111 protein-coding genes, 1 tRNA gene and 4 pseudogenes (1 of these 116 cut by a window edge) are annotated in these 112795 nt (G+C 63.3%); 56 read left to right on the top strand and 60 right to left on the bottom strand.

Features of this window, described 5'->3' with window-relative positions; all coding sequences use genetic code 11:
* From DDF78_RS04055 to feoB, 3 genes are all read right to left on the bottom strand, one after another.
* Positions 1-352: IS1/IS1595 family N-terminal zinc-binding domain-containing protein (locus DDF78_RS04055; protein WP_419465473.1), on the bottom strand; the 352-nt coding region annotated here is incomplete at its 3' end.
* 549 nt (positions 353-901) lie between these two features.
* The gene (locus DDF78_RS04060; RefSeq protein ID WP_152580513.1) at positions 902-1327 is read right to left on the bottom strand and encodes a hypothetical protein; all 426 of its coding nucleotides are present in this window, start codon (positions 1325-1327) and stop codon (positions 902-904) included.
* Positions 1324-3444: a ferrous iron transport protein B gene (feoB, locus tag DDF78_RS04065; protein ID WP_415481935.1), complete on the bottom strand. Its 2121-nt coding sequence runs from the start codon at positions 3442-3444 to the stop codon at positions 1324-1326. The genes DDF78_RS04060 and feoB overlap by 4 nt, the downstream gene beginning before the upstream one ends.
* On the opposite strand from feoB, the gene DDF78_RS04070 reads away from it, so the two are divergent.
* Positions 3358-3630 carry a hypothetical protein gene (locus DDF78_RS04070; RefSeq protein WP_152580515.1) on the top strand — a complete coding sequence of 91 codons (273 nt, stop codon included), beginning with the start codon at positions 3358-3360 and terminating at the stop codon, positions 3628-3630. The genes feoB and DDF78_RS04070 overlap by 87 nt on opposite strands.
* Positions 3631-3829: 199 nt before the next feature.
* On the opposite strand, the gene DDF78_RS04075 is transcribed toward DDF78_RS04070, so the two are convergent.
* Positions 3830-4057 (bottom strand): FeoA family protein, encoded by a 228-nt coding sequence (locus tag DDF78_RS04075; protein ID WP_152580516.1) that lies wholly within the window; start codon positions 4055-4057, stop codon positions 3830-3832.
* Positions 4058-4745: 688 nt separating this feature from the next.
* Between DDF78_RS04075 and DDF78_RS04080 the strand changes: the two genes are divergently transcribed.
* Positions 4746-5336, top strand: a complete 591-nt coding sequence (locus DDF78_RS04080; protein WP_237564541.1) for a tyrosine-type recombinase/integrase — start codon at positions 4746-4748, stop codon at positions 5334-5336.
* Between the two features lie 65 nt (positions 5337-5401).
* Here the strand turns inward: DDF78_RS04080 and DDF78_RS11690 are convergent, their stop codons facing one another.
* Together DDF78_RS11690 and DDF78_RS04085 are read right to left on the bottom strand one after the other, a co-directional pair.
* Positions 5402-5560 (bottom strand): hypothetical protein, encoded by a 159-nt coding sequence (locus DDF78_RS11690; protein ID WP_154677506.1) that lies wholly within the window; start codon positions 5558-5560, stop codon positions 5402-5404.
* Between the two features lie 317 nt (positions 5561-5877).
* Positions 5878-6789, bottom strand: a complete 912-nt coding sequence (locus DDF78_RS04085; RefSeq protein ID WP_237564542.1) for a hypothetical protein — start codon at positions 6787-6789, stop codon at positions 5878-5880.
* A gap of 307 nt (positions 6790-7096) precedes the next feature.
* Here DDF78_RS04085 and DDF78_RS04090 point away from each other — a divergent pair, with 307 nt between their 5' ends.
* The 7 genes from DDF78_RS04090 to DDF78_RS04120 all read left to right on the top strand — a co-directional run bounded on the left by DDF78_RS04090 (position 7097) and on the right by DDF78_RS04120 (position 10354).
* Complete coding sequence (locus DDF78_RS04090; RefSeq protein WP_024463919.1) at positions 7097-7693, top strand: AAA family ATPase; 597 nt, start codon at positions 7097-7099, stop codon at positions 7691-7693.
* Complete coding sequence (locus DDF78_RS04095; protein WP_024463920.1) at positions 7690-7926, top strand: hypothetical protein; 237 nt, start codon at positions 7690-7692, stop codon at positions 7924-7926. Before DDF78_RS04090 ends, DDF78_RS04095 begins: the two co-directional genes overlap by 4 nt.
* 170 nt (positions 7927-8096) lie before the next feature.
* Positions 8097-8489, top strand: coding sequence for a hypothetical protein (locus DDF78_RS04100; RefSeq protein ID WP_152580517.1), 393 nt, complete (start codon positions 8097-8099; stop codon positions 8487-8489).
* 64 nt (positions 8490-8553) lie between these two features.
* Positions 8554-8835 carry a hypothetical protein gene (locus tag DDF78_RS04105; RefSeq protein ID WP_152580518.1) on the top strand — a complete coding sequence of 94 codons (282 nt, stop codon included), beginning with the start codon at positions 8554-8556 and terminating at the stop codon, positions 8833-8835.
* Positions 8836-8837: 2 nt separating this feature from the next.
* Complete coding sequence (locus tag DDF78_RS04110; RefSeq protein ID WP_152580519.1) at positions 8838-9824, top strand: zeta toxin family protein; 987 nt, start codon at positions 8838-8840, stop codon at positions 9822-9824.
* A gap of 100 nt (positions 9825-9924) precedes the next feature.
* Positions 9925-10152 (top strand): hypothetical protein, encoded by a 228-nt coding sequence (locus DDF78_RS04115; protein WP_024463924.1) that lies wholly within the window; start codon positions 9925-9927, stop codon positions 10150-10152.
* Between the two features lie 13 nt (positions 10153-10165).
* Positions 10166-10354, top strand: a complete 189-nt coding sequence (locus DDF78_RS04120; protein WP_024463925.1) for a hypothetical protein — start codon at positions 10166-10168, stop codon at positions 10352-10354.
* A 36-nt stretch (positions 10355-10390) separates the two neighbouring features.
* Here the strand turns inward: DDF78_RS04120 and DDF78_RS04125 are convergent, their stop codons facing one another.
* Entirely contained in the window at positions 10391-10732 is a 342-nt protein-coding gene (locus DDF78_RS04125) for a hypothetical protein (protein ID WP_024463926.1), read from the bottom strand.
* A 26-nt stretch (positions 10733-10758) separates the two neighbouring features.
* Positions 10759-11061: a hypothetical protein gene (locus DDF78_RS04130; protein WP_024463927.1), complete on the bottom strand. Its 303-nt coding sequence runs from the start codon at positions 11059-11061 to the stop codon at positions 10759-10761.
* Between the two features lie 423 nt (positions 11062-11484).
* Between DDF78_RS04130 and DDF78_RS04135 the strand changes: the two genes are divergently transcribed.
* Together DDF78_RS04135 and DDF78_RS11695 are read left to right on the top strand one after the other, a co-directional pair.
* Entirely contained in the window at positions 11485-11751 is a 267-nt protein-coding gene (locus tag DDF78_RS04135) for a hypothetical protein (protein WP_024463928.1), read from the top strand.
* A 41-nt stretch (positions 11752-11792) separates the two neighbouring features.
* Complete coding sequence (locus DDF78_RS11695; protein ID WP_154677507.1) at positions 11793-11966, top strand: hypothetical protein; 174 nt, start codon at positions 11793-11795, stop codon at positions 11964-11966.
* A gap of 153 nt (positions 11967-12119) precedes the next feature.
* Here the strand turns inward: DDF78_RS11695 and DDF78_RS04140 are convergent, their stop codons facing one another.
* Together DDF78_RS04140 and DDF78_RS04145 are read right to left on the bottom strand one after the other, a co-directional pair.
* Positions 12120-12656, bottom strand: a complete 537-nt coding sequence (locus DDF78_RS04140; protein WP_024463929.1) for a hypothetical protein — start codon at positions 12654-12656, stop codon at positions 12120-12122.
* Between the two features lie 123 nt (positions 12657-12779).
* On the bottom strand, positions 12780-12959 hold the full coding sequence (locus DDF78_RS04145) for a hypothetical protein (protein ID WP_024463930.1): 180 nt from the start codon (positions 12957-12959) through the stop codon (positions 12780-12782).
* 446 nt (positions 12960-13405) lie between these two features.
* Here DDF78_RS04145 and DDF78_RS04150 point away from each other — a divergent pair, with 446 nt between their 5' ends.
* The 11 genes from DDF78_RS04150 (at position 13406) to mobF (ending at position 25217) form a co-directional block, all read left to right on the top strand.
* Positions 13406-13624 carry a glutaredoxin domain-containing protein gene (locus tag DDF78_RS04150; protein ID WP_033503544.1) on the top strand — a complete coding sequence of 73 codons (219 nt, stop codon included), beginning with the start codon at positions 13406-13408 and terminating at the stop codon, positions 13622-13624.
* 487 nt (positions 13625-14111) lie between these two features.
* Entirely contained in the window at positions 14112-14729 is a 618-nt protein-coding gene (locus DDF78_RS11835; protein WP_161787762.1) for a hypothetical protein, read from the top strand.
* Positions 14730-14749: 20 nt separating this feature from the next.
* Positions 14750-16309 carry a ParB/RepB/Spo0J family partition protein gene (locus DDF78_RS04155; RefSeq protein ID WP_024463932.1) on the top strand — a complete coding sequence of 520 codons (1560 nt, stop codon included), beginning with the start codon at positions 14750-14752 and terminating at the stop codon, positions 16307-16309.
* A gap of 404 nt (positions 16310-16713) precedes the next feature.
* Entirely contained in the window at positions 16714-17022 is a 309-nt protein-coding gene (locus DDF78_RS04160) for a hypothetical protein (RefSeq protein WP_024463933.1), read from the top strand.
* 30 nt (positions 17023-17052) lie between these two features.
* Entirely contained in the window at positions 17053-17664 is a 612-nt protein-coding gene (locus DDF78_RS04165) for a hypothetical protein (RefSeq protein WP_024463934.1), read from the top strand.
* Between the two features lie 403 nt (positions 17665-18067).
* Entirely contained in the window at positions 18068-18946 is an 879-nt protein-coding gene (locus DDF78_RS04170) for a hypothetical protein (RefSeq protein ID WP_024463935.1), read from the top strand.
* Positions 18943-19212: a hypothetical protein gene (locus tag DDF78_RS04175; RefSeq protein WP_024463936.1), complete on the top strand. Its 270-nt coding sequence runs from the start codon at positions 18943-18945 to the stop codon at positions 19210-19212. The genes DDF78_RS04170 and DDF78_RS04175 overlap by 4 nt, the downstream gene beginning before the upstream one ends.
* 93 nt (positions 19213-19305) lie before the next feature.
* Entirely contained in the window at positions 19306-19563 is a 258-nt protein-coding gene (locus tag DDF78_RS04180; RefSeq protein ID WP_152580520.1) for a hypothetical protein, read from the top strand.
* A 171-nt stretch (positions 19564-19734) separates the two neighbouring features.
* Positions 19735-20448: an eL24 family ribosomal protein gene (locus DDF78_RS04185; protein ID WP_152580521.1), complete on the top strand. Its 714-nt coding sequence runs from the start codon at positions 19735-19737 to the stop codon at positions 20446-20448.
* 24 nt (positions 20449-20472) lie between these two features.
* Positions 20473-20961: a hypothetical protein gene (locus tag DDF78_RS04190; protein WP_152580522.1), complete on the top strand. Its 489-nt coding sequence runs from the start codon at positions 20473-20475 to the stop codon at positions 20959-20961.
* Entirely contained in the window at positions 20958-25217 is a 4260-nt protein-coding gene (gene mobF, locus DDF78_RS04195) for a MobF family relaxase (protein WP_024463939.1), read from the top strand. Before DDF78_RS04190 ends, mobF begins: the two co-directional genes overlap by 4 nt.
* Here the strand turns inward: mobF and DDF78_RS04200 are convergent.
* The 11 genes from DDF78_RS04200 to DDF78_RS04250 form a co-directional block, all read right to left on the bottom strand.
* Positions 25103-25765, bottom strand: coding sequence for a hypothetical protein (locus DDF78_RS04200; RefSeq protein WP_051922015.1), 663 nt, complete (start codon positions 25763-25765; stop codon positions 25103-25105). The two genes, mobF and DDF78_RS04200, sit on opposite strands and share 115 nt — an antisense overlap.
* Entirely contained in the window at positions 25762-26595 is an 834-nt protein-coding gene (locus tag DDF78_RS11700; RefSeq protein WP_024463941.1) for a hypothetical protein, read from the bottom strand. The genes DDF78_RS04200 and DDF78_RS11700 overlap by 4 nt, the downstream gene beginning before the upstream one ends.
* Positions 26596-26600: 5 nt before the next feature.
* Entirely contained in the window at positions 26601-28511 is a 1911-nt protein-coding gene (locus DDF78_RS04210) for a type IV secretory system conjugative DNA transfer family protein (RefSeq protein WP_024463942.1), read from the bottom strand.
* Positions 28512-28522: 11 nt separating this feature from the next.
* Positions 28523-30103, bottom strand: coding sequence for a putative type IV secretion/conjugal transfer ATPase (locus tag DDF78_RS04215; protein WP_024463943.1), 1581 nt, complete (start codon positions 30101-30103; stop codon positions 28523-28525).
* Positions 30100-31563 (bottom strand): SCO6880 family protein, encoded by a 1464-nt coding sequence (locus DDF78_RS04220; RefSeq protein ID WP_152580524.1) that lies wholly within the window; start codon positions 31561-31563, stop codon positions 30100-30102. Before DDF78_RS04220 ends, DDF78_RS04215 begins: the two co-directional genes overlap by 4 nt.
* A 46-nt stretch (positions 31564-31609) precedes the next feature.
* The gene (locus DDF78_RS04225) at positions 31610-33118 is read right to left on the bottom strand and encodes a hypothetical protein (protein ID WP_152580525.1); all 1509 of its coding nucleotides are present in this window, start codon (positions 33116-33118) and stop codon (positions 31610-31612) included.
* A gap of 17 nt (positions 33119-33135) precedes the next feature.
* On the bottom strand, positions 33136-33453 hold the full coding sequence (locus tag DDF78_RS04230) for a hypothetical protein (protein ID WP_024463946.1): 318 nt from the start codon (positions 33451-33453) through the stop codon (positions 33136-33138).
* 110 nt (positions 33454-33563) lie between these two features.
* On the bottom strand, positions 33564-34202 hold the full coding sequence (locus DDF78_RS04235) for a hypothetical protein (protein WP_024463947.1): 639 nt from the start codon (positions 34200-34202) through the stop codon (positions 33564-33566).
* Between the two features lie 17 nt (positions 34203-34219).
* The gene (locus DDF78_RS04240; protein ID WP_024463948.1) at positions 34220-35335 is read right to left on the bottom strand and encodes an aggregation-promoting factor C-terminal-like domain-containing protein; all 1116 of its coding nucleotides are present in this window, start codon (positions 35333-35335) and stop codon (positions 34220-34222) included.
* Positions 35332-35652, bottom strand: a complete 321-nt coding sequence (locus DDF78_RS04245; RefSeq protein WP_024463949.1) for a hypothetical protein — start codon at positions 35650-35652, stop codon at positions 35332-35334. The genes DDF78_RS04240 and DDF78_RS04245 overlap by 4 nt, the downstream gene beginning before the upstream one ends.
* Positions 35653-35657: 5 nt before the next feature.
* Positions 35658-36095: a hypothetical protein gene (locus tag DDF78_RS04250; RefSeq protein ID WP_024463950.1), complete on the bottom strand. Its 438-nt coding sequence runs from the start codon at positions 36093-36095 to the stop codon at positions 35658-35660.
* Between the two features lie 170 nt (positions 36096-36265).
* On the opposite strand from DDF78_RS04250, the gene DDF78_RS04255 reads away from it, so the two are divergent.
* Entirely contained in the window at positions 36266-37468 is a 1203-nt protein-coding gene (locus DDF78_RS04255) for a hypothetical protein (RefSeq protein WP_152580526.1), read from the top strand.
* A 331-nt stretch (positions 37469-37799) separates the two neighbouring features.
* Here DDF78_RS04255 and DDF78_RS04260 read toward each other — a convergent pair whose 3' ends face one another.
* From DDF78_RS04260 to DDF78_RS04290, 7 genes are all read right to left on the bottom strand, one after another.
* A complete protein-coding gene (locus DDF78_RS04260; protein WP_152580527.1) occupies positions 37800-42002 on the bottom strand; it encodes an LPXTG cell wall anchor domain-containing protein in 4203 nt (1400 codons plus the stop codon).
* 165 nt (positions 42003-42167) lie between these two features.
* Positions 42168-43265, bottom strand: coding sequence for a hypothetical protein (locus tag DDF78_RS04265; RefSeq protein WP_024464670.1), 1098 nt, complete (start codon positions 43263-43265; stop codon positions 42168-42170).
* 176 nt (positions 43266-43441) lie between these two features.
* The gene (locus tag DDF78_RS04270) at positions 43442-43936 is read right to left on the bottom strand and encodes a hypothetical protein (protein WP_152580528.1); all 495 of its coding nucleotides are present in this window, start codon (positions 43934-43936) and stop codon (positions 43442-43444) included.
* Between the two features lie 38 nt (positions 43937-43974).
* Entirely contained in the window at positions 43975-44508 is a 534-nt protein-coding gene (locus tag DDF78_RS04275) for a hypothetical protein (RefSeq protein WP_152580529.1), read from the bottom strand.
* A 7-nt stretch (positions 44509-44515) separates the two neighbouring features.
* Positions 44516-44962: a hypothetical protein gene (locus tag DDF78_RS04280; RefSeq protein ID WP_152580530.1), complete on the bottom strand. Its 447-nt coding sequence runs from the start codon at positions 44960-44962 to the stop codon at positions 44516-44518.
* A gap of 50 nt (positions 44963-45012) precedes the next feature.
* On the bottom strand, positions 45013-45480 hold the full coding sequence (locus DDF78_RS04285; RefSeq protein WP_024464177.1) for a WhiB family transcriptional regulator: 468 nt from the start codon (positions 45478-45480) through the stop codon (positions 45013-45015).
* Entirely contained in the window at positions 45477-46739 is a 1263-nt protein-coding gene (locus DDF78_RS04290) for a helix-turn-helix domain-containing protein (RefSeq protein ID WP_024464176.1), read from the bottom strand. The genes DDF78_RS04285 and DDF78_RS04290 overlap by 4 nt, the downstream gene beginning before the upstream one ends.
* 56 nt (positions 46740-46795) lie before the next feature.
* Here DDF78_RS04290 and DDF78_RS04295 point away from each other — a divergent pair, with 56 nt between their 5' ends.
* A complete protein-coding gene (locus DDF78_RS04295; protein WP_152580531.1) occupies positions 46796-47482 on the top strand; it encodes a DUF6037 family protein in 687 nt (228 codons plus the stop codon).
* On the opposite strand, the gene DDF78_RS04300 is transcribed toward DDF78_RS04295, so the two are convergent.
* The 8 genes from DDF78_RS04300 to DDF78_RS04330 all read right to left on the bottom strand — a co-directional run bounded on the left by DDF78_RS04300 (position 47461) and on the right by DDF78_RS04330 (position 50209).
* The gene (locus tag DDF78_RS04300) at positions 47461-48147 is read right to left on the bottom strand and encodes a hypothetical protein (protein WP_024464174.1); all 687 of its coding nucleotides are present in this window, start codon (positions 48145-48147) and stop codon (positions 47461-47463) included. The two genes, DDF78_RS04295 and DDF78_RS04300, sit on opposite strands and share 22 nt — an antisense overlap.
* Entirely contained in the window at positions 48144-48482 is a 339-nt protein-coding gene (locus DDF78_RS04305) for a helix-turn-helix domain-containing protein (protein WP_034533003.1), read from the bottom strand. The genes DDF78_RS04300 and DDF78_RS04305 overlap by 4 nt, the downstream gene beginning before the upstream one ends.
* 14 nt (positions 48483-48496) lie before the next feature.
* Complete coding sequence (locus DDF78_RS04310; RefSeq protein WP_024464172.1) at positions 48497-48688, bottom strand: hypothetical protein; 192 nt, start codon at positions 48686-48688, stop codon at positions 48497-48499.
* On the bottom strand, positions 48685-48906 hold the full coding sequence (locus DDF78_RS04315) for a hypothetical protein (protein WP_152580532.1): 222 nt from the start codon (positions 48904-48906) through the stop codon (positions 48685-48687). The genes DDF78_RS04310 and DDF78_RS04315 overlap by 4 nt, the downstream gene beginning before the upstream one ends.
* The gene (locus DDF78_RS11705) at positions 48903-49079 is read right to left on the bottom strand and encodes a hypothetical protein (RefSeq protein WP_154677509.1); all 177 of its coding nucleotides are present in this window, start codon (positions 49077-49079) and stop codon (positions 48903-48905) included. The genes DDF78_RS04315 and DDF78_RS11705 overlap by 4 nt, the downstream gene beginning before the upstream one ends.
* Positions 49079-49339 (bottom strand): hypothetical protein, encoded by a 261-nt coding sequence (locus DDF78_RS04320; RefSeq protein ID WP_024464169.1) that lies wholly within the window; start codon positions 49337-49339, stop codon positions 49079-49081. The genes DDF78_RS11705 and DDF78_RS04320 overlap by 1 nt, the downstream gene beginning before the upstream one ends.
* On the bottom strand, positions 49336-49824 hold the full coding sequence (locus DDF78_RS04325; protein WP_152580533.1) for a hypothetical protein: 489 nt from the start codon (positions 49822-49824) through the stop codon (positions 49336-49338). The genes DDF78_RS04320 and DDF78_RS04325 overlap by 4 nt, the downstream gene beginning before the upstream one ends.
* A gap of 139 nt (positions 49825-49963) precedes the next feature.
* Positions 49964-50209, bottom strand: a complete 246-nt coding sequence (locus tag DDF78_RS04330; RefSeq protein WP_152580534.1) for a helix-turn-helix domain-containing protein — start codon at positions 50207-50209, stop codon at positions 49964-49966.
* Positions 50210-50301: 92 nt separating this feature from the next.
* Between DDF78_RS04330 and DDF78_RS12275 the strand changes: the two are divergent.
* A pseudogene (locus DDF78_RS12275) lies at positions 50302-50556 on the top strand (helix-turn-helix transcriptional regulator); the annotation flags it as partial.
* A gap of 62 nt (positions 50557-50618) precedes the next feature.
* Here DDF78_RS12275 and DDF78_RS04340 read toward each other — a convergent pair.
* Positions 50619-50692: transfer RNA gene (locus DDF78_RS04340), tRNA-Lys, on the bottom strand.
* 399 nt (positions 50693-51091) lie between these two features.
* Here DDF78_RS04340 and DDF78_RS04345 point away from each other — a divergent pair.
* On the top strand, positions 51092-52303 hold the full coding sequence (locus tag DDF78_RS04345) for a glutamyl-Q tRNA(Asp) synthetase (protein ID WP_152580535.1): 1212 nt from the start codon (positions 51092-51094) through the stop codon (positions 52301-52303).
* 718 nt (positions 52304-53021) lie between these two features.
* Here DDF78_RS04345 and DDF78_RS04350 read toward each other — a convergent pair.
* On the bottom strand, positions 53022-53324 hold the full coding sequence (locus tag DDF78_RS04350; protein WP_152580536.1) for an acylphosphatase: 303 nt from the start codon (positions 53322-53324) through the stop codon (positions 53022-53024).
* A gap of 223 nt (positions 53325-53547) precedes the next feature.
* Between DDF78_RS04350 and DDF78_RS04355 the strand changes: the two genes are divergently transcribed.
* The 19 genes from DDF78_RS04355 (at position 53548) to DDF78_RS04445 (ending at position 77035) form a co-directional block, all read left to right on the top strand.
* On the top strand, positions 53548-54399 hold the full coding sequence (locus tag DDF78_RS04355; protein ID WP_152580537.1) for a YggS family pyridoxal phosphate-dependent enzyme: 852 nt from the start codon (positions 53548-53550) through the stop codon (positions 54397-54399).
* A 656-nt stretch (positions 54400-55055) separates the two neighbouring features.
* Complete coding sequence (locus DDF78_RS04360; protein WP_152580538.1) at positions 55056-55871, top strand: fumarylacetoacetate hydrolase family protein; 816 nt, start codon at positions 55056-55058, stop codon at positions 55869-55871.
* A gap of 494 nt (positions 55872-56365) precedes the next feature.
* Positions 56366-58318, top strand: coding sequence for an FTR1 family iron permease (locus tag DDF78_RS04365; RefSeq protein WP_237564543.1), 1953 nt, complete (start codon positions 56366-56368; stop codon positions 58316-58318).
* 121 nt (positions 58319-58439) lie between these two features.
* Entirely contained in the window at positions 58440-59078 is a 639-nt protein-coding gene (locus tag DDF78_RS04370) for an iron transporter (protein ID WP_202613214.1), read from the top strand.
* Between the two features lie 202 nt (positions 59079-59280).
* Positions 59281-60555, top strand: coding sequence for a DUF2318 domain-containing protein (locus tag DDF78_RS04375; RefSeq protein WP_152580540.1), 1275 nt, complete (start codon positions 59281-59283; stop codon positions 60553-60555).
* Positions 60556-60574: 19 nt separating this feature from the next.
* Positions 60575-61963 carry an ABC transporter permease gene (locus DDF78_RS04380; RefSeq protein WP_152580541.1) on the top strand — a complete coding sequence of 463 codons (1389 nt, stop codon included), beginning with the start codon at positions 60575-60577 and terminating at the stop codon, positions 61961-61963.
* A gap of 106 nt (positions 61964-62069) precedes the next feature.
* On the top strand, positions 62070-63605 hold the full coding sequence (locus tag DDF78_RS04385) for an ABC transporter permease (protein ID WP_152580647.1): 1536 nt from the start codon (positions 62070-62072) through the stop codon (positions 63603-63605).
* Between the two features lie 125 nt (positions 63606-63730).
* Positions 63731-64531 carry an ABC transporter ATP-binding protein gene (locus DDF78_RS04390; protein ID WP_152580648.1) on the top strand — a complete coding sequence of 267 codons (801 nt, stop codon included), beginning with the start codon at positions 63731-63733 and terminating at the stop codon, positions 64529-64531.
* Between the two features lie 326 nt (positions 64532-64857).
* Entirely contained in the window at positions 64858-65427 is a 570-nt protein-coding gene (locus tag DDF78_RS04395) for an FMN-binding protein (protein ID WP_152580542.1), read from the top strand.
* A 387-nt stretch (positions 65428-65814) separates the two neighbouring features.
* Positions 65815-66708: a transporter substrate-binding domain-containing protein gene (locus tag DDF78_RS04400; protein WP_162000693.1), complete on the top strand. Its 894-nt coding sequence runs from the start codon at positions 65815-65817 to the stop codon at positions 66706-66708.
* 180 nt (positions 66709-66888) lie between these two features.
* Positions 66889-67569, top strand: coding sequence for an amino acid ABC transporter permease (locus DDF78_RS04405; RefSeq protein WP_202613201.1), 681 nt, complete (start codon positions 66889-66891; stop codon positions 67567-67569).
* A gap of 115 nt (positions 67570-67684) precedes the next feature.
* On the top strand, positions 67685-68470 hold the full coding sequence (locus tag DDF78_RS04410) for an amino acid ABC transporter ATP-binding protein (protein WP_272869817.1): 786 nt from the start codon (positions 67685-67687) through the stop codon (positions 68468-68470).
* Between the two features lie 123 nt (positions 68471-68593).
* Entirely contained in the window at positions 68594-69841 is a 1248-nt protein-coding gene (locus DDF78_RS04415) for a pyridoxal phosphate-dependent aminotransferase (RefSeq protein ID WP_152580544.1), read from the top strand.
* A gap of 720 nt (positions 69842-70561) precedes the next feature.
* Positions 70562-71788: an aspartate aminotransferase family protein gene (locus DDF78_RS04420; protein WP_152580545.1), complete on the top strand. Its 1227-nt coding sequence runs from the start codon at positions 70562-70564 to the stop codon at positions 71786-71788.
* Between the two features lie 629 nt (positions 71789-72417).
* A complete protein-coding gene (locus tag DDF78_RS04425; RefSeq protein ID WP_152580546.1) occupies positions 72418-73059 on the top strand; it encodes an amino acid ABC transporter permease in 642 nt (213 codons plus the stop codon).
* Entirely contained in the window at positions 73059-73718 is a 660-nt protein-coding gene (locus DDF78_RS04430; RefSeq protein ID WP_152580547.1) for an amino acid ABC transporter permease, read from the top strand. The genes DDF78_RS04425 and DDF78_RS04430 overlap by 1 nt, the downstream gene beginning before the upstream one ends.
* Positions 73719-73881: 163 nt before the next feature.
* Positions 73882-74745 (top strand): substrate-binding periplasmic protein, encoded by an 864-nt coding sequence (locus DDF78_RS04435; protein WP_152580548.1) that lies wholly within the window; start codon positions 73882-73884, stop codon positions 74743-74745.
* Between the two features lie 129 nt (positions 74746-74874).
* Positions 74875-75645: an amino acid ABC transporter ATP-binding protein gene (locus DDF78_RS04440; protein WP_368731814.1), complete on the top strand. Its 771-nt coding sequence runs from the start codon at positions 74875-74877 to the stop codon at positions 75643-75645.
* 391 nt (positions 75646-76036) lie between these two features.
* Positions 76037-77035 (top strand): aldo/keto reductase, encoded by a 999-nt coding sequence (locus tag DDF78_RS04445; RefSeq protein WP_202613202.1) that lies wholly within the window; start codon positions 76037-76039, stop codon positions 77033-77035.
* On the opposite strand, the gene DDF78_RS04450 is transcribed toward DDF78_RS04445, so the two are convergent.
* Positions 77028-77678, bottom strand: coding sequence for a TetR/AcrR family transcriptional regulator (locus DDF78_RS04450; protein WP_162000694.1), 651 nt, complete (start codon positions 77676-77678; stop codon positions 77028-77030). The genes DDF78_RS04445 and DDF78_RS04450 overlap by 8 nt on opposite strands.
* Before the next feature lie 109 nt (positions 77679-77787).
* Between DDF78_RS04450 and DDF78_RS12280 the strand changes: the two are divergent.
* Both DDF78_RS12280 and DDF78_RS12095 read left to right on the top strand, forming a co-directional pair.
* Positions 77788-78714, top strand: a pseudogene (locus DDF78_RS12280) (MFS transporter); the annotation flags it as partial.
* 70 nt (positions 78715-78784) lie between these two features.
* Complete coding sequence (locus tag DDF78_RS12095; RefSeq protein WP_237564545.1) at positions 78785-79258, top strand: MFS transporter; 474 nt, start codon at positions 78785-78787, stop codon at positions 79256-79258.
* A 96-nt stretch (positions 79259-79354) separates the two neighbouring features.
* Here the strand turns inward: DDF78_RS12095 and DDF78_RS04460 are convergent, their stop codons facing one another.
* Positions 79355-79792: a MarR family winged helix-turn-helix transcriptional regulator gene (locus tag DDF78_RS04460; RefSeq protein WP_152580552.1), complete on the bottom strand. Its 438-nt coding sequence runs from the start codon at positions 79790-79792 to the stop codon at positions 79355-79357.
* A 48-nt stretch (positions 79793-79840) separates the two neighbouring features.
* Positions 79841-79951, bottom strand: a pseudogene (locus DDF78_RS12285) (pentapeptide repeat-containing protein); the annotation flags it as partial.
* Between the two features lie 113 nt (positions 79952-80064).
* On the opposite strand from DDF78_RS12285, the gene DDF78_RS04465 reads away from it, so the two are divergent.
* Positions 80065-80475: a DUF6069 family protein gene (locus DDF78_RS04465; protein ID WP_152580553.1), complete on the top strand. Its 411-nt coding sequence runs from the start codon at positions 80065-80067 to the stop codon at positions 80473-80475.
* Between the two features lie 258 nt (positions 80476-80733).
* Here the strand turns inward: DDF78_RS04465 and DDF78_RS04470 are convergent, their stop codons facing one another.
* The gene (locus DDF78_RS04470; protein ID WP_152580554.1) at positions 80734-81129 is read right to left on the bottom strand and encodes a hypothetical protein; all 396 of its coding nucleotides are present in this window, start codon (positions 81127-81129) and stop codon (positions 80734-80736) included.
* 627 nt (positions 81130-81756) lie between these two features.
* Here DDF78_RS04470 and DDF78_RS11950 point away from each other — a divergent pair.
* The 3 genes from DDF78_RS11950 to DDF78_RS04485 all read left to right on the top strand — a co-directional run bounded on the left by DDF78_RS11950 (position 81757) and on the right by DDF78_RS04485 (position 84718).
* A complete protein-coding gene (locus DDF78_RS11950; RefSeq protein ID WP_152580555.1) occupies positions 81757-82080 on the top strand; it encodes a hypothetical protein in 324 nt (107 codons plus the stop codon).
* A 108-nt stretch (positions 82081-82188) separates the two neighbouring features.
* Positions 82189-82740: a trypsin-like serine peptidase gene (locus DDF78_RS04480; protein WP_152580556.1), complete on the top strand. Its 552-nt coding sequence runs from the start codon at positions 82189-82191 to the stop codon at positions 82738-82740.
* 478 nt (positions 82741-83218) lie between these two features.
* Positions 83219-84718 (top strand): sugar porter family MFS transporter, encoded by a 1500-nt coding sequence (locus DDF78_RS04485; RefSeq protein WP_152580557.1) that lies wholly within the window; start codon positions 83219-83221, stop codon positions 84716-84718.
* A gap of 215 nt (positions 84719-84933) precedes the next feature.
* Here the strand turns inward: DDF78_RS04485 and nrdF are convergent, their stop codons facing one another.
* The 5 genes from nrdF to DDF78_RS04510 form a co-directional block, all read right to left on the bottom strand.
* On the bottom strand, positions 84934-85920 hold the full coding sequence (gene nrdF / locus DDF78_RS04490) for a class 1b ribonucleoside-diphosphate reductase subunit beta (RefSeq protein ID WP_152580652.1): 987 nt from the start codon (positions 85918-85920) through the stop codon (positions 84934-84936).
* 95 nt (positions 85921-86015) lie between these two features.
* Positions 86016-88208 (bottom strand): class 1b ribonucleoside-diphosphate reductase subunit alpha, encoded by a 2193-nt coding sequence (nrdE, locus tag DDF78_RS04495; RefSeq protein ID WP_162000695.1) that lies wholly within the window; start codon positions 88206-88208, stop codon positions 86016-86018.
* Between the two features lie 307 nt (positions 88209-88515).
* On the bottom strand, positions 88516-89016 hold the full coding sequence (nrdI, locus tag DDF78_RS04500) for a class Ib ribonucleoside-diphosphate reductase assembly flavoprotein NrdI (protein ID WP_152580558.1): 501 nt from the start codon (positions 89014-89016) through the stop codon (positions 88516-88518).
* The gene (nrdH, locus tag DDF78_RS04505; RefSeq protein WP_152580559.1) at positions 89013-89267 is read right to left on the bottom strand and encodes a glutaredoxin-like protein NrdH; all 255 of its coding nucleotides are present in this window, start codon (positions 89265-89267) and stop codon (positions 89013-89015) included. Before nrdH ends, nrdI begins: the two co-directional genes overlap by 4 nt.
* Before the next feature lie 200 nt (positions 89268-89467).
* A complete protein-coding gene (locus DDF78_RS04510; protein WP_152580560.1) occupies positions 89468-90145 on the bottom strand; it encodes a TetR/AcrR family transcriptional regulator in 678 nt (225 codons plus the stop codon).
* 295 nt (positions 90146-90440) lie between these two features.
* On the opposite strand from DDF78_RS04510, the gene DDF78_RS11955 reads away from it, so the two are divergent.
* Complete coding sequence (locus DDF78_RS11955) at positions 90441-93581, top strand: cation-translocating P-type ATPase (RefSeq protein ID WP_202613203.1); 3141 nt, start codon at positions 90441-90443, stop codon at positions 93579-93581.
* A 175-nt stretch (positions 93582-93756) separates the two neighbouring features.
* Positions 93757-95208, top strand: coding sequence for an NADP-dependent phosphogluconate dehydrogenase (gnd, locus tag DDF78_RS04525; RefSeq protein ID WP_152580561.1), 1452 nt, complete (start codon positions 93757-93759; stop codon positions 95206-95208).
* A 236-nt stretch (positions 95209-95444) separates the two neighbouring features.
* Here the strand turns inward: gnd and DDF78_RS04530 are convergent, their stop codons facing one another.
* The 13 genes from DDF78_RS04530 to DDF78_RS04590 form a co-directional block, all read right to left on the bottom strand.
* Positions 95445-96281, bottom strand: a complete 837-nt coding sequence (locus DDF78_RS04530; RefSeq protein WP_152580562.1) for a zeta toxin family protein — start codon at positions 96279-96281, stop codon at positions 95445-95447.
* Entirely contained in the window at positions 96281-96556 is a 276-nt protein-coding gene (locus tag DDF78_RS04535) for a hypothetical protein (RefSeq protein ID WP_152580563.1), read from the bottom strand. The genes DDF78_RS04530 and DDF78_RS04535 overlap by 1 nt, the downstream gene beginning before the upstream one ends.
* Before the next feature lie 478 nt (positions 96557-97034).
* Positions 97035-97304: a BrnA antitoxin family protein gene (locus tag DDF78_RS04540; protein ID WP_162000696.1), complete on the bottom strand. Its 270-nt coding sequence runs from the start codon at positions 97302-97304 to the stop codon at positions 97035-97037.
* Entirely contained in the window at positions 97279-97560 is a 282-nt protein-coding gene (locus tag DDF78_RS04545) for a BrnT family toxin (RefSeq protein WP_162000697.1), read from the bottom strand. Before DDF78_RS04545 ends, DDF78_RS04540 begins: the two co-directional genes overlap by 26 nt.
* 197 nt (positions 97561-97757) lie before the next feature.
* A complete protein-coding gene (locus DDF78_RS04550) occupies positions 97758-99104 on the bottom strand; it encodes a CobW family GTP-binding protein (RefSeq protein WP_152580566.1) in 1347 nt (448 codons plus the stop codon).
* Positions 99105-99226: 122 nt separating this feature from the next.
* Complete coding sequence (gene pgl, locus DDF78_RS04555; protein WP_152580567.1) at positions 99227-100042, bottom strand: 6-phosphogluconolactonase; 816 nt, start codon at positions 100040-100042, stop codon at positions 99227-99229.
* 238 nt (positions 100043-100280) lie between these two features.
* Entirely contained in the window at positions 100281-101216 is a 936-nt protein-coding gene (locus tag DDF78_RS04560; protein ID WP_152580568.1) for a glucose-6-phosphate dehydrogenase assembly protein OpcA, read from the bottom strand.
* Entirely contained in the window at positions 101213-102760 is a 1548-nt protein-coding gene (gene zwf, locus DDF78_RS04565) for a glucose-6-phosphate dehydrogenase (protein ID WP_415481940.1), read from the bottom strand. The genes DDF78_RS04560 and zwf overlap by 4 nt, the downstream gene beginning before the upstream one ends.
* A gap of 247 nt (positions 102761-103007) precedes the next feature.
* Complete coding sequence (locus DDF78_RS04570) at positions 103008-103820, bottom strand: amino acid ABC transporter ATP-binding protein (RefSeq protein WP_152580570.1); 813 nt, start codon at positions 103818-103820, stop codon at positions 103008-103010.
* Complete coding sequence (locus DDF78_RS12100) at positions 103820-106099, bottom strand: ABC transporter substrate-binding protein/permease (protein ID WP_237564546.1); 2280 nt, start codon at positions 106097-106099, stop codon at positions 103820-103822. Before DDF78_RS12100 ends, DDF78_RS04570 begins: the two co-directional genes overlap by 1 nt.
* Positions 106100-106291: 192 nt before the next feature.
* Positions 106292-107695, bottom strand: coding sequence for an amidohydrolase family protein (locus tag DDF78_RS04580; protein WP_202613204.1), 1404 nt, complete (start codon positions 107693-107695; stop codon positions 106292-106294).
* Positions 107696-107865: 170 nt separating this feature from the next.
* Positions 107866-108966, bottom strand: coding sequence for a sensor histidine kinase (locus DDF78_RS04585; protein WP_152580571.1), 1101 nt, complete (start codon positions 108964-108966; stop codon positions 107866-107868).
* The gene (locus DDF78_RS04590; RefSeq protein WP_202613205.1) at positions 108963-109715 is read right to left on the bottom strand and encodes a response regulator transcription factor; all 753 of its coding nucleotides are present in this window, start codon (positions 109713-109715) and stop codon (positions 108963-108965) included. Before DDF78_RS04590 ends, DDF78_RS04585 begins: the two co-directional genes overlap by 4 nt.
* Positions 109716-110048: 333 nt before the next feature.
* On the opposite strand from DDF78_RS04590, the gene DDF78_RS04595 reads away from it, so the two are divergent.
* The 3 genes and pseudogenes from DDF78_RS04595 to DDF78_RS04605 form a co-directional block, all read left to right on the top strand.
* Positions 110049-110774: a phosphatase PAP2 family protein gene (locus DDF78_RS04595; protein ID WP_162000698.1), complete on the top strand. Its 726-nt coding sequence runs from the start codon at positions 110049-110051 to the stop codon at positions 110772-110774.
* A gap of 790 nt (positions 110775-111564) precedes the next feature.
* Positions 111565-112302: pseudogene (locus DDF78_RS04600) on the top strand (ABC transporter ATP-binding protein); the annotation flags it as partial.
* 104 nt (positions 112303-112406) lie between these two features.
* Positions 112407-112795 carry the beginning of an ABC transporter permease gene (locus DDF78_RS04605; protein ID WP_152580574.1) on the top strand. Its footprint extends 490 nt past the window's final position, so 389 of the gene's 879 nt are visible here — the first part of the coding sequence; its start codon is at positions 112407-112409; its stop codon lies beyond the right edge, outside the window.

A 112795-nucleotide genomic window follows, 5' to 3' on the forward strand; every position in this document is an offset into this window, starting at 1 on the left:
GCAGGCGGCGGTCGTCTCGCGCGCGCCACCGGCACTTCGCCACCTCGCCCGTATCGCCGTCCATCAGGACGAGCAGGCAGTGATTATGCGCGATGTAGGTGCCGTCCGTCATGAGCACGCGCCGCTTTGATGGCGGCTGGTCGATCAGCGGCTCCACCTGCCAGCACCATGCCGTATGCCGGCGGAACGAGCGGCCCTGCTCCTCGAGGCTGTGCCCGCCGCGCAGCCAGGCGACGAAGCCCTCCAGCTGCCCCAGCCGCCTGGCGTTCACGCTGGGCGCGACCATGCCCGCGTCGCATTCGGGGCATTTCCAGCGCTGCGCGCCCGCAGCCGTCCTGCCGTTCTTCCTCATCCGCCCGCCGCACAGCGGGCAGCGCTTCGCCTTCTTCGACCGGGTCCTCACCCGGTCCGGCACTACCCGGCAGGCCCCCTAATTTTCCCCGCGGAAAAATACCGCCCCGACACGCCTACACCCACAAGGCCAAACCCCAAACATAAGCACCACATTTTGGCCTATAACTCGTTTTCTTCGTTGTGGCGTGTATCTCGCTTATGTGAGGCGTTATTGGATGCTTGCGGAGGTCTATCTGCGTTGTGTGAGGCGTTAATTCCTTGGCACCCCGAGTATCGCTGGCTGAAAACGGCGGTTCTGGGCCAGCGATACTCGGCTCTCCGAAAAATAGCGCCTCACACAACGCAGATAGACCTCCGCAGCACTCTGTTAACGCCTCACATAACGCATATACAGTGGTTGCGCGAGGAATACAGCGGTTGTCCGGCCGAAGTTGCCGTTGGCCGACGCTGAATTGCCGTCGGAGCATTCATATGGCAAGCTCAGTTCCTTGTTGTACTGCGCGCTGCACCGCTGCCGTCGCGCCAAGCGCTGCGTAATGACCTGACCTTATACTTTGGCCGGTTGACCTTTGCGAAGCCGGTGCGATGAGATGACTCGCCGCAGCTTGCCCAGCGGCGACTGCTGCTTGCGGATGCTGGGCGGCAGAATCGGGCAGCTGGCGCATACCATCGATTCGGGGTCGGGCTGGCATGCGCTGCCCGCCGTGCAGTTCTCCGTGCGCAGCTCGAAGAAATCGATGTCGCCGCTGATGCGGGCCTGCTCGATGACGAGGTTCACAAAGTCCAGCGGCAGCCCCAAATCCTGGGCCGCCATGCGCGGCGTTTTGCCGGAGACCAGAGCTTGCACGACTTGCGCGGTGATTGGTATTTCCGATATTGTCGGGGCGTCTTTGCGGTTTACAGGGGTTCTCTCTGTTTTGGTGAGTTCTGTTTTCGTGGTTTCGGTATGCCTGAACCCATTCGAAGTATTCATAGCAATCGCCCAATCTGGAATACCGCAATCGCCAGAATATAGGCCACGACGAGGCCCATGCCCACGGATTGCAAGGCGATTTTGCCGCTGTACTGCCGCCGTATCTCGGCGATGGTCGCCAGACACGGCGTGTAGGCGAGCACGAAGATCATGAACGCGGCGGCGGCCGCCGAGGCATGCCCGCCGCTGGAACGCTCGAAGCTGGCGCGCACCGCCTGGCCCAAGGTGCCAGTGCCTTGCTGCTGCTCGGATTCGTTGCCCGAATCATGGATTGCGTAGCTTTGCGCCATCGACCCGACCACGACCTCCTTGGCCACGAATCCGGTGATAAGCGCCGCCGAAGCATGCCAGTCGTTGAATCCGGCGGGTTCGAACACCGGCGCAACGCCCGAGGCCACCGCGCCGTAGAGCGAATTCTCGACCTCGTCGACATGGCCGAAGGTGTTGTTGCCGGCGGCTCCCGCGCTGATGGGCATGGCAGAGAGCAGCCAGACGATGACGATCATCGTGATGATAATCGAGCTGGCGCCGGTGATAAAGGCCCACAGCCGCAGCGCGACCGACTTGCCGAGCTGCAGCACTTTGGGCATCTGGTAGGGTGGCAGGCCCATCGCGAAGGGCTGGGTGTGCAGGTCGCGGAACTGCGTTTTGCGCAGCGCGAGGCCGACCGCGAGAATAATCACAATGGACGCGACGTACATGAGGAATATCGCGAGCCCGGCGTAGCGGCCGAAGAATGCGTAAGCCAGCACGATATAGACGCTCAGGCGCGCCGAGCATGACGTGAACGGGATGAGCAGGCCGGTGAGCAGCCGCTGGCGCGAGTCGGGCAGCGTGCGGGTCGAGGCCAGCGCGGGCAGATTGCAGCCGAAGCCGACCACGAGCGGCAGGAAGGCGCGGCCGTCGAGGCCGATGGCGCGCATGGCCTTGTCCATCACGAAGGCGGCGCGCGCGAGGTAGCCGGAGTCTTCCAGCAGCGAGAGGATGATGAACATGATGCCCATCGGCGGGATGAAGGTCAGCACGGTGACGAAGCCATCGAGCAGCCCGTCGACTATCAGCCCGTGGAACCAGCCCGCGAGTGCTTCTTTGCCGGCGACCAGCGTGAACACCCAGTCGATGCCGTCGGTCAGCCATTGCCGGAAGGTCACGTCGAACCAGTCGATGAGCGGCCCGGCAAGCGTCGTGGTCGCCTCGAACACTGCATACATCGCCGCGAGGAAGATCACGATGCCGGCGATGGGATGGAGCAGAAGCCGGTCGAGCTTGTCGGAGAAGGTCGGTTTGTCGACCGCAGGCTGCTTGCGGTTCAGCTCCGTGACCTTGCCCGCGATCCAGGCGAAGCGCTCATCGGAGGTCTGCTGCGCCCACGCTGAGACCTCGTCTTGGGTCGCTTCGCGGCCGGGGATTGCGGCGGTGGTGACGGGTGGTATGGGTTGGAGTTGTGCGGGTTGTGGTGGGACGGGCTGTGCCAACGTTTGTGTTGTCTGTATTGCCTGCGCCGCACTAAGCTGCCGATCAATGGCATCCAGCAATTCCGTCTTGCCTTTGCCGGTTCGGCCATCGACCTGGATGAAAGGGACTCCGGGGACGAGCGCGGCGAAATCGTCGATTTCCAGCGTCGAACCTTGACGTTTCGCCAGATCGAGCATACTCACTGCGACCACGAGCGGCCGGCCGAGGTCGATGAGCTGACTGAGCAGATACAGCGATTTCGAGGGCGAGGTGGCGTCCATCACGGCGACGATGACATTGGGCTGCGGGTAGCCGTTCCGCGCCATCGCGGCCTCGGAGGAGACCTGTTCGTCCGGGCTGATCGCGTCGAGCGAAGCCGTGCCCGGGGTATCGATGAAATCCCAAGTCGCCTCGCCGTGCCTGAGCGCGCCGGATTCCACGAGCACCGTCGTGCCGGGGGCGTTCATCACCGTGGCGTTCGCGCCCAGCACGGCGTTGAACAGCGTGGATTTGCCTACATTCGGATTGCCCATGAACACGATGCGCGGGTTGCCGCTTGGTGCTTCGTGGCCCATATGATGATGCTGCGACGGCAGCAGCACGGCCAGCCCGCGGCGATGATGGTGGCCGCCGGAGTGTTCGGAGTGCTCGGCGTGTTCCATGCCCATGTGACTCATGTGGTCGGTGTGGTCGGCGTGAGCCGCATGGTCGTCACAATCAGCATGCGAGTCAGGTTTCGCGCAGCACGCGCAGCCGCTATTGTCATCGCCGAGAGCGGCCTTGTTGTCGTTATGTATCGTATCGACGGAAACTTCGGAAGCATCATTTGTATCGTTGGCACCAGCTAAATCAGACTGTGGCGATAGCATCGAAGCATCCCCGGACTCAAGGGTTTCCAACGGTTCACGAATCATGCGACTATTCCCATTCTGCGTGACGGACGCGATGCCTATGTGCTAGTGCCATTGTCGACTTGCGCGCAGCCGTTCGCGTATTCCGCATATTGTGCGTATACATATGCAGTGCCAATGCGCATTCCAAAACGGCTCAGCGCACCTCTACCAGAATCCGCTTGGCAGTAGCGCCGTCCAGCGCGATGCGTTCCGAGCCGTGCGCGACGACTCGCCCGCCGAAGCCGGCCTTCTGAATGACGCGCATGCGCTCATGCGCGCGGAAGCCAAGTTCGTTGAGGCGAAAGCGATTGCGCAGCGTCAGATCGACCTTGCATATCTCGATCTCGACCCCCAAAGGGCATGTGCGCAACGAATCCGTCATACGAGCGAGAATAAACCAGCCAGCCCCTGTCTGTAAAGGTTTTTCCCCTTGTTTTTAACTACTACAATTTGCAAATTCACGACAAGAAGATGGGAAGGCTTGAATCCGGAAATCCAGTGAATCTGGATAGCATAACAAAAATGGCTGAAAACGTTGAAATCTCAACGTTTTCAGCCATATGCTGTGCCCCCGCGGGGATTCGAACCCCGGACACGCTGATTAAGGGTTCGGGATTGGGATATCGCGCGGTGTCGCTCGGCCTGTTCTCGATTGTAGTGCATGTGCGTTCGAGGCATGGTCTGGGCGGCTGACGGCGGTGGCCTCCCGAAGAACGCTGTCCCCGTTTCCTTCTTATGGTTGTTTCATGCCGGCATATGGCTGTGGCCGGCATTTTTCATAATGAAAGAAGGGAATCATGACGTTCTACGCTCGTCATCGTCAGCCGCCGCAGTCGTGGGCCGGATACGTGGACGGATGGGTCATGGACATGCAGGCCCGGGGGCTGTCCGAGCACACCATCGAGGCCAACTGGTACCGGCTCACCTGCTTCGCCAGGACGCAGACCCGCGGCCCGGACGAGGTCGAGCCGTCCGACGTGCAGGCCTGGCTGACCGGGGAGCGGATCGAGGCGAGCACCAAGGCCGGGCGGCGCGCCTCGGTCAACGAGTTCTACAAATGGGGCCTGCGGATGAAACGACTGAAAGCGAATCCGGTCGACGCGCTGCCCCCGGTCAAGCGGCCCCGCAAGCCGGCCCGCCAGCCCGCGCCCGAGCAGGCCGTGGCCAAGGGCCTGGAATCAGACGACGCGGACGCCCGGCTCATGGTCCAGCTCGACGCCGAGGCCGGGCTGCGCCGCGAGGAGATATGCCGGGTCAAGGGATCCGACATCGTCGCGTACCCGCAGTCCGGGGACGAGGAGATCAGCGGCCTGGTCGTACACGGCAAGGGCGGCAAGACGCGGCTCGTGCCGATCTGCGCGCAGCTGGCCGACGACATACGCGACGCGGCGGGCGACGGCTGGCTGTTCCCCGGCCGATACTCGGGCCACTGCTGCGTCGACCACGTGTACCGCGTCGTCAGGCGCGCCACCGGATACCCCACCCACTCGCTGCGCCGGCGCTACGGCAGGATCGCCTACGAGGCGTCCGGCTACGACCTGCGCGCCGTGCAGGAGCTACTCGGCCACGAGAGCCCCGCGACCACGCAGAGCTACATCTTCGTCCCGCAGTCCAGCCTCGGGACGATAGCGCTCAAGGTCAAGGACAGGCGGCCCGTCTGAGGCAGAGGCATCATAAATGGGGGGTGACCGCCCCGGCCTTGCGGCCGGGGCGGCTGAGAGCGCCGCTAGCTGCGGCCTCCGATATAGGTCATCGCCCAGCCGGCTATCGCCAGCGTGACGGCGTTGGCCGTGACTGTGTCAGCCTTGGCCGCGACGACGACGGCAAGCGCCGCCAGTATCCATAGCGTCGGGCCGCTGCGCGGCCCCTCATCCAACTTGCGCATGACTGCGCCTTTCCCTGAAGGCCGCGCCGCGAAGCGCGGCCGCGTCGCCCGGCTGATGCCGGACGGCCGATCGCTCCTCGCGAAAGGAGTTCTCGACATGTGCCACACTAGCGGCTATAGTGGAAGTCGCTGGATGAAAGGCACCGCGACCGACCCCGTATCGAGGCGGCGAGCTAAGACTTTTGGGATCGGGCCTGATTCCGGCGGGGTGGCTCCAACTCCATCCCCATTGAAGTGCGCGAGACCTCCGAGCCCAACGGTTCGGAGGTCTTCCCATGTCCGAGTTGTAGGTCTCGGCAATGAGAGGGGCGCAAGGCCTACCAGTATCCGATAACCTGCTGCTCAACCTCATCGATCACAGCCTGCGGAATATCAGCCACGGGAATCCGATACGCCGTATTCAGCCTCGGGTTAAAAATGCCAAGATACTTGATCGGCTGAAACTCAGGATGCACGGAATGCAAGCCCATTCGCCAATACACCAGCAATTGCAGCGTATGCTGGCTCGTCGGCCTGCGCTTCGACACCTTGAAATCCCAAAGCGTGTCCTCGGTGAGAAAATCACCGTCGCCAGCCACTATCACATCCGTGTAGCCGCCTTCGAAGGTGAATCCGTCCACTGTCTTCGGGCCGTACTGCTCCAGGAAGGCGAGAGCGCGGCCCACCATCGTCCGGACATTGCCGATTGTCGCGTCATCCGGCCAGATATCCTCGACAGGCTTATAGCCTCTGGGGCCTGCCCTGAAGCACACGTCATAGCCTGCCAGCCTGATTGCGTTCCTCACCGAGACGTCATCAAGGCCCCTCACTTCGGACAGAAGCGAAGACGCATAGCCTGCTTCGCCTACTATCCATGCGCCACGCAGAGATATGTCGAAGGACTCCTCGGCGCTGGAACCGGAGAGGAGCCGTGTCAGGTAGTCCACGGCGATGCCAATCAAGATCGCCGATACGTCCCCATCGGGGCTCAGCGTTTCATCCCCGTCGCCCAGCACGGTCGCAGCGAGTGTGCGAGAAGGGATATACCCGCCGTATGGCTGCTTGATGCTTTTGACCCTGCGCATCACCGGGCATCCGACAACTTTGGGCGACAGAAGGCTTATGTGTCTGTTGGCCCTCTCAAGCTGGGCCCTTTCCCTTCGCTCCCTTTCCTCGCGGTATCGCTTGGCCTGCACGCGCTCGACCCGCTTCTGACGGCGATGCTCCCGGCGCCGGATCTTTACTGCCATGCTGGTCATCTCTTACCTCCTAGTCGCATAGTGCCGGAAGCCCTCACAGGCATCTGGCTCCCCTCGCATCCGTCCAAGTTCAAAAACGGGGTACAGAGTCTCCTTGCGGGGCTATCTTACCTCTGTCCGGGGCTTCCGTGTTGAAGCGGGAGGAACGATCGGCCGCGGCGGAGCAGACGAAGGGCATGCCGCCCTTGCACAGGCAGACAAGAAAATGATTAATTACCTACGCAAGTACTTGTGAAAATAATTTCCTAACTATATAATTAAACATGAAATCGCAAAGACAATCGAAAGGAAGGCGACGATGCTCGTAGCGATAGCCAACTCGAAGGGCGGGGTCACGAAGACGACCACCGCCATCTATCTCGCCAAGGCCGCGGTCACGCGGGGCGACCGGGCGCTGGTGCTCGACGCCGATGTGCAGGACAGCGCCAGCGTGTGGGCCGACTCGGCCGAGGAGGAGGGCGACCCGCTGCCCTTCGAGGTCGTGGCCGCGAAGCTGTCCACCCTCGCCAAGGCCGTGAAGCAGGACCGCGAGGACCCGGACACGTGGCGGTTCATCGACTGCCCGCCCAACGGGATCATGCTCGACAAGGCCATCGAGGCCGCCGGCTACGTCATCATCCCCACCAGCGAATCCCCGCTCGACATGCGCCAGACCTGGCAGACCTACTACGCGGCCAGCGACCAGAAGCCCGCCGCCGTGCTCGTCACCCGGGCCGAGACCAACACCACCATGCACCGGGACACGCTCGACGCCCTCGACTCGCAGCAGGCCCGCCGCTTCGAGACCGTGATCCGCAAGCGCGCCGACATCGTCAAGACCAACGGCCACAACCCCAGGAAGCTCTACGAGTACGCCGAGGCATATGCTGAGCTGCGGAAGGAGACCGCCCGATGAAAGGAAAGACGAGCAGCATGATGCAGCCCCCCAGCCGCAAGCCATCCAGCGTCAACGAAATATTCCGAGACGACAGCAAGGAGAAAAAGGAAGAGGAGAAGCGCGTTACCGTCGGCTTCGGCGTCACGCTGAGCACCAGGAAGAAGCTCAAGCAGTACGCCCTCGACCACGACACGAAGATGAAGGACATCGCCGAGGATGCGCTCCTTGAATACATGGAGAACCACCAGTAGCAGCGGCGGCGACGGACGGGAAGGGCGGCGTCAATAGAACTCCCGCCCGGCCGGCTTCCGGAGACGAGGATGTGACATAAATTCGAGCCAGAAAACAAGAAAACAATTACACAAGAAGTTGAGAAAACAATAAAATGCGTATATAATAAAGTATGTAAGCAAGAACGCAGTTGATTGATTTTCCAATCGGAATGGGGCGGGGCATGGCATTCAAATCCGGAGACTTCGAATACGTGGCCGGCAACCTTGCGGCGGCGCCCCGCCTGGGCAGGTTCCCAGCCGGGGACGGCACCTACAGCGAGGTGGTGTGGATGACACTGGCGGTCAACCACGGCGACGGGACGACCGAGTACGTCGAGCTCGAGGCGCGCGGCAAGACCAAGGAATACGTCAAGAACATGGCCCGCTCCGACTCCAGGCCGCTGGCCAAGGGCAGCTTCGTCATGGCCGGCGGCACCCCCGGGAAGACGAAGAACGGCAGGCGCAAGCTGCGCGTCTCCGTCCTCGCCGACCGGACCAGCCTCGACTACGACGTGCTCGACTGGGACTACCTCAAGCAGTGACGCAGCCGGACGCCGGACACGGAGGGCTGCGGATAGGATGAGTGGCAACAGGAAGGAAGGACCCATGGCCCAGAACGATAAAAGATTCGACTACGATCCGATGATCTACGACGTCATGCGCGAAAGCGCGACCAGGCTGGGGGGCGAGTTCATCGACCTCGCTAACCACGCTGGCACCGAGGCGGAGCGCGAGGCGTTCATCGTCGCCGACCGCGGGCTGATGAACGAGGCCCGCCAGGTCGACGCGCACGACGTCGAGGCCGTGAAAGCCATGACCGACGAGTTCGGCGAACGCCTCAGGATGATCGAGGACGCCGAGAAGCAGGACGAGCGGAAGGCGGCCTGAGCATGGGCCCGTTCGACCTCGACGACGCGACGCTCAGGAGGATATACGACAGCCAGATAAGCCAGGTCATGCCCCTGCATGAACCGGAACGGGAACCCTGCATCGTCCTGGTGGCCGCGCAGCCAGGCGCAGGGAAGACGCGCGCGGTCAGCGACGCGAGCGACGCGCACGCAGGCGCATACGCCTTGCAGGGCGACGAGTTCAGACACTTCCATCCCGCCTACAAGCAGGTCATGCGCGCAGACCCGCTGCGCATGCCGGCAGTGACGGCCCAGGCCTCAAGCCGCTGGGTCGAGATGGGCATGGACTCCCTGCAGGAACGGCGCAATAGCCTCGTTCTCGAGACCACGATGCGCCACCCCGACGCCGTGCAGCGCACCCTCGCCAGATTCAAAACGGCAGGCTACCGCGCCGAAGCGGTCATCGTGGCCACGCCGCCGGAGCAGAGCCTCATGGGCACCATGATCCGCTACATCGAACAGACCGAACGAAACGGCCGGGGCCGCTGGGTCGACTCCAGCGTGCACGACGAGGCCGTGCGCCAGATGCCGAAGACCCTCACGGAGCAGATCGCCAAGGGCGGCATCGACCATGTGACCATCACGAACCGCGCAGGGGATATCCTCTACGCCGCTGACGTAACCCTGGAAAACCGCGGAAATGCCAGCGCCGGCGTTCTGAGCGCGATCCGGGAGGGGCAGCGCTTCGATAGGATCCCGCCCAGCCAGCGCGCCCAATGGGATCATGACGTCAGGCACGTCAGAGCATTCGTCGGCGCGCACCCGGAGGACGCGCAGGTCGCTCGGCTCGCCGCCCGCATCACCGCATCGGCCCAGGCCCGCGACCCGGGAAGACCCCAGGAGCCGCGCGGCGGACTGCAGCCGCCCATGCTCGAAGACATCCGCGAATACAACGCCCAGAGACGAGTCCGGCGTGACGAGCGCCCCAGCCACCCGCCGGAGCACGACATCGACTTCGGCGGACGCTGAAGCGCGGAGCCCTGCAGACGGCCTGAGCGAGGGTCTTGCGCGAACGCGGCAAGTAAAGAAAACAAGCCGGGACAAGGCACTAGCCCCTATCTGTCTCGCTGTGGAACGCGGGGCTGCCGCCCCACGCCCCGCCGAGCTGAATCAGCTCGACCATATGCCTCCGGCGCTGCCGCGCGCATCGAGGGACAGCGCCTCGATACGCTTGCCTCAAGGCCGATCGGACTGCTACGGGAGCGATAACGGAAAGCGCGGAGGAAGCGCGCCGGGCGGGTTCGTGACCGCGTTCCACGTCAACGCGGAGCAGAGCAACTTCTGGGACAAGGGCTGAAAGGAGCGGAACGATGGCAGGCAACGACGAGGTGTGGCGCTGGGACGACTCCCAGGCGGTGGAGTACACGGGAGCGGACGCGCAGGAGCACGCCGACAGGAATCTGATGGCGTGGACCGGCGCCGCCAGCCCCGAGGAGGCGGCCGCCATGCTGCTGGGCCGCCCGGGCATGACGGAGCAGCGCGAGGAATCCCAGAGGTGAGCGGCACCATGGAGTCCGCTGTCTGGCGGCCGCTGCTTATGCGGCCGCGAGGTCGTGGCGGTGCGCCACGGCGTCGCGCTCGATCAAGCGTCGGACGTACTCGCTGAAGTTGTCCAGCCCATCGCGCTTGGCTGCCTTGGAGGCATAGTCGTCCAGGGATTCGGGCATGCGCAGCGCACGCTGCACGCTCCTCTCCCGCCCTCTGCGCTGTTCGCCCAGCGTGGGGCGGCCGAGCACCGTCCGGTAGAAGGTGTCCGCGTCGCCGTCCATGAGCTCGACCACGCGCGCCGCGTCGTCGCCCGAGAAAGAGGCCAGCGGCGGTCTGGCCGCGCCGCGCTCCGCCCGCGCCATTAGTTCCTCGTAATCAATGTCGCCCATTTCATCGTCCTTTCCCATAGTTCCGGTCAACGGCGGGCCATCCAGTAGCCCCGCCACAAATCGCTCAAATGCATCACGTGGAACACGACCATGTCGGGTCCGACCTTGTGCACCAGCACCTCGATGAGATCATCATCCAGCGCCCCGGAATGCCGTCGGCACACTAGCAGCACGACTGGCGGCCGACGGCGCACCTCAGGAGTGCCCGGATCGGATGTGTCCAGAAGCGCAGCCCACACCGGCCTGGCCATCGCGGCCCGCACCATGGCTTCGTCCAGACGGTCCTCCGCGAAGTGCCGTCTGGACGAATCCTCGAATCGAATGCTCATACCATTATTGTAAACCACTAATGTCATACGGTCAAATCCCAATTTCCTTACGTGTTTCACATGCTATTGACACGCCATGTATAAGGCGGTTTCAGATTCCTAGGACAGCAGGATTTGCAGCTCCCGTAATCTCACAACGAATAAAATGCTGATTCCCAGGGGCTGCCGGCACGGAGACGCGCCGGCAGCCCCTGCCTTCTCTGAAATAGTTTTATACGGGACTTTTCTTTAAATCATCAGCTCTATGCGGGGCTGCCGCCCCACGCCCCGCCGAGCTGGATCAGCTCGACCATATGCCTCCGGCGCTGCCGCGCGCATCGAGGGACAGCGCCTCGATGCGCTTGCCTCGAATGCAACGGTGCAAGCCTGATGCCCATAGCTCAGGAAGCGGGACAACGAAGAGGCTGCGCCTATTCTGGAGGCATGTATGGTTTCGATCCCGATGACGTCCGGCTCAGGCTCAGCATGCAGACCGAGAAGTACGACGCTGACGAGCTGGTGACCCGTGTGCGCGTCAAGCTCGAGAAGGTCAAGGACGCGGCCTTGGACGCGAAGGATGACCCGGCCCTGAGCCCGCATGAGCGCCGGATGGCGGAGCGCCGCTATCGGGAGGTCAAGGCCGACATCGATTCGATCCGCTACCAGTGGCGCGATGAGCGCCTGCGCGAGCTCGACAGCAAATGGCAGTAAGACGGCTAAAGGGCTTGCGCGCACATTGCTATGATCGACTCATGCCTGGCGATGACGATATCCACAAGCTGCTGCGCGACGCCTTCGACGCTACAGGCGGCAGATCGGACTCGAATTGGGGGCTGGAGCGGTTCGCTCTCGATCTGTGGATGCGGGGCGCACTAGACGACGAGCAGCTTGCACGGCTGCAGGTATTGATGCACGGAGACGATTAGACCTTACAAAAACTGAGGGGGTTTCCTGCCCACATGGGCAGGAAACCCCCTCAGTAGTATTGCAAGACATATTGTATTTAATGTTTAGCGTCCATTGAGAAGATCATAAGAGGAGAGCACGTGAAACCACCGCCATTGTCGGGCAGAATCATATCAGTACCTTTGCGCAGACACGGTATACACCAGCGCAGGCTTGTTGAAAACGGCAACGGACCAAGGACCTAGCGTAGGGGTCGTACGCATCACTCCATCACCAGTGGTCCACCCTGCATAGGCCTTATCGATCGCATATGTCTCAAATCTGATTTGATTGTGCCACTGGCCTATTTTGACTCCGTTCCCAGAGAATCCGGTTTCCACTTTATTCGATCCGATGAGGCGGACCATGAGAGCATTGCAGAAGTTATTCTGAGTCAGAGCAAAAGATTGGACGTCGGGCGCTGTCTTCTCTACGGACAAGACGTTGCCGGTATCAGTGTCGATGAGAATTTCCTTTGGAGTGTCGGACAAAAGGAAATTATCCAAATCCCTCTGATTGTTGATACCAAGCTGACTCTGGACTTTGGCCGTTCCGATATATTTGTACGATGAATTGACAGGCAGCGCCGACGCCGGCGATGCCACCCCCAGCATAATGAGCAGTGCTGCCGCCATTAAGGCGAAAACGCCTAGAATCCTGTTTTTACGCATAACTATGGTTCCTTATGTTAAGTACTGTATACGTAATGTCTTAGTAATTGGAATCGAAGAAATCCACAGCTCTGAGAGAGATCTTCAATTGAGTATTGAGTTGGTTCCCTAGCCATCCGCTGCTTATGCGGACAATTCCATTTTAAAGTCAAACGGCCACACGCCCCCATCGAGCCGCGTGACTATCGCGATGTTTCTGGCGTGGCGCAGGCAGCGGCCGGCCAGGGCCGCGGCGCCGTTCAGGGACGCCACGAACCGGTAGCCGCGCGCCGATTCGCGCGCCTGCCCGATGGATTCGTCCAATCATTTCCCCCTTGTCCCCGTCGGCGCGCGGGCCGCCATGCCGCAGCATCCTCGCCATCAGCCCCCGCCAGTCGTGTCACGGCCGATCTCTAGTTGGCCGGCTTTCGATGCTATGGCAAGCGTAGCAGCCGTTCCTGTGCGCTCTCACAGATTCCAGGAGCGTCGGGCGTTCGCCTCTCGTGGGGTTCCCTATCCGCGCGGCGGCTTGAAGTCCGGCGGCTCTCGTCCTGGCGTGGGCCGTGCCGGGATGCTGTCTGCGGGTCGAGTGGGCACGTGGCTTTTCCTTCCGTTTTGTTTTTTTTTGAGCCGCTGCACTATATCTCCGTTCCGCGTCCGGTCCAGGCCCGCTCGTCGGAGAAACTGCGCTCCGCCGCGCGCGGTCTGGACCGGACGCTCCGCTTCGATGCGTTGCGCTTGTTCAAAAAAGCAAAACGGAAGGAAGAGCCATGGACGTCACCATCTACACCAAGAACGGATGCCAGCAGTGCAAGGCCACCAAGAGGCGGCTGGACAGGCGGGGCATCGCCTACCAGGAGATCGACCTGGACACTGATCCGTGGGCCAGGATCCAGGTCAGGCAGCTGGGATACCAGTCGGCGCCGGTGGTCGACACGCCTCATGGCGCGTGGGCGGGATACCGTCCTACCCTCATCGACCGGATATGACCGGCCCGGGGCCGCCCCCGACAGGCGGCCCCTCCCCATTTCCCTTGCGGTGGCGCAGTGGCGCGCCTCGCGCCCCCGGCGATGCCGGCGGGATCGGCGCGCCCGAACCGGCACGGTTCGACCCAGCGAAAAGAACGAGCCAGGCAGGCGATGAGGCTGGCCTCGTTCGTCTCCCGGTCTGCGGGGATATGGGCCGCCGCTCCTTCGTCGCAGCGGGCCGGCCTCAGGCCGCCCGCCGGCAAAGCCGCCGGATCGGGAGTCTGCCAGTGGGGTGTTGCTGCCGTCTCCCATTCTGGCACGGCCCGCTGCGCGTCAAGTCGGAGCGTTCGCGCGCCACGCCTCGCTCCCGGCCCGGGGATTGCAAAAAAGCATAATCCCCGCGCCTTCGCTCCCCGTGTCGCGCGCCCGCACTCGACTTGACGCTCCGCTTTCCGGCCGTGCCGCCATGCGAGCCGTCAGCAACACAGACGAGCAGGAAGGCCCCATCATGACACAGCCAACAACCGCAACCACCACCATCCAAGCAGCCGCACGCCAGCTCACCAGCATGCGCCGCGAGCAGGGAGTCAAGAAGGCCGACCGCGCCTACTGCGCGACCCCATGCGCCCAATGGCTCGACAGCCTGAACGAGGGACGCGACCAGACCAGCCTTGAAACCCGGCAGCGGCTCACCGCGGGCATGAGCATAAGCCTTGCCATCCGCGACGCGCTCATCCTCAGCACCGTGGACGCCGGATGCCACTTCGGCGCGATGCTCGCATCAGCCGCCGACGGGCACGCGCCCAGCACGGCGCGACGCATGTACCGCACGCTGCGCACCGCGTTCGACGACCCCCTGTGGGCGCCCGACCAACGGCGCGTGGACACCGCGCTGGACATCCTCGACGCCATGCGCCGCGACCTCGCCAGCGAGGAGAACGAGTACGCCGCGCAGCCCTTGGCCGTGAGCGCCTATCTACGGTGGTGGACCGAGAAGCCCGGCGCCTTGGAGAAGGCGATGCGCGCCCTCGCCGTCCAGCCGGACACCACGCTGGCCGCCATCGTGCTCACCGCGCTCAGCCACGACATCAAACCCGCCTACCTCGCCAACCGCAACAACCAATAAACCACAGGAAAGGAATCATCATGAACACCCAGACGCTACAGGACATCGATATCGAGAGCATCGACCCGAACCCCGCCAACCCGAGGCAGGACATAGGCGACGTGAGCGAACTCGCCGCCAGCATAGCCGAGCAGGGAGTCCAGCAGAACCTCGTCGTCGTGCCGGGCGGCGACGGCCGCTACACCGTGGTCATCGGCCACCGGCGGCTCGCCGCCGCCAGACAAGCCGGACTAGCCAGCGTGCCCTGCGCGATACGCGAATGGGACGAGACCACGCAGCGCGAAATCATGCTCGTGGAGAACACCCAGCGAAGCGACCTGACCCTTCTTGAGGAAGGCGACGGGTACCAAGGACTGCTCGACCTCGGCGTGAGCGTCGAGCAGGCCGCCCAGCGCACCGGGCGCAGCGAGAAGACCGTGCGCCGCCGCCTGAGCATCGCGGCCATACCCCAAGCCACGCGAGACAAGACCACGGCCCAGCCCACCATCGAGCAATGGCAGGCCATCGCGGAACTCGCCGACCAGAGCGACCTGCAGGAGGCATTGGCAGCGACAGCCGGAACCCGGGACTGGGACTACACGCTGAGCACCGCCACGGAGCACGCGGCCCGCCGCCGCTGGTACGCGGCAGCCAAGACGCTGCTCGACCAGCAGTCGCGCGAATACACGTTCGAAGAGCCAAGCGGCGGCTACTACCAGACGCCCGAAGGCTGCACGCAGCTCGCGCTGCTCGCCCCCGGCAAGCCCTTCGAGCAGCAGGAGGCCGAATGGCTCGAAACGAGAGACGAGGACGCGCCGCCCGTCACGCGAATCGGGATGCGCGCGTGGGACGGCAAGCGCCCCACATGGAGCGAAGGCATCGCCCTGTACGCGCAATACGACATCACGCAAGTCAAGCAGGAGCGGGCCGAGCGCGAAGCCGCACGGCAGCGCCAGCGCGAACAGGCCGAGGCCGAGCAGGCCCCAGCCAAAGCGCACGCCGTCACCAGCCTCGCCCTGCGCCGCGCACACATCGCGCACCTGCTCGAACTCAAAAACCTGCCGCGCAACACGAGCAAAGGAATCGCCCTGCTCGCAGCCACGGCCATCCAAGGACTCATCACCGGCCGCATCGACGCGTGGGGCCGCGACTCGGGCGAAATCCTCCAGACCCTCGAAGACATCGGACTCCAAGACCCGCGCAACGACGACGAAAACAACACAGACGAGGAGGAGTACGAGGGCACCGGCGCAATCATCGCCCGCACCATAGCCCGCCTCGACCCGCAACGCCAAACGCTGGCCCTCGCCTACGCCAGCATCGAGACCAGCATCAGCTGGCTCGACTGGCTGCAAGACGACGGCCTCACACAATCCATCACGCCCCTGTACGCCGCGCTCGAAACACTCGGCTACCAGATCAGCCAGCCCGAGCAAGACGGACTCGACGGCGCATACCTCCCCACACCCGAACCCGACGAAGAGGACGAGGAAGAACAGCCGGACGAAGAAGAGACAGAGACGGCAACGCAAGAGGAGAACGAGGAAGACGAGACGGAGACCGGGAAGGAGCCGGAGGAGAGCGAGGCCAGCGAGCAATAAGAGCAAGTCCAAGGGCCGGGAGTCCGCAGCGGGACCCCCGGCCTGCCCTCGCGCCCAGGCCGACCCGTCGACCATCCCGCGAGGGGACGGATCTCCGCGCCGGCACTTCGCCGGACGACGGGCGAAGGCGGAGCGCCTTGCGGCGCGCGCCCCGGCCGAATAGGGCCGGTGCCGACGGCGGCCGCGGCCGCCGTCGAGAGGAGCGGGCTTCGCCCGCCGTCCCAGATTTTCTTTTTGGCCGGTCGGCTTCGCCTTGGATCATACCGGCGTCGCGGAACCCGTCAACGCCCACGCGCCGGAACAACGCCGCGCGTGTTCTTATGACGGAACCCGCTTTGGCCGGTAACGCTTCGCTTGACCAACCGGCCAAAAAGAAAAAACAGGGAGCACAAGGAGCGCACATCATGAACGCAGCCACCTCGCCAAATTGCATGGGAACCGCAAACAACGCATACCTTTGGCCGGCCGTGCCGCCCAAGCTGACGGACAGCCAACTGGAGCAACAAGAGCGCTACTGGGCGAAGAAGTCGCGTCATTATGCACGCTGCCGGCGCTGGCATGAACTGCGTATGCGCTATCTGACGCTGCACCTCTTCATCGCGAAGGCAAACGCCGCGCTCGGCGGCTGGCCCACGCTCATCGCCGGCATCGCCACGGCATCCGCCGTCGCCGCAGCGCTGCTCAGCATCGCGACCAGCAAGCACAGCAAGTAACCCCACTCGCAAACCGAAGGAGCACACGACATGAACGCACCCACCTCGCCTGACATCGCGCAGCCGACCGTAACCAACAGCCACAAGGACGGCATACGATACACCGGCGGCAAGTACGACCCGAGCAAGACGGCCAAGCAGCGTGTCGCCGCCATGCGCAAGGACATCAAGACGCTGCAAAGAAACGGGAGCATCCCCAAGGACTACGCCATCAGCTGCCGCACCCGCGACTACGGAACCGGCGGCAGCGCGTGGAGCGCCGACATCACCATCGCCATACCCACGTCCAGGCTGTACGCCGTGCCGAGCCTCGGCCAGCTCACGCACATCGCCACCACCCCGGCCGAACGCGAAGCCGCCCGCGTGTTCTCCAAGCTCTGCGCGCGCCACGGCGGCCAAGCCAGCGACCAGCAGCTTCAAGCCGACCTCGACGCCGCGCAGAGCAAGCTGGACGCCAAGGGGTTCGACGAGCTCGACGACGACGACATGGACATGCTCGTGCTGGCCCCGGCCGCACGCCGAGCGCTCGAACTGTGCAAGCAGGTGGGCGAGCAGTACATAGCCTACGAACTCGCGCCCGCACGCGACTACAGCACGCGCGACGGCATCATATGCGCGAGCCTCGAAAGAGCCCTCGACTAGCCAGCCCCCGCCAGCGGCATCCGGCCCCGCCAGCCGGACTCCGCCCGGCCGCGCCGATGCCGTTTCTCGCCCGCCCGGGAAACGGGCGGGACTCGAAGCCGGCACTTCGCCGGACGGCAGGCGAAGGCGGAGCGCCATCCTGGCGCGCGCCCCGGCCGAATAGGGCCGGAGCCGACAGCGGCCGCGGCCGCCGTCGAGAGGAGCGGGCTTCGCCCGCCGTCCCGGATTTTCTTTTTGGCCGGTCGGCTTCGCCTTGGATCATATCGAAGTCGCGGAACCCGTCAAGCAACACGCGCCGGAACAACACCGCGAGCGTTGCTTGACGGAACCCGCTTTGTTCGATAACGCTTCGCTTGACCAACCGGCCAAAAAGAAAAAACAGGGAGCACAAGGAGCACACGACATGAACACAGCACAGGCAATCAGCGAGAGCGCGGCCCGACAGGCGAAGCAGGCACGCAGCCTCGCAGGCTACCGGGAAGGCAGCGCCACCAGCGAACACGAGCAGGCCGTGCAGGAGATACGCCAGCTCGCCGAGCAGCGCAAGCAGGAAGTGGACGAGAGCTACCACGAGCGAATCGACCGGCTGGCCGACCGGTACGCCGCGATCCTCGCCACGCAGACCAACGAGTTTAACGAGCGCAGCGCGCGAATCCCCAGCGTGATGCTCACCGGATCCGCGAACTACCCGGCCGAGAAAATGGCCAGGCGAACCGACAGCATGATGCGCCGCTATGCGCAGCAGGACGAACAGCTCGAGAGGACGCGCGCCGCGATCCTCGCGTGCGGCAGCAGCATCAGCAGCACGCAGGACAACGCCGAGCAGCTGCTCGCAGAAAAGCTCGCCCGGCTCGAGGCCAGGCAGACGGAAATGAAGCAGGCCAACAAGAAAGCCCGCGCCAGCAACGAGCCAGCGCCCTACGAGTCCTTCACGCTGAGCAACAACAACGCGAACATGCGCCGCATACGCCAGCGCATCGAAAGTATCCGACGCCACAAGGCCGCCGGACGCGAGGAGCAGGCCGGCACCATGCCGGCGGGCGAACCCTTCACGCTCGTGCAGGACGGCGAGGAAGGATACACGTACTTCCAGTTCGACGCCAAGCCCGGCGAAGCAACGCGCGGCACGCTGAAGCGCCACGGCTTCCACTACTCGCCCCGACTGACCCGCTGGCAGCGCAAGACGACCGGCGGCAGCGCCTGCGCCATCCGCGCCATCCTCGCCCAATGCCAGCAGACGACAAACCAAAACCAGCCAGAGACACCGAAGGAGCAATCATGAACGAAGGACAGGCAAGCAGCGGGAGCGTCGGGCGGCCGGCCACCATCACGAAGGAGGACAGCGCACGCGTCGAAGAACTGATCAGCCGGGCGGACTGGGCCGACAACTATGCGGCGGAAGCCGCCGAGGACGCCGACCTCGGAGACGGCGGCTTCCACAGCGAAGCCGACCGGCTGCGCCGCGAGGCCGATGCCATCGCGCGCAAATACGGGTTCGAGGATCTGGACGCGCTGTGCGACCACCTCGACCAGCAAGACAGCCAGTAGCATATAGAAAAACCAACGCCACCCCGACACGGGCCGTTTGCACACGCAGACGGCCCGAATTTTTTTCCGCGCCACCGCTCTTGCAGCACGAGCATGACGGTCACCACAGCACAACGCCACAAGCAAACAATCACAGCAGCAGACGAACCATCACCACAGGAATCAAGTGAGAACGAGAACACAATCATGAGCACAGTCAGAGCAGAATTATACGAGAAGCAAGCAGAAACGAAATCAGATTTTTCAGATGATCTAGCAGAGCTTTCATCGAAAACCATGAAAATCGATCAATGCACTTCTTGCTCCCAAGGAGCAAAAACGGCCGGAAACGGCGGAATAAAGCCGAAATAAGCCATCTTAAACGGCTTAAGGCCGAAAACGACGCAGTGCGAAACGGCGGAAGGCTCCAGCCGTCGCAGTCGGGAAACAGTGACGCATGCGCTCCGCGGATCCGCGGAAGGCGATTTAGGTTGAATGGGAACAGCCTCGAAAGAGGAAAACGAATGTGAAGGAAGTGTGAACATGGGCGGGCAGGCAATGAGCGTATGCCCCGTGTGCGGGAAGGAGTTCCCCGTCGAGTTCAACCGGAACGGGGAGCTCAAACGCTTCGACTCCGAGGCGTGCCAGAAGAAGTACTACTACGAGCACGAGGGCAGCGCCGCGCGACAGGAGATGAAGGAGGCGCGGGCGCGGATCGAGGAGATGGAGCGCCGGCTCGAAGCCAGCGAGGCGGCGAACGGGTCATGGCGCGAGCAGTACGACGAGCAGTACCGGCAGCTGCGCATCCTCCAGCTCGACGTCGCCAAAGCGTGCGAGGACATGCGCCTCATGTTCGACCGGGGCGTGCTCGGCGTGAACACCAGAAGCCCGAACTACCCGATGCTCGCCGGGCACAGCGGCTTCCTCAAGCTCATCGACAAGTACGAGGACCACCGGCCCGCGCAGGTCATCGCAGAGGAGAAGGCCCTGGACGAACAGGACCAGAAGCAGCGCCGCGAATGGCGCCAGGCGCAGCTGCGGGGCATCGCTCACGACGAGCAGACAGCCATGAGACACCGGCAGCTCAAGGAGCGCAGCACAATGCTCAAACGCTGCCGGCACTGGAAGGCATGGCGGGGCCTCGAGGACGCGCAGCTGTACGAGCGGGAGCAGTACGGCGTCGAGCTGGGCGACGACGACCCCATGATCAGACCCTATCTCGACATCCTCAGAGACGGCCGGCCGGCCTTCCAATAAGCGTTTCAATAGAAAGGAACCACAATGAAACAGAACAACGAATCCATGGAAGCCGAGATCGAAAAGCTCCAAAACAAGCTCGCCGAGGCGAAGAGGATGCAACGCATAGCCAGGACGCTCGCCAGCACATTGGAGCACAGGCGGGCGGGCATCGCCAGAGCCATCAAGGCCTATGACGACGTGCGGTGCGCAGGCATCGACGAGCTTTCGTGGACGGATTCGCACGCCCGCGACAACGGCCTGGCCACCACCGCGCAGGCCATCGCCAGCGCCAGAGATGAGGTGATGGGGCCAGCTGCCAAGAGCGGGAAGAAGGAGGACTCAGCGCCGGGCGAGCCAGCGCCGGGCGAATCCGGAAGCGTCCCGAACGCCGAGGAGCAGGGCGCGCCGGCGCAGGAAGGCGGCGACGGGAACGGCATCAGCCAGCAGGATCACGCTGCGCTCGACGCAGTTCAGGCGCAGCCCGCCGATACCAGCGACGGACCACGGGAGGGCGCGCCCTCGTGGCAATGAGCATCACCAAGCTGATGGCCGGCACCGCCTCCAAGTACTACGAGAACACGGTCGACAGCGTGCTCTCGGACCACGGCGGCGGCATGGCCAACTACTACAACGCGCCGGGAACCCCGCCCGGCGTGTGGCTCGGCAGCGGGCTGAGACGCTACGGCCTCAAGGCCGGAACGCAGGCGTCGAACAAGCAGGTGCACCGCCTCTACGACGGGCTGCGCCAGCCCAACACCGGCAAGAAGCTCGTGCGCATGAACGACGAGAGCATCAAGGCGGGCAAGGTCGTGGGCGGCTACGACCTGACCTTCCACATGCCCAAAAGCGTCAACATCCTGTGGGCCAGCGGCGACAAGGACGTGCGCGCCGCCATCACGAAGGCCCACAAGGAGGCCATGGGCGAATCCGTCGCATGGTTCGAGACCCACGTCGCCAGCTCCCGCTCCGGCAGAGGGAGCGTCGTCCGGCAGCGCGCCAAGGGCGTCGTGGCCGTCGCCTACACGCACTGGGACTCGCGCGACCACGACCCCCACCTGCACGACCACGTCCTCATCTCCAACCTCGTGGAGCGCGCCGACGGCAAGGCCGGCGCCCTGGACGGCGGCAGCGCGTTCCGCGCCGCCGTCGCGATCAGCGAACGGCACACGAACCTGCTCATGGACAAGCTCACCCAGAGCCTGGGCGTGCAATGGCACCGGCGCGAAAGCCTCGACAGCAAGGCCAGCGTGTACGAGATCGACGGTGTCAGCGACGAGCTCATCGAGGCGTTCTCCAGCCGGCACAACGGCATCGCCGACAAGAAGAAGCAGCTCATCGAGCTCGCGAGGAGCAAGGGCGACACCGTGGAGAAGGCGCGGCTCGAAGCGCTCGACCGGCAGGCATGGCGCGAGACGAGGAAGGCCAAGCCGAAGCAGCCGCTGAGCCTGAGCCAGCTCATGGACTCCTGGCAGAGCGCCATGCGCGAGCACGGCATCGACCCCGCGCAGCTCGCCGGCTCATGCGTCGGCGCGAGCTTCAGCGCGATCGACGTGCGCGCCGCGCTGCGCGACAGGGACGCGATGCGCCAGCTCTCCGCGCTCCTGGACCAGAGCATTCGAGAGCAGGGCGGACAGCTCCAGAGGAGCGTGACCGGCGCGCTGCACGAGAACGTGAAGGCGAACCGCACGCGCATCACCCTGGACAACGTGCGCGCCGAAGCGGCCCGCCTCGTGCGCGGCGTGCGCGTCATCGACGGGCAGGCGGACGAGCTCATCGACGCGCTGTGCAGCGTCGAGACCGCGCGCCTGGTGCCCCTGACCGCGCAGCGCTACGAGATCAGCGAATCCATGAAGGCGGACGAGCGGATCACCGGATGGAACGGGCGCGCGGTCACCGACGACCAGGAGGGATTCGTGTTCGCCACGCGCGAGCTGCTGGACGCCGAGCAGGCGTTCATCCAGCGCGCCGACGCCACGTACGAGCCCGCCCGCCAGCTCGACCGGCAGGCGGTCGCCGACGCGGTCGAGGCCGCATCGGCAGCAGCCGCGCACCCGCTGGCCAAGGACCAGAGCGCCGCCGCGACGAGGCTGCTGCTCGACGGGCGCATGATCGTGGCGCTCAACGGGGCGGCGGGAACCGGCAAAACCACCACCCTGCGCGCCGTCGTGCGCAGCGCCGGCCGGCTGCAGGGCGAAGGCCTCGTGCTCGGCCTGGCCCCCACCGCCGCCGGCGCGGGCGAACTGAAGAAGAGCCTGGGCATCCAGACCGAGACCGTCGCCAAGATCCTCTACGAGGCGCGCACCGGCAGCCTGCAGACGCGCCTGGCCCGGGCGAACGAGCGGCTGGGCGCAGCGCGGACCCCCGCCGCCCGGCGCGCCGCCCGCGAGCAGGTCGCCGCTCTCAGCGCCCAGTCGGCCGCGCTGCGCATACCCCGGAACGGGATCGTGATCGTGGACGAGGCCGGCATGGCCGACACCATGAGCGTCGAGCTCCTGTCCCGCCTGTGCGCCGAGAACGGCGCGAAGATCATCATGGTGGGCGACAGCATGCAATTGTCCTCGCCCGGCGAGGGCAGCGGCGCGTTCAGCTGGCTCGTCGACCACGGCAGAGCCCAGGAGCTCACCACCGTGTTCCGCTTCCGCGACCCCGGGGAGGCCGTGCGCGCCGAGCACCTGCGCCGAGGAATCAAGGACAAGAAGAAGGAGACGTACACCGCCCTGGACGAGTACGAGCAGGCCGGAGCCATCCACGCCGTGCGCGAGGCCGACGCCGAGCGCGCCGTCGTGGAGCGCATGGTCGCGGACCTGAGCCGCGGCGTCGACTCGATCCTCGTCACCGCCACCAACCAGGACATGGCAGACCTCAACGACGCGATCAGCGGCAGGCTGCAGGATCTCGGGCTGGTCGATTCGAAGCGTCGCGTCACGCTGTCCGACAAGAGCAGCGCCGGGCGCGGCGACGCGGTGTGCACGCGAACCAACAACCGCGGCCTGCGCACGCCGGACGGGACCATCGTGCGCAACAGCGACATCTGGACCGTCGAACGAGTCAACGACGACGGCTCCCTGGACGTGCACCGGCGAGGCGACCGCTCCGCCACGCTGACGCTGCCGGCAGCCTACGTGCAGTCCAGCACGGAGGGCGGGTACGCGATGACCGCGCAGCGCTCACAGGGCAGGACCGTGGAGCGCTCATACACGTACCTGAGCGCGGAGGCCGACTCGTTCAGCCGCTCCATGCTCTACGTGGGCATGACCAGAGGACGCCAGAGCAACGAATGCTACGTCGCGGTCAAAGACCCCGAAGACATGAGGACCGAGGGCATGGACTCCTACGAGATAGCGTTCTGGCAGCAGCGCAAGCGCCCCGGACTCGAACAGGACGGGCGCAGGGAATGGAAGGGCCAGGGCCCCGCCCCCGACAAGGAGCGCTGGTACACGGCCGGCGACCTGCTGCCCGAGGACATCGAGCAGGCCAGGCTGCGACTGGGCCAGGTCATGGACGTGGGCGGCGGCTCCGAGCTCGCCACCTCATGGCGGCAGCGCTACGAGAAGTCGATGCGCCAGCCCAAACGGCTGGCCGTCGAATGGGACTACTACACGAGGCTCCTGGCCGAACGCCGGCTCGAAGAGCAGGTCATCGGACCCGAGCGCATGCGCCAGCTCGCCGGCGACCCGCAGTCCCTCACAGGCATGGTCGCCGCTTACAGTGAGGCCTCGCTCATCGACCGCCGGCAGGCCGACCGCATCGTCAGGACCAGCATCCAGGGCGGGGCGAACAGCGTGCGCCGCGCATTGAACGAGCAGATCAACGACCGGGACGCGGGGCGCAACACATGGGTCGCGGGCCGCTACGCGCACGCTCAGGCCGGACCGGACGAGAGCCAGAGGGTCAAAGACGCGGCCAGCATGGCCAACCAGAGCCTGGCGATGCTCGCCCCCGGCCTGGCCGAACGCACGGCGCGCGACGGCGAGAAGGGGCTCGCGCCCGCATGGACCAAGGCCATCGGACCCGCCCCCGAGTCCGGAGGCTCGGGCCGGCGGCAGTGGGAGCGGCTCATCGAACAGATCGAGGCGTACCGCGCCGAGAATGACGTCGACGACCTCGAGCACCCATTGGGAAAGCCCGGAGCCGGAGCGCAGGACGCATGGCGAGACCACGCGTGGCGCGAACGCCTGGAGCAAAGAATAGAAGTCTACCGGGCGACGCCGCCCGACCCGGATGCGCTGCCCGGGCTCGCCGCCCAGGACGCGCGCGGCTTCGACGGCGGCACCGTCAGAAGGCTCCTGTCCGGCCGGCCCCTGCTCATCGACATGACCGCAGGCCAGCCCCATGACCAGATCGGGCGGGACAGGGAGTACGCGACGGTGCGCAGCGCGAACCCGGCCGGAGCGATCGAACGCGCCCGCGCCATCAGCCCCGCCGCCGTGGAGAGGATCGCCATACGCGCCGACGGGGCGGACGAGCACGCGTTGCTGCGCGCGTGGGACGCGCTCAGCCGCTCGCAGCGGTACGCGGCCGTGCGCGTGGACGCTCCCGGCGGGCCCCGTCCCCTGTACGAGTCGGTGGCGCGGCGGGTCGGCGCCGAGCGGACGCTCGGGGCGATGGACGCGGCCGACGCCAGGAGCGCGGAGCGCGCGCTGCGGCGGCGGGCCCCGGAGCTGATGGCCGGCTACATGGCCCCCGAGAGCGGGTCGACGAATCCGCCGTCCGCATCCCGGCCGAGATCGCCGGAATCGTCCTCCATGTCCTCGCCGGGCAAGGGCATGGAGATGGGCGGCATGTGATCGGCTTCGATGGGGCGGCCGTCGCTGGACGCCTCCAGGCTCGCCCCCCAAGGGTACATGCCGGCCGGCTCGATGCCGTGCTCGGCCGAGAATGCGCGGCGCCGCCTCGTCGCGGCGCTCAGCGTTCCCGGCTCGTCGTGCCCGATGCCGCATTCGTGCTCGCCGTCGCCCACGCCCTGCGACTTGCAGTATTCGCGGATCATGGACAGCGCGCGGTCCTCGTCCTGCCAGAAGCGCGTCTGCTCGGCCGAGGGGAGGGGATGGTGCGGGCCGTTCCTGGTCATGAACGGCAGGTAGCAGGCCGCGTACTGGCAGCGCAGCGCGTCGAGCAGGGCGAACAGGTAGGGGTGCAGGATCCAGCATTCCGGCAGCGCGCGGTCCATGCGGTGGTCGATCTGGCACAGCATCTCCGCGAAGTCGGCGTCCGCGCCGGCCGTGGCCGGCTGCCTGGCGCGCGCGTGGAAGGCGTAGGGAGCCATGCCCAGCTGCTCGCCGATATCATGGTCGGCGGCCGGCAGATCCCAGAACGCTCCCGCGTATCCGCTCATGGCTTGACGCTGATGTCGGGCAGGGGGCCGTCGTTCGAGACCTGGTCCTGGGGCATCTGGCCGGACTGGTCGGGCGTCATGTCGCCGATGCACTGGTTCAGCTCGCTGTCGGCGGTCTTGATGCGGTTGGCCATGTAGAAGAAGTCCTGGCGGGCCATGGGCTTGCCCAATGACCCTTCGGTCTCGTGCGAGGCCCATACCCGGCAGGAGTAGGGCCACTGCGGGTGGTTCCTGATGAACTCGCGGGCGGCGCGCTCCGACACGTTCTTGGCGATGACCTGCTCGTTGAGCAGCTTGTTGGCCCAGTTCCACGCCTCGGCCTGCCACGTCTGCCAGGCGGCGTCGAGCTGGTCGCACTCCCGGCTCACGCCCTGCTGGTCGGACGCGGGCCGGGCGATGATCCGCTTGGCGAGGTCGGTCAGATCGTTCTCGGCGTCCGCGTAGTCGCCGTGCGGGTCGATCCGCTCGACCGGGGCCAGGTAGTCGCGCAGCAGCGGCTTGCCGTCGATCGGCAGGGTTGTGTCCAGCTCGTCGCTCATCTTCTGCATAAGGTCCCTGGCCTTGATGGCCGACGCGTTGCGCCAGTCGCCCCCGTCCAGCGCCGGGTTGTGGCTCGCCGGCGCCTGCGCCGTCGCGCCGGAGGACGCTCTCGCCGGCGAGGGCGAGGGCGCCGGCTGGCCGCCGTACAGGCCGGGGATGATGCCGGAGGCGAGCAGCAGGCCGAGCAGCAGCAGCGCCGCCAGCGTGTACAGCAGTCCCGCGAGGGCCGGATGGCGGTCCTGCAGCGCGCGCAGCCGGCCCCTGATTCCTGAGTTCTTCCCGTTGTTCATGGCTCTCACCTTACCGTCATCTGCGGGGCGTCGCTCCATGCCTGCGCCGTCCCGTCCGCCTCGTCCGCCTCGCCCTGCCAGCCGCGCTGCCACCAGGGGATCAGCTTCACGGCCGCGGCGGGCGTGGCCGCACTCATCAGGAGCGCGCACCACTGCGGTATCTCGCGCAGCGCCTGCTCGTCCAGCGTCGCCACGCGCTGCGTCTGCTCGTTCGTGCCCAGCCCGTCGCGCAGCCGGCCGCCGAGCCAGAAGCCGCCCCGGTAGGAATGGTTGACGCTCTTGACCTCGCGCTTGCCGACCAGGGCGCTGATGTCGCGCAGCGTCTGGCTGTCGGACAGGCCGCCGAGCACGACCTTCTGCCCCGACTCCCACATCTGCGCCTCCGCCTTCCTGTAGACGTCCTGGGCCTGCGGGCGGGACTGGAACACGGCGCACGCGAAGATCCCGTCGCCCGAGCCGGCCGTGAACACCTGCGGCAGGGCGGGCCAGGGGCTGATGTTGGCGCACTCGTCCAGGATCAGGCTCACGGACGGCTCGAGCTTGCCGTGCTCGGCCTCGGCGGCCATTTCGCGCGCGGTGTCGCGCACGTCATCCAAAAACATGCAGTTGAACACGGCCGTGCTCGCGTCGGCCTGCCCGTTCACGCTGCGCAGCTCGGCGAGCAGGTACACCGTCTGTCTGCTCCTCAGGAAGGCGCGCATGTCGAAGCGGCGGGCCAGCGGGTCCGGCCTGAACCAGGCGCGCACCTGCGGCAGGCTTAGGGCGCTGAACGCGCTGGACATCGTCAGCAGCTTGTTCGACGCGGTGCGCCGGTCGTCCTCGGACAGGCGGGCCAATGGCAATGCCCAGGCGCGCGCCTCGGGGCATTCCTGCTCGTGGCGCTCCAGGATCGCGCGCGCACGGCTGATGCCCTGCGTGTCCTGGGACCACAGGAACACGTCGTCCAGCCCCTTGCCGTCCAGCGCGGCGGCCAGCAGGAGCGCCTGGGTGATGTCCACGCCGATGCGCGCCCAGGTCGCGTCCTCGCCGCTGAAGTTCGCGCTGCTCACCAGCGCGCTGGCCAGAGTGCGCGCCTTCCTGGTGTCCCGGCAGGCAGGCACCGGGTCCCAGCGGATGCGCGCGTCCGAATACCTGCGGACGGAGCCCACGATGCCCATGGGGTCGAACACGTAGGCCCGCTCGCCGTCCGAATGCGGGCTCGAGCCGTCGAAGTCGCGCCGGGATGGCGTCGCGTAGCCGCCCGTGCGCAGGTCGAACGTCGCGTCCAGGATGTCCTTCCTCGAGCTGGTGGCCACCACGGCGCCGGGAGCCTCCACGATCAGGGGGATGACCAGGGCGTTGGTCTTGCCGCCCCTCGCGGGGCTGAGCACGTACGCGGGCCGCTCCATCGAGAGCCATACGTGCGCGCGATGGCAGTCTCCCAGGAGCACGCCGGCCAGGCTCGGGCTGATCGGCCTGCGCCTGGCGTCGCCCGAGTCGAGCATGGCGCGCGTGCCGGGCATCGCATGGTCGGCCGCATGGCTCAGCGCCCGGTCGGAGAGCTGCTGCATGCCCTCGCGCCGGGTCAGCAGATGCTCGTCGGTCAGGAACCGGTCGGCCGCCTGCTGCGGGCTGCCCGAATACCAGGACCACACGAGCGCGCCGGCCGCGCCCAGCGCGGCCAGCAGCGCGACGCCGAGGACGAGGATCCACGACTGCCGGAAGAGCGCGGCCAGCAGGACGCACAGGAGGAACGGGGCCAGCACGAGCAGCGCCATCGCGCGCCGCCCCCTCTCCCGGGACGCCAGAGCGCGCACCAGGGGCGTGTGCTCGCGCAGGAAGTCGCCCGCGCGGGTGCGCTGGAAGCCCTCCCACCAGTCGGTGAACCCGCGCGCCTCGTCGATGTCCGTGTGGTGCCTGTCGTATCCGCCGTTCATATTCCCTCTCCCTATCCTTGCCTGTTCTTGTCGGTCTGGAACACGTCGTAGGCCTCCGGGCCCACGTAGGGCCTGACCACGTCGCGCACCCTGGGCCCCACGCGCCATAGCGCGCAGAAGTCGGGCAGCGCCCGGATCGTGTTGATCTCGCGCAATGTCAGGTCGGGCAGCAGCCTGGTCATCTGCTCCAATGACGAGGAGGACTGCGCGTAGACGACCTGCGCCTCCGACTTGGTCAGTATCCCCATCATCGTGTTGCGGTGCTCGCTGCCCTCCTCGCCGAAGCTGCTCAGGTCGCCCAGCTCGTGCATCAGGAACCAGTTGCTCACCCCGAGCTCGCCCGACAGCCTGATCCTGCGGTCCCAGGCGCGCACCAGCTCCGGGTTGGACAGCAGCTCGTGGCCCTCCTCGGCGATCACGATGCGGAACAGGCCGTCGCGCTGCGCGCACAGCCGCTCCACGGTGGCGCTCATGGCCGCCATGTACAGGGTCTTCTTCTGCTCGTTGCCGTCCGAGGCGCTGCCGGTGTCGAACACGAGCATGGGGCTGGCCGGGTCGACGTCCACGGTCGACTCGCGTTCGAACGCGCCGGCCATCGCGCCCTCGACCAGCGGGTTGAGCAGGAGGATGAGCCGGTCGGCCGCCGAGCGCCGGTCGGTCTGGCCCACGCCCTTCACGGGCGTCTGCTCGGGCCACTGGGATACGAGCAGGTCCACCAGGCCGGCGATGGTCGGCGTCCGGCCCTGGTCCAGGTAGTGGTTCAGGGCCGCGTCCACGATCCCGCTCTCCTGCTCGTCGATGCCGGCGATGCCGTCCTGGCGCATCGCGGCGGCGATGCTGCGGATCGCCTGCGTCTGGATGCCGAGCACGTCGCCGCGCCAGTCCCGCTCCGAGCGGGCGACGGGCCGTCGGCCCGGGTCCAGGACGTTGAGATAGGAGCCGGCGCCCACGGAGACGACCTGGCCGCCGACCGAGCGGGCGACGCGCGCCCACTCGCCCTTCGGGTCGCCCTCGATGATCACGCGCCTGTTCCACGGGGCTGCGGTCTCCCTGGTGGCGAACATCTTCAAAAACATGCTCTTGCCCGAGCCCATCAGGCCGATGACCCAGCCGTTGACCGAGGTGGCCGCGTGCGTCTGGTAGGGCTGCCACGCGTCGTAGCGCCATACGGCGCCGCTCAGCGAGCTCTCGCCGATCACCGGCCCGTCGAACGGCGTGTATCCGGACACGACGAACGGGTCGAGCACGCCCGCCTGCTGCACCGACGCGCTGTGCCAGGGGATGGCCGGCGCGTAGTGCGCCAGTCCCAGCCGCCGGCCCGCGCCATGCGTGCGGGGCAGCGCGTCCCCGGCCGCGTCCGGCTCGGCCGCCTTCTCGCTCTTCCCAGCCAGGCTCCGGTACCAGTCGCGCAGCCGCCTTCTCGCCTCGCGCTCGGCCCGCCGGCGCTGGAAGCGGGGCGTGGCGGCGGCCATGCCCTGGCTGGCCGGCACGCCGTCCGCGTCGACCTTCGCGAGCTGGCGCAGTGTCAGCTGCGGCAGGACCGGCGCGAAGCCCAGCACGCCCGACGCGCCCTGCTCCTCGCGCTCCCTCATGACTCCCTGCCTTCCAGGCCCAGCGGCCACACGCCGTTGAACCGGGCGAGCTGCTGGTCGCGCATCGCGTCCATGTGGATCCATTTGGAGGTCCTGCCGTCGAATCGCGAGCAGGCGGCGTCGAGCCGCTCGCGGCTGTCGGCGAATATGGTCACGAACCCCTGGAACTCGATGTCGCCGCCGTCGTTGGCGATGTCGGCCAGATGCTCGTCCAGGCGGGCCGCCTCGGCCACGGTCCGCTTGTCGTCCGAACGGCCCAGCCTCCGGTTGATGCCGCTCATCGTCTCAGTCTCGTGCAGCTGGCCGGTGACCTGCTTCTTCGCCGTGTGCTCGTCGCGCGCGCGGAACACCTGCGTGAGGACCATGGGCGTCATCGTGGCCGAGGTGACGTTGGACAGCCAGCTGGGGAACACCGGGTTCTTCCCGTCGGGCCACCGGTCGATCCACCGGGTGCGGGCGAACAGGGGGCCGACCTCCATCCAGGTCGCGTGCGCGTGCCAGAACAGGGCCAGCGGGATGTCGTCGGGCAGCCGGCCCTTCGCGTCGAGCAGGGCCGTGGCCGTGGGGTCGATCAGCGTCTTCATCAGCCCGCGCAATTGCTGCATGTTCAGCCACTTCCATGCGGCCGCCTCGTCCACGCCCGTGCCGGACAGGCTGCCCATGAGCTCCTCGACCCTGGCGGACAGGAGCCGGCTCACGTCGGCCGGCGTGCTGCGCGCCGCGCTCTCGCCCTGCGCCTTCGAGGGGTCCACGGTGATCGTGACCACGTGGTCGTGCTCGAAGGGCATGGACAGCACGCTCTCCTCGACGTAGCGGATGTCCCTGTCGGCCAGCGAGCCGGAATCGGCCGGGCCGTCCCCGCTGGGCCGGACCGGCGCATGCAGGGCGCGCGACTGGATCACGACCCGGGTCACGTCGCCCTTGTCCCTGAGCGTGGCCACGGCCGCGCTGAACTGGGCGGAGAGGGACGAGAGGCGGGAGAACGAGGCGAGCTGCGCGTCCAGGCCTCGCACCCGGACGCACGCGGTCGCCTCGCCCTTGGCCGCGTCCCACACGTAGCACGCGCCCTCGTACGCGGTGTTCACGATCCGGTACAGGTCCACGCTCCCGTCGTTGCCGGGGATGTCCAGCAGGCCGACCGTCGCGCCCACGGTCAGAGGGCTGACCGTGGACCTCGCCCGGCCCGTCGCGCTCAGCAGCGCGAAGCCCAGCCTGGTGCCGATGATCTGCCATATGCTCAGCCCGCGGATCACGAGCAGGTCCGCCGCCATGACCAGGCACAGGGCCAGCGTAAACGGGCTGAGCGGCGAACGCCCGGCGAGCAGGTTGAGGCTGAACAGGGCGATCAGCGCGAACGCTATCGCGACCTGGTGCGTGGACCAGAACGCCAGCGCCTTCTGGCGCGGCACCCTGGCGAACGATGTGGAATAGAGGTTGTCCGATGAGGTCTCCGTTGCCAAGATCCCTCTCCTTTCTCACGCGTGGGCGTGGGTGTGCGTGCTGCCGCTACTGGTCGACGTGCGCGTTCGCGCCGCGCGCGCCGCCCGATTCGACATGCACCGTGACATGCGGCGTGCCGCCGCTCTCCTGCCCCTCGCGTCCGGGGCCCGAGGCGGGCTGCGGGGACGGGGCCGGCGAGGACGGCGATCCCGCCGCCCCGGGGGATCCCGGAGCCGTCATGGGTGGCGCGCCCGCGGGGCCCGCCTCGTCCGCCGCTCCCGGAGCGGCCGGGGATGGGGCCGCGCCCGGGGCGGGGGCCAGCTGTGCGGCGGCCGTGTTCATCGCGGCCGCCATGCCGGCCACGGCCGGCGACGTGTGCATGGAGGCGGCCGCCGCGGCCAGTCCCGCCTTGGCGATGCCGCCCATGCCCGAGCCCGGCGCACGGCCGGAGCCGGATGCGGCCGTCGCGCCGGGCGAGGACGGGAAGCCTGCCGGCGTGGGGGCGTGGGAGCTGCCGCCGTTCCGGGTGCCGTCCGTGGATGTTCCGGGCGTTCCGCCCGTGGGGCCGCCGGCGTCCTTGGATGGGTTCGCGGCCTTCGACGCCTCGGACGCTGCGGAGCCTGACGCCTTGGCTCCGGCTCCCGCCGCGCCGGCGCCCATGCCTGCGGCGGACGCGCCGCCCGTGGCCACGGCCCCGGCGATCTGCACGGCTGCGGCGGCGGCCTTGCCGGCCTCCTCCTTTGCCTTGCCGACGGTCTGCTTGCCGGCCGTCGCGGCCGTGTTCAGGCCCTGGCCGGCTGGCAGATGGCCCGCGAACTTGGCGACCAGCACCCAGGGGAAGACGCTGGAGAGCACCATGCCGACGATCGCCTCGAGGAAGGCCATGGGGTTGTCGGAGCCGGCGGCCTTCATCAGCTCGCCCGTGATCGTGATGAACAGGCCGACCAGCGGCTGGTAGAGGATGATGCCGATGACCCACACGATGTATTTGCGGGCCGCGCCCATGGCGCGGCGCGCGAAGCCGGTGTCCATGATGCCGGCGGGCAGCAGGCACACCGCGACGACCAGAAGGAACTGGCGCGCCCCCATGCACAGCAGCAGGCTCGCGGCCGCGAACAGCATGATGACGAGCATCACGACGAGCAGCGGGCCGGCGAACTGGCCCTTGATCGCGGCGGCCGAGAGGCCGGGCAGCGAGGGCGCCTGCAGCTTGGGGCTGGTCAGGTCGACGCCCAGGATGAGGCCGGTCAGCGCGGTGCTGATGTTGATGGCCTGGACCATGACCCACAGGGCGGCCATCGTCAGCGGCCAGGACAGGAGCGCCTGGCCGCTGATCCGCCAGATGTCGCCCATCCGGCCGGCCGTCGCCGCGCGGGCGATGGCGTACCCGGCCGAGAGGATCACGACGAACAGGACGACGCCGGCGACCTTGCCGATGATGTTTCCGGCGACCGTCCACTGGCCGGAGGTGATCACGCCGGCCTGCAGGGCCATGGCGCAGGTCTGCTTCCAGGCGTCGACGGCCCCCTGCAGCACCCAGTCGAGGAACGCTCCGATCATCGTATTGAACACCATGGGTCAGGCCTGTCCTTTCAGAACATCTTGATGCCGGCGAACCACCAGATCAGGCCGCCCGCGGCCGACACGATGATCGCGCTGACGCCGCACACGAGCATGACGATCACCGAGATCTTCTGCCCGGTGCCCGATTGGACGATCTTGCTGCCTACCCAGCCCACCGCGGCGGCGATGAGCAGCCCGACGAGGACGTACAGGGCCGAGCCCTGGAACATCTGGATCAGGCTGCGCAGCGTCGCGTTCCAGGGCGCGTCGAACGTGGGGGTGATGGTGGACGGGTCGTCGGCGAGGATCGCCTGGGCCAGGTCCGTGGTGATATGCGGTCGAGTCATGTCAATGGCTTCTTTCTTCTTGTTGTTCGTTCATTGGTTGGCTGGATGATGGGCTGGATGCCGCGGCGGCGGCGAGCGTCCCCGGCTCGCGGCGGCCCGGATGGCCGCGCTCATAGCCCGACCTTGCCGGCCAGCCAGCCGATCGTCTGGCCGGCCTTGTCCCTGATGGCCTGGTAGCCCTGCAGCAAGGTCTTCGCCACGCCCTGCTTGCGCACGATCTGCACCCCGGCCTTCAGGTCGTCGATCACGCTGTCGGCTGCGGCCTTGCCGGCCTGGACGGCCGAGCCGGCCGCGCCGGGGATGTCCCCGTGAGACGCCTTGCTCTTCGCCTCGCCCCACGCCTTGCCCGCCGCGTCGCTCTGCGCATGGGCCTCGCCCAGGCTCTGCGCCGCCGCGGCGCCGACCTGCGCGGCCAGCGGGGATCCGGGCCCGTACCCGGCTCCGATCTGCCCGTCGGGCGCGGCCGTGACGCTCACGCCCTGCGGGATCGCGTCGAGGCCCGTGCCCCAGGTCACCGCCATCGGCAGCGCCGTGACGAGCGTGGCGGCCAGCAGGCAGGAGAGGATGGCGATGCCGCCCCGGCCCTGCGCGATGAAGAAGTTGCCGCTGATCTTGGCCGCTGCCCACCACACGCAGGCGACGACCAGGCCGAGCACGAGCAGCAGGACCAGCGTGCCCAGCAGCGTTCCCACCAGGCTCTTGAGCTGGGGCGGGACCCATGAGTAGTCGATATGCGGTTTGATGGTCATTTCCTAGCCTTCTCTCTCTAGTACCAGTGCGGGCTGCGCGACTGCCACAGGCTCCAGGCGGCGCACGGCGTCCCGTAGTCGGGCCGGCCCTTGATGTAGCCCAGGCCCCATTTGATCTGCGTGGTCGCGTTCGTCTTCCAGTCGCTCCCGGCGGAGCTCATCTTGTCGGCGGGCAGCGCCTGGGGGATGCCGTACGCGCCCGACCCGGGGTTCTCGGCGTCCGCGCGCCACCCGGACTCGTGGTCCCAGAGCTGCTCGAGGCACGAGTACTGCCTGTCCGCGTCGTCCGGCCACTGCTGCCTGACGAGCTGGCGGGCGGCGTCCTTGGCCTGGCCCACGGATCCGTTGGTCACGGCCGCCGCGTTCAGCACGCTCGCGCCGTCCGCGTCGCACTGCGCCGTATCCTGCGCGGCGGATGCCGTGCCGCCGTCCGCGCCCGGCGTGGACTTCGCGTTGGGGTCGTGCCGATACACCTGGGTGAGCCCCGCGTCCAGGTAGGGGCCGATGCCGATCTCCTGGTCCGCGCCCTTGCCCTGGTCTCCGGGCATGCCGTCCTCGGTGCCCGAGGGCGTGGCGTGCCGGGCCCCGGCGAACAGGCCGCCGCCCACGTACACCTCGGTGTGCTCCGTCGGGTTCACGACGATGTCGCCGCGCTTCAGGGACTGCCTGGCGTCGTGGAAGTCGCCGCTCCACGTCAGGTGCGCGAATCCGACGGCCGTGAGCGCCTGTCCCTCGCTCATCGTGTTGAACGGGGCGGCCGGAAGCCCGGCCACGCCCGCGTGTCTGACCGCGAAGTACACCAGGCTCGAGCAGTCGTAGTCGGGGTTGCCGCCGCGCCGGTTCTGCGAGTAGCCGTGCGAGTCGTCGTTCGCCGTGGCCTCCATGAACGTGGCGACCTGCTCGGCCACCGGGTCGTCGGAATGCTCCGGCGCCCGGTACGAGGCGTTCGACGCGTTCGCCGTGCCCTGCCCTGCGGCCACGGCGTCGCCGCCCGACGCGTCGGACTGGCCGCATCCGGAGAGCATCATGCCGCCCAGCAGGGCGAACAGGAGCATCAGCGGGGCGAGCACGCCCGCCGCCACGGCTACCAGTACGCCGATCAGCGCATGCGACGAGCTTTTGGAGCCGTTCACGCGGCCAGCCCCGGGACGGGCAGCGGCAGGCTGGGAAGGGCGTGCGGCACGAGCGCGTACAGCGCCTGCCATCCCTCGGCCATGAAGACCAGGACGAGCACGCCCGTGAGCAGCCAGCAGGCGGCCGCGAGCAGCGCGCACGCCAGGCGCATGGCCTCGTAGCGGCTGGACCGGGACATCTGCCGGGCGAACGCGGAGGCGAACAGGAGGGCCGCGAGCAGGCCGAGGCGTGCGGGCAGCGGCCATGAGACGAGCAGCATGCAGGCGCCGGAGAGCATCGAGCCGAGCGCGGCGAACAGATCCATCATCGATCCCATCACTCTTACCTGCGCTTCGATGGCAGCAGGGCGAAGACGACCGTGGGCAGCATGCACAGCGGGTAGGTCACCAGGATGAAGTAGACGGCCGCGGCGGTCGCGTTCCCGTCCCCGTCCAGCGCAATGGCGGGCACGAACACGGCGCACGCCGCGGCGAACAGGACCGGGGCGAGCACCAGGCACATGACGGGCCTGCCGATCCCGGCGTCCCGGCCGCGGCGCACCACGGCCGGGCACAGCGCGACGAGGAACAGGAGCGTCCACGCGCACAATGCGGCGACGGCCCAGGCGTGCGGCTCCCCCAGCAGCCAGCCGCCTAGCAGCGCGCCGACCAGGCACAGCGGGGCGAACACGGGCCAGAACACGGCGCGGGGCATGCGCGCCGGAGCGCCCAGCGGCCTCCACGCGCCCAGCACGGCCGCAGTGGAACGACGATCGGTCATGACAGCATCTCCCTTCCTTGGAGAACGGCAAAAAACGAAAACGGAAGCGTGACGGGCAGCATCCGGAGCGCCGCGCCATGCGGGTTAGAATCTGCTCGAACCCCGGCGGGAGAGCCGATGCCACGGGCACGGCCGCATGCGGGGGACGATTCACGGGAACGGAGCGTCGCATGGGCGATTGGATGGACGAATGGGGCCAGTACGGCCCGCAGGGCGAGAGGAAGGAGCGGCTCGACGCGCTGCGCGCGCGCCTGGACGCGCGGCCCCGGCCCGACGTCGAGTCCGAGGACGAGGACGAAGGCCCCCGGCAGGACGAGCGCGAGGAAGACCGGGAGGACGAGCCCGCCGAGCGGATCCCCGTCGAGCCGGCCGGCGAGGCCGAGAGCACGGCGCCGCTCGATCTTGAGGCCGTGGCCGAAGCCGGCGGCACCGAGGATGCGACGGCCGGGCCGTCGCACAGGCGCGCGCTGCGCGCGGCCGCGATCGTGCTTGCCGTCCTCGCGGCGGGAGGCGTGGGAGCCGTTGCCGTGAGCGGCGTGCAGGCCAGCCAGATACGCGGCCTGCAGGCCTCCTGCCAGGACGCGCGGCATGCCCAGGGCCAGGCGTTCGACCGGCTCGGCGAGGCGATGCATGGCGACGCCGCGGCATTGTCCAGGCTGCCCGCCAGCGCGGTCCAGGACCCCGGGAAGGTCACGGCCCTGGCCGCCCTGCTCAGGAACGCTCCGAAGCCGGCCGCCGCCGACTGCGCCGCAGGAGGGCGAGGCGGGCTGCGCGCCGGCATCGATGCGCTGGACGCGGCCGCGAAGGCCGCCCAGGAGCGCAGCGGCCGGATCGAGGCGGCCGGCAAGGCCGTGCAGGCCAGCCGCGACGCGAGGATCCTGGCCGACGCGAAGGCCTCGCTGCGCCAGACGATCGGCCAGGGCAAGGCCCAGCTCAAGGACTCCTCCGGCAAGGTCAAGGACGAGGCCGCGCGGACGGCCCTGCAGCACGCGATCGACGCGGCGGGAAAGACCCTCGCCGGAACTGCGACGGGCCCCAGAACGTACCGGGACTCCCAGAGCGCGCTGCAGGCCGCGATGAAGAGCGTCGGCGACAGCATGGCCGCCAGGCAGAAGGACGATGCGGCCAAGGCCGCGGCCGCCCAGAACAGCGCGCCCGCCCCTGCCGCGAACGAGCAGCAGGCCCCGGCGCCCGCTCCCGCCCAGCAGGGCGGCGGAGGATACGCGCCAGGCGGATACTCCGCTCCGCGACGCCAGGCCCCGGCTCCGGCGCCAGCCCCCGCGCCGGCCCCGGCCCCCAGTCAGGGAGGCGGGACGGGCGGCTGGTCCGTGCCGCCCGTCCAGCACGGCATCCCGATGCCCGATCATCTGTGATCCGCAAGCCATCGAGCGCCTCCCTCCCAAGAAGTTAAGAAGATAAGAAGATAAGAAAACAAGAAGTTAAGAAGTTAGGAAAACAGGAAGTTGAATGTCCGGAGCCGTGTAAGGCCGGCCCCGGACGAGGGGCGTCGCCCCTTCTCCCGTGGGGATTGCGGGAGAGCGGGCGGCACCTTCATTTATTCAGGACTCGCCGCACGGGTTCGCGATGCGGCGAAGAGTTCCCCGGCCGGCGGCCCGCTTCTCAGCGGGACGCCATCCCCAAGCCGGGACATGCGCGGGAAGGGCAGGGGCCGCCCATGGCGCGAAGGCCACGGGCGGCATGCGCCTACTCGGCCGAATCCTCGGAGCCGGCCGCCATCGACGCCGCGGCGTGGGCCGCGTGGCGCCTGCGCGTCACGAGCATCACGGCGGCGCCGCCAGCCAGCGCGACGACCACGAGCACGACGCCCGCTATCGGCGCGCCGGTCTGGGCGAGCTGCTCGAGCTTCGTCGGGACCTTGCCGTTCCAATCGTCTTGGTTCGACGTCACCGGCGTGTCCGAGCACAGGGTCCTGCCATCGACGTGGACCGCGTTCCTGGGCGGGACCGGCTCGCCGGCCTTGCCGTTGCCGAACGGGTTCTGGTCGCTGGCCGGGCACTCGAACAGCGGGGTGCCGGTGACCTTGGCGCGGTCGGTGTGCACCGTGGCGACGCCCCGAAGGGTGCCGGTCACGTCCACATGGTCGCCGGGCTTCAACACCAGCGTGTCCCAGTTGGCGGGGTACTTGAGATCCGTCACGGTGCCGTCGCCGGCGATCGTATGGTCCTCGAGCTTGAGGTCCTTGGCCTGGAAGACGGCTCCGTGGCTCTCGGGATCATTGCTGGTGTTGGTGATCGTGAACACGATGGTCGTGTCGCCGGTCACGCTCAGCGCGTCCTTGGGGTCGTTGCGGTCGCCCTTGAACAGGCCGCTCTTCTCATCCCACTTGACGATGTGGATGGAGGGGGTCAGCTGCGGAGTGCGGGTCCACACGATATTGCTCGGCAGGACCTTGTCGTTGTAGTGCTCAACGAACTGGTTGGCCTGCTTCTCGGTGACGGCGATGCGCGTGCACTGGATGTACGCGCGCCATCCCGCCTCGTGCGCGTTGTCAGCGCTCACGAGCGCCTTGTAGGCGCTGGTGGCGCTGACGGTGACCACGCCGGCTGGGTCCTGCTGGGCGGTGAACAGGTCGGAGCCGAACTCGGAGGAGTCGAATCCGCTGCCGGCGATCTTGCTGCCCTTGTCCGCGACGATCTTGCCGTCCTTGTACAGGTCGGCCTGCGCGTACACGGCCCACTGGCCCGTGTACTGGTCGACCTTCGTATTCAACTGGTCGGCGATGTCCCATCGGTCCACTGCCGGGTAGGCGCGGCTGGCGGGGATCGTCGAGCTGTCGAGCTGGTAGAGGAACGTGCTGTTCAGCCACACGGACTGCCCGTTGATGGATGCCCCGCCGACCTTGATGGTCACGTCCTTGACCGGGTTGATCGGGGCCAGCGGGTTGGAGACCTGATTGGTCTGCTTGCGCATGTCGTTGACGACCTGGGTGGCCGTGTTCTTCACGACGTAGCCCTTGGACACCTTGATGACCGTGTAGGGCATGACCAGCTGGTACGACTGGCCGAGCAGGGACTGGTCGATCGCGGGGCTCTTCAGCGCGTCGTGCTTGTCGCTTTTCGCGTAGGCCGCGAGGTCCGCCGGCTGCGGGTCGCCTTTCACCGTGGCTCCGGTCGCAGGCACCTTCGTGTCCACGGTCCTCGCGAACGCGTAGACGACGCCGTCGATCACCTTGATGTTGAACCTGGACGTGTAGTCCTTGCCGTCCGCGCCCAGCACCGCGATCTTGGACTGGTCGATCGACACGTACTGCTCGTCGAAGTCGTCCACGATGCCCAGCTTCCACACGTCGTACGCCTGGTTCTGCTGCTTGGCGTCCAGGGTGACGGTGTAGGTGCCGGTGTCGCCCAGCATGAGCGTCCGCCCGTCGATGGAGATGGTCGGGTCGCCCTGCCTGGAGCCCTGCGTGTCCGTCTTCACGGGGGTGAAGGCCGGGGGCACGTTGAACACCACGTTGGACGGGGTCAGCGAATTGTTCAGGGTGAGCATCCACTGGTTGTCGACCTTGTGGTCCGTGGGAGCGCTCTTGGAGACGGTGCCCTCGAAGCGCAGCTGGATGCGCGGGTTGCCGCCCGCCTTCCAGCCTGCGAGGAGCGCCTGGTCGCTGATCGTGGCCTGCGCCAGGTGCTTCGCGTCGTCCCACTTGGTCGCGTACGCGCTCTTGGGGATGACCTTGCCCGTGTTCAGATCCATGAGTTCCAGGGTCTGCTTGTCGGGCTGCAGGTACTGGTCGTAGGTGTCCGTGAGAACCAGGTTCCTCACGCCGTAGGCGAGGGTGTCGGGGAGCTTGGGGGTGGTGAGCAGCTGGTATTCGACCCGCTGGCCGGGGAAGACGACCTTGCCGTCCACGCTGGCCTGATTGCCGCCCTGGCTGGCTTCGCCGATCACGTCCTTCTTGACCGGTGGCACGTAGCCGCAGATCGCCGGGACGTTGGTCGGCGTGGTCACGTCGTTCACGCTCTCCGAGCCGGAGTTCGTGAACCGGGTGCTGTTCGCGTCGCAGAACTCAAGCTCGTCGCCGGGCTGCTTGCCGTGGTCGGCGCGCACCTGGGCCGCGCCCTTGCCGTTGGCGAAGTTCACCGTCATCGGCACGAGCAGGGTGACCTGCAGTGGCGTCTTCAGCCCCTTGAGCTTGGCCAGGTAGGCCGGCTTCGCGGTCGCGCTGGCCTTCGAGCCATTCAGTGCGATCTTGAACTGGCTGGTGACGTCCTTGCCCTTGGTGGCGATGTCGTTGACCGACGCGCTCACGTAGTGGCCGTTGGCGTCGGACTGCCCGTTCGCCTCGTACACGCGGATCGAGGATGCCGGTTCGGGGTCCACGAGGTAGTCCGAGGCCGTCCAGTCATCCGCCAGCGCGAGCTTCGTGGGGGCCTGGATCAGGTTCGCGTCCACGGTCCCGTTGACCACGGAGGCGACCCGGTCTTCATCCAAGAACACGTTGTTGTCAGCGCCGGTCGCGTTGGTGCGCCCCGGGTCGACGACCGTCTGCCACTTGCCGTCAGCGCCCAGCTTGACCCAGGACTTGTCGGGGGCCGGCGTCCAGGTGGGGAACTCGTGCTCGTCCGTGGATGCGGCGGGATGCTCGTTCCAGGTCACCTTGGCGATGTCCTTGACCTTGTTCACGTCAGGCTTCGAGACCGTCACATCGAACGAGAACTCGTACGAGTGGTCCGAGGGCAGGAAGGACTTGTACGGCTGGTTGCGCGTCGCGCTGACCGTGTTCTTGGCCTTGTCCCATGTGATCGCGAAGTCCGCGCTCACGTCCTTGTTGCCGTCGTCCTTGTCGATCAGCTTGTAGTTGCCGACCGTGTACTTGACGCCGTTGGGGGTGATCTGGTCGCTGAATGCCATGGCGTAGCCGAACAGGCCCGTCTTGGACGTGATCACGGTGCGGTTGACCATCTGGCTGGCGCTCACGCCCTTGTCGATGCTCTTGGCCGGCGGGGCCGGGGGCACGTCCGTGACCGTGAAGTCCTCGCCCGCGGCGCACGCCGGGGTGTTCACGGCGGCGCCCATGTGGCCCTGCTTGGCGACCTGCGCGCTGAAGCAGTAATGGCCCGGCACCCAGCCGTTCGCCATGCCGAAGTCCTTCGGGGTGAAGTCGTCCGAGCCGGTCGCGCCCTGGTTGGGCATCGCCTTGTCCCGGTTCGCCTCCGCTCCCGGCACGATGCCGGCCGCGGACCCGGCGTACTTCAGATGCGTGCTCACCGTCACGTTCTCTGCGACCGAGCTGCCCGAACGGTCCAGCGTGACCGTGTCATGCACCGGATCGTTCGACCCGGCCTTCGGTGCGGTCGAGGCCTGCGTGTTCACGGTCAGGTTGTATGTGGGTGGGGCGGGCTGGTTCTTCGCCAGCACGATCACGCGCAGCGAAGCGCCCAGATTCGCGTTGATGACCTCATCGGCCAAAGTGCTCAGGGTATGGTTGCCGCGCTTGTCGGTCCACGGGCTTGCCGCGTTCCAGTTTATGCCCTGGTAGTTGTAGGTCTTTCCGGCTACCTCGTCAGCCCATTTCTGGTGCCACAGGCCGCTGTCCGCCCAGTTGCTGATACCGGTGAATGTGTGGCTGTCGTCGTTGCCGACGATGCCCACGCCGACCAGCCGGCAGTCGGCCGCGCCCTCGCCCGTGTAGCTCGCCTGGCACTGGCCGATCGCCTGGCCCAGCGACGTGTTGATCACGTCGTTGGCCGTGCCCGCCGTGCCGCCGCCCGTGCCGCCGCCGCCATCCGATCCCGTGCCGCCGCCCGCGTCGGCCATCGCCACCGCCGGCGCGGCCAGCGTGGCCAGCGCCGCGACGCCGGCAACCAGGGCGCGCCAGGCCTTCTTGCGCGCCAGGCCGGGATGATCGCTCCCGGTCTCGCGTGCGCTGTGTTTCAGATTGAACCCCATAAGGCTCTCCTCCGATTTCTGTCATGACAGAAGCCCGGATGGGCTTCCCGACATCAATCAGACCACCGGCGACACGCCGTAGCCGAGGACAAGCGTCACTATTTTTTTATAAAAAATCCGCCCCCCCAATTATTAGGGAGACGCGGATTCTTATTGATCGATGGACTAGTTCAGCCCGCTGCAGTCGCCGAACACCTTGCATCGGTCTGTGGGCGACAGGATGATCGCGTTCTTGTTCTGCTCGGCCACCCAGGCATCCCAATTGAAGCTGCTGCCGCCTTGCTGCCCGCCGCCGTTGTTCGCCGGCGCGGGTGCCTGGGGCTGTGCCTGCTGTCGTGGCGCGGCCGGCTGCTGATAGCCTGTGCCGCCGCCAGCGTAGGACTGGGCTGCGCCGCTGTAATTGCCGTAGGCGGGGGTTTGGGCGTACGACTGCGTCGATTGCGCCGCGCCCTGGGATTGCGCGGCCGCTTGGGCCTGGGCTGCTGCGGCGTCGGCTGCTGCCTTCGCGTCGGCGTCGCTCTTGGTCTTCATGGAGTCGTTGACCTGCCGGCTCGCGTCCGCCAGGGGCTTCAATGCAGCCGTATACGCTTCGGCCAGGCCCGGCTTCAAGCCGGTGCCGGGGGTCTTGAGCGTCTTGTCCGCGCCGCTGATCGCGGCGGAGAGCGCGTCGCGGGTCCTGTTGTCCGCGACCTTGCCGTTCGAGTCCGCCAGGAGCTTCTTCGCCGCCCCGTCGGCATTCGAGAGCATGTCCTTCGCGTCCTTCACGCGCTTCGAGGACTGCGAGGCCCTGACCTCGGCGATGGCCTGATCGATGGCCTTCGCATCGTCGCCCAGGGTCGCGCGGGCCTGGGCGTAGCCGTGCAGCACGGGGATCTCCTCCCACAGCGCCCAGGGGCGCGCCTGTCCCGGAGCCGGCAGACGCCGGCCGGCGGCCGTGTTCAGCGCGTCGATGGTCTTCACGTCGAGCACCTTGCCCTTCGCGCTTTTGGCGAGGTTCCTCGCCTCGCCCGTCTTCCCGATGTAAGCGCTCCGCTCGGCGGCATAGGACGCCTTCTCCGCATCCAGCCTGTGCGCGGCGTACGCGCAGCCGCCCGCGTATGCGGCGGCCAGAGCGAGCACGACGCCGACGGCCGCGATGACCGCGGCGCGCCTGCGCCTCACGGCCCTGGCAGGACCGCTCTGCGCCATCCCGTCGTCCGGCCCGTCGGCCACGCTCTGCAGACCGTCCGTGTCGACGACTGGCAGCGCCTCGGTCTCGGCCATGTCATTCTCCTCATGATCTTCTCCTTCGAATCTCCCCTGACCCGGCAGACGCACACTACCACAGGCGTCCGCCCATCCGGACAGGAACACATCTAATCAACTAAATGTCTTATTGTTTTCTTGTCTAATTGTTTTATTGCTTAACTATGTTTCTATATATCTATGCATCTATTCGTCTATGCGTGCAGCAGGTCGGACGCGGCGTGCAGCACGGGCATGAAGGCCGCTGCGGACAGGAGGCAGGCCGCGCCTAGGCACAGGCGCACCCAGAACGGGACCGGCCGCCAGGTGCGGCCGGTGGTCATCACGACCCTGCCTTTCTCGTCCACATCGATGGGGCGTTTGCGCCCGTACCTGGCCCACCGCCACGCCTGGCGGCAGATCGCGGGCACGACGAACACGGCCACGACGGCGGCGGCCACCTGCACGCACAGCCAGAGCGGCACGCCGGACAGCGACGGATCCCTGGCCTCGAACGCTGCGGAGAAGCGGCGCACTGAGTAGTCGAGCGTTATGACGCAGCCCATCGAGAGACAGAAGGCCTTCATCACATCCAACTCGGCCTCGGACATGCTCCGCTTGTCGATGACCACGGACTGGATGGTGAACCAGGCCTCCGAATAGAAAATCGCGGCGAACAGGGGGCAGGCCAGCCAGTCATAGAACGTCATGACTTCTCCTTATCTTGTACAGGTCCATCAAAATGGCGTCACCGGCCTGGAACCAGAGCGGATCCGGCATGGCTGTCGACGGTGCCTTCGCAGGCATGGCCCGGCTGCCCGGGCATGTGATCGAGCCGCCCGTCAATCAGGCACGCCATGGGCATGCCTTCCAGCGCGGATCGCGGCGTGACGATGACCGCGTCGCTGTACGGGTCGTACTCGGCCCGGAAGTGGTCGTCCGCGCTCACGCCCAGCGGGATCATGGACTCCGGGTAGTCCCGTCGCGTGCAGTGGAAGCTGTATGAGCGGTGCAGGCGGCGGACGCCGCGCCATGCCTGCCCCAGGGCGTCGAGGAAAAGCACGACGATCAGCGTCCATCCCACCGACAGCGCGGCGATGCGCGCGTCCCCGCCATGGTGGTCTCCCGCGACCGTCGCCGTGGTTGCCGCCATGCCAGGCAGAAGTTCGAGCTCTGCAACGGCTATGAGGACCCACCCGGCAGGCCGTGCGGCATCCGCCGCGTGCATCCAGAGCCAGCTGTTCCTTGTATTCGTCGTCTTCGTCTCCGTTTTTCCTTTCATGTCGTCGTCAGTACAGGGCTGGCTGGATCGCGTGCGGGACGTCGGGGCCGTCGGCCAGGATCAGCCCGAACGCGTCCGATTCCAGCCGTTCGACGTCCCCGATATCGCGCGCATGCTCGGCGAGGATCCGCTCGAACGTATCCCGCGAGACCGGCGAGGGGACCAGCCGCCCGCCCGGGCCGGACGCGAGCACGCTCCACGAGTCCGTCTCGAAGCGCGAGAGCCACGACGGGCACCGGACCGACAGGCCCCGCCCCACGTGGAACGAGAACCGTATCGCGTCGTTCGCCTCGGCCGAGCCCGCAGGCTCCGCGATCCCGTCGACCTCGTACACGCGAGGTAGCGTGACGTAGAACTCGAGCCCCCCGCACACGCCGATCCGGGGCACCTCGAACGGCGCGCGCACGCCCAGGCGCCTGTTGCACGTCACCCTCACCCTCCGCTTGCCAGCCATGGCCGCATCCTTCCCGCAATAGACGAATAGTTGGTTTTCAAATTCATTGCTCAGCCCGTCTGCCTGGCCGTCCCGCTGTCCGGGGCGAGGTGCACGGCGCGCCAGCGGCGCTGCCGTTCGGCCGAGCTGCGGTGCCGCGCCCGGCTGCGCTCGTTCTCCCTGTCGCGCGCCTGGCGCACGACCTCGGGGTTCTCGCGCAGCCAGCGGGCCAGCGCGCCGCGCGGGTCGGGGTCGCCGGGCGCGAACCGCACGCCGGCCTCCTCGGCCAGGCGCTGCAGCTGCTGCCTCGCCCTGACCGGAAGCCCGCCCATGACGCCGAACTGGTCATGCGTCGCGATGCCCAGCGCCAGGCAGTCGGCCTGCAGCGGGCACATCTCGCACAGTTTGACGGCCGCGGCGGTCAGCTCGCGCTGCGCCCTGGCGTCCGGCAGCGAGTCCGCGCCCCACATCAGGTCCTGCACCGGCTGCGGCAGCCCCATGCAGATCCCCGCGGGGGCCTGGGTCTGGACACTCGTCATAGCGCGCCTCCTTCCGCCGTTCGCAGATTGCCGGCGAAGTGGTATCCGCCGGCCATCGTGGCGGCGGCCCGCTGCTCGGCCGGCGGCTCGCCCTCGCCCTGATGCTCCGCCTGCCAGTCAGCGACGATCCGCTCGTCCGCCAGGCCGGCCCGCAGACCGGCCACGACGTGCTTCTTGGCGGCTGGGTAGTGCCCGTCGTCGAAATCGAGACGGACCAGCACGCCCATGATGGCCGCCTCGGACGCCTCGCGGCGGGCCGGGGCGGGATGCTCCGGCCGGACGCCGGGCGTCGTCTGGGCGATGAGCCGGCGGCCCCGGGGGTCGTCGGCCATCTGCGCGCCGATCTTGTCCCACTTCTGCAAGAGCTTCGCCGGGCCGGTGACGCACGAGCGCCACGAGAACGCCCCAGACCGCTCCCGGTCGCCGGGACGGCGCAGCGCCCATTCGGCCACGGCCAGGCTCAGGTCCGGGCCGTGCGCGTCGAGCAGGCTGCGGGCAGCGTGCAGCTCGCGCTTCGAGCGCGGCCCGCCATCGGCTCCCGGCTGCAGGCCGCTGGGCACCGGCAGCCCGGCGTCGGCCAGCAGCAGGCGGAACCGGTCGCACAGCCGCCCGGCATCGGCGTCCGGCTCCAAGCCGCCCGCTCCGGCCTCGAATCCCGATCCGGGGGATCCCCCGGTGGGGGGATGCCCCGTAGGGGCAGAGGGGTATTTGTTTGTTATTTGTCTATTGGTGGACATTTTCGACACTTTTCCGGTCAGAATGTCCACTCTCGAATCCGGCTCGGGGTGGGTGGACATTTTGTCACTGTCGAAAATGTCCACCCACGAATCCGGCTCCTCGCCCGCCGCGTCGGGCTCCTCGCACGCCTCGGCTCCGGGATACTCCTCCGCTGCCTGCACCGGCTCGGTCTCGTCGGGCTCCTCGATGTCCTCGGGCTCGATCTCGACGGGGCAGCCGCGCATGACCACGTTCCACACCGTGCACCGGTGCCCAGGCCTGACCGTCAGCCCCGTGCGCGGGTTGTGCGCGCTGAAGTCCTGATCGCCCGGCTCCAGATAGCCCTTCGCCACCAGGCAGTCCAAGGCGCGGCGCACCGTGCGCTCGTTGCAGCAGCACGCATCCGCGATGCTCGCCAGGGCCGGCCACGCGGCCTGCCCATCGTCGTAATACGCCTTCCTCGCCAGGAACACCAGAATGTTCTTCTCCGACGGCTTCAGCCCGCGCACCGTCCACGCCCACGCCTCGCACGCCCCGCTCATGACTCGCCCTCTTCGGATAATTCGCGCACGTCGCCGCGAGCGGGCACAATGGGATGATGGAACTCGCGGGGCTGACCAGAATCGTGGATACGGTCATGCGCGAGGAAGCCATCGACGCGCCCCGCCTGGCATGGGACTTCACAGACGGCCCGGCGGCCTTCCAGGCGACCTACGTCCATCAGATGGACCACAAGGACGAGTACGGCGATTACGCGCAGATGCTCGTGGCCCAGATCCTCAAGGACACCGGAGGCGAGCGGCCGTGGTCGCACATATTCCACGTGCATCAGGGCCGCGCCGGGCTGTGGATGAAGCCCTGGATCGGAGAGGACTACGCCACGCTCAAGAAGATCCTCGGCATCGAGGCAGGCCGGAACGGGCCGAGATGGTCGCCCGTCAGCTTCATCCAGCACATCGACGACGCGGCGGGCGCCATGCGCTTCCCAGGAAGGCATCTGATCAGATACGCGGCAGCGCTTCCCGAACGGCTCAGACGCGACGTGGACGAGGCGGACAAGACCATACTGCTCGGCTTCCGGCACAACACCGGAAACGCCCACCAGACCGCTGAGAACAATGACAAGACCAGAAGGCTGAGATCCAAGCAGGTCGCCGACTACTGCCGGGAGACGAACCAGTCGAGCTGCTGGACCGACCAGCTGAGGAACGGGCAGAGGGAACTGCCCATACCCAGGAACGTCATGGAGCTGCAGAACTCGCATCAGTACAGCCTCCCCGCCTGAATCGCCTCGAGGACGCCCTGCACGGCCATATCCGCGCACTGCATGGCGAGCGGCTCCAAGCGCCTCTCGAACGCCTCGATATCGGCAGGCGGATCGGCCAGAAAGGCATGGACGCCCTTGCGCAGCGTGTCATCGAGAAACTCGTAGACCTCGTCCTTCATGGCCCGCTCCATGCTGTCCGTGAAGTCGAACGCGCGCGCCAGCACCAGCCGGTCGTGCTCGCTCAAAGCGGTCCGCGGATCGCGCCAGCTGCCATCGGAAGACGACTGCGGGCAGCGCTCCCTCACGGGAGGACGCCCGAGCGTGCCGGATTCCAACGCCTTGCGCGCCTGATCCGTCTCGCGCTCCACGCGCCTGGAATAGGCGTCGAACGTCAGCGACCAGCGCCGCTCGCGGCTGGTGCGCGCAGGGAGCTTCAAAAGCTGCTCGAATTCGAGGATCCGCAGGCAGTCCATAACCGACAGGTCCGGCGCATCCCGCTCCGTGGTCTGCTCGCGCAATCCTGTCTCCTCGGCCAGGCTCGCGGCCATGTCTCCTATCAGCGGGCCGGCGGGCGTGACATGGCCCTCGTCGTCGGCCCGGCCGGCCAATGCCAGCAGCGTGAGCTTCCCGCCCGGCCACGGCAGCCGTACCTCCAGCGCCCGCGCCATCATTCCCCAGCTCATAGCATTGCCTCCTTCGCATGCCTTCCGGATACAGGGTCCCTGCCTGGCAGCAGGTGCCAGTTCTCCTCCTGCAGGTCGTCGTCCCCGCCGCATCCCGGCCAGCCCCACATCGGCCGGCCGCGGCATTCCAGATAGTTCTTCCTGATCAGAGCCGAGAGCGCTTCCCGCACCTTGTCCTCGCTCAGGGCGAGGACGTCGGCGAGGTCGCCCACGCTCGCCCTGGCCTCGAGACGGCCGGGCGACGCGAAATGCGCCAGAAACGCCAGCACGAGCCGCGCGTTCGGCTCCAAGCCATACGCGCGCCACACCCACTGCGAGACGGCCTCCCGGCTCATCGGATCCACAACCCTCATCGCGACCACCACCCGAACATCGCTTCGAGGACATAGACGATCATGACGCCCGCCATGAGCGCCAGGAGCGTGGCGGCGAAAAGTATCCGGTCATGCTCCTGGGGGTCGCCTTGCAGACCGCGCACCACCACGCCGAGGCCGAGTTGGCAGGCCAGCAGGCCAATCAGCACAATGTAGAACCAGCTCATCGCCCGCCTCCCTGCGTCGGGGCGCCGCGCAGCGTGCGCTCACGCTCGGCCCGGATATCCGCGTCCATGCCCAGCGCCTCAGTCAGGGAGTCACGCAACGCCCTGGCCTGCGCCTCGTCCAGCGTCACCACCTGGCCGCGCAGCCCGTAGGCCGAATCGTCCCGGATGCGCACCTCGAAGAAGCCCTGCACGACCCGCACAGCAAGCATGCTCATCATTCCGACCGCCTCCCCGCCGTCACCAGCCGGCGCAACGCGCCGACCATCACCTGCGGCACGCCGATCACCGTGCTTATATAGCAGTCCATCGACCCGTCACGGGCGCTGGACGCCAATACCTGCTCGTCTGTCCTGCTCAAGCGCTTGCGCAGGCGCGTCACCGTCGACTCCATCACTCGGCCCCCTTATCGATCTCGGCCATCTCAGGCGCGACGATCAGCTCGTGTGCCAGGAAGGCGACAGTGGTGACGACGGCGAAGAATCCGCCGGCCGCGACGCACACCAGGTACGAGGGATGCCAGACACCGGCCAGGCCAATGAGGAAATAGAGCAGGAAGCCAAGCCCCGCATACACGCCCAGGCACATCGCCAGCACGCCCAGCCAGAACAGCACACCACGCAGCAGCGCGAAACGAGAAGAATCATTTTTCATCGGGATGCCTCCGAATCGGCAGTCGAGCGCCGACGCTCGGCGTTGAGGAAATCACGGGACGCCCGCCAGTCCAGGACGGACGCGGCCAGCCACGCCGAGCACCCCGCCAGAGCGAGGAACACGGCAGCGCCTGCGGCCAGGAGAGCGACGCCCCGCCCGACGGACGAGACGCATTCGATCAGCAGCAACGCCAGGAACAAGGCCGAGACCGCGGCAAGCACGATATTCTGCATGTAGCGGCGCGCCCGGCCATGCCAGTACGCCACCTCATCCACCACATCGGCAGCATGGGAGACAGTCGGACGCTTATGCCCGCCGTTCGCGGGATGCGCCGCCATCGCACGCCGGCGCTCGGCCGACGACACGCCCGGAGCGGAAAAATCAGGAAAAGTGACGCATGCGCCCGCCACGCCCCGCACGACACGCATACCATTGTCATCAGGCACCAAGGAAAAACCCAAGGTGCGCCTGTTAAAATCAGTCATCGCAATGACTCCTTACTAGGGATCTGGACGGAAGAAGTTTCTGAAGGCTCATTCGTCCGGGTTCTTGTTATTGCACGCCGGCCCGGTGGTCCTAAACACCGGGCCGGCATTCTTTTATTTATCTGCAAAAGCAACTTGGCTACACGAGTACCTCGGCAGCGTATGGATTATCGGAAAAACCAAAAACGAAATCAGAAGAAAGCCCATATCGGTTATGGAGAATCGCAATATCCCTGCTGTTCCAAGTAACTTTCTTATTTACTTTTAGAGAGACGGATGAAGCGGACAGGCCCATTACAGTGGCGAGAGCTCGGTAGCTAATGTTCTGGTCTTTTAGCCATTGTTTCATTGGATTGACCGCCATTTCGCCCTTTTGTTCATCCACATTCAACAGAATAGCGTTGATTTTGCTTAAACGCAAATTAACAGATAGACTGTGTGTTGAATCAGTTCGAACAAATGACAAGAAGGATGAAAATGGCTTTGCAAACCGTGAATGGCGTTGGTCTCGACGCAACCCGCGTAGAGGAGACCATCTCCTTCAATGTGAAGATCCGACTTGCTGCCTTAGGCCTGAATCAGTCTGCGTTAGCGGATTACCTAGGTATTAAGCGTTCTACAATTTCTGTGAAATTAAACGGCAAAAGCGTATGGACTGTGCCTGATCTTGTTAATACTGCGAATTATTTAGAAACGACGCCTGAGGCTCTCATGGACGATTCCATGATGAGTCAGATGCCGAGCAGAAATAAAAATGCCGCAGCCGCTGATACGCGACCACGGCATTCGGCAAGTGCCCCCGCGGGGATTCGAACCCCGGACACGCTGATTAAGAGTCAGCTGCTCTAACCAACTGAGCTACAGGGGCGTTGGCAAGTTCCTTGAACCGAGTGACTACTTTACTCCCAAATCATCCCCCCGCAAACCGGCGTGTCGAGCCGTTAAAAAGACAGCCCTGTGGGCTGTCTTTAGGCTCGACTGAGCAGCCGCTAAGGCTGCGAAGAGCGAAGCCGAAGGCTGAGCTATGACTAGTGAGCAACCAGATCGAGCCTACGTATTGCGAGGACCGTTAAGCAGACAACGCAGCGCGTTGTCTGTAGGTTCGACTGAGCAGCCGCTAAGGCTGCGAAGGACGATGCCATAGGCATCGTCAGTCTGTAGGTTCGACCGAATCTCCCGCTAACACCGCGAAGCTAAACCGCAACCCGCCCAACACGCCACCAGCTGGAATAGTGAATAATGGGTGCGTGGAAACGAGGTGAGGCTCATGCCGGAGTGCATAGTAAAGGGGCGTTTTGCGCCGACTCCCTCGGGGCGTCTGCACATCGGCAACGTTTACGCGATGCTGGCCGCGTGGCTTTCGGCGCGCGCTCGCCCCGGCAGCCATATTGCCTTGCGTATCGAGGACATCGACGTGCCGCGCGTCGTGCCTGACGCCGACCGATGGATTATGGATGACTTGGCGTGGCTGGGTCTCGATTGGGATGGCGACCCCGTATACCAGTCGCGGCGCGGCGAGATTTACGAATCGGCGCTGCGGGCGCTTGCCAGCCGCCCGATGCCCGAAGCGGCAACGGCCGCGAACCCCGTGTACGATTCCTCGCTGATCTACCCGTGCTTCTGCTCGCGTGCGGAAATCCGCGCGGCTTCCGCACCGCAGGAAGGCGACGGGTTCACTGTCTACCAGGGTACGTGCAGGCGGCTACTGCTCGAAAACCCCGACGAAGTGCGCGGCAGGCTGGCCGCAGGTGCCCAGCATTCGCTTCGCATAGCAGTGCCTCCTGCACAGTCCCCGCTGACGTCGGTTGCATTCGAGGACCAGATCTTCGGCGCACAGCGCTTCGACCTCGCCCGCGATGTGGGCGATTCGGTTGTGCGGCGCTCGGATGGGCTGTTCTCCTACCAGCTGGCCGTGGTGGTTGACGATCTGCTCATGGGCGTGGACGACATCGTGCGTGGGCGGGACTTGCTGCGCTCCACCGCACTACAAATCTGGATTCGCTGCCAGTTGCTCGCCGCTGGATTCGGAGCCGACTCCATGCAAGGATTTGGTGGCGTCGTGAGTCCTGGCACGGATTCCGGCACGAGGCAGCAATCAGACCAAAATCCAAGCGCGCCAAACCCGCGATACGCCCATCTGCCGCTGATTGATGACAATACCGGCCGCAGACTCGCCAAGCGCGACCGCGATCTCGACATGGGCGCGCTGCGGGAATCCGGAGCCAATCCGCGCCAGATCATTGGATACTGCGCGTGGCTGCTGGGTCTGCGCGAGCCGAACGGGTCAAACAGGCCAAGCAATCCAAACGAACCGGGCAAACCTGATTCCGGTTCCGATTTTGGCCCCGTCCCCATGACGTCAGACGAGGCGCTGCAGTTGTTCAGGCGTAACGGTTGGAACGCCCTGCGTATGAACCCCACGGACTGCGTGATTGAACCGAGCGCAATGACTCATTTCATGGATTGCAGTGATGCTTAAGAGAGAGCGGCTTATTTCGGCTATGCTGTGTGACTGCCCCGCATGATTCATTGTTAGCAGACACGGCCCATTGTGGCGGAAACCCTAGGACGCAGGCCGTATGTGATGATATGTGGTATCAGTTTGGTCATTTCTTCGTACTTACAACCTCTTTGCGAATTTCATTAGGCTCTTTTTCGGGAATACGCCGTCGCGTGCAGCGAAACGCTTGTGCCTTAAATTTTGGAGAATGGCGGTATTCCGCCAAAGTGGCAAGTACATGATGTGGTGTCTACTTGGCGAAAAGCCTAATGAACGAAAAAAGGGCTTAATGAATGACGATTGTGGCCGCCCGACTGCCCGACGCCATTCAAGGCCGACTCCCCGGCGCAAATGACATGACGTAAATGGCATGACAGTGAGGCCAGCCGCTCTGGCAGCCGCGAAAACCCATTCATTAGGTCTTTTTTTCGTTCATTAGGCCCTTTCGAAAGTATCCACTCATTTCGCCTTTCATGCAATCCTTGAAATTCCGCCGTTTCTTGGAATGCGACGCAATCGGAAAAGTCCTTGCGCGGATGGGTTTGCGCAATAATGGGCCTAATGAACGACGGGTGGTGAGTGGGGAGCAGCGATAGTCCTCGCAGCGCCGCCTGAAAACGTCTGAAAGCGCCTGAAATCAAGCAACGCAGGGTTTGAACCTCTTCAAAGGGAATTCCAAAAAACTGCGCAAGCGGCCTCAGTACCCCGGCTCCACGCGGAACTCCTTGGCCCCGGCACCGTGGCGAATCGAGATCGGCTGAGTTTCCACGCTGCTCACTTGGGACCAGCGTGGGCCGAGCTTGAGCTGGGAGAGGAGCTGCGCGATGGCTGTGCGCTCGCCCTGCGCCTCGACTTCGACCGAACCGTCGGCGCAATTGCGCACCCAGCCGGTGAGATTGAGCCGCCGCGCCGCGTTGAACGCGAAGTAGCGGTACCCGACGCCCTGCACGAGGCCGGTCACCCGCGCATGAATCCGAATCTCATCCGCCGTGTCGTTCATTCGTAATGCCTCCACCGCTATCCTGCCTCATCCCTTGTCATGATTCACGATAACGCGCTTTGCCCACGCAATCCAATACGCTCCAAATGCACCCTCAATGCACTCCATTGCCAGCTATGGCAACGCGCCATAATCATGCGATATAGCGCCTTCGGCCGATTTCGCGCTCTTCGGCCGGCGCGCGGCTACGATGGGAACGGCGAAACGATATGGAGAGGCAATCATGACGTCGTATATGGAGCACAGGGATTTGGCGAACGAGACCATTGAGGCACCGCGCGCACAGGAAATCACCGATAATGTGCATCGGGTGCTCGACCGCGTGAGAGCGGCCGAGGAGTCGGCTGGCCGGGAGCCTGGCTCGGTGCGGCTGCTTGCGGCGACGAAGACCCGCGACGTCGGGGAGATCATGGCGGCGATTGATGCTGGCATTCGCATAATTGGCGAGAATCGGCCGCAGGAGATTGCGGCGAAGGCTGACGGTTTGCGTCGGCTGTGCGCCGAGCGCGGGTTCGCGCTGGGGCGCGACGATGACGAAGGTGTCGAAGGCGAAGGCAGCAATGGCGAGGGCGGCAACGCCGACTCAACCCACATCCCCTTCCACCTCATCGGCCAGCTGCAGACGAACAAAATCGGCAAGGTGCTTCCTGTGGTGGACACCATCGAATCCGTGGATTCGCTGGCGATAGCCGAGCGCATCGCCCGCCGGGCAGTCGCGCGGGGCATCGAGGTCGGCGTGCTGCTTGAGGTGAATGAGTCGGGCGAAGAATCCAAATCGGGCTGCAACCCGAAGAACGCCATCGATATCGCCACGCGCATCGGCATCATGGGCGGCCTGCGGCTGGAAGGTCTGATGACCATCGGTGCGCATGTGGACGACGAATACGCGATCCGCAAGGGCTTCGAACGCCTGCGGCACACGCGCGAGCAGATTCTCGATTCCAAGGCGCCGGGCACCGAGCATTGCGCGGAGCTGTCGATGGGCATGACCGGCGATATGGAATACGCCATCGCGGAGGGCTCGACGATTGTGCGCGTAGGCACCGGCCTATTCGGCGAACGCGAATTCATTTGAGTTCGAGTCGAATTTCGGGTTTCTGATGGCGTGCGTGCGGCGGAGTGTCGCATGATTTTGGATGGTTTCTTCCTAGCTGATCATCTATTAAGCAGATTGCCGGGTGAAACCGCCTGTATGCGGCTCCCCGAGATGGTACTGGCTATCGAAGAATGGCTAGATTCCAAGGATTTCATGGAGGCTGAAATAGGCGTGTACTTTCGCAAGTGCTTAATAGACGAAAAAAGTGCTTAATAGATGGCCGACACCGCATTTGCGCGCATTCGGAGAGTGTCGAGGGCGGCGACGGGGGGAGGGCAGCATCCGGTGCCGCCTTCCATGCGATTTCGTGCGATTCCACGCGCGCATCTGATGGAAATATGGCGTTGAGACAATCTTCTCAGCACTTTTTTCGTCTATTAAGCACTTGGCAAAGTAGCCACCGAAATCAGCGCGCAGCGTTTTGGCGGAATGCCGCCATTCCTGATTTTCTGTGGACGCGCGTCAGCGCCCGGATACCGTCGGAAACGCATAAATCTGCTTAATTAAAAATTCGCGAGGGGAAAATTCGCAAATTCGCAAGTCGGCAAATCCGCAAAACAGCAAATTCGCGAGCTTTTCGAGATGTTTCACGCGGCGATAACCCCGCTGACGCATGCCGGCGGTAGGGTAGTCCTATGAGAATCGCACGCTTTTCACATAATGACGTTCCGCAGTATGCCTTTGTGCAGCAGGACGAGTCCGACGGCAGAGACTACCTGGTGGCGCTTGACGGCTTCCCCTTCGGCGCGCAGCCGGTCAAGCCGACCGGCGACCGCTACGAGCTGGACGGCGAGGGCATCCGCCTGCTCTCCCCGGTGATTCCCTCGAAGGTCTACGGCCTGGCCAAAAACTACGAGGCCCACGCCGAGTTCATGCACGAGCACGGGCATTCCGACATCGCCCACGCCCCTGAGGACATGGTGATCTTCATGAAGCCGAGCACGTCGGTGATTGGCCCGGACGATCCGATTGTGATTCCCGCGTATTCGCACGACATGAATTTCGAGCCGGAGGTCGCCGTGGTGATTGGCCGCATCGCCAAGAACGTGCCAGTGGAGCATGCCATGGAATATGTGCTCGGCTTCACCTGCGTCAACGATGTGACGCTGCGCGACCTGCAAGGCCCCGACCCGATGTGGACGCGGGCCAAGGGCTTCGACACCGCCTGCCCGCTCGGGCCGTGGATCGAAACCGAGCTGAACTGGAGGGACACGAAAATCTCCTTCTCGCTCAACGGCGAGGACGTGCCGAAGGCCAGCGGCACTACGGCGGAGCTGATTCACGGCATCCCCGAGCAGATCGCCGCCATTTCCAGCTTCGCGACGCTGCTGCCGGGCGACGTCATCATGACCGGAACCCCTGACGCCTCGGGCCATCTCGACGCAGGCGATGAACCGGTGGTGCACATCGAGGGCATCGGCTCGCTGCACAATGTGGTGGTGCGCGAGTAGTCGAGTAGTTCTGTAATGACAGTTCAGTAACGAACGTAGACAACGTAAGCCGTTGTGCAGGCCGTTTGCAGTTGAGTGCTGCCGGTCGGCGCAGCGGCTTTGTGTTGAGGATGCGTTGAGACTCTGAGTCTGTGCTGAGACGCTTCGTGGTTAGGCACTGGCTGGTCGGGCGCTGCCTGAACAGCCAGACGCAGCGCGACAAATCGCGCGCAGGTTGTGCGCGGCGATGCGAATGGCGAAGAGGCCTTTGCAAAAGAGTCCAAAAAGGTCATTGCGTAGTCGTCCACATAATGGACATCGCATAATTCGCCCGGCCAGTTCGTCCACATATTGAGACGATATAGAGAATTATTGTCGCAAAAATCGCCGCACAAGCACTCTGAAATACGACAAAATTTCGCGAATGTCAAGACTGTTGGTTTCTTACGTTTTCCCTTACCTTGTTCCACAGAGGACGTGCCTTCACCGGTGCGTCATGTGAGAGAGGAATAGGGATGCCCCAGTCTCGTCGCCGCCGGTTGCGCGCTTCGTTCGCCGCGCTGGCCTTCGCGCTGATGCTCGTATGCTCCTCGATGCTCGTCGCTGGACTTTCGACCGACCGAGCCTACGCGCAGGATGTGGCGCAAAATACGGTTGCTACGTCGGTAGCCGGGAAAGACGATGCCTCGGCTGCGGCGGAAGTCAGCATGACAACTGCCGCCAATGAAACCGCTGCCGTCAGGCCGATTGCAGACAAAACCGCTCCTGCCTCCGCCGCTTCTGCTCCCGCCGACCCCACCGATTACGCAAGCTGGAACGCGGTCGCCACCCAGATTAACGCGCAGCTGGATGCCACACTCAAGTCGTACGTTTCCGGTGATGCCAGCACCGCCAACTCCGACGTCAGCACCGCCTACAACGTCGGCTATGTTGCCAGCAATTTCGTTATGGTCGCGCGCGACACCTTGGGCGCGGATCGTCAGCAGACGCAAGCCGCGCAGTTCCAGTCAATTCAGCAGCTCACCTACGCTCCCGGCCACGAGGCGGACTTGCAGACCCAAATCGCGCAGTTGCAGGGCGAGCTCGCCGGCAGCGCAAAAACCCTCGACGCGACGGCAAACCTTGCAAATCCGCGCGACTACGCCGCTGCGCGCACCAAAGTGACCCAGCAGCAGCGCAAGAAACTGCAATCCGAGAAGAAAGGCGTCTTCAACGGCAAGGGCAATCGGTCCTGGGCGCAGGTCGCCAAAGAGATGAGCACGGTACTCGACAGCGCTGTGCAGCAGGCCCGCAGCGGCGACAAGCGGGCTGGCATCAACAAGGTCAACGAAGCCTACTACCAGTACTACGAGAAGCTTGGTTTCGAGAAGAACGTGATGAACGCGATCAGCGGCAGTCGCGTATCGCTGATTGAAAACCAGTTCGCGGAAATCCGCAAATCCATACTCGACGGCGATCCGATAAGCCATACCACCGGTCTGGTCAATCAGCTCAAATCCATGCTTGCCGAGGATGCGGCGAAGCTGGATGGCGGCAGCGCGAATCAGGGGAACGGCTTCACGCGCTTCGTCACCAGCGCGTTCGGCCAGGCCTTCGTCATCCTGATTCGAGAAGGGCTTGAAGCCCTGCTGGTCGTGACTGCAATCATCGCGTATCTCGTCAAATCCGGCAACCGCCGCCTGGTGGTCTGGATCTACGTCGGCGTGGTCGCTGGTCTGATTGGCTCGGGAATCGTGGCGCTGCTCTTCGGGCTGCTGTTCAGCGGCAGCGGGCCGCAGCAGGAGATTATGGAGGGCGTCGTCGCGCTTATCGCGATGGTCATGCTGCTCTACACGAGCAACTGGATGCTCTCGAAATCCAGCGTCGAGGCGTGGAACAGCTACATAACGGCCAAGGCGCACGCCGCAGTCGACAGCGTGACCTCGCAGCAGCGCATGACATTCGGCGGCGTGATTTCGCTCGCGATGCTCAGCTTCCTCGCGGTGTTCCGCGAAGGCGCAGAAACCGTGATGTTCTACCAGAGCATCTACTCGATGAGCCGCGATTCGGCGGGCATGTGGGCCGGCGGGCTGTCAGCGGCCGTGGTGCTCGTGGTGATTTTCCTGCTGCTGCGCTTCACTTCGGTCAAGATTCCGCTGCGGCCGTTCTTCATGGTCACTTCGATTCTGATGGCGCTGCTGGTGATCACGTTCGCGGGCGGCGGCGTGCATTCGCTTATCGAGAGCACGCTGATCAGCGGACGCTATATTCCCGGCGTGCCCACCAACGACTGGATTGGGCTGTATCCCTACTGGGAGACGATTATCGCCCAGATTCTTGCGACGATTGCGGTCGTTGCGTCGTTCGCGACCTATGCGCTCAAGGAACGTCGCAAACGCGCGGTGACTTCGAACGAGCTGCAGAAGCAGGCGTCGCAACCAGAGCAATCGTCGCAGTCGGAGCAGCCAGAACAGTCGTTGCCGCAATAAGTCTCACTGTTTTCTAGCAACACAGTTCTTTCTAGCAACACAGTTTCCCGCCAACACAATTTTCCCATCACTACCAATGTTGCGATTCACCACGAATCCACACGACAAGAAAGAGAAGAAGATAATGAAGAACAAGACCCTCTCCGGCCTTCTGGGACTGGTCGTCGCCGGCGCGCTGACCTTATCCCTATCCGCATGCGGCAATGCGAACAATGCGTCCGATGGCGGAGCCGCGAAATCCTCGAATTCGAAGTCCGCCGCGTCGGACAGCAGCTCGCAGGCGGCCCCCAAGTTCGAGGAGATCAAAATCGGCGATGACCAGCAGAAGTTCCCGCTGAACATCGGCGCAGTCTACTTCCAGCCGGTTGACATGTACCCTGCGGGCATGGGCCTGTCGGCGGCGGACTCGAATCTGCACCTCGAAGCCGACATCCACGCGCTGAAGAACAACGAGCTGGGCTATGGCACCGGCGAGTTCATCCCCAAGCTCACCGTGAAGTACAAGATCGAGGACAAGAACGACGCGAGCAACACGCAAGAGGGCACGTTCATGGAGATGAACGCCGACGACGGCCCGCACTACGGCGCGAATCTCAAGCTCGACAAGGCCGGCCAATACAAGCTGACCTTCACGATCTTCAGCCCGCAGACCAACGGCTGGACGCTGCATGTCGACCCCGACACCGGCGTGAAGGGCCGCTTCTGGACCGAGCCGATCACGGCTACATACGACTGGGATTACACCGTTCACCAGTGGTGAGCCTCGCAAGGTGAGCGAATCGAATCTCGGCCGTTGGGCTGGGCGAAAACCGGGTGACGGTCCTCGTCCAGCCTTTCGGCGTATTCACCCCGCGCACTTTCGTACAACACCATGCAACACACCACACACCACACACCTATTCACGCCACACGAACCACACACCATAAACTACTCACCACGAACTCAAGGGAAAGGCTGACGGATGCTTGAGCAATATGTGCAGGCGCTTCCGGGGATGCTTGCCCCCGCGCTGCTGACGATGACGATGAGCGTGCTGCTCGGCGTCGGCGAAGGCCGCGATATGCCAATCAGTCGGCATTGGCGGCTTTTTGGACTGCTTGCGGGGCTGGCGGCAGCCGTGGCGTTCACGGTATTGCGCACGCTGGTCATCATCACGCGGCGCTCGGATGTGAATCTCGTGGTGCTCATCGCCTGCGTTATCTGCGATGCGTTGCTGATTGCGGTTGCGCTGCGCTCGAAGCGGCTGACATCGAATTGGCACCAGCATCCGAAACGCTTGCATGCGGCGAACTTCATCGCGGCGCTCGGCATCGCATGCACGACGTTTTTCGCGCTGCAGGATGTGCTTATGCAGCTCACGAGTTTCGTGGAGACCGGGGACTCGCCATTCTCGTCGGCCATGCTGCTACGCGCGCTTGGCTTTGCGCTCGGCATCGCCACTGCCGTCGTGGCTGCGGCCATATTCCGCACACTGCGCACCACTGCGATGCACGGCATGTTCCTGCTCGCCGCATTGTTTATGCTGGTGATGCTGCTGGTACGCCACCTCACGCAGCTGCTTTCGCTGCTGATGTCGCTTATGCTGGTGGTGCTGCACGGCTCGGCCTTCCGCGTGCTGATTCTGGCCGCGAATCACGATATGGCGCTGGTGATCGCGCAATGCCTCGTCTTCGCGATTCCTGCGGCTGCCTCGATTGCGGCCGGCTTCCGGCTTCCGCTCGCCGGCCCGAATGAGGCTGTCGAGCGCACCCATAAGGCCCTGCGCCGCCGCGCCAAAGCCGCAGGTGTTTGGAGCCTGGTCGCCATGATCGGCATTACGGTCGCGCTGACCGCCGGCGTCGCCGAGGTCAACAAAGTGCCCACGCTTTCGCCGCCGGAGTCCTACTCGCTCAAGGGCGACATCGCGACGATTCGCTTCGACCAGATTTCGGACGGCCATCTGCATCGCTTCCAATACAAGGCCAAGGATGGCACGGTGATGCGCTTCATCATCATCAAGAAGAACGGCGGGGCCTACGGCGTCGGCCTTGATGCGTGCGAGAACTGCGGCGATGCGGGCTACTACGAGCAGGACGGCACAATCATCTGCAAGCGCTGTGATGTGGCGATCAACGTTGCCACCATCGGTTTCAAGGGCGGCTGCAATCCCATTCCATTCCCGTACCACGCGGGGCACGGCGCGATTACGATCCATACTGCGGATCTCGACGCTCTGTCCATGCACTTCCAGCATTGAAAGGAGTGAAACGATAACCATGTTTTTCCTGCGAATGATTCTGCGCTCCTTCAGCCGGCAGCTGCGGCGGCGTCTGCTTATCGCGGTGACGGTGTGCCTGTCGGCGACCATCGCGGTGGCGATGCTCGGCGTCGTTTTTGATGTCGGCGACAAGCTCAACGCTGAGCTGTCGTCCTACGGCTCGAATATCACCGTCCAGCCCAAATCCGACGCGGTCGTGTCCGACCTGTACAACACCGAGGGCGCGCAGCCCGACCCGACGTCGTTCCTGAAGGAATCGGACGTGCCGAAGATCAAAACGACCTTCTGGGCCTTCAATATCACCGATTTCGCGCCGCAGCTCAATATTCATGCCGAGGCGATGGGGGACGGTATGGGGTCTGGCGGTGCTCATTCCGATGCTGGTGCTCACTCTGGTTCGGCCGGTGGCTCTGGGGGCGGCGCTGGTACTACTGCCGCCACGGTTTCGGTGCCGGTCGTCGGCACCTGGTTCAACAAGACGCTGCACCTGCCCACCGGCGAATCGACCGTCGCAGGCGTGCAGGGCCTGCGCTCTTGGTGGAAGGTCGAGGGCAGCTGGCCCAAGGACGACAAGGCGCAGGCCATGATTGGCAAGGATCTGGCCGCACGGCTGCACCTGGGCGTCGGCGACGAATTGATGCTGCACAAGACGACCGCCACCGGCGCGCACACCATGCAAATGCTTGCCATCACGGGGGTCTACGACTCGGGCGACACCGATAACGGCTCGGTGTACATGCCGTCCGCACTGGCGCAGAAGCTGGCCGATCTGCCCGATTCGATCGACCGCATCGAAGTCAAGGCGCTGACCACGCCGGAGAACGATCTGGCACGCAAGGCGGCGAAGAACCCGGCCGCGCTCAGCCAGGAGGAATGGGAGACATGGTATTGCACCGCGTATCCCTCGTCCATCGCCTACCAGATCGAGGAGGTGCTGCCCGGCGCAGTCGCCAAGCAGGTGCGGCAGGTTTCGGCGCTGCAGGGCGATGTGATGCTCAAAACGCAGGCGGTGATGATGCTTATGACCGTGCTGAGCCTGATTGCGGCCGCCGTCGCCGTGGCGAACCTCATGGCCGCATCGATAGGCGAACGCAGCGCCGAGCTTGCGCTGCTCAAGGCCGTCGGGGCCACTGATGGCGCGGTCTCGCGGCTGATGCTCGCCGAAACGGCCGCGATTTCGATGGTCGGCGCGCTCGCCGGGGCTGGCCTGGGGTCGGCGCTGGCGCAGCTGGTCGGCCATGTGGTCTTCGGCTCCGGCATCACCATGCGGCCTATGGTCTTCGTGCTGGTGTTCGTGCTGCTGGCCGTTACGATTCTCATTGCTTCGTTCTCGTCGATTCGCTCGATTCTGAACCTGCGTCCCGCGGAGGTGCTTCATGGCCGCTGATCGTCAAACGCACAATATTGACAATGCTCACGATTCGTCGACTGGGCAGATTTCGGGCACGGCGCGGCAGAAGCGTCGCTCGGCGCGCAGCCAGCGTCGCCATGCGATGACGAATCGTCGCATGTTCTTCGTGATGCTGTTCAGCGCTGTGTTTCGCAGGCGCTCGCGGGCCATAATGGCCGTCATCGCTTCGATTGTGGGCGCTGCGACGCTGTTCTGCCTGGCGGCGGTCTGCGTCGCCGTGCCGCAGCAGATGACCGAGGACATGCGCTCCTATGGCGCGAATCTCATCGTGACGCCTGCTGCTGTGGCTGCCCAATCCCATCAGTCCGGCAGCACAGGCATCAGCGCTGCGGCGGCCAGCAAGGTCAGCGCGAAAGTGACGGCTGCTGCCCCCGCGCGCTCGGCCTCGTACCGCTACGAAAACGTGCGCATCAACGCCGCGCCCTATGTCATGGCCGGCATCGACCCCGCTGCGACGAAGACGCTCAACCGGCATTGGGATGTGGAGGGCCAGTGGCCATCCGCAGGCAGTGTGATGCTTGGTCACGACGCGGCCAACGCGCTCGGCCTCGGCGTTGGCTCATATGTCACGATTGGCTACCGTGCTGCGGATAACGGGGCGAATGGGGTGAGCGGCGCTTCCTCCGGCGACTCCTCGAACGGTCCGAACAGCACGTCTGGCAGCAGCGGCAATGCTGCTGCTGACGGCAATGCGGATAGTGGCTCCAATACAGGCGATATGTCTGGAATGTCGGGCATGAGCGGCATGTCGGGCATGTCAGGAATGTCTGGCATGGACCACAGCGCCCATAATCACGGCGGCAGTACGGGTTCCGGCAGTTCCAATGGCAGTTCTGACAGCAGCGCTACCAGCGGCAGCGGTTCGAGTAGCAATTCCTCCGGCAATTCTGACAGCTCTATCTCCGGCACCAGCAGCGGCAGCGGTTCCATCAATAATGGCACCGATGGCCGCGCCTCCACGGACATTCTGGACACCAAAGGCACGCAGTTCCGCGTCTCCGGCATCGTATCGACCGGCGGCAGCGAGGACGAGATCGTCTACGCCAAGGCCTCCGATCTGGCCGCGCTGACCGGCGTGACACGCGGTGCGGATGTCATCGAATACTCCTCGGATGCGTCGGGCAACAGCCTTACCGGCCTCGTCGCAAGTATCAACCGTGACACGGCTCTGGGCGCTAAGGCGCAGCAAGTCACCAAAATCACCTCGTCGAACCAGCGCATCATCACCATGCTGCAGACCCTGTTCTGGATCGTCTCGGTTGTGGTGCTCGTGCTGACCTTGGTCGGCGTCGGCACGACGATTTCCTCGATTGTGTCCCAGCGGCGCAATGAAATCGGCCTGCGCAAGGCTCTCGGCGCCCCTTCGCGCGGCGTCGGCTTGGAATTCCACGCCGAATCGGCTTTGTATGGGCTGCTTGGCGGGCTTATCGGCACTGGAATCGGCTACGGATTCGCGCGAGTGCTCGGCCTGACGGTATTCCATCGCGTCATTGAATTCGACTGGGCGCTCGGCGCAGCCTCGATAGCGCTAAGTGTGCTGGTGGCTGTCGCCGCCTCCATCCCACCAGTTCGACGGGCCACGCGAATCGACCCGGCAGTAGTGCTGCGGGAGGAATGAGGGGAGTAGCCATGACTATGAATAACGCATCGACCGTCGCAACCATGAACGCCGCGAAGGCAGACACAGCCACGAATACCACAGTCACGAACACCGCAACTACGAACACTGCGAAAGGAAGCGATATGCTGCTTGAACTTGACCATATCTCCAAGATCTACGGCGATCTGCACGCCGTGGACGACCTGAGCCTGACCGTGCCCGAGGGCGAATGGCTCGCCATCGTCGGCTCGTCGGGGTCGGGCAAGACCACGCTCATGAACATCATCGGCTGCATGGATGCACCTTCGCGCGGTTCGGTCGCGCTCGAAGGCCGACGGCTCGAAGACCTCAACGCCACGCAGCTGGCCGATGTGCGCAAGAACGTCATCGGGCTGGTGTTCCAGAAGTTCTACTTGGTGCCGCATCTCACCGCCGTCGAAAACGTGATGATGGCGCAGTACTACCATTCCGTCGTTGATGAGCAGCAGGCGCTTGAAGCTCTCGACCACGTCGGGCTCAAGGACCGCGCGCACCATTTGCCCGGCGAGCTGTCGGGCGGCGAGCAGCAGCGCGTGTGCATCGCGCGGGCGCTCATCAACCATCCCAAGCTGATTCTGGCCGACGAGCCGACCGGTAACCTTGACGAGACCAACGAGCGTATCGTGCTCGATCTCTTCCGCGAGCTGCACGGCCAGGGCACGACGATTATCGTCGTCACACATGACGCCCTGGTAGCTTCCTGCGCCGAGCGCGAGATTATGCTCAACCACGGCGTGCTGGTCGGCGAGCGGTGGAACGACGAACAAGCGCGGCTCGCATACGAACAGTCGGGCGGCCGCCCGGCCTTCACCGGCTCCAGCGCGCAGGATGCGCAGCACGAGGGCACGGCAGTCGATTTCTCCGACCCCACCAAAAAGGCCAAAACCGCCGGGCTGTCGGAATAAGAGGTACTCGTACTGTGGGGGGCATGCCGTTCCGCAGCGCATACAGGTGTAACTACGTTATGTGAGGCGTTAATCCGCCCTTGCGGAGGTCTATCTGCGTTATGTGAGGCGCTATTTTTCGGAAGGCCGAGTATCAGACGACTTAAACCGCCATTTTAAGCCACCGCTACTTGGGGTGTCACGGAATTAGCGCCTCACATAACGTAGATAGACCTCCGCAGCACGCCAATAACGCCTCACATAAGCGAGATAGCCCTAAGACCTTCCCATCGCGGCGCGGGTGCTATAGCATGAACGCGATAAAGACATATATAAAGGAGTAGGGCATGGCGAGTAACAAGGATTCGAAGCAGGTTTCGACGATCAAAGCTGGCAAGTCGGGCAGCGCAGGCGTCAAGTCAGCCACGGTTGCCGCTGTCGGGCTGATCGCGGCCACGACGCTGCTCGCTGGGTGCGGCAGCAAGGACGCCATACCAGCCGACGGCGCATATCAGGGCAACTCAGGCGAATCGATGGCCGCGCCAAGCTCCTCGGCTTCGGCGGGCGGTACAAGCAGCGCGGGTGGTGCGGGCAATGACGCCAAGGCGCATGACACCGGCAAGTACCGCGATGGGACATACAACGTCGATAATCAGCCCGACTCGTCCGGCAAGGACACCATCGATGTGACGGTCAAGGTCGCTCAAGGCGATATCACCGGCGTCACCGTCGTCGGCCACACCTCGAACGACATCTCCAAAAAGCATCAGGCCGCATTCATCGAAGCCATCCCGGGCGTGGTGGTCGGCAAGCCGCTCAAAGGCCTCAAAGTCGACAAGGTCGCCGGCGCAAGCTGGACCACCCAGGCCTTCAACGACGCTCTCGCCAACGCCCGTACCCAAGCTTCGGTGCAGTAATGCCCCTTTCGTGACGCTGACCACCGGTAAGCGTCACGAAAAGGGCATTATTCAGGGGATACTGCCCCTTTCGTGACGGATATCACGAATCAGCGTCACAAAAGGGGCAGCCGCGGACCATTTCGCATTTCGCCCGCGATTCTAAGCTGTCCACAGTTTTTCAGGCGAGTGCGAGCGCGGGGACTGGTGCGGCGGCAATCGCCCGCGCAGCAGTACTCCGACTCCACGCAACGAGCCATTTGATAACGCATCATCACCTACTCGTATAGGCGCAGCGTCGCGTCGAAGGCATGGCGTCCTCTACGATATGGGGAGATGCCGCCTTATCAGGGAATATGGATAGGGCAAGCAGTAAACCGAATATTACAGCAGGAGAGAGGAAGAGCAATGTCGCAAGTCAATCCCGGGAAGGCCCGCCGCCGCAAAAAGACGCGGAACATCAGCATTCTCGTCATTGTGGTGCTGGTCATCGCGCTGGCGGGATTCTTCACCGTCCGCTCGCTGAATGCGAAATCGGATCAGGGGAGCGCTACGTCCGCTTCCTCGTCAGGAGTCACTGCCGATGCCGCGCTGGCGAACGATCCGGCCGTGAAGAAGCTCAATGGCACGATTAGCTTCGGCACTGAGGGAACCTACTCCCCGTTCTCATACCACGATAAGAACACCAAAAAGCTCGTCGGCTACGATATCGAAGTGGCGCAGGCAGTGGCCGACAAGCTGGGCGTGAAGTCCAAATTCGTCGAGACCCAGTTCGATGGCATTTTCGCAGGCTTGGAAAGCAACCATTACGATGGCATCGCGAACCAGGTCGAATCTACTCCGGAGCGCCAGCAGAAGTACGAGCTGAGCGACCCGTACACGGTGTCCTATCCGGTGGTCATCACGCGCAGCGACAACACGTCGGTCACGTCCATCGATGACATCTCGGGAAGAACCGCCGCGCAGACTGAAGGCTCGAACTGGAATCACATCGCAACGGAGCACGGTGCCAAAATACAGACGGTTCCCGGCTTCTCCGAGTCGATGAACGCCATCGAGCAGAAGCGCGTGGAGCTGACCGTCAATGACAAGCTGGCGGCGAAGGACTACTTCAAGACCACCGGTAACAAGAACGTGAAAATCGCAGCCACCGATACCTCCACCAAGCTCGAGATGAGCTTCGCCTTCAACAAGGGTTCCGGCCTTTCCAAGCCGGTGAACAAAGCGCTGAGCGAGCTGAGCAAGGATGGCACTTTGGCGAAGATCGGCACGAAGTACTTCGGCGAGGACGTCTCCAAGTAGTGCTTTCCAGTATTGTTGCTGCGCTTTGCTGGTCGCCTATATAGATGAAAACGTGCGGCCGACGATGGCGGTAGGCGGCACTGTTTAGACAGTGACGCGCAGATGGCGATCGTACCGAATCTGCGAAAACCGGAAAACCTATAACTACATAATTATTCGGACCAGCTTCAAGGAGCGCATGTGCAGATATTCGATCGGCCGCTCGCCTCGTCATCGTGGTGGCCGCTTGTGCTCAAGGGGGTGACGACCTCGCTGCCGATGGCGGTGATCTCCTTCGCCATCGGGCTGGTGCTTGCCGTGCTCGTCGCCGTCGCCAAGCTCTCCCACTCCGCCATTCCGAAGGCGATTGGCACGGCTTTCGTCTCCATCATCCGTGGCACGCCGCTGCTGATCCAGCTGTATTTGCCGTTCTATGTGCTGCCTGCGCTGACGGGTGTGACCGTGCCGCCGCTGGTCAGCGCGGTGCTTGCGCTGTCGCTCAACGTGGCGGGCTATGCCGGCGAGACGATACGCGGCTCCATCATCTCCGTGCCAGCCGGGCAGTGGGAGGCGGCGCATACCATCGGTCTGAATCGCATCCAGTCCATGCGGCGCATCATCCTGCCGCAGGCGCTGCGGCTGTCCGTGGCCCCGCTGGCGAATACCTTCATCGGACTGGTCAAGGATACTTCGCTGACCTCCATCGTCATGGTGACCGAAATGCTGCGCACGGCGCAGGAAATCGCCACGCCGACCTATGAGTTCACGACGGTTTACATCGTTGCCGCAGTGATCTACTGGATTATCTGCACGCCGCTGTCATTCGGTCAGCAGCGCTTGGAGACATATCTGGGCAGGAAATATGATTCGAACGCGCGATAACGAAGCCAGCGAAACCGGCGAAACCAGTAAATCTACGGATGCTACGTGCGGTGCGCACGGCGCGGCTCACTTCGCGCATGGAAGCAACCGCGGACAGAGCGGCGAAAGGACACGTATGGAAACCGACGCGACAGGTGAATCGGATGTGCTGCTGCAGGTGAATGATCTGCATAAGGCCTTCGGCGATCAGGAAGTGCTCAAAAACGTGAGTTTCCAGGTCTTGCAGGGCACGGTTTCGGTGCTGATCGGGCCGTCCGGCTCGGGCAAGACCACACTGCTGCGCAGCATCGCAGGCTTGGAAGTCCCCGACGCCGGTACGATTGCCATCGACAGCGTGCGGGTTGATTATGCGCAGCATCCGGGCGAGAAGCAGCTGCGCAAGCTGACCGCGAAGATCGGCTTCGTGTTCCAGCAGCATAACTTGTTTCCGCATATGACGGTTTTGGAAAACATAACGGAGGGCCCGATTGTCGCGCAGCATCGCTCCCCCGAAGAAGCGGACACGGAGGCCATCGCCTTGCTGGCGCAATTCGGACTGCAAGGCCGGGAGGAATCGCGACCGCACGAGCTTTCCGGCGGCCAGCAGCAGCGTGTCGGCATAGCGCGGGCCGTAGCGCTGCACCCGCGGCTGCTGCTCTTTGATGAGCCCACGTCTGCGCTGGATCCGGAAGTCGTGAGTGACGTGCTTACGGTGATGCGCGATTTGGCTGACGACGGCTGGACCATGGTGGTGGTCACGCACGAGATGGCGTTCGCGCGGCAAGTGGCGGATCATGTGGCCTTCCTCGACGGCGGGGTCATCGTGGAGCAGGGCAAGCCGGAGAACGTGTTGGAGCATCCGCAGGAGGCTCGCACGCAGGAGTTTCTCAGCCGCATTCTGAACCCGCTGGCGGCGCATTAGAAGCTGCGCCGTGCTGGGGGTTTGTCGACGCATTGCGGTGGTACGTATCATGCATGCATAAACATGTAGGTACTCTTGGCAGGGAATACAGACTGGCAGCAAACGAGCAACCGGAGGAATGTCATGAGCGCGAAGCAGCAGGCTGACGTCGATCTTCTGACGTGGGCCGACCCGTTCTACCCCGATGGGCGGCTGCCGGCGAGCGTGCTTGAAGCCTTGCGCAGCGAGCGGGTTGCGGCATGCGGCGCGCACTATGGCGATGTGGCAGGATTGCCCAGTTTGCGTCAGGCTGTGGCGGGTCGGCTTGCTGCGGTTTTCGGATATCCCATTGTGTGGGAGAGCCAGGTGCTGATTACGCCCGGTTCGGCCAGCGCGCTGTATCTGGCGGTGTCGCTTCTTGCCTCTCCGGATTCGGAGGTTCAGGGCGATGACAGTGGCAATGGTGATGTTCGCGGTGGCGAGCATGGTAGCGATATGTGTGACGGCAAGCAGAGTGTTGCGGCGTCCGATACTGGACTGCGCCGCGAGGTCATCGTGCCCGATCCCGGATTCCCCAATAACGCCCACGACTGCGCGGCGCATGGTTTGACAGCTATTCCTTTGACGCTTGATGCCGAGAACGGGTACCAGATCACCGTGGAGCAGTTGGAGCGTGTGGTCAGCGAGCGTACCTGCGCGATCATGGTCACGAACCCGGCGAATCCGACCACCACGGTGCTGACTCGGGAATCGTGCGAGGCCATCGCGCAGGTTGCCGAGCGGCACAATCTCACGGTCATCAATGATGAGGCTTTCGCTGATCATATGCTTGACGGTCGTGAATTCCTTAGCGTGGCCGCGCTGCCTTCGCTCCGCGACCGGTGCATCACGATACGCTCCTTCTCCAAAGGCTACGGGCTCAGCGGCTTGCGGGTCGGGTGCATGGTTGCTCCCGCATCAGTGTTCGATGCTGCTGTTGAACTAGCCGACGACTTGTATGGCGCAGCCGGAACCATCGACCAGATTGCCGCCGAGGCAGCGCTACGCGATTCGCAGCTCCTCGATGAGATCGGCAAGGAATTCCAGGCGCGTGCGCAGCTGGTGCGCGATATCGTGGGTGGGGTGGATTGCGTCCGGGTTGAGCCGATTGAAAGCGGTTTCCTTTCGTGGATTGACGTCAGCCGATTAGGCGGTGGCGACGTCGTTGCCGCAGCGCTGCGCGATGCCGGAATCGCGGTGCAGCCCGGTTCGCATTACGGGCCAGTGGGCGCGAGCCATATTCGCATCAGCCAGGGCGCCTATCGTGACCGCCATCGCGTCGAGGGCGTCTTGCGCCGACTTGCCGAGGTGCTGCGGTCATTGCCTGTGCTTCCGGTGTTGCCGGTGCAGTGACCGATGACGCGAGTGCGGGTGGCCTCTGGCTTCGCGTATGTTGTCGTTTTTGTGTGGGGTGAGATGTCGAGATTTCCGTTCTACACGCGTATCTGCGTTGTGTGTGGCGTTAACTCGACCTTGCTTAGGTCTATCTGCGTTCTGTGAGGCGCTAATCCTGTGGCACCCCGAATAGTGCTGGCTGAAAATGGCGGTTTTGGAACGTCTGGTACTTGGGTCTCTTCGAAATAGCGCCTCACACAACGCAGATAGACCTCCGCAGCACCCCAATAACGCCTCACACAAGCGAGATGCACGGCTGCTCGGGGATTGCTCGGTGATTGCTCAGGCACGGCAGCAAGGTTTTTGGTGTTTCGGTCCTCTTCGGAAGATGAAAATATCCCATTCGCGCAAACCCTACCCAAACGCGGGCGCGGATAGCCCCTCCGTCTCAATGTGACGAATGAGTTATGCGAATGATCGGTTTTGGAAACATAAGCTCACTAGACTCTAGTCTAGATTACGTTCCACAAACGGCCGCGTATTTCGGCTGTGCAGTCGCAGGGCTGCTCGGCGCAATCCGTGAAGCAATTCACGCAGACAATCCGCAAAGACAATCCAATAACGCAATTGAGTGACACAGCTGATCGGCCCGCCCGATCTCTGCACAACCGCATCATCCGAGACGCGCCCGCTGCCGTTGCGGCGACTAGGTGCGACTGGGTGCGAAAGGAGCACGGGATGAAACTATCCGACACCGGCTTGAGCGAGCAGGAGCTCAAGGATATGGCGAAAACCTACATGATCGAGACCTACGAGCGCTACGATTTCGTGGCTGAGCGGGCCGAGGGCATGTATCTCTATGACCCGCAGGGCAACGCGTACCTTGATTTCTACGGCGGCATCGCGGTGAACAATGCGGGCAACTGCAATCCGAAGGTGGTCGCGGCCCTGCGCGAGCAGGTGAGCGACATCATGCACACCTTCAACTACCCGTACACGATTCCGCAGGTGCTGCTCGCCAAGCAGGTGTGCGAGGCCTCGGGCTTCGACAAGATCTTCTTCCAGAATTCCGGCACCGAGGCGAATGAGGTGGCTATCAAGCTGGCTCGCAAATATGGCATCGATCATTTCGGCAAGAATAAGTTCGAGATTCTTTCGGCGCTCAACTCCTTCCACGGCCGCACCTTCGGCTCACTGGCGGCCACCGGCCAGCCCGGGTCGCTCGCGCAGGACGGTTTCGGCCAGATGACGCCGGGATTCGCCTATGCCAAGTTCAACGATCTGGATGATTTCAAGGCGAATGTCACCGAGAACACCATCGCCATCATGATCGAGCCGGTGCAGGGCGAGGGCGGCGTGAACCCGGCGACGCCGGAGTTCATCGAAGGACTGCGGACGCTGTGCGACGAGAAAGGCATACTGCTCATCTTCGATGAGGTGCAGACCGGCTGGGGCCGCACCGGCTCGATCTTCGCCTGGCAGGGCTACGGCGTCAAGCCGGACATTCTTACTATGGCCAAGGGCCTCGGCGGCGGCGTGCCGATCGGCGCGATGGTCACCACCGATGCCATCGCCGCAGCGCTGACCCCGGGCACCCACGGCAGCACCTTCGGCGGCTCGCCGATGTGCACGGCCGCAGCGCTGGCCGAAACCAGTGAAATCATCGAGCGCGACCTGCCGGCGAACGCCAAGACGCTGGGCGAGTACATGATCGAGCGCGGCCGTGAACTGCCGCATATCAAGGAGTCGCGCGGGCGCGGCCTGCTGGTCGGCTTCGAGTTCGACAGCACCATCAACGCAGTGGACGTCAAGCACGCGGCGCTCAAGCGCGGCTTGCTGACCACCGCCATCGGCGATTCGATCATCCGCTGCATCCCGCCGCTGATCGTCACCAAGCAGCAGGTGGACGAGGCCATCGGCATCCTTATCGACGCGGTGAACGCCGTCGCAGCGGGGGAGGAGTGAGCGCGAGCCTTGCGAGGTGACTCACACTTTTCTGGCAAGTCTGAAAAAGTGTGAGTCGGTATCTCGCAATGAGGTCAAAGATGAAGTCGAAATGACCGGGGCGATGTCTGGCACCGGAAGGACGAACAAAACCGGGCACGCCATACACGCCTTTTGCTTTCCCAATGTGGTGGGCATGTGTCGGTTATGTAACAACTAGACTACGAACTAAACCATAGTTCACTTTTGTTTTACGTCGTCGCAAACAATGGTGTGAATAGCTCCTCTATTACTTAATGACAAGAACATCAACAACATACCGTTCGAACGGCGTTGAGGCGTTCCGTGTCAGCACGCATGTCAGCATCGTGCCAAGTGGTGCCAGGCGGCTTAAAAGGCCAAGGCGACACAGCAGCACAATCGGTACGGCACGAGGCGCAGCGCACAGCGCGACCGATGCAGCAGTATGCAGCGGGCACGCAGCAGGAAAGCAGCCGCGAACGGGGGCAGGAGGAAGGTGGCCTGGCGCTTGAGGAGCGACTAAGCCGCAGTCAATGCGCGGGAGGGGTCAATGCCACCTATTGTCACCCATTGCCACTCATCACCGCTCATTCGTTGAAACTGTACAACTTAAAGTTTAAGGAGAGCTTATGGAACCGATTCTTGTGGTTCTGCGCGGATTGCCGCTGACGCTGCTCATTACTGTAGTGGCCTTCGCCATTGGTGCGGTGCTTGGCATTCCGCTGGTGCTTGGGCTGCGTACGGTCGTCGCCCCTGTCCGATGGCTGTCTCGGCTGGCTGTGGATCTGCTCCGAGGCGTGCCAATGATCGTGTGGCTGTTCGTCCTCAAATTCGGTCTCTCCACGCCCGCGTTCCGGCTCAGCTCGTTGGAAGCGGCGATATTCGGACTGGGGATTATTTCCGCTGGGTACTTGGCCGAGATATATCGCGGCGGCATACAATCCGTGCCGCGCGGCCAATTCGAAGCCTCGCAAGCCTTGGGAATAGCCGGGCCGATATCATTCCTGCGCATCATCGCCCCGCAGGCCGCGCGCATCGTCAGCCCGTCAATCGCCACCTATCTGATCGGCCTGCTCAAGAACTCATCCATCGCCTCCACCATCGTGGTCAGCGAAATGGTGTTTCAGGCGCAGTCCTACGCGAGGCAGAATCCGACCATCGCAGGCATTCTGCCATATGCGATTGCTGGCCTGCTCTACATCGTGCTGAGCGTGCCGGTGGCGATGTTCTCAAGAATCCTGGATGAACGTCTTCGCAAGGCGGTGATTTGATGACAACACCATTGCTTACCTCATGGGGCCAGTACCTTCCCCCGCTGCTTTCCGGTCTCGTGCAGAGCGTGTGGCTGGCGGTGGCGGCCATCGTGATCGGCCTGCCGCTCGCCTTCCTCTTCTGCACGATGGTGATGTCCGAGAACCGCCTGATTGGCGCATTGGGCTTGGTCATCGTCGAGATCGGGCGCGGCATGCCTGCGCTGGTCATTCTGTACTTGGTCTATTACGGCCTGCCACGCTTCGGCATCAGCTTGGCCAATGTGGCCGCGGCCATCATCGCGCTCGCGTGGAACTACTCCTGCTACTGCTCGGAGATCATCCGTGGCGGCATCCAGTCGGTGCCGCGCGGCCAGATTGAAGCGGGCAATGCGCTCGGCTTGGATTCCCGGGTCACTTTCCTTCGGGTCATCGTGCCGCAGGGCCTTCGCTCCGCGATTCCCGGTCTGCTCGGGCAGTCGATCCTGGTGTTCCAGGACACATCGCTGGCCTATACCATCGCCGTGCCTGAGCTGATGAAGCAGGCATATTCGCTGGGCGGCGAGAACTACCAGTACCTGCGGGTTTTCGTGCTGACTGGCTTGGTGTATGCGGCCGTGACACTGCCTGCCACTTGGATCACCGTGTGGATGGAGAGGAGACTCGGCAAGTCCTATTAACCCCGATTCGCGGCTGCCCGCGATGCGCTTTGCGAGGCGGGCGGGCGCGGTCTGCAACAGCGTCACATACACAGCAATATGCAAGGCCATCGTGGCCGAACCCACGATTTTGCCACGATGACAATGCAAATAGCAACACACAGCAAACAGAAAGAAGTGCACCATGAAACATTCTCGAATCGTCAAGGGCATCGCCCTTGCTTGCGCCGCAATCATGTCCTTCGGGGCGTTGTCGGCCTGCGGCGGGTCGTCGTCAGGCTCCAGCTCTAAATCTTCGATTACCACCGTGACCTCTGGCAAGCTCACCGTCGGCGTCATCGATATCCCCCCCTTCTCCAGCTATAACAGCGGCAATCCCAAGGGCATCGATGTTGAAATCATCAAGAAGATTGCCAAGGACAACAATCTGACGCCGGTATGGCAGCAGGCCACTTACGCCGATGCGGTGCAGTCGATTTCCAGCGGCATCATCGATGTGGCAATCGGCACCATCGACGCGACCGCGAAGCGCAAGCAGGCGGTCGATTTCTCGGCCTCCACCTACTTGGATGGCTTGGGCATCGCCGCGAAGGCCTCGAAGAACATCACCACCATCGCCGATCTGGAAAAGCTTGGCTCGGTCGGTACGGTTGACGGGTATCTGTGGGTCGAAGACCTGCGCACGATATTGGGCAGCAAGCTCAAGACCTACCCGAGCTCGGTGGAGCTGAAGGCCGACTTCGATGCCGGGCGACTCGATGCGGCCATTGACGCATACGGCGTGCAGGTGCCGCAGTTCAAGGGCGACTCCTCGATTAAAGTGGCGCTGGCCAATGAGCATCCGGACAAGCGCGTGCGCTCCACCGTGCAGGCTCCAGAGGCGGCCTTCCCCTTCACCAAGGGTAACGAATCGCTGGGCAAGGCGCTCGACGCAGGTATCACGTCGATGCGTGCTGATGGCTCCATCAAGAAGCTCATCACCGACGCAGGGCTGTCCGAGGGGCTGGCCAAGGTGGCCGACAAGCAGTACATCGTGCCGCTGAACTGACGCCATCCGCGCCTTCAAGCAGCTGCTCGGCCTTGTCTAGTTTCGTTGTACGGCAGGCCGGGCGGCGCGGGGCGCGCTATACGCGGCATTTCAGCGTCATAACCGGGCAAATACAATCGAAGGAGAATGATGACCGCAGAACAGAAGCCAGCCAGCGACTACATGTTGGAGCTTGGCGCGATAACGAAATCATATGGTGGCAACACGATACTTCACGGCGTCTCGCTTCGTGTCGCGCGCGGCGAAGTCTGCTCCATCATCGGCCCTTCGGGCGCCGGAAAGTCCACGCTGCTCAGGTGCATCAACCTGATCGAGCAGCCTGATTCGGGCAATATGCTGATGGACGGGGACTTCTTCGAGCTCTCGCAGCGGCTGAGCAAGTCCGATCTCATGGCGCTGCGTCGCAAGTGCGGTATGGTGTTCCAGTCCTTCAACCTCTTCCCGCATATGACCGTGCTGCAGAACATCACCTTCCCGCAGCGCCATGTGCTCGGCAAGGACGAGGACTCCGCCAGAGAATCTGCTCTGGCGCTGCTCGACCGCGTGGGTCTGAAGAACAAGGCCGATTCGCATCCGGGGCAGCTTTCCGGCGGGCAGCAGCAGCGCGTGGCGATCGCCCGCGCGCTGGCGTTGGAACCGCAGCTCATGCTGTTCGACGAGCCGACGTCCGCCCTTGACCCCGAGCTGGCGCATGAGGTGCTTGAGGTGATGCGCGAGCTGGCTGAAAGCGGCATGACCATGGTCGTGGTGACCCACGCGATGAACTTCGCCCGCACGGTGGGCAGTCATCTGGTCGTGATGGCCGATGGCGCGATTATCGAAGAGGGCGTGCCGGAGGAGATCATGTCGAACCCCTCAAAGGAGCGCACGAGGCAGTTCCTCAGTGTTGTAGAGCACTGAGGGTTGTGAAGCACTGAGCGGCGTAGAGCGCTGGTGATTGATGCTGACGGCCGACGTGATTGAGAGATCACGTCGGCCGCCAGCGTTGTCAGCGACCGCTGCATATCTTGAGCGCGACTTTTCTGAATAGGTGTAGGTCGGTTTGGGCCTTGTTGTGTGGGTGTATCGGTCTTATTTGGGACAGGCTGGCGAAGTATGGTTTTAAGTTTTTCGGGGGAGGGGTGTTTCTGCGCAAATCACTAGGTAGATTTCGATGTATACTAGACACATGTCTACTTATTAGAGAGACTGCCCCGTTCTGCGGCTTGCGGCCTGCGCGGCCTGTGATTTATGGCTCGGCTCAGCTCGGGTCGGCGCAGAACGGGGCCGCGGCGAGTCGTAGGAGGTCGGGATGCTTGAGACTGTTGAAATGGGATCGTTGCGCGTGTCCCGCGTCGGCTTGGGTTGCATGCCGTTGACGATGACGTATGGCCGGCCTAGCCCGCAGTCTGCAGTGGAGACGGTGCATGCGGCGCTTGATGCGGGTGTCACGCTGTTCGACACGGCGGACATGTACGGGGTGGGTGCCAACGAACGGCTGCTGGGGCGGGCGTTGGGCGGGCATCGCGACGAGGTGACGATTGCCACGAAGCTGGGGATTGTGGCGCTGCCCGGCGTGGGGATTCCGGTGGGGCTGAATGCGCGTCCGGAGCGGGTGCGCAAGTGCGTGGAGGGTTCGCTGCGCCGGCTTGGGACCGATCGTATCGACTTGCTGTACCTGCATCGGGTGGATCCGTCGGTGCCAATCGAGGAGACGATTGGCGCGATGGCGGAGCTGGTGAGCGAGGGCAGCGTGCGCGAACTGGGCGTGTGCGAAGTAACTGCGGAGCTGCTGGAGCGGGCCAATGCGGTGCACCGGCTTGCGGCGTTGCAGTCGGAGTGGTCGCTGTTCAGCCGGGATGTCGAATCCGGGCCATTGCAGGCCGCTCGCCGTCTCGGGCTGGCCGTCGTGGCTTATAGTCCGCTGGGAAGAGGCATGCTGACCGGCGATCCGGGGTCGACAACGCGGCTGTCGTTGCTGGATGTGCGTAGATTCCTACCTCGGTGGCGGGGAAAGAATCTGCAGCGCAATCTCGATATGGTAGAAGTCGTCCGCAACGTCGCGGATGCCCATAGCTGCACGCCAGCGCAGGTCGCGCTGGCATGGCTGCTGAACAAGGGGCATGACGTGGTGCCGATTCCGGGAACGTCGAGCCCGCGGCATCTGCGGGCCAATCTTGCGGCCCTCGATGTCATGCTTACCAAGCAGGACACCGCGCGGCTTGACCGGCTTGAGGCCCACGGGGCGCGGGCGAGGGCTTCGGACGCAAGAAGCCCCTGTGATGCGGTCGGTTCGCAGGCAATCAGCTAGCTGGACCAGCAACCAAGGTCACCAGATCGGCGATGAGTTCCGCATCGGTATCCCATCCGACCAGCGCCGCCCGCCCGGGCAGGCAGACGATGCCGTGCAGGCCGCACCAGAACATTCGCGCAGCGGCGTGCGGCTCCAACGGCGCAGGACAGGCGGAAATGAGCGCTACGGCCGTCGCGAACAGCCCCACTCCGGGCAAGTCGTCCCGCTCGGAGGCCACTAGGGAGCTGTCGAACATGGCATGGTAGGCCACGAGATTCGACAGTCCTTGCTCCACGTAGCGTGCGGCGAGCGTCTCCAGCTGGCTGCGGGCCTTCGACGGCGTGAGATGCTCTGTTGCTATCCCGTCGCACAGCGCGGCGGAGAAACGCTCGAACCGGTGGGTGAGCACTTCCCCGAGCAGGGCTTGGCTGTTTGCGAAGTGCTTGTAGGGAGCCATCGGGGAGACTCCGGCCCTGCGGGCCACCTGGCGCAGGGATATCACGTCGGGGGATATGCCTTCATCCAGCAGGCCGTCGGCCGCATCGAGCAAGTCCTCTCGCAGCCGCCAGCCCTCGCCCCGCCGGTTGCGCACGCGATGCGCGCTGTCTGGGGCGTCCGGGGTGTCCGTGCGATGAGGGCTTTGATTCGTTGCAATGGTCACATCATCATTATAAACTAGACATATGTCTACTTATCTTGATAGGTCTCACACCAAGGGTGCCCGACCGAGTCCGAGGGCCGTCCTCGCGGTCGTGTGCATCTCGACGTTCATGCTCCTGCTCGACACGACCGTGGTGAATCTGGCCTTAGCCGATTTGCAATCGAGCCTGCATGCCTCTCTAGGCCAGCTCCAATGGGTCGTCGACGCCTACCTGCTCACCTTGGGAACCTTCCTCCTGCTGGCTGGCGCGGCTGGCGACCGCTATGGGCAGACGCGATTGTTCCGCGCCGGACTGGTCGTATTCACTCTCGGTTCCTTGGCATGCAGCCTGGCACCCAGCGTCGGCATGCTTATCGCCGCCCGTGCCGTACAAGGAATCGGCGGTGCGCTGCTGCTGGGCATCGGGCTGCCCATGCTGCGTCGCACGTTCACCGGTGCCGAGCTGAACCGTGCTGTCGGGCTGTTCGGCGCATCCATCGGGTTGGCCACCGCAATCGGGCCGCTGGTCGGCGGCGGCCTCACGGACATGTTCGGCTGGCGGGCCATCTTCGTCATCAATGTTCCCATTGGCATCGCCTGCCTGATTCTTGCGCTGATTCGGCTCGCAGGCAGTCGTGCCGGCGTCAAAGCTCCGCTCGATATTCCTGGCGCAATCCTGCTTGGGCTGAGCCTGGCCGCGCTTATCTTCGGGCTTATCGAAGCGAATATGGAACGTTGGGATTCCCCGCAGGTGCTCGCCTCGCTCATTGTCTCGGCGGGAGGGTTCGCAGCCCTCATCGTCATTGAAACCCGGCGTTCTGCACCGCTCATACCCCGCCAACTCATAAGGCAACCCCAATTTATCGGGGCGTCCGTCACCGCCTTTGTGAGCAATGGCCTGCTGGTCGGGGCGTCCGCGATCGTCGCCCTCTACTTCCAGAACGTTCTCGGCGAGTCGCCGATGGCAGCCGGACTGAGGTTTCTATCCCTGAGTCTCGCCGCCTTCCTTGCCGGAATTTTGGGCGGCAGGAAGCCCTTCGCATCCATTCCCCTCACTGCCCAGATGATCGCTTCGCTTGCAGCCACGTCGGCCGGGATCGGGTGTCTGTTGCTTGCGGGGCCGGAATATGGCACCGCTGGTCACCATTCCGGCTTTCGCGCTGGCTGGACTGGGAATGGGCATCGGCAGCGTGAGCCTGTCCCGCATCGCCCTCGACGCCGCCGAACCAGACCAAGCGGGAGTGTCGGCAGGCGTCGTCAACACTATGCGTCAAATCGGCGCATCTGTAGGAGTCGCCGCCTTCGGCACTATTTTCGCGCATGCTGCCACGGCTCGACTGACTGCCCTCTTCGTCCATACGCCGATTCCTGCGGGCCTCGATGCCACGAACCTGACTGCCGCCGTCGCCTCCGGTGCCGGAACCCAGCCGCTCCGTGACTTCCCTAGCCATATGGTTGCGTTGCTCGAACCGCTGCTGACTGCCGCCAGCCGGTACGGGATGAATGTTGTTTTGGGCACTGCTGCGGCTGTTGGATTCCTCGTCGCCGTCGTCATCACGATCGATCATGTCATCAGACGGCGCTCGCGTCGTGCCGAATGACAACAGCTGCGTAAACTCGGGAGCTTGGACTGAGCAGCCTTCTTTGGCATCGTGAATGACCCGCGTTGGGAAGAAGTGCGCGGGAAAGCCGCAAGCTTATGGCTCAAGCAGGAGCGTCAGCAGGTCTTTCAACTGCGCTCGCTGCTTGGCGGTGAGCTGGTGGCCGAACGCTGCATCGCCGGAGATGGCTGCCGCTAGTTTCGTGCGCAAGGCTGCGCCGGCATCTGTGGCGGCGATGAGTTTGACCCGGCGATCGCTCCCTGTTGTGCGCGTGGCGAGGCCATATTCGGCAAGCTGATCAGCCAGTGACGTGACGTACGAGGGGTCGCAGCCAAGCTGTTCGGCGATGTGGCGCATCGAGCGCGGCTCATCAAGCAGCAGGAGCGCGCGGCACAGCGTGATGGGGATGCCGAAGCCGTGCGCCGATTTGGCGAATCCCTGCCGGGCGTTCGTTGCCGCCTGTACGACGAGTCGAGCCAGCTCGCGCGATTCCTGAGGTGTTGGAGTGTCTCCCGTGCGTTGCGCAATTACCATGCTTCGATATTACGCGAAGCATAAATAGTTGATTAGTCAAGTTTTGACTTATATAATATTGAGTATGTTGAGTTTGGCATTGCAGAATCGGGTATTGGCGAATTCAGCACTGTTGAAATAAGCACTGCTGAAATAGGCACTGTTGAAATAAGCAACGTTGAATTGAACTCTGTTGGATCAAGCACTGTTGAATCAGGCACTGTTGGATCAAGCACTGTTGTATGAGATACCGCTGAATGTGAACATACATCAGGCGACGGAAGGAACCTACCATGACAGCAAGCATTACGCCCGCGAATTCCCCGACACCGAAGCGCTCATTCGGTCTGTTCCGGCTCATTGCCGCAGCGGTTATTGCGGCCATCGCCAACTTCGTCGTGTTCTTCCTCTCAGGCGCAACCGGCACCACCATTACGACCTTCGGCAAGCCCATGGGTGCCTACGAGCCGATTGTCGCATCCCTTGTCCCGATTGTGCTTGCCGGGCTGATCGTCTGGCTGTTACTGCCTTACTGGCGTTGGGCCGGCAGGATTGCTCCGGTGGCTGGAGGCATCGTGGCAGCGCTTACGGCGATTGCGCCGCTCACCATCGTAGGCGGCGCATCCGGCCTGTGGCTTGCGCCGATGCACATCATCGCCGGAGCGGCATGGTACTTAGGTACGCGCCCGCAGCACCTCAAGTAGGGTCTGGCATTTGCGGACGCGATCCCGAGTGACCTGCGCGGCGTACCTTTCCGTCTCTTCCCAGTATGCTCCGCACGCATCGCACTGATAGAAAGTCGCATGCTCCGGCGCGCAGCTAAACAATTCCTGCGGATGCGAGCCGGACAGCCACTACTGCCTACAGATCTTGCATCCTTGGTCATCGAATTCTGTCATGACAGCATCCTAACGATTGTCTTCTCGCCATGAAGCCGAGGCAGACTTCGCAATGGTGAAGCGTCACTGGATGGTGAGGTTGAAGGCCTTGTCGATGCGCTGATTAACAGAGTCTAGGTGCTGGTTGACGACATCGAAATGGCGGTTGACAGAGTCGAAACGCTGGTTGACGACATCGAAACGGTGATTGATGGCGATGAGCTCATTGCTGAGTTTCGCATTCGTGGCCTGAATCTCGCTGCTGAGTTTAGCGTCTAGGGCTCGAATGTCACTGCTGTTTTCATCGATGCGTTTGCCGAGATTGGTCTCGACGCTGTCGATACGCTTATTGAGACTGTCTTCGACTCCGTCGATGCGTTGGCCCAGTCTTCGGTTGCCGGTTAGGACGAGTCTGGCCAGAGCCGCGCTGACAGCGAGCAATGCCGCGATGGTGGGGATGCTGTTGATGAGCATGTTCATGGCCGGGTTCCTTTCGTATGCCTTCCAGCATAGGTGATTGCTGCTACCTACGCTATCGGCCGGGTTCGCGACCATGCAAGCGGAACAGGGTTATGTGGTCGAACGCTCGGACTTATCCACACCGTCGGCGTGTCGCGGATAGCACAGTGTGGATAACCCGGCTGTGTATAACCCAACGCGCCATAGCTGCTGCGTCATTCTCTGTATAAAGCCAACCGATTGTCTCGATTCTTCACGAAGAATGCACAACGATGTGTAAAGGGGTTATTGAGCAGTTGAAAAAGGGAAGAGCATGATCGCTGACTCGCTGAATGACGCGCTTCCGATCTTCTGCGCACCGGGGGAGCCGAGTCGATCTTCGAAGCTTCGTAGAGCGAAGCGTGCGCAATCGACCCTTGTATCTTGATTTGTCGTACCGTAGCATAATTTCGTAGCGGAAATCATCCGCTACATAACAAAAATTATCAATTACACAACAGAAAAATATCTATTACACAACAAAAATATATCCATTACATAACAAAATCTACTCACTACACAACAAAAACAAGGGAGTTTTTAATGCGTACGCTATGCTCAAAACGCAGAATACTCGGTGCCGGAGTCAGTTTCTTCGTCACTGCCATTGTGCTGGCGCTGATTTCGCCGTTCGCCCATTCGCAGCCGTTGCCCAATCAATCAACTGACGATATGGCCGTGACTGCGCAGGCGCCGCCGTTGCCAAACATCCGTTCAGGGCAGCAGGGAATCGACCCTGCGGGCTATTGGACCGAAGAGAAAACGCGCAATGCCATCCCGGCTGATGACGCGATTACCGAAGACGAGCAAAAAAGCTCCGTTGATCGTAACAATGGCAATAATGGCAACGATAATAACAACGGTTCTTCGGGCGAAATCATGCAAGGAAAAGACGTAACGCAGCCATCCGCGCCACTTGAATCGGATCAATAGTCCAGCTCGGGCGCGAACGTCCCAACGAACGTAGGAAAAGTGTTTTACACATATCGAGGTTCGAACTATGTGTGCTCGGGCTCTGCGATCAATAGCCCGAACAAAAGCGTGGTCTCGACCGCAGCGCATTGCGTGCATGACGGCGCGCATCAGGGATGGCATACCAACATAGCCTTTGCCCCGGCGTATTACAATGGAGTGTCCAGATACGGCCTGTGGAACTGGAACAATGCGATAACATTCAAGGAATGGATTAACAATTCAGATAACAGCAGAGACCAGGCCTTCTTTACTGTCCACAATCGCAATGGCCGATCGCTGGTGAATACGGTGGGCGGCAATGGCCTCTCGTATAACTATGGACAGCGGCAGAACAATGTTCGCATTTGGGGCTGGCCGACCGATCCGCCGTATACCGGCCGTATCCCGCACTACTGCGAGGGCAAAACGTATAGGCGTTTTCAGTGGAGCAGCGACATGCGCATGGAGTGCGGTATGGGAGGCGGCGCCAGCGGAGCCCCGTGGTTGATTTCCCGTACTGACGCCAATCGAGGGCAGGTGTTCGGCGTAACCTCTCGCCGAACGGGTTCCGGCACCCCGAATGTGCTGTCAACGCCTTTCGATGACGCTGTTGCGAAAATCTTCAAAGACATTGGATGATGCTTACGATGGTTTCTGATTCCATCCCCTGTTAATGCCGTAAGGCCCCCGAACTGCTGAGGTTCGGGGGCCTTACATGTTAATGGACAAGATGTGCGCTTCGCATTCAGTCACATCATCAGATCGATGCGCACTATGGCGGTCCGACTTTGCATAGTGCGCAGAAAACGCACATTTCGTGTTATATCGTCATGAAGGATAATCGTTGGGATTCCAACGTTCCTATGCTAGAAAGCTACCATGCACAGTGTGCGTTTCGATCGCACTACGCCAACGGGGGTTGCAGTAGTGCGGGTCCCGCCGTGGCGCCTCCACGGGTCCAGCAGCTGACCGCCTGAGCAGGATGTATCACCCTTAGGCTATTCTCAGGAAACTGTACATTTTGACGCAGGCGAACGGTGGACCAACAACGTAGTGGTGCATCCGGCGACGGTGTCGAGCCAGTGCCGGCCCAAGTCCAAAGGAGGACGCATCTCTTATGAGTCAACACACAGCAGTCACCCCTGACCTCTCCGGAGGCGATTCCAGGGGAGTCATCCGAATCGCCTCGGTCGCCGCTCTCGGCGGTCTGCTCTTCGGCTACGACTCCGCCGTCATCAACGGCGCGGTCTCGGCCATCGGTGAAGTCTGGCACATCGGCGCGGGAGCCCTCGGCTTTGCCGTCGCCGCGGCGCTCATCGGCGCTGCGATCGGCGCGATGACCGCCGGGCGCGTCGCTGACCGGGTTGGCCGACTGATGGTGATGAAGATCGCAGCCCTGCTCTTCATCCTCAGTGCCATCGGTTGTGTGCTGGCCCCCGAGACCACCGCCGGACTCGTGATATTCATCGTCTTCCGTATTATCGGCGGGGCCGGCGTCGGTTTCGCATCGGTCATCGCCCCTGCCTATATCGCCGAGGTTTCGCCGCCGCAGATTCGCGGCCGGCTCGGTTCCCTGCAGCAGCTCGCCATCGTCACCGGAATCTTCCTCTCCCTGCTGGTCGACGCCCTGCTGGTCCATGCCACCTCGACTGGTCAGCCTGACGGCATGCTCTGGTTCGGGCTGGAGGCCTGGCGCTGGATGTTCCTGGTGCTTGCCGTCCCGGCAATCATCTACGGCGCTCTGGCCTTCACGATTCCCGAATCGCCGCGTTATCTGGTGGCCGCCCACCGCATTCCGGAGGCCCGCAAGGTGCTCACCCTGCTGCTTGGCGAGAAGAACCTCGAGATCACCATCAACCGCATTCAGGGCAGTCTCGCCGGCGAGACCAAGCCCTCCTGGCGGGATCTGAAGAATTCGCGCACCGGCAAGATCTACCCGATCGTGTGGATCGGCCTCATCGCCTCGATGCTGCAGCAGTTCGTCGGCATCAATGTCATCTTCTACTACTCGAACACCCTGTGGATGGCGGTCGGCTTCAACACCTCGTCGGCGTTCACCATCTCGGTCATCACCTCGATCGTCAACATCGCGACAACCATCGTGGCGATCCTGCTGGTCGATCGGATCGGGCGCAAACTCCTGCTGATGATCGGCTCGGTCGGCATGACGATCTCTCTGGCTGTGCTGGCAGTCTGCTTCGGCACGGCCTCTATGGTTCCCGACGCCACCGGGCAGCTGGCCCCAGTCCTCCACGGAGCCTCGGGACCGATTGCCCTGGTCGCCGCCAACGTCTTCGTGATCGCTTTCGGCATGTCCTGGGGCCCGGTGATCTGGGTGCTGCTCGGCGAGATGTTCCCGAACCGGATCCGCGGTGCCGCGCTGTCCCTGGCGGCCGCCGGGCAGTGGGTGGCGAACTGGATTGTGACCGTCACCTTCCCCGGTCTCAAAGATATCTCCCTCGGTCTCGCCTACGGCATCTACACCGGTTTCGCGCTCATCTCATTGCTCTTCGTGGCGAAGTTCCTTACCGAGACCAAAGGTCGCACACTGGAGGACATGGATGACGCTCTCGGCGAGGACAGGCCGGCAGCGTCCGATGTTGCGCAGGCTTCGTGACGCCGGTCCTCGCCGGACAGTCCTAACCTGATTCAATCCACTACGCGCCGCGCCGCCGGGCAGCTTGACAGCTGACCGGCGGCGCGGCGTCGTTACCCTCCAATAAGGCCGTTCCTATATAACAGCAGAAGGCCCGGAACCGCAGAAACATGCGGTTTCGGGCCTCTCGACAGCTCGCGTGGCCGGTTATGGCCACCCCGGGGAACTAGGAATTCCTAGAAGTCCCAATCATCGTCGTCGGTTTCGACGGCAGTGCCCATGACGTAGGACGAACCGGAGCCGGAGAAGAAATCGTGGTTCTCGTCGGCATTGGGGCTCAGGGACGTCAGGATGGCTGGGTCGACCTGCGTGTCCTCGGCGGTGAACAGCGCGGGGTAGCCGAGGTTCATGAGCGCCTTGTTGCCGTTGTAGCGTACGAAGGCCAGCACCTTGTCGACCAAGCCGACGCCCTTGTACAGGTCTTCGGTGTACTCGACCTCGTTATCGTAGAGATCCTGCAGCAGCTCGTACGTGTAGTCCTGCAGCTCGTCGCGGCGCTCCTGGCTCAAGTTTTCAAGCCCGATCTGGTACTTGTAGCCGATGTAGTAGCCATGCACGGCCTCGTCGCGCAGAATCAAGCGAATAATATCCGCCGTGTTGGTGAGCTTCGCGTGCGCGGAGAGCCAGAAGGGCAGGAAGAAGCCCGAATAGAACAGGAAGGATTCGAGCAGCACCGAGACGATCTTCACCTTGAGCGGGTCATCGCCGTTGTAGTAGTCGAGCACGATCTGCGCCTTCTTCTGCAGATTCGGGTTCAGCTCGGACCAGTCGAAGGCCTCGTCCACCTGCTTCGAGGAGCACAGCGTCTCAAAAATCGAGGAATACGACTTGGCGTGCACCTCCTCCATGAAGGTGATATTGCAGAACACGGCCTTCTCATGTGGAGTGATGGCATCCTGAATCAGCCTCGGCGCGCCCGCCACGCCCTGAATGGTGTCGAGCAGCGTCAGCCCGGTGAACACGCGCATGGTGAGCGTCTGCTCGTCGTCACTCAGCGTGCTCCACGAAGGGATATCGTTGCTCAGCGGCACCTTCTCAGGCAGCCAGAAGTTGCCCGTCAGCCGATCCCAGACCTCTTTATCCTTGGGATCGATGATCTTGTTCCAGTTGATCGCCTGAACGCGCGTCACCGGATGGTACGTCAGCCGCGGGAACCGCTCCATCGGATCCACAGTAGACGTAGCCTCAAGCGTCTCGTTCTTCGTATTGTCAGTCATCACTGACTCCTCTCATATGTTCTCAGATAGTCTTCGGCTTATCACAGCATGCAGCTGACGCAGCCTTGGACTTCGGTGCCTTCTAGCGCCTGCTGCCGGATGCGGATGTAGTACAGGGTTTTGATGCCTTTGCGCCATGCGTAGATCTGGGCCTTGTTCAGGTCGCGCGTGGTGACGGTGTCGGGGAAGAAGAGCGTCAAGGACAAGCCCTGATCGACGTGCTGCGTGGCTTCGGCGTAGGTGTCGACGATGGGCTTCCAGCCGATTTCGTAGGCGTCCTTGAAGTATTCGAGGTTGTCGTTGGTCATGTACGGCGCGGGGTAGTAAACGCGCCCGATCTTGCCTTCCTTGCGAATCTCGATCTTCGAGGCGATCGGGTGGATCGAGCTCGTGGAATGGTTGATGTACGAGATCGACCCGGTCGGCGGCACGGCCTGCATGTTCTGGTTGTAGATGCCGTCGCGAAGAATCGCGTCGCGCAGTTCCCCCCAGTCCTGCACGGTCGGGATGTGCACTGCGAAGTGTTCGAAGAGCTCCTTGACGCGCTGGGTGCGCGGTTCGAGGGAGCGGCGGCCGTCGGTGTATTTGTCGAAGTAGTTGCCTTGGCCGGCCGGCTTCGCGTAGTCGCTGGTCGGGAAGCTCTTGAAGGCGTGGCCGCGTTCGACGGCGAGCTCGTGCGAGGTCTTGTAGGCGTTGAATGCCACTGTCATGAAGTACATGTCGGTGAAGTCCAAGCCCTCTTCGGAACCGTAATGGATGTGCTCGCGGGCGAGGAAGCCGTGCAGGTTCATCTCGCCCAGACCGATGGCGTGGCCTTCGTCATTGCCGCGGCGAATGGAAGGCACGCTGTTCATCTGCGTGTGTTCAGAGACGGCGTTCAGCGCGCGGATGGCGGTCGAAACGGTGCCGGTCAGTCCGCCGTCCATCGCCTTGGCGATGTTGAGCGAGCCGAGGTTGCACGAGATGTCGCGGCCGACGTGCGCGTACGTGAGGTCTTCGTTCAGCACGCTGGGCTCCTGGACCTGCAGGATCTCGGAGCACAGGTTGCTCATCGTGATGCGGCCTTCGATGGGGTTGGCGCGGTTCACGGTGTCCTCGAAGAGGATGTAAGGGTAGCCGGATTCGAACTGGATCTCGGCGATGGTCATGAAGAACTCGCGCGCGTCGATGTAGGTCTTGCGGATGCGGTCGTCAGCCACCATCTCGTCGTAATGCTCGGTCACGGAGATGTCCGCGAAGGGCTTGCCGTAGACGCGCTCGACGTCGTAGGGGCTGAACAGGGCCATCGGGGCCTTGCGCTTGGCCAGCTCGAAGGTGACGTCGGGGATGACGACGCCCAGTGAAAGCGACTTGATGCGGATCTTCTCGTCGGCGTTCTCGCGCTTGGTATCGAGGAAGCGCAGAATATCAGGGTGATGCGCGTTGAGGTACACCGCGCCGGCGCCTTGGCGTGCGCCCAGCTGATTGGCGTAGGAGAAGGAGTCTTCGAGCAGTTTCATCACCGGAATAACACCGCTGGACTGGTTTTCGATGTGCTTGATCGGCGCGCCGAGCTCGCGCAGGTTGCTCAGCAGCAGCGCCACGCCGCCGCCGCGCTTGGAGAGCTGCAGGGCCGCGTTGATGCCGCGCGAAATCGATTCCATATTGTCTTCGATGCGTACGAGGAAGCAGCTCACCGGCTCGCCGCGCTGCGCCTTGCCGAGGTTCAGGAAGGTCGGCGTGGCGGGCTGGAAGCGGCCGGAGATGATCTCATCGGCGTACTTGACGGCGAGGTTTTCGTCGCCGGAGGCCAGTTCCAGAGCCACTGCGGCGGAGCGCTGCGGAAAGTCCTCGAGGTACTGCTTGCCGTCGAAGCTTTTGAGCGCGTAGGACGTGTAGAACTTGAACGCGCCGAGGAAGGTATCGAATTCGAAGCCTTCGGACTCGATGCGGTCGTAGAAGGAGTCCAGGAATTCGGGGCTGTACTGGTCGAAAACGGCCTTGTCGTAGTACTGGTTATCGATGAGATATGCGAGCCGCTCGGCGGTGGAGCCGAACTTCACGGTATTCTCGGCGACATGGCCGGTCATGTAGACGCGCTCGGCCTGCTTGTCCTTGTCGAACTGGATGTTGCCGTTCGCGTCGTACAGGTTGAGCATGGCGTTAAGCGAGTGGAAGTCGTGCGCGGGGTCGTATTGATCCGCGGTGTCGCTGGTGTTGTCCATGACCAGCGCGGTGCTGTCGGTGATTGCCATGGGGCTGTCCTCCGGTGTGGTGTTATGCGTGTTATGCGTGTGATTAGGTGTGATTGTGGTGTTATCGTATGGCGCTTGCGGCGATATGCGTTGGGAGAAATGGGTTCGTGGCGACTTTCAGGTTGACTGCGGGCGATGGGTTCTGCGTGGCACCCGCAGTCCTGCACGTTCTGCGAAAACGATTTATATACAGTCTGTATATGCTCTATATCTCTATATATAAGGACTTCGCCAGTCCATATTCAGTTTTATCAGCCAACCAGTCTCATCGGTCAATCGACCGAAACGGCCTTCAGGATCTCGGGTCTCAGGCGGTCGCTGCTGCTGGCTCTCGCTCTTTCGTGTAGAAGTCGAGCAGCCCTTGGCGCACTACTGTCTGGTCTTCCGGGGTGCCCATGAGCTCGAAGCGATACATGAGCGGCACCTTGCACTTCGCGGAGACGATGTCGCCGGCGATGCAGTAGGCCTCGCCGAAGTTGGAGTTGCCTGAGGCGATGACCCCGCGGATGTACTGCCGGTTATCTGGATTGTTGAGGAACTGCTTGACTTGGGTCGGCACGGCCTTGTGGGCGCTGCCGCCGCCATACGTCGGCACGATGAGGACATAGGGTTCGCGCACGTTAAGCGCTGGGTCCTTGGGACGCAGCGGGATGCGGTAGACGTTGATGCCCTCGTCTTGAAAATCGCAGTTGGCGACGAAGCGCGCGGTGTTTTCCGAGGCAGAGGAGAAGAAGACGACCGCTCCGATCGCCGCTCCTTCCGCCTTGTACAACGGTGCGCTCAGTGCGTCGGTCTGCGATTCGCTCATGCCAGTACACTCATTGAAGGAACACTGGCTTTGGTGAGCTGCTTGATGAGGTCGGGGCGGTATCCGCTCCACGAGGCGTCGGGGGTGATGACGATCGGGGCCTGGCGGAAGCCGGCCTGCTGCAGCTGCTCAAGCGTGGAGGGGTTCTCGGCCAGATCGACGACCTCGAAGTCGATGCCCTGCTTGGTGAGCTGGCGCTTGGTGGCCTCGCACTGCGGGCAGCGATACTTGGTGAAGACGGTGACGGTCATGGCTTTCCTCCGGTTGACTGATGTAAGTGTGTCTGGGTAGATAGATTACATGGATGTGATTTAGAAATAAACACCATGTCTAGTGGCGTGTCGGGGTATCGGCCACTAGATATAGTGCTTCACACTCTCGGATGCCTACAGCGGCAAGAGATTTCGGCCATATGTCCCGCTCGCTCGTAAATGTGTAAATGTTGCATTAATCACATTGATGTAATTCGGCCAGTGCCGTCTGCAGCGTCGTCGTCCTCGCGCATGGACTGGGCCATGGCTCGCGCAGCCTGCTCGACCTGGGTGATGATGGCCCGGGCCTGAGCATCGTCGTGCGCGGACTCAAGCAGCCGCATGCCGCTGGACACCAGGCCTCTGGTGATGGTGGCCCCGACTCGGGGCGAGTGCGGGCATAGCTGCCGCCATGCGCGGGCGACGGGCATGGCGATTGTGGCATGGAAATCCGGCTTGTCTTCAGACCCGTCATTGCTGACATCAGTTTTGGCATCCGGCTTGGGCTTACGCGCCGCAGCGCCGCCGGTCGGGTGCAGTTTCATCATCCAGCCGTGGCCGTGGATTGAGGTCTGCTCGAGATTGATGCGCACCCAGATGGCGATGATCTCGACCGGGTCGCTCACGCCGGCCAGCCCATCCTCAAGCGCTTTGCGCCAGTCGGGCAGATGGCGCTGCAGCAGCTTGTGGCGCAGATCGTCCATATTGTCGACATAGCGATAGATGGAGTTGCGGGCGATTCCTGCGCCTTGGCTTACCGCAGCGGGGGTGAGCGCGTTGTTGCCTTGGGTTTTCACGATATGCTCTGCGCAGTCGAGCAGGGCGTTCATCGTGTTGCGGCGGTGCTCCTCGAGATTCGCTTCGCTGATACGTGGCATCGCATTCCTGTCCTTGTGCTCCGAGTCGTGTGTGAACGTGTGTGAGAATTCCGGCGACTGTTCAATTCTGGCAGCTGGCTGCCGGCATCGCACGCAGCCTTGGCGTTTCGCCAAGCGTGACAAGCGCGGATAACCGAGCGGGTGCGCCGTCGTCGCCTTCGCCTACGCGGCTCGTTGTATATTGTACCGCTGTATTCCGCAGCTGTTCCTTGGCGAAACCGGCGGGCGGCGACTACCATATTTTGGTAAGGGGCGTCGGCAATGTGGGGGCGCTCGCAAGGAAAGCTGTGCCAGGATGAAAACGCTTACCGCAAGGGCTTCCGGCTATTCGATGGACGAAATCAGCGCGCTGGATGCCGAGGATGTGTATCAGGCGCTGAAAACGGGCGAAGACGGCCTGTCGCAGTCGCAAGCGGAAATCCTGCTTGCCAGCCACGGCAAGAATGTGATTGAAGAAGAGAAGAAGACGCCGGTCATATTCGTCTTTCTGCGCTGTTTCACGCACTTGATGGCGCTGCTGCTGTGGGCGGCGGGGGCCGTCGCGTTTCTGGCGAATATGCGCGAGCTGGGGATTGCCGTGTGGATGGTCAACATCATCAACGGCGTGTTCAGTTTCTGGCAGGAGTACAAGGCGGGCAAGGCGGCCGAAGCGCTGCGCAAGATGCTGCCGCAGTATGCCACGGTGATTCGCGAGGAGCAGGAGTGCAAGGTTCCCGCCGAGGAGCTGGTGCCCGGCGACGTGTTCGTGCTCGAAGAAGGCGACAGCATTTCCGCTGACGCCCGGCTCGTACAGTGCAGCGATTTGCAGGTGAATCAGTCCACGCTGAACGGCGAGTCGACGCCGGTGCGCAAGAGTGCGGCGGCGATTGACGCGGATGCCGCAGCGGGCCAGCCTGCCGCGCAGATTCCCAATCTTGTGTTCGCCGGTACTTCGGTCGTGCGGGGCAATGCCCGCGCGGTGGTCGTGTACACCGGCATGAACACGAAATTTGGCACCATCGCGCGGCTTACCCAGAACGTCGAGGACACGGGCAGCCCGCTGCAGCATGAGCTCAACCGGCTGACTCGGCAGATCACGATTCTTGCCATGTGCATCGGGGCTGTGTTCTTCACGCTTGATGTGGTGTTCGTTCACAGTCAGCTCGCCGTGGCGTTCATCTTCGCACTCGGCATGATGGTGGCGTTCATCCCCGAAGGACTGCTGCCGACGGTCACGCTGGCGCTTGCGATGGCCGTGCAGCGCATGAGCAAACGCAATGCGCTCGTCAAGAAGCTGTCGAGTGTGGAATCGCTCGGCTCCACGTCGGTCATCTGCACCGACAAGACCGGCACGCTGACGCAGAACGAGATGACGGTCGAATACCTGTGGACGCCTGATCGGGAATACCAGGTGACCGGAGGCGGATACGCGCCGCAGGGCGAGATTCGCAGCGACGGCCGCCGCTGGCTGGCCACGGATGACGAGGGCCTGCGCCGACTTGTGACCGCTGCGGCGCTGTGCAATGATGCGCGGCTGGGGTCGGCTGTAGGGCCGGTTGCGGAGCCGGTTGCGGATGGTGCGGCGGCGAGCGATGGCGAAGATGACAGTAACAAGACCGGTAGGAACACTGCCAAAATCTACGCCGATGCCACTATCAAAGCTGGTGTTGCAGCTGGTAATAATGACGACAAAACCGCCTCCGCCCGTAGGCAGGTGTACGGCGACCCGACCGAAGCCTGCTTGCTGGTGGCGTGCGAGAAGGCGGGCCTGAGCCCCGAGCGCGAGGCGAAGCGGATGCAGCGCAGGCGCGAGCTGCCCTTCGACTCGCAGCGCAAACGGATGACTGTCATTTGCGAAGATGCCGAGGGTGACGCAGATAATAAAGACGATAATGATAGCGACGGCGCAGGGCTGGTCGCGTTCACCAAGGGCGCGCCGAATGAGATTGTTGCGCTTGCCACCCGTGTGCGCATTGGCGGCAAGGATGTCGCGATGAGCGACGAGCAGCGCGCCGCGATTATGGCTGCGAACGACGCTTACGCCGACCGGGGGCTGCGCGTGCTGGCAGTGGCCTGCCGCGCGGTGAGCGAGCAGGAAGTGCTTGGCAATGACAGATACAGTGGGAAAAGCAACAATCGCAACGCTGCCACTGCTGCCGCCAATGACACCACCGCCAACATCCCCGACTCCGCCGCACTCTGCACGCCCGAACGCATCGAACGAGACCTGACCTTCCTAGGCCTCGAAGTCATGGTGGACCCGCCGCGCCCCGAGGTCGCGCAGGCCGTGCAGACCTGCCATCGCGCGGGAATCCGCATCATCATGATCACTGGCGACTACGGGCGCACTGCCTTGGCGATCGCCCGCCGCATCGGCATCGTGCGCGACAAGCATGCCCGCGTCGTCTCCGGCACCGAGCTTGAGGCGATGAGCGACGACGAGCTCACGGCGGCCCTGCGCGGAGAGATCATCTTCGCGCGCATGGCCCCGGAGCAGAAGCTGCGCATCGTCGGCTGCCTGCAGGATATGGGCGATATCGTGGCTGTCACGGGAGATGGCGTCAACGACGCGCCCGCGCTCAAGAAGGCCGATGTCGGCGTGGCGATGGGCATCACTGGCACCGATGTGGCGAAGGAGGCGGCGGACATCATCCTGACCGACGACAACTTCGCCTCGATCGTAGATGCCATCGAGGAAGGTCGCGCGGTGTACGCGAATATCCGGCGCTTCCTGCTCTATATTCTCAACTCGAACGTGCCCGAAGCCGTGCCGAGCGCAGTCTACCTGTTCTCCGGCGGCCTCGTGCCACTGCCGATGACGACGATGCAGATTCTGACCATCGACCTGGGCACCGATATGATTCCGGCGTTGGGCCTGGGCACCGAGCCGCCCGAGGACGACATCATGCGCCAGCCGCCGCGCAATCCGAACGAGCGGCTGCTCAACCGTGCCATCGTGCTCAAGGCCTTCTTCTGGTACGGGCTGCTGGGCACGGTGGCGTCGATGCTCGGCTACTTCTTCGTCAACATGCTCAATGGTTGGCCCGGCGTGCCGCTGGCGGGGCTGGGCAACGACCTCGACCCGGTGTATGTGGCGGCGACCACGATGACGCTCGCCGCAATCGTCTTCGCGCAGATCGGCATGGTCTGGAATTGCCGCAGCGACACGCGCTCGGTGTTCGCGATTGGGCCGTTCTCGAACAAGACCATCACCATCGGCATCGTGGTCGAAATCGTGCTGATTCTGGCGATTATCAACGTGTCGATACTGCAAGGCGTGTTCCATACCGCGCCGCTGCGTGGTGCGGAGTACCTGTATCTGGTGGTGATTCCAGCCGTGGTCGTAGGGCTTGAGGAATTGCGTAGGCTTATCGTCAGGCGCGTGGGTGCCAATGCGGGTACCGACGCGGACGCCAGCGCAAGCGTCAGTGCAGGTGTCGACGCGGATGGTGCGTAACCGCGTTCCAACGTAACTGCGTCCTTGCGCGGACGCACCCGCGCGACTTGTGTGAATGATATCTCACTGCCCAGCGTGAATCGTGGCCGCGCGGGTGCAGGGCGGGGGATAGACTGAAAAGCGTTGTGATCATGCGCTTGCGTGGCAGGCGCAATCGACTCGAAAGGCGAGGCATATGGCCGAGGCAACAGCAAACATCGGAGTTATCGGGCTGGCAGCTATGGGCTCCAACCTGGCGCGCAATCTGGCGCATCACGGCAACACCGTGGCTCTGTACAACCGTCATTATGACCGCACGGAAAAGCTCATGGCCGAGCATGGCAGCGAAGGTAAGTTCGTGCCGTCCAAGACGGTCGAGGAGTTCGTCGCGTCGCTGAGCAAGCCGCGCACCGCCATCATCATGGTCAAGGCCGGCGCGCCGACCGACGCGGTGATCAACGAGCTGGCCGATGCGATGGAGCCGGGCGACATCATCGTCGACGGCGGCAACTCCTACTTCATGGACACGATCCGGCGCGAGAAGGACATCCGCGCGCGCGGTTTCCACTATGTGGGCTGCGGCGTCTCGGGCGGCGAAGAGGGCGCGCTCAACGGCCCGTCCATGATGCCCGGAGGCACTGAGGAATCCTGGCAGACGCTTGGGCCGATCTTGAAGTCCATCGCGGCGGTCGCCGAGGGCGAGCCCTGCGTGACCCACATCGGCGAGAACGGCGCGGGCCATTTCGTCAAGATGGTGCACAACGGCATCGAATACGCCGACATGCAGCTGATTGCTGAAAGCTACGACCTCATGCGCCGCGGCCTGGGCCTTGAGCCGGGCGAGATCGCCGACGTGTTCGGCCAGTGGAACACCACCGAACTCAACTCCTACCTCATCGAGATCACGGCCGAAGTGCTGCACCAGAGTGATGCGAAGACCGGCAAGCCGCTCGTGGACCTCATCGTCGACCACGCGGGCATGAAGGGCACCGGCACCTGGACCGTGCAGACCGCCCTGTCGCTGGCCATCCCGGTCACCGGCATCGCCGAGGCGGTGTTCGCCCGTGGCCTGTCCAGCCAGGCCGAGCAGCGCGAGGAGGCCGCCAAGCAGCAGCTGACCGGCCCCAGCGGCTCGCTGGATATCCCCGCCGACGAGCGCGAGGCCTTCATCGAGGACATCCGCCATGCGCTCTACGCCTCGAAGATCGTCGCCTACGCGCAGGGCTTCGACGAGATCAACGCCGGCGCGAAGGAATATGACTGGAATATCGATCTGGCCGCCGTCGCCCGCATCTGGCGCGGCGGGTGCATCATCCGCGCGCAATTCTTGAATGTCGTCTCTGATGCCTTCGAGTCCGGCGAGGCCAACGTCTCGCTGCTCTTCGCGCCGTACTTCAAGACCGCCATCGAGGAGGCGCAGGAGTCCTGGCGTCGTGTCGTGGCGCGCGCGGCCACCTACGGCATCCCGGTCCCGGCCTTCTCCAGCTCGCTGTCGTACTACGACGGCCTGCGCTCGAAGCGCCTGCCCGCCGCCCTCATCCAGGGCCAGCGCGACTTCTTCGGCGCGCACACCTACGGCCGCGTCGACACCCCCGGCGCCTTCCACACCCTGTGGGCCGAAGACGGCCGCCCCGAGATCGAGGCGTAGCGGGTCTCGCCCTCGCGCCCGCTCTCGTTTGGGCACGATACATTCTGCACCTCCTCAGCGTACGTTTTGCTACACGCTGAGGAGGTGCGTATCGGAAAACGTACACTGACTGGCGCTTATTGTACGTTTTCCAATACGGGGCTGTGGAACGTGCGGAAAAACGTACGTTGCGGCGGTTCATAGTTACCTAGTAGTTGCCTATAGTTGACCAAATAGTTGCCCAACGGCATAGGTTTTCAGTGCGCCGAGGCAGCAACCCCCGCATAAACGTCTCGCAGCTTCGTCTGCCCGGGATGCTCGTGCAGGAACTGTTCGATATGGCTGCAATCGTCGGCCCATTGCTGCTGTTGGTCGGGTGGGATGGCGTCGAAGCGCTGGCCTTGTCGAATCGCTTGCAGGGCTGGCGATGTTGCTGCGCTACGGTTTGCGGCATTGACATCGGTGTCATACAGAGTTTCGCCAGCGCGATCAATAACCGTGACATGGTCGATATTGCCCTTGCTGATTTGATCTGCTAACGTGCGCGGCAACTGTTCCACAGCCTCGTCATGTGCCGCAGCGCCAACCCAACGTCCTTCTCCCTGACTCTCCACCTGACCTACATATCGGATTAACGTGCCCATGAGACTCAATTGCGGCGGCGTCGCCACGATGGTCACTTCGGTACGGTATCCAGAGTCCCTGAACTGGGTCAATGTGTACTCGTTGGCTTGTGGATGGCGCATCGTCGTCTCGATGACCAGACTGCGATGCTTGCGCCGCAGCCAATTCAGACTCATCTCGACCCAGCGTCCTGAAGCTTGTGCAGTCGCCTCGGGCATATGCAATGGGCCGTTTTCCATCAATGTCTCATAGGACGGATGGAATCTTCGAAAGTTGTCTCCGACAATGGCGACGGCACCGTTGTGCGCCTCGCGCGCATCCTCAACCGTGCGTGTCTTGCCTGCTCCGGGTTGTGCGGCCACCATAGCGAGGGTCGGCGAGGTCTCGACGACAGCCAACCGAAAATTAGCAGCGATTTGCTCTTCGAATATTTCCGTGAGTTGCGCCTCGTTCAGCTCGTAATTCTGCACTACGCTGCCATTCGCCGATGATGAGCCGATGGATTCATGATGGCGTTGAGTCTATCGGCGAACTCCGCTGTTTTTGTCTTAACGGCATTCACATTATAACGATCGACCTGATCCGCCTCCTGCTGGACGCCTCTATCGGCGGCGAAGAATGCCTCACGTTCCGCATCGGTTTTGGACTGGCGCGCCAGCGATATATACTTCCCGCCAAGACGTATGGCACTTTCGCGCATCACGTCGTAAATCATTGGATCGTAGTCGTAGAGCTTCTTATCCATGATGGCCTCCTGTAATCACGCTTCTTCCATCATTCCACATCGCCCATGAAGACGGTGTGAAAGCGCGCTGCCTGTCTGTATCGCCCAACGTAGATTTTTCATATGCGGTTTGATGGCGCTTGCTGTTCCACGGCATAGGAACAACAAGCGCTACAACCCCACTTGCAGGAATAGCTCACAGCCCTTGCCGGACAATGTGTAATAAATTGGCCTGGCGCCGTGCGCACTGATGAGCCCATCCGATTCCAGTTTTCGTGTGGGCTAATCACTGATATCGGATATTTTCCACTGTTGAAGCTCTCGTGATCTACTGCTAAAGGCGGTTTTCGTCAAAATCAGGCTATAGAGATTTCAAAACCACCTAGCGACGGCGTCCGTCTGCGTACTGCGGGCCGACTCAGGTCTTAGCGCAGGTGTCAGTGAACATCGGTGAGAACCTTGGCGGATTTCGATTTTGCAGAGGCTTTTTCCTTAGAGCCTATTTCGTCAGAAGCTGCTTTTCGACCGAACCGCGCAGAACCTCGTTCATAAGCGTCTGATATTTCGCGCCGTGCTCCTTCGCATATCGCCGGAAATACGACACCACGTCGCTGTCGACGTTGAGCGTGATCCGCTCCTTCTTTGAGCGCGCCAGCACCTCGTCCAGTGACATGAACAGATTGTTCTTCTCCGCGTCCGCGACCGCCTCGGCGACATCCGCCGGCGCGTCCTCATACATCACTTCATTGCTGTTGCTGATGCTTTTCATAGATGCTCCTTTCCTTCCGGTAATATCCTGCACTGATGATTCGGATGGTGTCATCGCGTATCGTGTAGGTCACTGTCGCGACATTCTCACCGATCTTTCCAATCGCGTGGTAGCGTATCTCGGTTTTGGTCGAATGCTTCTCATCGGGTGCATGAAGCGCGTCGCTGTCGTTGAAGACCTTCGTAGCATCACGAAAATCGATATGGTGCTTCGCGATGTTCGCGCGATTCTTGTTCTCGTCCCATCCGAATCTCACGCTCTTATAATACATACTTTTATATGTATAAGCAAGAGGCTCGATGGAATGCATGGCAGTTTTGGTGGCACATCGGTCGTGTTTCTTTTCCACTCTGGCACTTCCAGCTAAAGCTTTTCAATCTGCGCAATATGCGACGAAAAGTTTTTAGACTAGGGAATCTTACTGTTTGCTGTGCAGTTGCAGCCTGAAACCGCCTAACGACGGCGTCCGTCTGCGTACTGCGGGCCGACAGTGAGCGTTTGCTGCGGCCAGGGGTCGTCGAACTTTTCGCCGCGCTGCCAGGCGGCTACCTCGTCTGGCGTGCACAGGCACTCTTGGAGCCGGGCGAGGAATGCCCGCGTATCGGCTTCTTCTCCCAGCAGGGTGATACTCGTGCGGCGATCGCCGAAAACCGGGTCGATTGCGTTGACTTCACGGGTGAGCCCCGCTATCTCGACGGGCAGCAGACGCCGTTGCATAGGGCCCTCTCCGGGCGTTGACTCGCCGAGTTCGGCGCGGCGTTCGCGCTGCAGAACGCCAGCCTTCCAGTAGCCGAAGAACCCAAGATCCACGCCGCCAGCTGCCTGATTCCACAGCAGCACTTTGTCGTCGCGGGTGGGAATCCATGTCATGCCCTTGCTGCGATAGAGCGTCTGCGGCAGTGCGGTCGTGTAGGCGTCCCATAGCCGCTGGGGGTGGAAGGGCCGCGGATCGTCAAGCACCAGCGAGACCAGCCGCCCGGTCTCGGGATGCGCAGTGTCAAACGCTTCGATCTCACGTCCGAGCTGCCGAACCCGGTCCAGCGGGAAACGTGGCTGCTGCAGCACCGTGTCGAGTTGCACGCTGCCGAAGCGCACGCCGATGATGCCGGCGAAGGGATTCAGTTCGTGCAGCGCCGCCGCCGTGCGCGTGACCTGTTCGGGCTGCAGTTTGTCGAGTTTGGTCAGGTAGATTTCAGAGGCGAACATCACCTGCTCGGCAATCAGGGTTTCGACGCCGAGCGTTCCGGCATCGAGCTGCCGGCCCACTTGCACCGCGATCGACTCGCCATAGTCGAAATCGTCGCGGAGCATCGCTGCGTCGACAAGCGAGAGAAAACCGTGCAGCTGCAGTCGCGGATGATTGGTGAGCGCCTTGATCAAGGGCCAAGGCCGGGTGCTTCCCGAAGTCTCGATGAAGATGTGCTCGACATCGCACGTATCGAGCATGGTCTCAGCTATGCCGATCAGCTTGGGCAGCAGCTCGTCGCTGTGCACGCTGCCCCCGCTGATGCTGGCGAAATTGCCTTGCTGCTCGCTCACAATCTCGGTTTCCTCGACGACAATGCCATCGACATCGAGCGAACTCATGTCGTTGACGATCACGGCGGGACACAGGCGCGGCGTGCGCTTCCCGGCCTGCAGCAGCAAGTTCTGCAGCATGGTGGTCTTGCCTGAGCCGAGAAAGCCGTTCAGCACGGTAATCGGAACAGGCCGACTTTGGGCATTGTGCTGCGCACGTTTGCGCGGATCTCCACTGCGGGAATTTCCGCTGTGTGAAGAGGACTTCTTATTGCGAACCATTTGCAATATGATACGCGCCTATTCTGCGCGCAGTCAATAGCCCTGTCTTTGGTCCTAAGCTCGCTGGCCGCGAACTCGATGACCTCGAAGCTGAATCGAAATTTCTCCGTCTGTACGACTGCTTACAGCACCTTCGCGACGGCATCGGCCGTGGTGAACCAGATGAATTCCTCGGTGCCGGCGGCAAATGACGAGGGGTAGGAGGGGTTGTCGGGCTTGGCGAAGACCTGCGCGATGGCGTCGGCTTTGGCGGCTCCGGCGGTGAAGAACCAAGTGCGGCGGCTGCGGGCCAGCAGCGGTGCGGTAAGCGAAAGCCGCAGCGGGGGCATCTTTGGCGAATGATTGACTCCGACAACGAGTCGATCGGTGATATTGACTTCGGTGTGGCCGGGGAACAGCGAGGCGTAATGCCCGTCCGGGCCCATGCCGAGGATCAGCAGATCGAACACCGGCTGCTCGCCGAGTTCGGCTACGAGTTCCTGCTCATACTGCTGCGCGGCAGCATCCAACAGAGCATCGTTAGCTGTGTCATCGCCCGCGTCGCTGGCAGCGGCATCGGCGGCAGCCTGCTTGGGGGAGCGGGTGTCGGCGGGCATCTCGTGGATATTCGCCGCAGGAAGGCGACCATCGCTGACCAGCGCATCCAGGAACCTGCGTCGGGCCTGCAAGGCGTTGCGGTCCTCGTCATCGGCGGCGACGAAGCGCTCGTCGCCCCACCAGATATGGACGCGCGACCAGTCGATAACCTGCGTCAGCGGATTCGAGGCCATATAGCTCAAGGCTTTCAGGCTGTCAGAGCCGCCGGTGAGCGCGAGGTCGAAGCGCTCGGCCTGCGGCTGTGCACTGAGCGTGTCGAGTATCGCGAGCAAAGTGCGTTGCGCCCCAGCCTGGGCGATGGTGTCGCCGTCGCGATACACCACGAGTTGACGTTCGGCCATGGTAATTCTCCCCTTTAGGATATTGAACTCGTTGTCTTGCATAGATTATCTCGAAGCTGCTGCTTTGAAACGCCGCTCAAGCGTCGACCATACGTCAATCATGCGCCAACGCATCAATCGCATATCAACGCGTCACGTATGCGAATGGCCGCGAACCGACAAACGCGGCCGCAGCCATTCGCATACGCACAAGCCAAGCACTCGGCTTAAGCCAGCTATGCCGAGCTATCAGCCTTGCCTAGCTGTACATCAAATCCCAGCCGGAGCTGATGACCTCGGTGTAGACCTCATCGGGCTCAAGACGGCGCAATTCCTCGCTCAGGCAATCCTCGTCGGTGCGGATGGGCATCGAAATCGGCTGCAGCGCCTGATTCGGCTGCCGCACGACCGTCTGATCCTCGGCGGGCCGTTCGAGCGAAACCACGCCGTCCTCGCGGGTCAGATACACGCCGGTTATCGCGACCGCATCTTCCACGATTTCCAGCTCCACCGGCACATCGAGCCGTAGGCGCAGCCAGGCGCGCAGCAGATCGAGTGACAGGAAGTTCTTCGGGCCGCTCACCTTGGCCTTGAGAATCGGCAGGTACGGCGGCTGGTCAAGCATCGAGGCGAGCATCGCGCGCCAGACCGTCAGTCGCGTCCACGACAGATCGACGTCCTCGGCGCACAGATTGCGTCGCAGTCGCTCCATCGTCGCCTCCGGATTGTCGGAGTTTGCAGCATCGGTAATGCGGCTGCGAGCCATTGCGCCGAGCAAATCCTTCGCAGGATTGGCGGGCGGGTTGGTCGGCCACCACGCCACGATGGGCGCGTCGGGCACGAGCAGCGGAATCACGAGCGTGTCCTGATGGCGAATCAGGCCGTTGCGCGGGTGCAGAATGATGATCTCGCCAGCGCCGGCGTCCGCGCCGAAGCGCACCTGGGCGTTGAGGTTCGAATCGTCCTCCTGCGGGTTGATGTCGGAAGCAGTGTCCGGCACGATGGCGATGACGCGGCACGGATGCTCGCGGCTGGCCGCATTCGCGACTTCCAACGCATGCTCGAGATCGGCGGTTTCCGTGGAGATGAGCAGCGTGAGCACGCGGCCGGTTGCGGCCTCGCCGCGCTCGTCGTGCAGCTCGTCAATCTTGCGGGCGATCTCGCTGGTGTGGGTGTTGGGCATATCGATGATCATGGCATCCTCCAATAACGCCCTTCGCGGGCCAGCATCTCATCCGCTTCGGCCGGACCCCAAGTGCCCGAGCGATACGACTGCGGACGGCCCTGGGTGGACCAGAATTCTTCAATCGGGTCGAGGATCTTCCAGCTGAGGTTGACCTCCTCGGTGGTCGGGAACAGCGGCGGGTCGCCGAGCAGCACGTCGAGTATCAGGCGTTCGTAGGCCTCCGGCGAGCTCTCGGTGAAGGAACGGCCGTAGCTGAAGTCCATCGACACGTCGCGCAGCTCCATCGAGGAGCCGCCCGGCACCTTGGAGCCAAAGCGCATGGTCACGCCCTCATCAGGCTGCACGCGGATGACGATGGCGTTCTTGCCCAGCTCCTGCACCGCCGTGTTCTCGAACGGCAGGTGCGGGGCGCGCTTGAAGACGACCGCGATTTCGGTGACGCGCTTGCCCAGGCGCTTACCGGTGCGCAGATAGAAAGGCACGCCAGCCCAGCGGCGCGTGTCCACATCGAGGCGGATGGCCGCGTAGGTTTCGGTGATGCTGTCGGGCGAGACGCCCTTCTCATCGAAGTAGCCGCCGACGCGAGTGGAACCCTGCCAGCCTTCGGAGTACTGCCCGCGTGCGGTGTTCGCCGCGAGATCCTTGGGCAGTCGAACAGCGGAAAGCACCTTGGATTTCTCCGTGGCCAAGTCGTCGGCCGAGAAGCTCACCGGCTCCTCCATGGCGGTCAGGGCCATGAGCTGCAGCAGGTGGTTCTGGATCACATCGCGCGCGGCGCCGATGCCGTCATAGTATCCGGCGCGCCCGCCGATGCCGATGTCCTCGGCCATCGTGATCTGCACATGATCAACGTAATTCGAATTCCAGATCGGTTCGTACATCGTGTTCGCGAAGCGCAGCGCGAGCAGGTTCTGCACGGTTTCCTTGCCGAGGTAATGGTCGATGCGGAAGACCGAGCTGGGGTCGAAGACCTCGGAGACCACGCGGTCGAGCTCCTTGGCACTAGCCAAGTCGCGGCCGAAGGGCTTCTCGATGATGACCCTGCGCCATGCGCCCTCGCCCGATTTCGACAGGCCGGAGGCGGCGAGTTGCTTGGAAACGACGGGGAAGGCGCTCGGCGGCACGGACATGTAGAACGCGTGATTGCCGCGCGTGCCACGGTCGCGGTCAAGCTCCTGCACGGTGTCGCTCAGGCGCGTGAAGGCCTCGGCGTCGTCGAAGGTGCCCTGCACGAAGCGGATGCCCTTGGCGAGGTTCTCCCAGGTGGAGTCCTTGAATGGGGTGCGCGAGCGTTTTTCAACGGCGGCTTTGACGAAGTCGATGAAATTCTCGTTGGTCCAGTCGCGGCGGGCGAAGCCGATGAGGCTGAAGCTCGGCGGCAGCAGGCCGCGATTGGCCAGATCGTAGATGGCGGGAAGCAGCTTTTTCTGAGCCAGATCACCGGTGACGCCGAAGATCACGAGACTGCATGGGCCGGCGATGCGCGGCAGACGCAGGTCGCGCGGATCGCGCAGCGGATTGACCCAGGATGTGGAATCGTTCATAGTGACCATAGTAGTGTCGTCACGTTTCATTGGCACGGCTGTATCGCCACTAACGATACGGAATTGCGTGTATGAAATATCACACTTGGGCGCACTTGGGCCGCATTGAGGTCGCAAACGTCACAATTCCCGCATTACCTTGACTCTTATGCGGGAGTTGTGTCATATAACTGCCGGAATACGTCACAAGGCCCGCACCACCTTCGTGATAGTGCGGGAATTGTAACGGTTCAACCAGATTGCAGCCAGCCCTCTCTTACAGCACCTTCGAAAGGAAGGACTTCAGGCGCTCGCTCTGGGGATTGCCGAAGATCTCGTCGGGGGTGCCTTCCTCGTCGATTACGCCGGCATCGGTGAAGATGACGCGGCTGGCGACTTCGCGCGCGAAGCCCATCTCGTGCGTCACCAGGATCATCGTCATGCCTCGTTCGGCCAGGCGCTCGATGACGCCGAGCACGTCGCCGACCATCTCCGGGTCGAGCGCCGAGGTGGCCTCGTCGAAGAGCATCACGGCCGGGTTCATCGCCAGCGCGCGGGCGATGGCGACGCGCTGCTTCTGACCGCCGGAAAGCGAGGCGGGCCGGGCGTCGATCTTCTCTTCGAGCCCGACGAGCTTGAGCAGCCGCAGCGCGGTCTCATGCGCCTCGGCCTTGGGAACCTTGCGCACCATGGTCGGCGCGAGTGTGATGTTCTCCTCGACGCTCATGTTGGGGAAGAGATTGAAGTGCTGGAAGACCATGCCGATCTGCTCGCGCACCTTGTCGATGTTGGTGGCCTTGTCGCCCAAATCGTGCCCGTTGACGACGATGCTGCCCGAGGTGGGGGTCTCAAGGCCGTTCAAACAGCGCAGCAGCGTCGATTTTCCCGCGCCAGAAGGTCCGATGATGCAGACCACTTCGCCCTTCGTGACGGTCAGATCGATGCCTTTGAGTACCTCGGTGCTGCCGAAGTTCTTGCGCAGGTCGTGCGCGTCGACGACGATTTCGGCGGCATCGGTTGTGGTGGTGACGGTGGTTGCCGGGGCCACAGCGGTTGCAGTAAGACCGGTGGCAGGTGTTGTTGCGTTCATTACTTGTTCAGCCTCCTATCGGCGATATTCGCGACCCAAGTGAGCAGCGTGATCGCCACGAAGTAGATGATGCCGACCATCAGCAGCGTCTCGGTGACGCGGAAGTTGGAGGCGTAGAGCTGCTGCGCCTGGTAAAGCAGGTCAGCGAAGCCGATGGTCAGCAGCAGCGAGGAATCCTTGAGCATGATGACCAGCTGGTTGATGATCGACGGCGTGCCGATCTTCACGGCCTGCGGCAGCACGACCTTGCGCAGAGTCTGGCTGCTGGTCATGCCAAGCGAACGCGCGCCTTCGGTCTGGCCGATATCGACCGACTGGATCGCGCCGCGGATGATCTCGGTCAGGTACGAGCCCGAGTTGAGCGAGAGCGTGAGCAGGCCGGATATCCACAGCCAGTTGGGCAGCGAATGCCCCACGAGCTGCGGGATGCCGAAGTAGAAGAAGAAGGCCCAGACCAGCACCGGCGTGCCGCGGAACACTGCTACATAGATCTTGGCAATCCAGCCCAGCACCTTGTTCGTGCCTACGCGCATCAGGCCGAAGCCCAGGCCGAGAATCAGCGCGATGATGAATGACAGCGCCGTGATGATAAGCGTATTGCGCAAACCGGTCATCAGCGCGGGGAAGGACTGCTTGGCCAGGTCCCAGAAGCTCGTCTTCTTAACGGTTTTCACCGCATTGGTGTCTGCGGATGCGGAAGCGTTATTGCCAAGGTATCGCGTGAGAATCTTGTCATACTGTCCGGAATCCCGCAGCTCCTTAAGACCGACGTTGAAGGCCGCCAGCAGCTCAGGGTTCTTGCCTTTGTTCACCGCGAAGCCGTAGGAGCCCTCGGGCACCTTGGGCGTCACGGCCTTGAGGCCGTTGTTCTGCGAGATGCCGTAGGCCAGCACCGGGTAGTCATCGAAGACGGCGGCGGCGTTGCCGGACTTGACCATCTCATACATGGTGGCAGACTGGTCGACGGATTTCACGGTGAAGCCGTATTTGCCGGCGACGGATTTGGCGTAGCTTTCGCCCTCGGAGCCGGTTTTCGCAGTGACGGTTTTGCCTTTGAGATCAGCGTATTTCGTAATGCTGGTGTCGTTCTTCGCCACCGCCATCTGCACGCCCGACTGGAAGTATGGGTCGGAGAAGTCGTAGATCTGCTTGCGTTCGTCGGTGATGGACATGCCGGCGATGACGGCGTTCGCCTGGTTGGAGCTCAGCGCCTGCAGCGCGGCGTTGAAGCCGAGCGACTGGATGTCGATGTCGAAGCCCTGCGACTTCGCGACGGCGTTGACGATATCCATATCGATGCCGACGAGTTTGCCGCCTTCGCGGAATTCAAAGGGCGCGAAGGTCGTGTCGGTGGCGATCGTGTAGTGCTTGCCTTTGGCCTGCTTGGCCAGCGCCTTGGTCGCATCGGTGACCGTGGATTCGCTGCCTGCAGCTGCCGTGCTAGAGGCGGCAGCCTTGGTGGAGCTCGTGCCGCCGGTGTACTTGGCGACGATCTTGTCGTATTCGCCGTTCGCGCGCAGCTCCTTGAGACCATCGTTGAAGGCCTTGAGCAGCGCCGCGTTCTTGCCTTTGTTCACTGCGAAGCCGTAGGAGCCGACCGGATGCGGCTCACCGACGGTTTTCAGCCCGTTGTTCTGCGAGATGCCGTAGGCCATCACCGGATAATCATCCACGGCGGCCGCCACATTGTGAGATTTCACGAGTTCGACAAGCGTGGCCGACTGATCGACCGATTTGACCGTGAAGCCATACTGCTCGGCGATCGACTTGGCCCAGATCTCGCTTTGCGTGCCGGTTTTGACGGCTACCGACTTGCCTTTGAGATCGCCCAGCGAGTTGATGCTGTTGTCGTTCTTGTTGACGGCGAACGTGAGCTGCGAATCGTAGTACGGGTCGGAGAAGTCGTAGATCTGCTTGCGTTCGTCGGTGATGGACATGCCGGCGATGACGGCGTCCGCCTGATTGGAGTTCAGCGCCTGCAGGGCCGCGGCGAAGCCGAGCGACTGGATGTTGACGTTGAAGCCCTCGTTCTTCGCGATGGTTCTGATCAGGTCCATATCAATGCCGACGAGCTTGCCGCCCTGACGGAATTCGAACGGCGCGTAGGTCGTGTCGGTGGCGATGGTGAATGTCTTGCCAGCCACCGCCGGATCCTGCGCCGCCGCAGCCGGCTGAGCGCTCGCGCCGGCCAGCCCCGCGAAGGCCAGAACCGCTGCGAGCAGCGCGGCAAGCCGCGTCAGCCGCCCGTTGTTCATAATATTGCGCAATCGCATATGCATGCGCTGTCCCTTCTTCTGTAGCTCGCTGCGAATCGGCCCAAGCCGTCTCTCAAGCTGTTTCTCAAGCTGTCTTGAACTGACTTAAACCGCGCGAGTTCGTGCTCCCACACTGTTGTGGAGTGCTGTTTGGAACCTATGGTGCATGCGTTACGAACATGTTACGTAATGGTGTACAAGGTGATGATTTGTCTTCTACACCTCCGGGAAGGGCAGCGGCACCTCCCGCCCGGCGACGAAACGATGGGTGATGCTGCGGTCGTCGCCGGTGTAGATGTAGCGTTCGAGGCGCTCCTGCGGGGAGAGGCTGAGCGGGTTGTCGTCTTCGCGGATGACGAGCGCGTCGAAATCATAGCCTGGCTCGAAAGAGCCGACTCGGCCGAAGAAGGCGCCGCCGGCTTTGGTGGCCATGGAGAAGGCTTCGGGCAGGCGCAGCGGGTGCTCGCCCTGATGCCCGGGCAGCATGCTGAGCATTTTCGACGCTTCGATCGACTGCACGATGTGGTGATTGATGTCGGGCACATGGCCGGCTCCGACATCGCTCGCAATGCTGATGTTCAGGCCGTAGTCGAGGTCGCGGCGCACCGGCATGATGCCGCTGGTGAGATTCATATTCGACTGCGCGCAATGCGCCAGGTACACGCGGCGCGCCTTGAGCAGCGCGCGCTCGCGTTCGCTCGTATGCACGCAGTGGGCCATGATCGTCCTGCCCTCGGGCATGAGGCCGTAATGCTCGTAGACTTCGGCATAACTAGGAATGTCCGGATGCAGCTCGCGCACCCAGTCGATCTCGCCCAGGTTCTCATCCAGATGCGACTGCACCGGCAGCTCGTAGCGCTCGGCCAGCTCGCCCAGGCCCTGCATCAGCTCGGGCGTGGTGGAGGGCACGAAGCGCGGCGTGATGATGAAGCCGATGTCAGGCGTGAGCTCACGGGACTTCTCGATAAGCTCCTGCGTGGTGGCGAGGCTGTCGTCGGTGCTTTCGATGAGGGTTTCGGGCGCGTTGCGGTCCATGTTGACCTTGCCGATGACCGGGCGCAGTCCCGATTGCTGGCTCAGACGCATCAATTCTAGCGTGGACTGCGCGTGCAGCGTCGCAAACGCGCTGAATCGCAGAGTTCCTACGGACCAAAGCTTGTTGAGGAAGCGCTTGTACCAGCGCTGCGTTATCTCCGGGTCAGCGAAATTCGCCTCGGCCGGGAAGGTGTAGCGCTCAAGCCAGGGGAGCAGCTCGTAATCGAAGCCCAGCCCGGCCATCGGATACTGCGGCGCGTGGATGTGCAGGTCGTTGAATCCTGGGATGATGAGCGAGCCGCCGTAGTCCGTCACTGGCAGGTTCGCGTATTCGTTTGGCAGGTCTGACGTGATGCGCTGCACCGTGCCGTTGGCGACGATGATGTAGCCGTCTTCGCATACTTCGAAGGCATCCGGCGTGGGGGTGTGCAGGATATCGCCCTTGATGATGCGGATGGAGACGGATGCATCAGTGTCGATATTGATGCCGGCGTGTGCATCGGCGGTGATGGATGCAGCGGCGTCAGCGCCGTTCTGGCTGTTCTGGTCGTCCTGATGCATGCTGTGCTGAGCGGTGGTGTCCATAAAAGTCAATCCTCGTTTCTTGTCGTCTGTTGTGCGTTCCGAGCGCCGCCCGCGCGGTCCGCCCGACGCTATGCCGTAAAGCTGAAAATCAGATGTCCAAAAGCTGGGAAAGAAGGTATCACACGCATGTGTTGTGCTGGAAAATCGCGGGTTGTTCGTGAATGAGACGACTATCGCTGCCCATTCATCAGTGGGATGGTGATGCGCATGGTGGTGCCTTGATCGCTGGTCTGCGCCACATCGATCCAGCCGTTGTAACGCATGGCGATGTCGCGGGCCAGGGCGAGTCCAAGGCCGTAGCCCTGATGCGAGGAGCCGGAATCGGCGCGGGAGAAGCGCTGGAAGAGTCGTTCGGGGTCGCTGCCGATGCCCTCGCCGTGGTCACGCACGAGAATCTCGGCCTGATTCACCTTCGTTGCGTGTTCCTTCCAACTGAAGCCGTTCTCGTTCGCCGCATCGGCTGCGCCGCTTGTACTGTTTGCGTCGATTGGGCTTTCTGCATTGCCCACCTGCACGCGCACGTCGATGGAGGAGCCGCGCGGCGAATGAGCGATGGCGTTGTCCAACACGGCGACGATGCACCGCTCGATGCCGGTTTCACCGCCGCGCACGATGATCGGATGCTCAGGAGCATCGAAATCGATGCGGACCGCCGCCTTGTCGGCCAGCAGCGCGACCGAATGAGTCGCGCGTTGGGCCGCTGCGATGATATCGGTGGGAACATTCTGCTGGGCGCCCTGGGCCGCGAGCAGCAGATCATTGATCACGCTGTCCATGCGGGAAACGTCGTCGCGCAGGTCATTGATGACCGGGTCCAGCGGCTTACCCTGTTGCAGCCGATGGTCGAGCAGCTCGGTGCGGGCGCCGATGACCGCGAGCGGCGTTTTGAGCTCATGGCTGGCATCGGCCACGAAATTGCGCTGCAGCCGAAGTGCCTCCTGCATGGGGCGAATCTCCTGGCGGGAGAAGAACCAGCCGACCGCCCCGGCGGCGAGGATGATGCCGAGAGCGAAGATCACGATGAGCAGCAGCGCCTTGCGGCTGTCGATAACCGAGGCTCCTTGGAACGCGGCCGGCAGATTCACGTCGTTGGGATTGATGTCGTGCTCGCTGAGTTCGCGCCGCGACCCCCAGATGACGCCGATGATAAGCAGAATCGCACCGATGAAGGTAATGACGCTCATCGTCAGCACGATGCGCAGGCTGATCGACCATGACGCCTTGTTGCCGGTGAGCGGGCCTGTAGCCGCGCCCTGCCTACGCCCGCTCACTGCTCTGGCCTTCCCAGGACGTACCCCTTCCCGCGCACCGTGAGGATAATATCCCGGGTCGTTTTCTGGCGGATGTACGACACATAGGTGTCCACCGTGCCCTCAACCGCGTCGGGCCGGAAGGCGGTGCCCAGCAGCTCGGCGCGGCTGAACACATGATCGGGCGAATCGCACATCACCTTGAGCAAGGCCGCTTCGGCGGCGGTGAGCGGCACCAGATCGCCCTGCGGACTTTCCGCCATGGCGGTATGCGCGTGGAACACCCAGTCGCCAATGCCGTACGAATCGCCGCGCTCGGCGTCATACCCGCGCAGCATGGCCCGCAGCCGGGCGTCCAATTCCTTGAAGCTGAACGGCTTCGTAAGATAGTCGTTCGCTCCGCCATTGAGGCCGTCGACGATGTCCTCGACCGCGCCCAGCGCGGTGAGCATCAGCACCGGCGTGGTGACGCCGCTGGCCCGCAGCGAGCGCACGAGTTCCAGGCCATCCATGTCGGGCAGCCGCCGGTCGACAATGGCTACGGCGAAGGAGCCAGCCGCAAAGCGCGACTTCGCCTGAGCGCCCGACGTCACCCATTCCACGCGATAGTCGTCGTCAAGCAGCTCCTTGGTGATCTGCCCCAGCCGCTCGTCGTCTTCCAGCAGCAACAGCCGTGGCTGCAGCAGCTTCGCCGGGTCGTTCAGGGCGTATGAAGTCATCTGCTGCGCATCGTCTGTCATCGTTCTCGTCCCATTACGTGAGTCTGCCATGTATAGCAAGTATAGAAACATTAGTGATTCCATCATGCCAGCAGCATGCTGAGCGAATGCTAAGGAATCCGGTGCTGCAAGCTCACACTTTTTGGATTCATCTGAAAAAGTGTGAGTGAAACGAACATACACCATGATACCTTTTCGGCAGCTCAATGGCTGAATATCAATGATGTGGCAAAAATAGGTCGAACATAATTTGTTCATTTGGCTCACACTTTTTCGAGCGAGTTCAAAAAGTGTGAGTCGAATATGGTGTGGAAGGTGAATGCCAGCAATATTCTTAGTGAACATTAAGGGTTGTGACCCCATACTGGCGACGTGATGAATGTGATGAATACGTTGAATGCATCGAATGACGTGCTGGGCAATCTGCGCCGCCGCGCCGCGCGCCCTGCTATCCGGCTGCTGTTGATTGCCACGCTTGCTGTTCTGATCGCGGTTGTGCCGCTTGGCCTGATACTCAAGCACAGCGCCTCGGACTACACAGCGGAGATGGCGATGCTTGCGGAGATTCGGCGGGCGCCCACTTGGCTCGTGGCGGCTTCGCAGGGTATCGCCACGGTATATGCGCCGCTGGTCATGGGCCCGGTGATGGCTGTGCTCGTCGGAGCGTTGCTGTGGCAGTCTCGCAATATGCGAGCGGCGGTGTGCGCGGCGCTAGTCGCTGCGCTGCCCCTCGCGGTGACCTTCGCCGTCAAGCTGATTGTGCGGCGCAATCGACCGGCCACACCCTTGGGTGCGCTGGCCCACGACCCGAGTTTTCCCAGCGGCCATGTCGCCACTGCGGTGGCGCTGAGCGCTCTGCTGCTCGTCATCATGCACATGCGTGCCAGTGCGCGCGCGGCGCACGGCGTCGAATCCTCGTCGCGCGGCCAATGGGCGGCGAAGATCCTTATCGTCATTCTCGTGTTGCTGCCCTTCGTGGTCGCCGTCTCGCGGCTCATCCTCGGCGTACACTACCCGACCGACGTCCTCACCTCGCTGGTGCTGGGCTCGCTGATCAGCGCCAGTGCCTACTGCCTGTCCGCCCCGGAGGATGTCATGCAGGTCGCATAGCTGACGTGTCCCGTTCCGTGGGGGAGGCGGCTTTCCGTGGGGAGGCGACCTGCATTAAGGTAGGAGCTCCGACTCACGATTCGCGCGTCGCTGCCTATTTTTGCGCGTCGTGGCGTGGACGCATCACGACGTGTGCATGTATCTACGTTGTGTGTGGCGTTAATTTGACCTTGCGGAGGTCTATCTGCGTTGTGTGTGGCGCTATTTCGAAGAGACCCGAGTATCAGACGTTCCAAAACCGCCATTTTCAGCCAGCACTACTCGGGGTGTCACAGATTTAACGCCACACACAACGCAGATAGACCCCCGCAGCACCCCAATAACGCTACACATAACGTAGATAGCCGGTTTGTGAGGCCTTGGTGTCTCGCCGACTCTTCAACTTTTGAGGGGTTGGGTCGATTGCTCTGCGTTGCGGCTATGCCGGAGGTGCATTGCCTCGTTGCGTGGAATTCCAGCTCTGAGCGGAAATCGCGGGGCGAGCGGCACAAGCAAATCCGACGGGCGTCCAAGCGACTTGCTAAGAATTCGCTGAGAATCGCCGTCGAATTGGCAGGGGCGGCGGCTCCGTAGCATTGTTCTTATGACTTCAACGACAGTACCTCCTGCTGCTATCAGGCTCGTGGTCGAGCATGCGAGCTGCCGAGTTCCGCAGCATACGGCTGACGCTCATGCGTCGCACCATGACAGGGCGCATGCGCTGCACCAATTCCGGCTGCCGCGACTGCTAAGTAGGCAGCATGTTGAACATGGTGAAGCCAGCGTCAAGAACGCCGCTGCCGAGATCAACATCGTTGCTACCGAGACTGACTCGGTTACCGAGACCAATACGGTTGCCGAAGCCAAAACGGACGACCGCACAACCATCTTCCATGATCTCGCATTCGAACTGCATGCTGGGCAAATCGTTGATTTCGTCGGGCCTTCGGGCTCGGGCAAAAGCACGCTGCTCAACGCAATCGCCCGTCTCAACCCATACGCTACAGCCGATATGACGCTTGATGGCGAAGCCGCCGCGAGCATGACTCCGGAGCGCTGGCGTCGGCTGGTGGCCTACGTGCCGCAGCGGCCGACGCTGATCGGTGACACTGTGCGCGAGGCCATCATGATGCCATATCGCCTGCGGGTGCATCAGCGCGCGGACGATAGTAGTCTGCCCGAAGAGCGCCGTCCGAGCGAAGAGACTCTGCGCCGCACGCTCGATGAGGTCGGCTGCGGCGACATCGAGCTTGACCGTCCGCCGCAGGAGCTTTCGGTGGGCCAGCAGGCGCGGGTCTGCCTACTGAGGACCCTGCTGACGGGGCCAAAGGTACTGCTCGCGGATGAGGTCGACGCTGGGCTGGACGACGAGAACGCCGACAAGGTGGGGCGAATGCTTGCCCACGCGGCGAGCAGGAATATGGCGATTATGCGCGTGCGACACCGTGCCGCCGACGGGCGGGCCGACCGTACGCTGCAGCTGCGCGACGGCGTGCTGAGCGAGGTGACCTTGACCCGCGAGGCGCAGCAGGACAATCCGAGCGAACCAGGTCTCGAACCCGCTCATACACAAGCCTCGCAGGCCGCACAAGCCTCGCAAATTCCGCAAACTTCACAGGCTTCACACAACGCGCAGGAAGACGAGGGCGCACGATGAGCATCGCAGCTATCGCAATCATTGCTGATGCATCCGCAACAACCACAGCAGCAGCCGCCGCTACCACGGCCACTGCAGCCGCCGCGCCTACCGCAGCGGGAAGCTACCCCATCGACATATGGGGCCTCGTCATAACCGTCGCCCTGGTTGCCATAGCGGCCGGGATGTCGATCGTCATGCGGCTGGGCGTCGGCCGGCAGATGCTGTGGGCGACGCTGCGCTCGCTGATTCAGCTGCTGGCGATGGGCTACATCATCAAATTCGTCATCGAGACGAATAATCCGTGGCTCGTATTCGCGCTCGTCGCAGTGATGATCCTTGCCGCCATCCAGATCACGCTGAGCCGCGCTTCCAACATCCCCAAAGGCTTGGCGCTGGATGTGTT

The sequence above is a fragment of the Bifidobacterium tibiigranuli genome, assembly GCF_009371885.1.
Classification (GTDB): Bacteria; Actinomycetota; Actinomycetes; order Actinomycetales; family Bifidobacteriaceae; genus Bifidobacterium; species Bifidobacterium tibiigranuli.

Excerpts from the sequence above, each read along its gene's own strand:
- DDF78_RS04470 (WP_152580554.1), bottom strand. The coding sequence starts at position 81,129 with ATGAACATGCTCATCAACAGCATCCCCACCATCGCGGCATTGCTCGCT.
- mobF (WP_024463939.1), top strand. The coding sequence starts at position 20,958 with ATGAGCATCACCAAGCTGATGGCCGGCACCGCCTCCAAGTACTACGAG.
- DDF78_RS04230 (WP_024463946.1), bottom strand. The coding sequence starts at position 33,453 with ATGACTCGACCGCATATCACCACGGACCTGGCCCAGGCGATCCTCGCC.
- DDF78_RS11700 (WP_024463941.1), bottom strand. The coding sequence starts at position 26,595 with ATGAACAACGGGAAGAACTCAGGAATCAGGGGCCGGCTGCGCGCGCTG.
- DDF78_RS04125 (WP_024463926.1), bottom strand. The coding sequence starts at position 10,732 with ATGGGCGACATTGATTACGAGGAACTAATGGCGCGGGCGGAGCGCGGC.
- DDF78_RS04260 (WP_152580527.1), bottom strand. The coding sequence starts at position 42,002 with ATGGGGTTCAATCTGAAACACAGCGCACGCGAGACCGGGAGCGATCAT.
- DDF78_RS04095 (WP_024463920.1), top strand. The coding sequence starts at position 7,690 with ATGAAAGGAAAGACGAGCAGCATGATGCAGCCCCCCAGCCGCAAGCCA.
- DDF78_RS04140 (WP_024463929.1), bottom strand. The coding sequence starts at position 12,656 with ATGCGTAAAAACAGGATTCTAGGCGTTTTCGCCTTAATGGCGGCAGCA.
- DDF78_RS04300 (WP_024464174.1), bottom strand. The coding sequence starts at position 48,147 with ATGAGCTGGGGAATGATGGCGCGGGCGCTGGAGGTACGGCTGCCGTGG.
- DDF78_RS04285 (WP_024464177.1), bottom strand. The coding sequence starts at position 45,480 with ATGACGAGTGTCCAGACCCAGGCCCCCGCGGGGATCTGCATGGGGCTG.
- DDF78_RS04290 (WP_024464176.1), bottom strand. The coding sequence starts at position 46,739 with ATGAGCGGGGCGTGCGAGGCGTGGGCGTGGACGGTGCGCGGGCTGAAG.
- DDF78_RS04320 (WP_024464169.1), bottom strand. The coding sequence starts at position 49,339 with ATGAAAAATGATTCTTCTCGTTTCGCGCTGCTGCGTGGTGTGCTGTTC.
- DDF78_RS04190 (WP_152580522.1), top strand. The coding sequence starts at position 20,473 with ATGAAACAGAACAACGAATCCATGGAAGCCGAGATCGAAAAGCTCCAA.
- DDF78_RS04150 (WP_033503544.1), top strand. The coding sequence starts at position 13,406 with ATGGACGTCACCATCTACACCAAGAACGGATGCCAGCAGTGCAAGGCC.
- DDF78_RS04265 (WP_024464670.1), bottom strand. The coding sequence starts at position 43,265 with ATGGCCGAGACCGAGGCGCTGCCAGTCGTCGACACGGACGGTCTGCAG.
- DDF78_RS04270 (WP_152580528.1), bottom strand. The coding sequence starts at position 43,936 with ATGACGTTCTATGACTGGCTGGCCTGCCCCCTGTTCGCCGCGATTTTC.
- DDF78_RS04440 (WP_368731814.1), top strand. The coding sequence starts at position 74,875 with ATGACCGCAGAACAGAAGCCAGCCAGCGACTACATGTTGGAGCTTGGC.
- DDF78_RS04375 (WP_152580540.1), top strand. The coding sequence starts at position 59,281 with ATGCTTGAGCAATATGTGCAGGCGCTTCCGGGGATGCTTGCCCCCGCG.
- DDF78_RS04465 (WP_152580553.1), top strand. The coding sequence starts at position 80,065 with ATGACAGCAAGCATTACGCCCGCGAATTCCCCGACACCGAAGCGCTCA.
- DDF78_RS11955 (WP_202613203.1), top strand. The coding sequence starts at position 90,441 with ATGAAAACGCTTACCGCAAGGGCTTCCGGCTATTCGATGGACGAAATC.
- pgl (WP_152580567.1), bottom strand. The coding sequence starts at position 100,042 with ATGGCCGAACGTCAACTCGTGGTGTATCGCGACGGCGACACCATCGCC.
- DDF78_RS04540 (WP_162000696.1), bottom strand. The coding sequence starts at position 97,304 with ATGAAAAGCATCAGCAACAGCAATGAAGTGATGTATGAGGACGCGCCG.
- DDF78_RS04075 (WP_152580516.1), bottom strand. The coding sequence starts at position 4,057 with ATGACGGATTCGTTGCGCACATGCCCTTTGGGGGTCGAGATCGAGATA.
- DDF78_RS04485 (WP_152580557.1), top strand. The coding sequence starts at position 83,219 with ATGAGTCAACACACAGCAGTCACCCCTGACCTCTCCGGAGGCGATTCC.
- DDF78_RS04215 (WP_024463943.1), bottom strand. The coding sequence starts at position 30,103 with ATGAGGGAGCGCGAGGAGCAGGGCGCGTCGGGCGTGCTGGGCTTCGCG.
- DDF78_RS04345 (WP_152580535.1), top strand. The coding sequence starts at position 51,092 with ATGCCGGAGTGCATAGTAAAGGGGCGTTTTGCGCCGACTCCCTCGGGG.
- nrdE (WP_162000695.1), bottom strand. The coding sequence starts at position 88,208 with ATGGCAATCACCGACAGCACCGCGCTGGTCATGGACAACACCAGCGAC.
- DDF78_RS04085 (WP_237564542.1), bottom strand. The coding sequence starts at position 6,789 with ATGGCAGTAAAGATCCGGCGCCGGGAGCATCGCCGTCAGAAGCGGGTC.
- DDF78_RS04255 (WP_152580526.1), top strand. The coding sequence starts at position 36,266 with ATGGGCGATTGGATGGACGAATGGGGCCAGTACGGCCCGCAGGGCGAG.
- DDF78_RS04105 (WP_152580518.1), top strand. The coding sequence starts at position 8,554 with ATGGCCCAGAACGATAAAAGATTCGACTACGATCCGATGATCTACGAC.
- DDF78_RS12095 (WP_237564545.1), top strand. The coding sequence starts at position 78,785 with ATGGCACCGCTGGTCACCATTCCGGCTTTCGCGCTGGCTGGACTGGGA.
- nrdI (WP_152580558.1), bottom strand. The coding sequence starts at position 89,016 with ATGAGCGAATCGCAGACCGACGCACTGAGCGCACCGTTGTACAAGGCG.
- DDF78_RS04355 (WP_152580537.1), top strand. The coding sequence starts at position 53,548 with ATGACGTCGTATATGGAGCACAGGGATTTGGCGAACGAGACCATTGAG.
- DDF78_RS04250 (WP_024463950.1), bottom strand. The coding sequence starts at position 36,095 with ATGACCGATCGTCGTTCCACTGCGGCCGTGCTGGGCGCGTGGAGGCCG.
- DDF78_RS04350 (WP_152580536.1), bottom strand. The coding sequence starts at position 53,324 with ATGAACGACACGGCGGATGAGATTCGGATTCATGCGCGGGTGACCGGC.
- DDF78_RS04395 (WP_152580542.1), top strand. The coding sequence starts at position 64,858 with ATGGCGAGTAACAAGGATTCGAAGCAGGTTTCGACGATCAAAGCTGGC.
- DDF78_RS04120 (WP_024463925.1), top strand. The coding sequence starts at position 10,166 with ATGGCAGGCAACGACGAGGTGTGGCGCTGGGACGACTCCCAGGCGGTG.
- feoB (WP_415481935.1), bottom strand. The coding sequence starts at position 3,444 with ATGGAACACGCCGAGCACTCCGAACACTCCGGCGGCCACCATCATCGC.
- DDF78_RS04415 (WP_152580544.1), top strand. The coding sequence starts at position 68,594 with ATGAGCGCGAAGCAGCAGGCTGACGTCGATCTTCTGACGTGGGCCGAC.
- DDF78_RS04550 (WP_152580566.1), bottom strand. The coding sequence starts at position 99,104 with ATGGTTCGCAATAAGAAGTCCTCTTCACACAGCGGAAATTCCCGCAGT.
- DDF78_RS04430 (WP_152580547.1), top strand. The coding sequence starts at position 73,059 with ATGACAACACCATTGCTTACCTCATGGGGCCAGTACCTTCCCCCGCTG.
- DDF78_RS04090 (WP_024463919.1), top strand. The coding sequence starts at position 7,097 with ATGCTCGTAGCGATAGCCAACTCGAAGGGCGGGGTCACGAAGACGACC.
- nrdF (WP_152580652.1), bottom strand. The coding sequence starts at position 85,920 with ATGGAGCGGTTCCCGCGGCTGACGTACCATCCGGTGACGCGCGTTCAG.
- DDF78_RS04130 (WP_024463927.1), bottom strand. The coding sequence starts at position 11,061 with ATGAGCATTCGATTCGAGGATTCGTCCAGACGGCACTTCGCGGAGGAC.
- DDF78_RS12100 (WP_237564546.1), bottom strand. The coding sequence starts at position 106,099 with ATGCATATGCGATTGCGCAATATTATGAACAACGGGCGGCTGACGCGG.
- DDF78_RS04420 (WP_152580545.1), top strand. The coding sequence starts at position 70,562 with ATGAAACTATCCGACACCGGCTTGAGCGAGCAGGAGCTCAAGGATATG.
- DDF78_RS04110 (WP_152580519.1), top strand. The coding sequence starts at position 8,838 with ATGGGCCCGTTCGACCTCGACGACGCGACGCTCAGGAGGATATACGAC.
- DDF78_RS04060 (WP_152580513.1), bottom strand. The coding sequence starts at position 1,327 with ATGAATACTTCGAATGGGTTCAGGCATACCGAAACCACGAAAACAGAA.
- DDF78_RS04245 (WP_024463949.1), bottom strand. The coding sequence starts at position 35,652 with ATGGGATCGATGATGGATCTGTTCGCCGCGCTCGGCTCGATGCTCTCC.
- DDF78_RS04410 (WP_272869817.1), top strand. The coding sequence starts at position 67,685 with ATGGAAACCGACGCGACAGGTGAATCGGATGTGCTGCTGCAGGTGAAT.
- DDF78_RS04325 (WP_152580533.1), bottom strand. The coding sequence starts at position 49,824 with ATGACTGATTTTAACAGGCGCACCTTGGGTTTTTCCTTGGTGCCTGAT.
- DDF78_RS04365 (WP_237564543.1), top strand. The coding sequence starts at position 56,366 with ATGCCCCAGTCTCGTCGCCGCCGGTTGCGCGCTTCGTTCGCCGCGCTG.
- DDF78_RS11690 (WP_154677506.1), bottom strand. The coding sequence starts at position 5,560 with ATGCGCAAGTTGGATGAGGGGCCGCGCAGCGGCCCGACGCTATGGATA.
- DDF78_RS04280 (WP_152580530.1), bottom strand. The coding sequence starts at position 44,962 with ATGGCTGGCAAGCGGAGGGTGAGGGTGACGTGCAACAGGCGCCTGGGC.
- DDF78_RS04210 (WP_024463942.1), bottom strand. The coding sequence starts at position 28,511 with ATGAACGGCGGATACGACAGGCACCACACGGACATCGACGAGGCGCGC.
- DDF78_RS04160 (WP_024463933.1), top strand. The coding sequence starts at position 16,714 with ATGAACGCAGCCACCTCGCCAAATTGCATGGGAACCGCAAACAACGCA.
- zwf (WP_415481940.1), bottom strand. The coding sequence starts at position 102,760 with ATGGTCACTATGAACGATTCCACATCCTGGGTCAATCCGCTGCGCGAT.
- DDF78_RS04135 (WP_024463928.1), top strand. The coding sequence starts at position 11,485 with ATGTATGGTTTCGATCCCGATGACGTCCGGCTCAGGCTCAGCATGCAG.
- DDF78_RS04400 (WP_162000693.1), top strand. The coding sequence starts at position 65,815 with ATGTCGCAAGTCAATCCCGGGAAGGCCCGCCGCCGCAAAAAGACGCGG.
- DDF78_RS04435 (WP_152580548.1), top strand. The coding sequence starts at position 73,882 with ATGAAACATTCTCGAATCGTCAAGGGCATCGCCCTTGCTTGCGCCGCA.
- DDF78_RS04070 (WP_152580515.1), top strand. The coding sequence starts at position 3,358 with ATGATGATGCTGCGACGGCAGCAGCACGGCCAGCCCGCGGCGATGATG.
- DDF78_RS04155 (WP_024463932.1), top strand. The coding sequence starts at position 14,750 with ATGAACACCCAGACGCTACAGGACATCGATATCGAGAGCATCGACCCG.
- DDF78_RS04390 (WP_152580648.1), top strand. The coding sequence starts at position 63,731 with ATGCTGCTTGAACTTGACCATATCTCCAAGATCTACGGCGATCTGCAC.
- DDF78_RS04380 (WP_152580541.1), top strand. The coding sequence starts at position 60,575 with ATGTTTTTCCTGCGAATGATTCTGCGCTCCTTCAGCCGGCAGCTGCGG.
- DDF78_RS04535 (WP_152580563.1), bottom strand. The coding sequence starts at position 96,556 with ATGGATAAGAAGCTCTACGACTACGATCCAATGATTTACGACGTGATG.
- DDF78_RS04225 (WP_152580525.1), bottom strand. The coding sequence starts at position 33,118 with ATGGTGTTCAATACGATGATCGGAGCGTTCCTCGACTGGGTGCTGCAG.
- DDF78_RS04580 (WP_202613204.1), bottom strand. The coding sequence starts at position 107,695 with ATGGACACCACCGCTCAGCACAGCATGCATCAGGACGACCAGAACAGC.
- DDF78_RS04360 (WP_152580538.1), top strand. The coding sequence starts at position 55,056 with ATGAGAATCGCACGCTTTTCACATAATGACGTTCCGCAGTATGCCTTT.
- DDF78_RS04460 (WP_152580552.1), bottom strand. The coding sequence starts at position 79,792 with ATGGTAATTGCGCAACGCACGGGAGACACTCCAACACCTCAGGAATCG.
- DDF78_RS04385 (WP_152580647.1), top strand. The coding sequence starts at position 62,070 with ATGACGAATCGTCGCATGTTCTTCGTGATGCTGTTCAGCGCTGTGTTT.
- DDF78_RS04510 (WP_152580560.1), bottom strand. The coding sequence starts at position 90,145 with ATGCCACGTATCAGCGAAGCGAATCTCGAGGAGCACCGCCGCAACACG.
- DDF78_RS04275 (WP_152580529.1), bottom strand. The coding sequence starts at position 44,508 with ATGAAAGGAAAAACGGAGACGAAGACGACGAATACAAGGAACAGCTGG.
- DDF78_RS04590 (WP_202613205.1), bottom strand. The coding sequence starts at position 109,715 with ATGGCAGACTCACGTAATGGGACGAGAACGATGACAGACGATGCGCAG.
- DDF78_RS04445 (WP_202613202.1), top strand. The coding sequence starts at position 76,037 with ATGCTTGAGACTGTTGAAATGGGATCGTTGCGCGTGTCCCGCGTCGGC.
- DDF78_RS04170 (WP_024463935.1), top strand. The coding sequence starts at position 18,068 with ATGAACACAGCACAGGCAATCAGCGAGAGCGCGGCCCGACAGGCGAAG.
- DDF78_RS04295 (WP_152580531.1), top strand. The coding sequence starts at position 46,796 with ATGGAACTCGCGGGGCTGACCAGAATCGTGGATACGGTCATGCGCGAG.
- DDF78_RS11705 (WP_154677509.1), bottom strand. The coding sequence starts at position 49,079 with ATGGAGTCGACGGTGACGCGCCTGCGCAAGCGCTTGAGCAGGACAGAC.
- nrdH (WP_152580559.1), bottom strand. The coding sequence starts at position 89,267 with ATGACCGTCACCGTCTTCACCAAGTATCGCTGCCCGCAGTGCGAGGCC.
- DDF78_RS11695 (WP_154677507.1), top strand. The coding sequence starts at position 11,793 with ATGCCTGGCGATGACGATATCCACAAGCTGCTGCGCGACGCCTTCGAC.
- DDF78_RS04185 (WP_152580521.1), top strand. The coding sequence starts at position 19,735 with ATGGGCGGGCAGGCAATGAGCGTATGCCCCGTGTGCGGGAAGGAGTTC.
- DDF78_RS04165 (WP_024463934.1), top strand. The coding sequence starts at position 17,053 with ATGAACGCACCCACCTCGCCTGACATCGCGCAGCCGACCGTAACCAAC.
- DDF78_RS11835 (WP_161787762.1), top strand. The coding sequence starts at position 14,112 with ATGACACAGCCAACAACCGCAACCACCACCATCCAAGCAGCCGCACGC.
- DDF78_RS04560 (WP_152580568.1), bottom strand. The coding sequence starts at position 101,216 with ATGATCATCGATATGCCCAACACCCACACCAGCGAGATCGCCCGCAAG.
- DDF78_RS04235 (WP_024463947.1), bottom strand. The coding sequence starts at position 34,202 with ATGACCATCAAACCGCATATCGACTACTCATGGGTCCCGCCCCAGCTC.
- DDF78_RS04315 (WP_152580532.1), bottom strand. The coding sequence starts at position 48,906 with ATGATGAGCATGCTTGCTGTGCGGGTCGTGCAGGGCTTCTTCGAGGTG.
- gnd (WP_152580561.1), top strand. The coding sequence starts at position 93,757 with ATGGCCGAGGCAACAGCAAACATCGGAGTTATCGGGCTGGCAGCTATG.
- DDF78_RS04570 (WP_152580570.1), bottom strand. The coding sequence starts at position 103,820 with ATGAACGCAACAACACCTGCCACCGGTCTTACTGCAACCGCTGTGGCC.
- DDF78_RS04425 (WP_152580546.1), top strand. The coding sequence starts at position 72,418 with ATGGAACCGATTCTTGTGGTTCTGCGCGGATTGCCGCTGACGCTGCTC.
- DDF78_RS04305 (WP_034533003.1), bottom strand. The coding sequence starts at position 48,482 with ATGAGCCGGGAGGCCGTCTCGCAGTGGGTGTGGCGCGCGTATGGCTTG.
- DDF78_RS04200 (WP_051922015.1), bottom strand. The coding sequence starts at position 25,765 with ATGAGCGGATACGCGGGAGCGTTCTGGGATCTGCCGGCCGCCGACCAT.
- DDF78_RS04175 (WP_024463936.1), top strand. The coding sequence starts at position 18,943 with ATGAACGAAGGACAGGCAAGCAGCGGGAGCGTCGGGCGGCCGGCCACC.
- DDF78_RS04310 (WP_024464172.1), bottom strand. The coding sequence starts at position 48,688 with ATGAGCTGGTTCTACATTGTGCTGATTGGCCTGCTGGCCTGCCAACTC.
- DDF78_RS04180 (WP_152580520.1), top strand. The coding sequence starts at position 19,306 with ATGACGGTCACCACAGCACAACGCCACAAGCAAACAATCACAGCAGCA.
- DDF78_RS04595 (WP_162000698.1), top strand. The coding sequence starts at position 110,049 with ATGAATACGTTGAATGCATCGAATGACGTGCTGGGCAATCTGCGCCGC.
- DDF78_RS04080 (WP_237564541.1), top strand. The coding sequence starts at position 4,746 with ATGAAACGACTGAAAGCGAATCCGGTCGACGCGCTGCCCCCGGTCAAG.